A 93,640-nucleotide genomic window follows, 5' to 3' on the forward strand; every position below is an offset into this window, starting at 1 on the left:
ACACCCCCACCCCCGTGGAGATCCGCCGCAAGCGCTTCCCCGCCCACCAGATCACGGTGGACGAGGCCGTGGACCAGATGGAGCTGGTGGGCCACGACTTCTTCCTGTTCGTGGACAGGGATACCCAGGAGCCATCCGCCGTCTACCGCCGCAAGGGCTGGGAGTACGGTGTGATCAGCCTGAGCCAGGACGGGCGGTCCGAGCAGGAGAAGGTCCGGGCCTACCAGTCCGAGACCTCCGCCGCGGATTCCTGAGCCACCCCTGACGCGCGCCCACGCGCGCACCATGTCACGAGCGGGCCCCGCGACCACGTCGCGGGGCCCGCCCCACTGTGAGGGACCGCTCGGAGTCCCTCACGTACACTGTTCGGCGGTGCACCCTCTGTTCTGCCCGGTGCCCACCAAAGATCTCTGAGGAGCGAACACACGTGGCGTCATTCCTGGAAACGGTTCTCCGCACGGGCGACAAGCGCGTCCTGAAGCGACTGAGGACGTACGCGGACGCCGTGAACAGCCTCGAGGACGGGTTCAAGGAACTCACGGACGCGGAGCTGCGGGCAGAGACGGACGCGTTCCGGGAGCGCATCGCGGACGGCGAGTCGCTCGACCGGCTGCTGCCTGAGGCGTTCGCCGCTGTGCGCGAGGCGGCGTCCCGGACCCTGGGCCAGCGCCACTTCGACGTGCAGATCATGGGCGGTGCGGCACTGCACCTCGGCTACATCGCGGAGATGAAGACCGGTGAGGGCAAGACCCTGGTGGCCACGGCCCCGGCGTACCTCAACGCGCTCTCGGGCAAGGGCGTGCACGTGGTGACCGTCAACGACTACCTGGCCGAGTACCAGGCCAACCTCATGGGCCGCGTCTACCGTTTCCTGGGCCTGGAGACCGGGGTGATCCTGGGTGGTCAGGAACCCTCGGTGCGCCGCGAGCAGTACGCCGCGGACATCACCTACGGCACCAACAACGAGTTCGGCTTCGACTACCTGCGCGACAACATGGCGTGGACCAAGGACGAGCTCGTCCAGCGGGGCCACCACTTCGCGATCGTGGACGAGGTGGACTCCATCCTCATCGACGAGGCCCGCACCCCGCTCATCATCTCCGGCCCCGCCTCGGGGGAGGCCAACCGCTGGTACCGCGAGTTCGCGACCGTGGTGAAGACGCTCTCCCCGGAAACCGACTACGAGGTGGACGAGAAGAAGCGCACGGTGGGTGTGCTCGAACCGGGCATCGAGAAGGTCGAGGACTGGCTCGGCATCGACAACCTGTACGAGTCCCAGAACACCCCGCTGATCGGATTCCTCAACAACGCGATCAAGGCCAAGGAGCTGTTCCGCAACAACAAGGACTACATCGTCTCGGGCGGCGAGGTGAAGATCGTGGACGAGCACACGGGTCGCGTGCTCGCCGGGCGGCGCTACAACGAGGGCGTCCACCAGGCCATCGAGGCCAAGGAGGGCGTGGACATCAAGCCCGAGAACCAGACGATGGCAACCATCACCCTGCAGAACTACTTCCGCCTGTACGACAAGCTCTCCGGCATGACGGGCACCGCCCAGACCGAGGCCGCAGAGTTCATGAACACGTACGAGATCGGCGTGGTGGCCATCCCTCCGCACCGTGGCATCGCGCGCGAGGACAAGCGGGACGTGGTCTACAAGAACGAGGCCACCAAGTACGCGGCCGTGGTGCGCGACATCGAGGAGCGCCACGCGAAGGGTCAGCCCGTGCTCGTGGGCACGGCCTCGGTGGAGAAGTCCGAGTACCTCTCCCGGCTGCTCGCCAAGCGCGGTGTGCGCCACGAGGTGCTCAACGCCAAGAACCACGCCCGGGAGGCCGCGATCGTGGCCCAGGCCGGACGCAAGGGCGCGGTCACCGTGGCCACCAACATGGCGGGGCGCGGCACCGACATCATGCTCGGCGGCAACGCGGAGTTCAACGCCGTGGAGAAGATGGCGGAGCTGGGACTGGACCCGGAGCGGGACGCCGAGGAGTACGAGGCGCGGTGGCCCGAGGTGCTCGAGGCCTGCGAGGAAGCCACCCGGACCGAGCACGACGAGGTCCTGGAGGCCGGCGGGCTCTACGTCCTGGGCACGGAGCGTCACGAGTCCCGCCGCATCGACAACCAGCTGCGCGGGCGCTCGGGGCGTCAGGGCGATCCGGGGGAGTCCCGGTTCTACCTGTCGCTGTCCGACGACCTCATGCGCCTGTTCAACCCCGGTGCCGCCCAGCGGCTCATGGCGATCGCACCGGATGACGTCCCCGTCACGGGGCGGCTCATCACCTCCGGGATCGCGAACGCACAGAACCAGGTGGAGGGCCGCAACGCCGAGCAGCGCAAGAACGTGCTGAAGTACGACGACGTCCTCAACCGCCAGCGTGAGGTGGTCTACAAGGACCGCAGGCGGATCCTCATGGGAGACGACATCGAGGACCAGATCCGGCAGTTCACGGAGGAGGTCATCTCCTCCGTGATCGTGGAGCGCACCGGCAGGGGCCACCCCGAGGACTGGGACATGGACGGCCTCTGGGATGCACTGCGGGCCATCTACCCCGTGTCCCTGACCCCCGAGGAGGTCGCCGAGGAGGCGGGCGGGCTCCCGCGCCTGACCAGCGAGTTCCTGCAGGAGCAGATCCTCTCGGACGGCAGGGTGATGTACCAGGAGCGCGAGGAGGAACTCGGCTCCGAGGCCATGCGCAACCTGGAGCGCCGGGTGCTGCTGTCGGTCATCGGCCAGCGCTGGCCCGAGCACCTCTACGAGATGGACTACCTCAAGGAGGGCATCGGGCTGCGGGCCATGGCCCAGCGCGATCCCCTGGTGGAGTACCAGCGGGAGGGTCATGCGATGTTCCAGGACGTCATGGCCGCCATCCGCGAGCAGACGGTGGTGACTCTGTTCCACCTGGAGGTCCGCAAGCAGCGCACGGGAGCGGACGGTGGAGCCGTGGAGCTGAGCACCCCCCAGCGCCCGGCATTCCTGAAGTACACCGCCCCGGACGAGGACGGCACGCCCACGGCAGCCGTGGAGCGGGAAGGCTCCCCCGGCGTCGGTTCCTCGGACACCGTCGACTCGCAGGTCGACGCGGACGCCGCGGGCTCCACGGCGGCGCAGGGCGAGACTGCGTCCGCGGCCGTGTCGGAGGACTCCCAGGAGGTTGTCTCCAACCGGGCGCAGCGCCGCGGGAAGTCGGCGAGGAGCAGCTCCAAGGCCAGGCGCGGCAAGCGCCGCTGAGACCGGTACCGCAGTGGCGGGTCACCCCACCTCGAGGTGGGTGACCCGCCACTGCCGTGCCGAGCGCTCGATGCGCAGCGCCACGGCGCGAGCACGGGTGGACTCCTCCACCACGAGCGACGCCTCGTAGCAGCCGGGGGCCGGGCTGCAGACGCGGACCCGGCGGACGCGGGCGGCACGGTGCACCTCGAACAGGTCCCGCCGCTCGGGGCACTGCTCCTGCACGAGCTTCAGCATCGCGGCACGCTGGGTGAACCGCTCGACCACGTCGGGCTCGGTCCACCGGGACAACTGGGAAGCGGGCCGGGTTCCGGCCAGGATCTCCACTGCGGCCTGACCGATGCTGCGGGCGATCGCGCCCACGCGCTCGCTCTCGCTGCGTCCGGTGAGGGCGGCGGCCGAACGGTCCTGCCGCCACGCGTAGCCGCCCGGTGAGGTGCGGGGTGTCGGTGCGGGAACGGTGATGCTCATGGTGGGCTCCTTGGTGGGTGGGGCAGTGCATTCGGTCGGGAGGTCGGAGTGCGCCGGCGGCCGGTCAGGAGTCTCGCGGGCGTCGGGGACGGAGCGGCGCGGCGCGCGGCGGCGTTGCCCGGACCGCGGGGCCGCGGGGTGGGCGGTCATCCGGGGACTCCCGCGCTTCCCAGCAGCTGCGGTGGCACCCGCAGCTGCTGGCCGGGTCGGATCAGGTCCCCGTTCGCTTCCAGGACGTTGAGCTCCGCCCAGGAGCCCAGGTGCCGGCACACGTCCTCGTCCGTGGCCCGCGCACCCAGCAGCTGCTCCGTGAGGTCCCACAGGGTGTCGCCTCGGACCACGGTGAGGGAGCCGTCGACCACCCGCTCCGGTGCGGGTGCGTGCGTCGGCAGGGGAGCGTGCGTCGTCGTGCGCGGGGCGTGCGGCGAGTGCGGAAACCCGGGTGAGCCGGGAGCCTCCGGGCGGGCACCGGGGCTGCCCGGCGCCGCGGTGGCCGACTCGGGCTGCGGGGCCGGGGGAACGGACGGATGCACCGCGGCGTCGCCCGGTGCTGGAACGATGTCGTCGGTCGGCGCGAGCTGCTCCGTGCCCGTGGTCGGTGGTCCCCAGAACGGATCCACGGGGGCGTCGGCGGCGTGGGCGGGGACCACCGTGACCAGCTGGGCTCCCACGAGGGCGGCGGTGGTGCGGGCGATGAGCGCGGGAGTGAGGCGCCGCGCCCAGCGCTCCGCGCCCCGCCACCGGAGCACGTGCGCCACCAGGGCCACCCCGGCCATGGCCAGACCACCGAGCCACCAGGCCGCCACCGCGAGGCAGGCCGCTGCTGCGGTGACGGCCAGGGAGAGTTCTTGCGCGTCGAGGGCCCCGGCGGCGCTCAGCTGCGCGCTCCAGCGCAGCCCCAGCACACCCGTGACGGTGGCCAGAACGGGGACGCCGGACCACAGAACAGCTGACCGGCGGGAGGTCGGGGAGGGGCTGGGAGAGGGTGATCCCATTTTTGGCTCCGAAAAGTGTTGTTTGATGTCATTTGACATGTCTAGATCATCCGGTGCCCGTGGCTGCGAGTCAATGACCCATGAATACGGATGCAACCCGGCCGGAGTGCGGCTGTGGTGCGACGTCAGGCCCCCGTAGTGTGTGGCGCGGTGACGGCGGAGCCTCGGGACCGGGGCGGCCGTGCACGTCGGGGACGCGCTGTCGGTGTGGCGCCGGTTCGCGAGAGCTCAAGGGCACGGCCCACGGCGGCTACGGGAAGGAGATCGGCATGCGGTGGGACGAGCTGTTCCAGGATATGGAGTCGCAGCTGGAACGGGCCCGGATGAGTCAGGTGGAGCAGGAGGCCGTGGAGACGGCGCGCGCCGAGCTGGCCAGGCTCAGTCTGCTGGAGCGCCTGGCCGCGCACCGCGAGTCCACGGTGCGGCTGCGCCCGGCCCACGGGGAGACGCTCGAGGGCGAGCTCGTGGACGTCGGCGCGGGCTGGGCCGTGGTGCGCGAACGCCACCAGCAGCACCTGGTGCCGCTGCACTCGGTGGTGTGGTGGGAAGGGCTGCCGCGACGGTTCGAGGTGCTCCCGGAGCGGTCCACCGTCCGCCGGCTCGGCATGGGTCACGTGCTGCGGGCCCTGAGCACCGCTCGCGTGCACGTGCGGGTGGCCCTGCGGGAGCGGGGCGGGCAGGGCGACCTAGAGGGCACGGTGGACGCGGTGGGTCAGGACTTCTTCGACCTGGCGGTGCACCCCGAGGACCAGTTCCGCCGGCGGGCGGCGGTCACGGGTGTGCGGACCGTCCCGTTCCAGGCCGTGGCGCTGGTCTCGTCAGTGGACCCGGGCTGAGGTCTTCACTGCAGGGTGCCCTCACGGACGGCGTGCTGGGTGCGCTCGTACCCCTGCTGGATGTACTCCTCCAGCTTGGCCTTCTCCACGCGCCACTGGCCGCGACCGCCCACCTGGATGGCGGGCAGCTCTCCGGATCGCACCATGGCCCTGGCCTGCGGCACGGAGATGCACAGGATCTCGGCCACGTCCGCGAGAGTGAGGAATCGTTGTTGCGACATGGTCGTGCTTCACGTCCTTTGGAGTGAGATGGTGCGAAACGGGTCGGTTTCCGCTCTAAGTGTCCCACGAGATGAGAGCAGGAGCTGCTTGTCAACATGGGGAGCGGGGAATGGAGCCGTGGCCTCCTGTGTCCACATGACGCGCGTCACGCTACTGCCCAGCGCCCCCGCGCGGCACACTCGTGGGTAACCGGCAGGAGCCGGTCACGGGGGAAGGACACGGAGCATGGGACGTCAGCCAACACCGGAGCGGTCAGGGCACTCGAGTGCGTCGGCCGTCCGTTTCCGCAAGCCGTCGTGGCGGGACCCCCGGCTTCTGGTCGGACTGCTGCTGGTGCTGCTCTCCGTGCTGGGGGTGATCCTCCTGGTGGCCGCCGCCAACCGCAACGAGCCCTACTACGCCGCCGCGACCGACCTTGCCGTGGGGCAGCGGGTCACTGCCGAGGATCTCACCACCGTGGACGCGCACCTGCAGGAGACCTCCTCCCAGTACATCCCGGGGGTGCAGCCGTTGCACGAGGACGCGGTGGTCACCCAGCGGGTGCCGCGGGGGCAGCTGGTCCCCGCCGCGTCCATCGGCACGGCCGACCACCTGGACCGGACCTCCGTGGGCATTGCCCTGCAGACCCCCCTGCCATCCCAGGCCGACCCGGGGGCGCACGTGGACGTCTGGGTGGCCAAGCCCAAGCCCAGTGGACGCGGGTACGTGGAGCCGAAGAAGCTCGTCACGGCCGCGGAGATCGCACGCGTCGACACGACCGACACCGCGCTGGGCGGCTCCGGGGGCGTCACCGTTCACGTGCTCGTCACCCCGTCGCAGGTGGCACCGCTCGTGGACGCCCTCGGCAACGACGCGAAGGTGACCCTGGTGCCCAACACTGCGGGGAGCGGCTCGTGAGCATCTCCGTGGTGACCCTCGGGTCCGGCACGTGGGAGCTGGTGGAGCGGCTCGAGCGGCTGCACGGGGAGGTGACCGTGGTGCGGCGCTGCCTCGAGCTCTCAGAGCTGCTCGCGTGCGCGCACACGGGCATGGCGCAGCTGGCGCTCGTGGCGGAGGGCGGCGAGGACCTCACGGCGTCGCTGCTCGACCAGCTCGCGAGCAGTGGCCTGCGGGTGCTGGTGGTGGAGGGCCACGACGATCTGCGACTGTCCCAGCTCGGAGTGGGGTCCGTGGCGGCGGCGGTCACGGGGTCTGAGCTGTCGGAACGGATCCTCGGGGCCATGCAGGATCCACCCCGATCCCACGGTCGGGGCGAGCCCCGGGAGGACGCGGGCGCGCCCGGCTCGGAGCCGCCGAGGCACCCCGGTGCCGTGGACGGGTCCCGGGCCGCAGGGCCGGACGGGGAGGACGCGCGGAGCGGGGAAGGGCGGCAGGGCGACGTCGCCCGCGCCCGGGGGTCCCGGGGCCACACCGAGGAGGCCGATCACGGGACCGGTCCAGTGCCACCCACCGCCGGTGACGGCGTCGGGGAGAGCGCCGAGGACGGCGGGGAGCGCGAGCTGTGGCACCCGGAGGGGGACGTGGACGCCGGAGCAGGCGACGACGGGGTGGAACCCCGGCTCGTGGTGGTGTGGGGACCCGCCGGGGCACCGGGGCGCACCGTGGTCGCGATCAACCTCGCGGCCGAGGCGGCCCTGCACGGCGCGCGCGTGCTGCTGGTCGACGCGGACACCTACGCGGCGTCGGTGGCCGCGAGTCTGGGCATGCTCGACGAGGCCGCGGGGCTCGCACAGGCCTGCCGGCTCGCGGACCAGGGGAGGCTCGACGCCGACGCCCTGCGCCGCTGCGCCACCCCGGTCTCCGTGGCCGGCGGATCCGTGGCGGTGCTGAGCGGTCTCACGCGCCATGACCGGTGGCCCGAGCTGAGGGCGTCGGCGCTCGAGCTCGTGCTCGAACGCGCCCGCCAGGTCTGGGACCTCGTGGTCGTGGACGTCTCCTCCCCGCTGGAGGCGGACGAGGAGATCAGCACCGACTTCCTGGCTCCGCGCCGCAATGCCGGGGCGCTGAGTGCCGTGGCGGCGGCGGACACGGTTCTCGCCCTGGGCGCGGCCGACGCCCTCGGGGTCCCCCGCCTGGTGAAGGCCCTCCCGGACCTCGAGGATGCGGCACCCGAGGCGGCGGTGCTGGTGGTGATGAACAAGCTGCGTCCCGCGGCCACCGGGCGCGCCGCCCGCGCCGCCGTGACCGAGGCGTGGGAGCGCTTCTCCCCGGGGCACCCGATCGCCCACACGCTGCCGTGGGACCCCGCGGTGTGCGACGCCGCCCTGCTTGCGGGAGCCGTGCTCGCCGAGACGGCGCCCCGCAGTGCACTGCGCCAGGAGATCACCGCGCTCGCGCTCGCGGTGCGCCGGGGCGAGACCGTGTCCGCCGCGTCATCGGGCGCGGCGACCTCCGGTGGGACGGGCACTAGGCTGGGGCGTCGGATGGGCGCGTGGTTGCGCCGGGACTGAGAGAAGAGGCGGCCGCACATGGCATTCACCGATCCGCTGCGCTGCGTGGCGGACTTCGACGCCGGTGACGCCGAGTGGCTCCACCTGCTCGTGGGGGACTGGCAGCTCGTCGCGGACCTGGGCTTCGGGGATCTGCTGCTCTGCTTCCCCCAGGAGGTGGTGGCCGCCGCTCAGAGCCCCACGGGCCAGCCGATCCCCAAGGAGGGCACGGACTTCCTGGTGCTCGCCCACGCCCGACCGACCACGGGACCCACCGCCTACCAGAAGGACCTGGTCGGGGAGCTCGTGGACGGGCCGGCGGCGGGCACCCTGCGCCGGGCGTGGATCGACCGGCGGATCGAGCGCACCGGGCCCTCGGAGTGGTCGAACCTCGCTTCCCGCTCCGTCACGCTGGTCCCACTGGTGCGCAACAAGCGGACGATCGCCGTGGTCAGCCTGACCACGGATCCGCAGCGTGAACGGCTGCCCTCCCGCATGGAGCTGGTCTACCGGGAATCGGCCGCCGACCTGCTGCGCATGGCGAACCAGGGGACGTGGCCGGACTTCGCGGTGCGCAGCGACTCCCGCAGGGGAGCCCCGCGCGTGGGGGACGGCATGCTGCGGCTGAACGCCTCCGGAGTGGTGGAGTTCTGCTCACCCAACGGTCTCTCCACGTTCCGGCGCCTGGGCTTTCGCGGAGACCTCACCGGGCAGAACCTGCTGGGGGTCGCTCGTCAGCTCCCGCTCACGGCCCCCGGGGTGGACGAGACCCTGGCGCCCGTGCTGGCGGGCACCATGCCGTGGCGGGCAGAGCTCTCGGGGGTCAAGGCCTCGGCGACCCTGCGTGCCATCCCCCTGCGCCAGGGCTCGGAGCGCACGGGGGCGCTGCTGCTGTGCCGGGACGTCACCGAGCTGCGTCGGCGAGACCTGCAGCTCGTGTCCAAGGACGCCACCATCCGTGAGATCCACCACCGGGTGAAGAACAACCTGCAGACGGTCTCAGCACTGCTGCGGCTGCAGTCGCGCCGCATGCACTCGGAGGAGGGACGCAACGGGCTCCAGCAGGCGATGCGCCGGGTCAGTTCGATCGCCCGGGTGCACGAATCCCTCTCCCACGAGATCTCCGAGGACGTGGACTTCGACGAGCTCATGCGCCACCAGGTGAAGCTCGCGGTGGAGACGGCCTCCGCGGGCCAGCGCGTGCGCACGGAGGTCCACGGCTCGTTCGGCCGCCTGCCCTCGAAGAGCGCGACGTCCGTGGCCCTCGTGGTCAACGAACTCGTGGCCAACGCCGTGGAGCACGGGCTCAGGGACCGGGACGGCACCGTGGCGCTGTCCGTGCGCCACCTCGAGGACGAGACCACGGAGACGGGGGAGACCGATCGCGTGCTGGATATCGCCATCGAGGACGACGGCAGCGGAATGGGGGCCACCGTCATCGAGGAGTCCGGCGTGAGCGCCTATCGTCCCCCTGCCGAGGGCGAGGGGCTGGGCATGCAGATCGTGCGGACCCTCGTGGCCAGTGAGCTGCGCGGCAGCATCCGGTGGCAGTCCGCGGAGCAGGGCGGAACGAGTGTGGTCATCACGGCCCGGTTCCGCCAGCCAGCGTCCGGGCGGAGATGACGGGGCCCACCTGCGGCCGGATACGCGAACGGCCCGTGTTCCACCGGGTGGCGGATCACGGGCCGTTGGACGTGCGTGCGGACCTCAGGAAGCGCGACGGGCGCGGGCGGCGCGGCGCTTGAGCGCCCGGCGCTCGTCCTCGCTCATCCCGCCCCACACACCGGCGTCCTGACCGGACTCCAGGGCCCACTGCAGGCACGTGTCCATGACCTCGCAGGTGCGGCACACGGCCTTGGCCTCCTCGATCTGCAGGAGGGCAGGGCCCGTGTTTCCCACGGGGAAGAACAGTTCGGGGTCTTTCTCCAGGCAAGCTGCGCGACTACGCCAGTCCATGACGATGACACCGCTCCTTTCAGGAATTCGTGGTGTGCCGGTCCGCGGGAACCCGGGGGGAGCGCGGCGACCAGCCGCGTGGGGGAACCTGGCCATGACACAGAAAAGGCCCGTGAGATCGGGCCTTTGGGGATCTGTCACTACTTTCCCACGTAAACACAGCGTAAACAAGAGTCTGAGCGCTACATCACACCCGGGGCCCGTATCCGCCCGGTTCCGTGGCTGCCCGGGGCATGCCGGGGCACCGGTGGGGGTGCTCTCACTACAGTGGACGTGTCCAGCTCCCCTTCCGAAAGGCCCGCCATGAACCCCCCGGTGTCCCGCTCCACCACACAGGCACCCGGCCCCCGACCCTGGACCGCGACGGTCATCGCCGTGCTGGTGGCGCTGGAGTCGCTCGCGCTGCTCGTGATGGCGGTGGGTCTCGTCGTGTCGCTCTTCACGGGCCACGTCCTGCCGGTTGCCGGCATCGTCTTCGCGTCCGTGGTCCTGGTGGGTGGAGCATTGTGGCTCGCCGCGGCGGCACGCGGGGTGCTCGGCGGTCTGCGCTGGCCGCGCGCGGCCGTCCTGGTCTCCCAGGCATTCCTGCTCGTCGTGGGGCTGTCCTTGCTGCAGGTGGCACTGGGCGGGTGGGGCATCGCGCTCGCGGTGGTGGCCGTGGTCACGATCCTGTGCCTGTTCGCCCCGCCCACCGTCGCGTTCATGCACCGCACCCGGGACGACGCCGCCCGCTGAGATCCCGGTGCGCGGCCAGGGTCGCATCCCCCGTCCGCGATTGTCGGTGCCTGCCCACCGGGCTGTCCGGGGCTGGGTGCCGCCCCAGCTGCCGGATGGCGCTGGTGAGTCACCGCCCCAGGTCCGCCGGGCACGACGTGGTGGCACGCCACGACGTTCGTCCGGCCCGCGTCGTCACCGGGAAGAGTCGGAGGTGCGCCCCCTCACTCAAGAACCGGTTGGCGGCAGGGGGCACTGCAGGGGGGTCACGGTGCCCCGGTGCACCCAGAACCCCCGTCCCGGCGGCCCACCCAAGGACTGTCCGGTGAAGGAGGCCCCGAACGTGTCCCCGTCAAAGCTGCGGCGGGGTCTCAGGACCAGGGCGTCTGCGTTGTGCCGCCACGTCAGCAGCGGTGGGAACGTGGTCGCGGGGGAGTCCGTGAGCTGGATGCCCACGATCAGCCGCACACCCGGAAGCAGCCAGGCCTCCTCGGCGGGAGGGGGCGCGGAGTCCGCACCGTGGAGCGGGAGGCCGTCCCCGTCAGCCTCCGCCGCGCGGGAACTTCGTGCGGATCCGCCGGAACCGGATGCCTCCGCACGGGGAGCCGTTGCCGTGGGTCTCGACGGTGCCGGGTGAGCCTTTCGGGACGCGGAGCCAGTGTCGGGTCTCCCTGTCCATGCCGCCGCGAGCGCCCGCACGACGTCGGGTGCCAGGCGGTCGGCGTCGTCCAGGACCACGGTGGTCGGGCCCCGCACCCCCTCCAGGCGACGCAGCAGGGCATGGACGTCCTCCGCGCTGTGCAGCACCGGGCGCAGCACGTCGTGGCGCAACGTGCTCGGTCGGTGGTGCGCGGCCCCGGCGTCCGCGGTGTCCGGGTCCAGGTGCGCGTGGGCGGCGGCCAGGAAGCTGCTGCGTCCGCTGCGCGCCGGGCCCGCGACGACGAGCGTGGACCCCGGGCCCCACGGATGGCAGCGCGGGGACCCGTCGCGGGTGACGCCCAGCACGAGACCCGTGGAACGCGGGACGGGAGGGGTCCACGAGCTCGGCAGCGGGAACGCGGCCGGCCACGGGTGGGAAGCGCCAGGTGGCTCGACCGCCAGGGCGGGGTCCGACGCCGCGGTCGTCGTCGGGCGCGGATCCGGTCGTCGTGCGGGACCGGCCGATGCGGCGTCGTCGCCACCGGCAAGCTGCACCACGGCCATCCGCTCCGCGCGGGGAGCAGCGGACCCCGGCGCACACCGGTCCGCGACCGGCCCGCTCAGTGCGGCGCGTCCCGGACGCGCCGAGAACGGCGGCAGGCGCGGCCAGTGCAGCAGCGCATCCGGACTCTGCCCCTCCGGCAGGTGCAGCCGGTTGGGGCCGACGTGGGAGGCCCTGCCCGCCGCGAGGGCCCGGTCGCCGGTGACCAGTGCGGAGAGCCCTCGGGCCGTGCCGGTGGAGACGAGGGCGAGGACGTCGTCCTCCAGATGCGCCCAGGACCCCGCCCGGAAGTGCTGGCAGCAGCGGTCCCAGTCCTCCACGGCCAGCACGGCGCGGGGCCGGGTGCCCGGGACGCATCCGTGCTGCCCGCCCAGCCCGGCGCGGAGCATCTCGAGCAGGTGCGCCACGTCACCCGGCTCGTCCGCTCGTGCCCATCCCCGCAGCGCCGGGTGCGCGGCCACGCCCTCCGCGCTGGCCACCCCGTACAGCGCCTGATCCGACGCCGTGATGACGTACAGCGCCACGGGGTGCGCAGCGGAGGCGCCGGGCAGAGCGAGCGCGGCGCAGCGCCGGAGCAGAGCCGAGAACCAGCCGTGCACGGCGGCAGGACGGCCGATGAGCGCGAGGGCCCCGTCCTCCCACGGCCGCCACGCGGCGCGCCCGCTCCAGTGCTCCGCGGGGTCCTCCGCCGGACCCAGGTCCACGGCGTCACCGACGCCGCTGGGGAGCGCGTTCGCGGTCGCGGGCAGGGTCGGTGGCACCGCGCGGCTGCCGCCTGGAGCACCCTGCGGATCGTCGGGCAGGTGCGCCAGTGCCCCGTCCGCGCTCGCCGAGGCCCAGGAATCGGCCACGTCACGCACTGCTGCCGCCACATCCGGAGCCGGCCCGGAGGCTGCAGGACTCGCAGGCTGAGCCACCTGCGGCGGCCCGTGGTCGGGCGCCGAGGCCGTGAACGTGATCACAGGGGGTTGGGGAGCGGGTGGCCGCATTCGAGTCAGCACGGCTGCCTGCACCTCGACAGCGGGTCCGTCTCCGCGGTCGAGGTATCCCCGGCCGGGCAGCCCGGACGGGATGCGGGCCGCCTGGGTGCCCCCGATGACGTCGACGGACTCCTGCTCCGTGCGCACGCGCAGGCAGAGCGCCTGGGTGACGTTGGCGCGGACGTCCGCGGGCAGGGCACCCTGGGGTCGCTGCGTGGCCAGCACCAGGTGGACCCCCAGGGACCGTCCCACGGTCGCGACGACCGCGAGTTCCTGTGCCGCTTCCGGAAACGCATCCGTCAGCATCTTGGCCTCGTCCACCACCACGACCAGCTCCCGGATCGCCGGGGTGTCGGCGCCCCGCCCCAGCACCTCGGCCATGTCCCGCAGCCCGTGCGCTGCGAGGACCAGCTCGCGGCGTCGCAGCTCGGAGCGCAGGAACACGAGCGCCCGCCGGATCTCGTCCGCACCCAGGTCCGTGAGCAGTGTGGTGAGGTGGGGCAGCCCGGTGAGGGGTGCCAGGGCGGCGCCGCCCTTGAAGTCGATGAAGACGAACTCCAACCGGTGCGGTGGGCACTGCGCGGCGAGGCCGACCACGATCGTGCGCAGCACCTCGGACTTTCCGCATCCCGTGGTTCCGGCGATCAGCATGTGGGGGTGCTCATCGCTCAGCTGGATGCGCTCGACCCCCGCTCTGGACACACCGAAAGCGGTTCCCAGCACGTTCGCCGGGCGTGCCGCCGCCAGCGAGCGCCCCGCCCTCGTGCACGAGGTGTTCGCGGAGACAGCGTCGTGCGACTCGTCCGCGCCCAGGGGGTGTGCGTGCGCGCCACGGTGCGCGCCCGGGCTGTGCGACGCCGGGCTGTGCAACTCCGAGCCGTGCGGCGCAGGGAGGGCGGCGGCGTCGTCGTTCGTGAGAGCCAGGAGCTCGTGCGATCCGAGACGGCGGGGCAACCGGCCGCCAGCCGTTCCGGCCCCCGCGCTCGACACGCGACTCCAGGCGGCCACCGCGCGGGCGGCCTGCTCGCAGCCCACCGTGTCCGGGACGAGATCGATGCTGAACCGCTGGTCCTCCCCGGACAGCCCCGGCACGGCGTCGCACCTGCGGGTGGTGAGGCGCAGCTGCGCACCTGCTCCGGCGAGGACGGCTTCCCCGTCGTCGTGCGCGCTCGCGCGGGCCACGACCACGCGCAGCAGATCGGGGTGCTGCGGGCGCGTGCGGGCGTCGTCCGCCGTGAGCACCTCCAGGCCTGCGGTGCCCGGTGGGTCGTCCTGCGGCGGGGAATCCGACTCGGCAGGAGTCTCCGCTCGTAGAGGGGCCTGCCAGCCGAGGCCCGGGGACACGACGAGGCGGCCCAACGCACCGGGGCCGGTGAACAGCTGGACCGCCAGGGCGTTGAGCACCCCCACGGCCCGTGGGTGCTCCAGGGCGAGGGTGAGTGACGGGAGCGCCGCGAGGTCCACGATCACGGGTGCGCTGGGGTGCCACACCTCCCGCACGCGTACACCCTGCGCCCGGGACACGTTGCCGGCCCGCGCCCCGTGACCCAGGCGGACCCAGCGTGCCGCGGCCGCCCGGTCCGGCTCTCCTATCGGACGACTGCTCACCGGGTGTCCCGCCCCCGTGGCGGCGCCGGGCACCACGGGTCCTGGCGCCCTTCGAGGCGCGAACGCGCCTCCCGTGACGGAGCCGGTGGGGGCTGCTGGCGAGGAACGACGGTCTGGAGCGAGCGCGCGGCAGCGGTGGAGGACCTCGGCGGCCGAGGGCGCGGCGTGCGCGCACCGGCGGAGATCGCGGTCCAGTGCGGCCCGCAGCCGGTTCCCCGTGTCCCTGCGAACGCCCCGTTCGCCCACCCATCCCACGACGGTCGTGACGGCCCCGAGCGCGCTGAACACCAGGAAGAACCACCAGTGGGTGACCACCGCAATGCCGATCCCCGCGAGCAGGGGCAGCGCACCCGTGATCATGGTGAGCCTGGCACGGCGGCGGGACGGGGCGTCCACGGTCAGAGGACGGGCTGGATCCGCCTCCCGCGCGGTGATGCCCGGGGGCAGTTGCTGCTCCCCGGGCCAGGACGGCGAGCTCCCCGGCGCTCCGGGCAGTTCCACCCGGAGCCAGCTGAGACGACCACCGCGGCGCAGCCGCACCCGGTCCCCGGAATCGAGGCGGGTCCCGGTGGGAAGAACACTGAGACCGGTGCCGTCGAGCAGCAGGGAGAGATCGGCTCCGGAGGTGGCGCGGCTGCCCGGGGGCAGCAGGACCGGCCCGTCGTCCTGGAGGACGATGTCGCAGCGGCCCCTGGTCAGGAAGAAGCGGGTGCCCGCCCCGGTGCCCTCGACGACCTCGACCGTGGTCGTGTTTTCGCCGCCACCCGGCGTCGTGGTGGCCGTGTCCGAGGCACCGGGCGACACCGTGGACAGAGGTCCGTGCCACCGTGCGACTCCCTCCGGCCGCCCGGTGGCGGCGGTATCCCGGTCGTCCGTCACGGGAAGCAGCACGACCGTGGCGCCGTCCACCAGCGGGGTGGCCCCGACCGTCAGCCGGGCCAGGTCGCGGCCCTCAACCGTGGCGCGGTGCTCGGTGCCGACCAGCCGGGCAAGCTCGGCAGCCAGCTGCGCGCCGTCGCTGGCGGGGGCGGCGGTGACGGTCGCGGTGTGGGTGGTGCGCGTCCCGCTCCAGACGATGTGCAGAGTCAGGTGCATGGCGGCAGTACACCGTGCGGGTCAGGGCCCAGGAGGACGTCGGGCGGGTGGCGTGGGATGTCGGCTGTCCAAGGCCCATTGAGGGGAGGTGGTGCAGGGGGATTGCCGTGCGCGGCCCCGGTGCCCCCGCGGGAGCTCCCCCCGCGACGGAACGGCCCCACCTCCGCGGATCTCGCACGAGCGAGCCTCCGTGGCACGTTCGTGAGACAGTGTGGGACATGAAACCCCGCAAGGTCGTGATCGTCAGTCGCATTTTCCTGCCCGAACCAGCCGCCGCGTCATTTCGTCTGGCGGCGCTCGCACGCGGCTTCGCCGCAGAAGGGGCACAGGTCACCGTCCTCACCACGCGTCCACCCAAGGCCATGGACGCGGACTCGGTGAAGGAGCCGTACGACATCGTGCGTGTTCCCGTGCTTCGCAACAGCGAGGACTATGTGCGGGGCGTGGTGCAGTACCTGAGCTTCGACGTCCAGGCGTTCGCACGCCTTCTCGTCATGGACGCGGACATCGTGGTCAGCGAGCCGCCGCCCACCACGGGACTCGCCGTGTGGCTCTCGAGCGCCCTGAGGCGTCGTCCCTACATCTGGTACAACCCGGACGTGTGGACCTCGGCGACGGTCAACATGGATGTCCCCGGTGTCGTCACACAGCTGATGCGAGCGGCGGAGACCATCGCGTCCCGCCGTGCCGGGGGAGTGATCACCGTGTCGGAGTCCATGGGCGAAGAACTGCATCGTGTGACCGGAACTCCGTGGAGCAGGATGTTCGTGGCGGAGAACGGCATCGACACCGACACCTTCACGCCCGACGGCCCGGCGGCAGACGAGCCTGCGCCGTACTTCGTGTACACGGGCTCGATCTCGGAGTGGCAGGGCGTGGACGTGTTCGTCGAGGCCCTTGCCCAGATTCTGCCCCGTCACCCGGAAGTGACACTGCACGTGCTGGGACGCGGACCCGACCTGAACCGGGTCCAGGAGGTCGCCGCGCGCCTGACCCCGCAGAACGTGGTGTTCCACGGCGTGCAGAGCCCGGCACGCACAGCATCGTTCCTGCGCGGTTCCGTGGCATCTCTAGCCTCCGTGATTCCGTACAAGGGCTACGACTTCTCCAAGCCCACCAAGCTCTACGCCGCGGCAGCGTGCGGTGCGCCGTCCATCTACGCGGGCGTGGGTGCCGCCGCCGAGATGGTGCGCGACCACCAGCTCGGGACGCCTGTGGACTTCACACCGGAGGCCGTTGCCCGAGCCATGGAGGACGCGCTCGCCGCGGCCCGCAGCGAGGACCGTCGGACGACGAGCGACCGTGTCAGCGAGTGGGCCCGCCAGCACGCATCTCTCGCGGCCTCCGGGCGTGCCGCTGCGGCATGGGTGCTCAGCGGATTCGAACGCTCTGCTCACTGAGACCTCCCGCGCGGCAGACTCTCGCGGGGCAGTCGAGGTTGGGGCCGGTGGTCCAGGGTCAGGGCTGGGTGCTCCCCGGACCGGGGCCGTCCGACGGCCGTGATGCTTCCCACGCTGGCGCGCAGTGCGCGTCACACGGGGTGGAGCCAGCGGCGTCCGGTATTTTTAGGCAGGACGATGTCCGTGCATGGATCACGGAGAACCCTAGGAGGGACACATGAACACTGATCTGGTGGTCGTGGGCTCGGGACTGTTCGGTTTGACCGTGGCAGAACGAGCGGCACGCGAATTGGGTTTGAAGGTCACCATGATCGACCGGCGGCCCCACCTGGGCGGCAACGCCTACAGCGAGAACGAGGAGCGAACCGGGATCGAGGTGCACCGCTACGGCGCGCACCTGTTCCACACCTCCAACGAGCGCGTGTGGGAGTACGTGAACCGGTTCACCCAGTTCACCAACTACGTGCACCGCGTGTACACCCGCCACCAGGGCGAGGTGTACCCCATGCCCATCAACCTGGGCACGATCAACCAGTTCTTCCGTGCCGCGTACTCGCCCGGCGAGGCCCGCGAGCTGATCCGCGAGCAGGCCGGTGAGCTGGCGGGCACCGATCCGCAGAACCTCAACGACAAGGGCATCCAGCTGATCGGGCGCCCCCTCTACGAGGCGTTCATCAAGCACTACACCGGCAAGCAGTGGCAGACGGACCCCAAGGACCTGCCCGCGTCGATCATCTCCCGGCTGCCCGTGCGCTACACGTACGACAACCGCTACTTCAACGACACCCACGAGGGCCTGCCCGTGGACGGGTACACCGCGTGGCTCGAGCGCATGGCGGACCACCCGAACATCGACGTCCGCCTGGACACCGACTTCTTCGACGACTCGCAGGAGTTCTCCAAGTCCAACGTGGTGGGCCAGGTCCCCGTGATCTACACGGGCCCCGTGGACCGCTACTTCGACTACGCCGAGGGCGACCTCTCGTGGCGCACGATCGATCTGGAGGAGGAGGTCCTGGACATCGAGGACTTCCAGGGCACCTCCGTGATGAACTACCCGGACGCGGACGTCCCCTACACCCGCATCCACGAGTTCCGCCACTTCCACCCCGAGCGGGACTACACCAAGGACGCGACCGTGATCATGCGGGAGTTCTCCCGTTTCGCGGAGAAGGGCGACGAGCCCTACTACCCGGTGAACACCTCCGAGGACCGCGAGAAGCTGCTGGCCTACCGTGACCTCGCGCAGGGCGAGTCCTCCGTGCTTTTCGGCGGGCGCCTGGGAACCTACAAGTACCTGGACATGCACATGGCCATCGGCTCGGCGCTGTCCATGGTGGACAACAAGATCGCACCGCACTTCACCTCGGGTGCGCCCCTGACCAGCGGAGGAGTGGACGCATGAGCATGGAGCGCGCCAACCAGGCGGAGAAGGCTCAGACCTCGTCCGGCGAAGGCCAGGAATATCTCGCCAAGATCAACACGCAACCCCGCGGAGACAAGGATCTACGCGAGGTGGCACGCGTTGTGTTCCCTGCGGACAAGGACCTGGACGCCCTGCCGCTCTACATTGACGGCCCCATCAACGTGGAGGGCCCCTCCTCCGTGGGCGCAGACACTGCCAATCAGCACCCGGACGACATCATTTCCCGTCGCTCGGTCCGCATCCGGCCGGGACGTCGCGTGTCCTTCGGCTCGTACTTCAATGCGTTTCCCGCTTCCTACTGGAGGCGCTGGACCGTGGCGGATTCCGTCACACTGCGGGTCCGGACTTCAGGGGCCGGTTCCCTGATCGTCTACCGCTCGAATGCCCGTGGGGTGTCCCAACGCGTGGAGGATCGACGCGTGAACGGGTCCACCACGTGCGAGTTCGAACTCACCCTCGCACCGTTCGGCGACGGTGGCTGGTACTGGTTCGACTTGATTTCCGACGAGGAGGGCATGGTCCTGGACTCGGCGTCCTGGCTCGTGCCTTCCCACGGCCGTCCCGTGGGTCGTGTGACGCTGGGCGTGACCACGTTCAACCGTCCCGACTACTGCGTGAACACGATCAAGACCATTGCACAGGCGGACGGGCTGGACGAGGTCCTGGACGAGCTGATCATCGTGGACCAGGGCAACAAGCTGGTCCAGGACGAGCAGGACTTCCCGGAGGCGCAGAAGGCCATGCGCGGAAAGCTGCGCATGATCCGCCAGGGCAACATGGGTGGTTCGGGCGGGTTCGCGCGCAACATGTTCGAGGTCGTGGAAGGCCGACAGACTCCGCAAGGAGTCGAGAAGTCAGACTATGTTCTCATCCTGGACGACGACATCCTTTTGGAGTCCGAAGGTGTCCTGCGGGCGGCCGCATTCGCGGACATGTGCCACACCCCGTCGATCGTGGGCGGGCACATGTTCGACATGTACAACAAGCCGCTGCTCAACGCGTACGCCGAGGTCGTGAATCCTTACCGCTTCCTCTGGGGCCCGGTTGAGGGTCTGGGGGCCGTGGACTTCGCGGAACGGGGTCTGCGTTCCCGCCCCAAACTGCACCGCCGTTGGGACGCGGACTACAACGGCTGGTGGATGTGCCTCATCCCGCGCGTGATCCTCGAGGAGATCGGGCTGTCCCTGCCGGTGTTCATCAAGTGGGATGACTCCGAGTACTCGTTGCGAGCCAAGGCAGCCGGCCATCCCACGATTTCTCTGCCGGGCGCTGCGGTGTGGCACGTCTCCTGGGCGGACAAGGACGACGCCGTGGACTGGCAGGCCTACTTCCACGAGCGCAACCGGCTGATCGCCGCCCTGCTGCACTCGCCGTTCGCCAAGGGTGGTCGCATGCTGCGGGAGTCTCTCACGACGGACACCAAGCACGTCGTCTCCATGCAGTACTACCCGGCGAAATCCGTGCTGCTCGCCATCCAGGACGTACTGGACGGCCCCGACCGGCTCCACGAGATGCTGCCCACCCGCATGCCCCAGATTCGCGCCATGAAGGACGAGTACTCGGATGCTCGTGTGGTCCAGGACCCCTCTGAACTGCCGCCTGTACGGCGGGCCAAGCCGCCGAAGACCATGGAGGCGCCGAAGTCCCCGACCAAGGCACAGCTGATCCCGTGGGCCGTCCGCACCGTGCTCAAGCAGACCTTGCGTCCGGTGCGCAGCATGGCCAAGGAGTACCCCGAGGCCAGCGTGGCGCACATGGATGGGCACTGGTCGTACCTGGCGACGCTGGACTCTGCCGTGGTCTCCAACGCAGACGGCACAGGAGCATCCTGGTACCGCCGTGATCCCGCGCAGGTCCGGGAGCTCATGGCCGAAAGTGTGAAGCTTCACGCCGAGCTGCTCTCGCGCTGGGACTCCCTGAGCGAGCAGTACCGCGCTGCTCTCCCGGAGATCACGTCGGTGGAGGCGTGGGCCCGGACATTCGCGGAGAATGGCTCCGAGCAGTAATTCGCACCCGCTCGACGCCGCACGCTCAGTTGGGTGTGCGGCGTCGGCGCGTCCGAAGCGGCTACGCGGAGGACGAACTGTGCCAGGAAAGGACGGCAGATGGAAACTCAAACTCCCCCCACGCACTTGCGGCCGCCGGGGCAGGATCGTGGTCTGCGCGACGTGTTCGCGAACAGGTTCCTGCTCAAGCTCATCGTGGACAAGGAGATCCAGATCCGCTATCGCGGGACCGTGCTGGGTTTGCTGTGGTCCTACCTCAAACCGGGTGTGCAGTTCTTGGTGTTCTACATCGCCATGGGAGTGTTCCTGGACCTCAACCGGGGTATTGAGAATTTCGCGGTGTACCTGTTCTCCGGCATTGTGGTGATGAACCTCTTCGGGGAAGTCTTTGGCAACGCCTCGCGCTCCGTGGTGGCGAACGGTGGACTGCTCAAGAAGATCTATCTGCCTCGCCAACTGTTTCCAGTGTCCAATTTGCTGGTGGCGTTCGTGCACTTCGTGCCCCAGCTGGTCATCCTGTTGCTGGCGTGCCTGCTCACGGGCTGGAGCCCAGGGATAAAGCAGCTTCTGGCCGTGATCGTCGGCACGCTCATCATCTCGCTCTTCTCGCTGGCGCTTGGCATGCTTTTTGCCACGTTCAACGTTTTCTTCCGGGATGCAGAAAACATCGTGGACCTGGTCATCATGGTGTCCACCTGGGCATCGCCCGTGCTCTACATGTGGACCATGGTGCAGGACAAGCTGTGGAGCTGGGTGTACTACGTGTACATGCTGAACCCGTTGACCGTGGCGGTCGAGCTGTTCCACTACGGATTCTGGTTTTCCACGACAGAGACGCCTCAGTCCTGGCACGTGCCGCCCCACCTCCTCACGGGGTGGACCCCTGTGGCCATCGTGACCAGCCTCATCCTCTACTTCCTCGCGGACAAGCTGTTCCGCTCCCAAGAGGGCAACTTCGCGCAGGAGCTGTGAATCATGTCTAGTTCATCCACTCAGCACACACCCGCACACGCGGATGCAGAGCTCGCCATCAGTGTCAGCCACATGACCAAGGAATTCGTGCTGCGCCACACGCGCTCCATGAAGGAGGCCTTCGTGTGGCTGGTGAAAGGGCGCAAGGGGGACCTGACCGCGAAATTCACCGCGCTCAACGACGTCTCTTTCGACATTCACGACGGCGAGACCGTGGCCCTTCTGGGGTTCAACGGCTCCGGCAAGTCCACGACCCTCAAGATGATCTCCGGGGTGATGAACCCGGACTCGGGGGAGATTCTCACCCGGGAGAAAGTCGCCGGGCTCATCGAGGTGGGCGCAGGCTTCCACCCTGACCTCACGGGGCGCGACAACGTCTACCTCAACGGCGCCATCCTGGGCATGACCAAGGAGGAGATCGATGCCAAGTTCGACGACATCGTGGCGTTCTCGGAGATCGCTGAGTTCATCGACACCGAGGTGAAGTTCTACAGCTCGGGCATGTACCTGCGTCTGGCGTTCTCCGTGGCCATCCACACCGATCCAGAGGTGTTCCTCGTGGACGAGATCCTCTCGGTGGGCGACGAGCCGTTCCAGAAGAAGTGCATCGGCCGCATCAAGGACCTGGTGCGCCGGGGCAAGACACTCGTGGTGGTCAGCCATGACCTCAACCTGGTCATGGACATCTGTGAGCGCGGCATTGTCATGGACCACGGTTCCAAGGTCTTCGACGGCAGCGTGTACGGAGCCGTGGCGCACATGCGAAATCAACCAGAGGAAGACGTCCGTCGCGAACACGTCGAAGGACTGGAACGGGCGTTGGAGGAAAAGCGCCGGAAGCGGGAGTGGCAGGCGCGGGAGGCCGCCGAGCGGGGGGAAGACTTCGTGCCCCAGTACGATCCCGATCTGGACGGCCCCCTGGCGGGTTGAGCGGGCCCGGTCCGCGCCCGGGTGAGAGAACGACGGCGCCGCGAGAGTCCTGCTCTCGCGGCGCCGTCGTTCTGGCGCGGGGGTCACCCGCACCCGGTGATCTTGTAGAGCTTGGCCTCAGGGCCGGTTTGTGCCACGAGTTCGAAGCCGTTCTGCGGGGTGAGCTGGTCGTAACCGGTGGTGTCGAATTCTGCGAAGAGGTTCACCCGCCGAGTGCCGAAGTCCAAGACATACTGGACATTGTGCTCCCTCAGAGCAGGGCAGACCGCGGGGTCCGTGGTCAACTCGTCCAGGTGGTGGATGATCACCGACACGCCCGGGTCCGCCACCAGCCCGTTGTGGGGGATGAGCACCTCGGTGCCCGAGACCGCGTAGGCCTGGGACGTTCCGGTGAGCGGGTTGCCGTAGACCACCGCATCGGAGGGCACGTACTCGGGCAGTTCCTCGAGTAGGGCGAGTTCTTCCGGGGACACCAGGGCGTACGGGTAGTCGCCGGCTCCCGCATACAGGTTTTTGCCGTAATTCACCACATCCGTCATGGCCTGGGCCTGCAGCAGCTGCCATCCGAGAAGGACGGCCAGCGCGCCGCCGATCACCGCGGTGCCGCGAGAACGCATCAGGGACAAGAGTCGCGTAGCCGCAGCGCGCACTCCTTGGGTCGCCCGCGGGCTGCGGGCAGCCCGGGCCGCCGTGCGCCGGGCCCGAGACACCACCCAGTGCACCAGGGCTACGGCCCCGGCGCTAGCCATGGGAACGGCCACCACGGGGATCAGGGCCAGGATGCGGTGCACGTCGTTGTACCAGATGCCGCCCCAGTCGTAGCGCAGTTCCGCATTCCTGGAAGAGGCCACGAGCACGTAGAGCCACACCAGGAATGCCCAGGCCCCCACAACCCACCGGGAGCGGTGGCGCAACAGGGTGCCCGCGCCCAGGAGCACCACGATGACGAGGGCCCAGGGAAGGTGCGGGGCATTGGGGTGCACGGTCGCCAGGGCCTCGCCAAGGGCCTGGGCCTCCGTGACATGGGGCTTCCACGAGGAAGCCGTCTGGCTGGCCCGAGCCGCGAACCAAATTTGCTGCAGGATGGGCAGCCAGGCCACCAGGCCCACTCCGGTGAGGACCTTGAACCACCACGGTCTGGTGTGGCGCACCATGCGCCACCACGCCGTGAGGAGCATGATCCACAGCAGGGCCAGACCCACCACCACCGAGGATGGGTGAGCAAGTCCCATGGCCCCGGTGACGGCCAGGATCGTGACCCAGAGGGCGGCCTTGGACCGGAGATATGGCTCCCGAGAGAGGCCCAGCGCGTCCGTGAGCAGGCCCAGCCATACAGGGAGGAAGGCGATGGACATGGCGTTGGGGAACAAGTTGCCGTAGAAGCTCAGCAGGTAGGGGAATGCAGGAAAACTCGAGGCCATCAAGCCCGCGGCCACGGACACCGTGGGTCGGGAACCGAGCAATCGGGTGGTGAAGTAGAGGCAGCCCAGAACCCAAACTACGCCGCTAATCATCATGGTCATGGCGTTCCCCGTGAGGACCACCGGAAGGCCAGTCACCTGTGTCACGAACGCTGCGGTGTCGTGCCACGCCGCCGGGTAGAAGGTCGGTTCTACCACTCCCAGTCCGCCCAGCGTGAGTGAGGAGGCCTGTCCGGTCTCCTGGATGTAGCGCACAGCGTTGTAGTGGAAGTTCGCGTCGTACGTCTGCGAGTAGGCGTCTGGAGTTTGCATGATGAGGTGCAGGCGCTGCACCACGATGCCGATGCCGAGTGCCGCCGCGCACCACAGCCCCACGAGGGATGTGGTGATGCGCTCCCGCCAGGGGGTGGCGCCCACCCACGGTCCGGCCATGAGGCGGCGTCGAGCGGGGAGCAGTGCCAGCCACAGCACGAGCGCCACCACGACGAACGCGAGGGCGACCGTGAGAGGGTTCCACGGCACCCCCGCGAGCCCGAAGATCACGGCTGAGGCGCTGAACCCCGCGACGGACAGCGGGATCACCGCCGCGCTGCGGGCGAGCCCGCGCAGACCGAGGGCCACGCTGAGCAGCGCGCCCGGAAGGACCATCAGGATCCCCACCAGCGCGTACGAGGGAAGTGCTTCTAGCCAGCTCACGGGATCCATGACTCCAGACAGCGGGGGGCGGGTACGTGGGAAGTTTAGTGGACGGGGTGCGAGCACCCGGACGGGGTCCGCGGTGGAACTCGCAGAATTCTGCAAGGGCTCCGGCCATCCGAGGGGGAGTGGTTGCCGCCGCACGCTGTGGAACAATGGTCCCCGTGAGTCGAGCGTGGATAGTGATGCCCGTGTACAACGAGGCCGAGGTGGTGGGTGAGGTCCTGGAGAATCTCCGGAGGACCTTCCCGCACGTGGTGTGCGTTGACGACGGCTCCACGGACGACTCCGCACAGATCTGCCGGGACGCCGGAGCCGTGGTGGTCCAGCACCCCATCAACCTGGGGCAGGGTGCCGCGCTGCAGACGGGCTTCGAGTACGCGCTGCAGGACCCGGAGATGGACTGCGTGGTCACGTTCGACTCGGACGGCCAGCACCGCGTGGTGGATGCGTACGACATGGTTCAGCGCATCCGCACCGGCGAGGCCGAGGTGGTCCTGGGCTCGCGCTTCCTGGACGACCGCACCCAGGTGTCCAAACTCAAGCGCCTGGTGCTGCGCACGGCCGCTTTCGTGTCAAAGTTCACGAGCGGCATGGACCTCTCCGACGCCCACAACGGGCTGCGTGCGATCGACCGCTCCACCGTCGCCAAGCTGCACCTGCAGCAGAACCGCATGGCGCACGCCTCGGAGATCGTCAACCGGTTCGCGGAGCTCAAGCCCCGGTGGGTGGAGCACCCCGTGGAGATCATCTACACCGACTACTCACGCGGCAAGGGCCAGTCCCTGCTCAACGGCGTGAACATCCTGGCCGAACTGTTCGTGAAGTAGCGAGACGCACCGATGACCATTCTGATTCAGATCGCCCTGATCCTGGCCGTGGCCTACGGCGCACTCACGCTCGTGCGCGGAGGTGCCAACGCCAAGCACCAGGCCATCCGCCGTCTGGCGGCGGTCGCCTTCTTCTTCTTCGCCGCCATATCGATCCTGGTCCCGGACCTGGTGTCTCAGGCAGCCCGGTTCCTCGGCATCGGCCGCGGCACGGACCTGGTGCTCTATGGGCTCGTGGTGCTCTTCATGATCACCCAGTACACCTCCGCCCAGCGCCGCCGGGTGGACGAGGTCAACATCACGCGCCTGGCGCGGCACATCGCCATCTCGGAGGCGGAGCGCCCCTGGGCGCCCGACGCCGCCCACGTGGACCGCGCCTCGGTGCTCACCTTCGCCGCGGCGTCCCCCACGTCCCGCCCGGCGGAGGAGCCGCACACAGGCCCGGCAGGCCCGGGTGCGGGCTCCGCCCAGCCGGACGCCGGTCACGACGCCGCCCGGGGTGGTTCCACGGCGGTCTGACCTCGCGCTCGTCACCGTGACGCGTGTCACGATTCATGTGGATGCATTCTGCGACCGAGCATGACGTGCCGAGGGCGTTCCATTCGTGCAGGTCAGCGCGGTTATCCACAGAACGCGTCGGCGACCGTGTCCGCCGCGCCTGATTTGCCCTAGCGTTCCCTCCAGAGATGACCAGCCAGTAACGGGTTCGGGGGAACCCCAGGGGGAGCCATGGCCACGGGTGTCACCGAGGACGCGATCGGACTGATCGAGGCGGACGTGCGCGAGCAGATCCGCCGCAGCGGACTGGACCCGCTGCACGAGGTGGAGCCCACCCGCCGGATCGTGGCCTCGGTGGTCTCCGACTACGACGTCCGCTCCGCCCGTGCCGGGCTGCCCCGGATCCAGGACCTGGACGCCACCCGCAAGACCGTGCTGGACCTCGTGGCGGGCTACGGGCCGCTGCAGCCGTACCTGGACGACCCCGAGGTCGAGGAGATCTGGATCAACGGCCCCACCGAGATCTACGTGGCCCGCGGCGGCGAGTCCGAGCTCACGAGTCTGGCATTGAGCGAGTCCCACGTCCGCACGCTCGTGGAGCGGATGCTGAAGTCCTCCGGGCGCCGCCTGGACCTGAGTTCCCCCTTCGTGGACGCCTCCCTGCCGGACGGCTCCCGGCTGCACGTGGTCATCCCGGACGTGACCCGCGCCCACTGGGCCGTGAACATCCGCAAGTTCGTGGCGCGTGCGCGCAGGCTGCAGGACCTGGTCGCGCTGGGCTCGCTCACCACGCAGGCGGCCGACTTCCTGCACGCCGCGGTGGACTCGGGACTCAACATCCTCGTCTCCGGTGCCACGCAGGCCGGGAAGACCACCATGCTCAATTGCCTGTGCGCGGCCATCGGCCCGCGGGAGCGGGTGGTCACGGTCGAGGAGGTCTTCGAGCTCAAGGTGGCGTTGCGCGACGTCGTGGCCATGCAGTGCCGCCAGGCGAACCTCGAGGGTACGGGCGAGATCCCGCTGCGCCGGCTCGTGAAGGAGGCGCTGCGCATGCGCCCGGACCGGCTCGTGGTGGGGGAGGTGCGGGAGGCCGAGAGCCTGGACATGCTCATCGCCCTGAACGCGGGCCTGCCGGGGATGTGCTCGCTACACGCCAACTCCGCACGGGACGCCGTCACCAAGATCTGCACCCTGCCCTTGCTCGCCGGGGACAACATCAGCAGCGCCTTCGTGCTCCCCACCGTGGCGTCGTGCTTCGACCTGGTGGTCCACTGTCAGCGAGACGCCACGGGCCACCGGCGTGTGGCGGAGATCCTGGCGGTGGGCAACAGGGTGGAGAACGGCGTCATCGAGACCTATCCGGTCTTCCGGCTCGAGGACGGGGTCCTGCGCGCGGTCGCCTCCGAGGTCCCGTCCTCGGAGAAGTTCGTGCGCGCGGGGTACGCGCCCGCCGCACTCATCCGCGACGACGCACCGCCGCCCTCCCCGGGGATGGTCGAGGACGGGCCGGAAGCGTCTGCCACTGCGGTGGAACCTTCTGCGCCCCGTGGAACGGGTCGCGTGGCCGACCGCGGGGCGCAGAGCCGCACCGGGTCCGGCAGAACGCGTGCGGGACATCGCGGGAGCACCCGCGGCGGGCAGTCGCGGAGGAAATCCTCGTGAGCGCCCTGGTGGGTGCCCTGCTGGGCGCGGGGGTGTTCCTCGTGTGGTGGTCGTGCTGGACACGGCCCACGGGGACGAGAACGAGGCACGCCGGAGCCGGAAAATTTCGCACGGTCCTGCTGCAGGCAGGGCTGCCGGGGGTGGCGCCGGCCACCTTCGCGGCTCTCAGCCTGGCGCTGGCCGGTGTCGCGGGGCTGCTCACCTTCGCCGTGACCTCCGCGGTGGTGTTCGGGCTGTGCGTCTTCGTCGTCGCACTCGGCGTCCCGCTCTGGCTCGTACGACGCCGCGCGCGACGCCGCACGGCCGTCCTGCGGGAGGTGTGGCCGGACGTCGTGGACCACCTGAGGTCTGCCATCCGCGCGGGCATGGGCCTGCCCGAGGCCCTCATGCAGCTGCAGTACCGCGGGCCCGAACCGTTGCGGCCCGCCTTCGCGCAGTTTGCGGCGGACTACCGGGCCAGCGGCCAGCTGCACGGCTCCCTGACCCTGCTCAAGCAGCGCCTGGCGGATCCCGTAGCGGACAACATCGTGGAGGCGCTGCGCGTCACGCGCGAGGTGGGTGGCACGGACCTGGGCAAGCTGCTCGGCACGCTGTCGGAGTTCCTGCGGGAGAACGAACGAACGCGCAGCGAGCTCGAGGCACGCCAGTCCTGGACCGTCAACGCCGCGCGGCTCTCGGTGGCGGCCCCGTGGCTCATCCTGGCTCTCATGGCCACGCAGCCCGCCGCCGTGCAGGCCTACAACACGGCCGCCGGTGCCGTGGTGCTGCTGGGAGGACTGGTCGTGTCCGTGGTGGCCTACCAGCTCATGCTGCGCCTCGGCGCGCTCCCCGAGGAACAGCGGGTGCTGCGATGAACGTCCCCGTGACCTCAGGAATCCTGGGACTGGTCCTGGCGTGGGGCCTCTGGCTCGTGTGGGTGGCCGTGAAGGCCGGAGGAGCGCCGAGCTTCGCGGACAGGATCGCGCCGCAGCTCCGGGCCGTGGAGCTCGGCGGCGGGATCCACGCCACTGCGTGGGGCGCGCCCCGCGGGCCGGGGAGGTCGCTCACCGGCACCGCGGGCAGCCTTGCGATGGCCTGGATCCTGGAACGCACGGCCCCGCTGTTCTCCGACGCGGAGGTCCTGGCGCGGCGACTGGTGCGGGACGGCTCGCGCAAGGACGTCATGGACTACCGCGCCGAGCAGGTGCTGTGCGGCGTCGTCGGAGCTGTGGCGGGAGCCGCCTCCGGACTCGCGCTGGCCGTGCGGGCCGACGTCCACCCGGCCGTGGTGCCGATTGCCGCTGTCCTGGGAGCCGGGGCGGGGGTCTGGGGGCGCAACCAGTGGCTGCTGCGCAGCATTCACCGGCGGGAGAAGCTGATGCTCGCCGAGTTCCCTGCCGTGGCCGAGCTCATGGCGCTCGCCGTGGGTGCGGGAGAGAGCGCGGTGGGGGCACTCGAGCGCGTGTGCCGTGTGGCCGAGGGGGAACTGGCCGGGGAGTTCCGCGCCGTTCTCGCCCAGACCCGGGCGGGTGCCGGTCTGAGCACGGCGCTGCAGGACTTCTCCGCCCGCACCGACGTGGTGGCCCTCGGCCGGTTCGTGGACGGCATCGTCGTGGCCATCGAACGCGGGACGCCGCTCGCGGACGTGCTGCGTGCCCAGGCCCAGGACGTCCGTGACCACGACAAGCGCGTGCTCATGGAGGTCGCGGGCAAGAAGGAGATCGCCATGCTGGTTCCCGTGGTCTTCTTCATCCTGCCGCTGAGCGTCGTGTTCGCGGTGTTCCCCGGACTCGCCGTGCTCAACCTCGGCTTTTGACGTCCCATGCTTCCCACCCCACGAATCCACCCCGAGAAGGAGACGACCATGAAACACCTGATGCGCTGCCACACAGGACTGCTGTGGCTGCTGACCGTTGCCGTTCCCGCGCGACTGGCCCCCACCGAGGACGACCCCGACCGCGGGGACGTCCCCGGCTGGGTCATGCTCACCCTGATGTCCGCGGTCCTCGTGGCCGGGCTGCTGCTGATTGCCCGGCCGGCGCTGGAGGGACTGTTCCAAGATGCCATCAACCGCGTCTCGGGACTCTGAGGTCTCCTGCGATCCGGACGCGGGCAACGCGGTGGCCGAGTACGTCATGGTGCTGGCCCTGGCGGTCGTGCTCTTCGGCATGATCCTGCAGCTCGGCTTCACGCTGCACGTGCGCAACACGCTCATCGACGCTGCGGCCGCCGGCGCCCGGTACGCGAGCCTGGCCGACCGCACGGACGCGGACGGAGCCGAGCGCACCCGGGCGATCATCACGGACGCCGTGGGAGCGGGGTACGCACAGGACATCACGGTGTCCCGCACGGGGGTGGGAGAGCTGCCGGCCATCGAGGTGCACGTTGTTGCACCGCTGCCCGTGGTGGCCACGTTCGGCCCATCCGATGCTCTGGAGGTGAGCGGGCATGCGGTGGACATGGACGCCTGACGGGTCTCCCGACCACGGGCAGCCGGAGGACCCGGATCGGGGCAGCGCGGTGATCGAGTTCATCGGTCTGGGTCTGCTGCTGCTGATCCCGATCATCTACCTCGTCATCACGGTGTCCCGTGTCCAGGCGGGTTCCTTCGCGGTGGTGGCCGCCGCGGAACAGGCCGGACAGGCCATCAGCGTGGCGGAAGCCGAGGACCTCGACCGCGCCGGGGTCCACGACCTCGCGGCCGTGGCCGCCCAGGACCACGGTTTTGCGCCGCAGGACCTCGCGGTCACCGTCTCGTGCTCGGATGGCTCGTGTGCGTCCCCGGGCGCGGTGACCACCGTCCATGCCAGCCTGACCGTCCAGCTGCCCGGCATGCCGGGGTTCCTCACGGCCACGGTCGCCACCCTGACCTCCGACGTCACGGTGGTCTCCGGGAGGTACTCGTGACGCCACGGATTTCCGCGTGCGCCAGAGGTGCTCGCAGCGTGCGTCCCACTCGAGGAAAGACCTCGTTCCGTGCACCGGTCCACGCCGGCTGCGGCTCGGTGGGAAGGATCATGAGTCACGTGGCCGCACGACGGTCCGCGGCGGCAGACGGTGATGCTGATCCGGACGGCGGTCAGACCACCATCGTGCTGATCGGCTTCGCCCTGGTCACCCTGCTGCTCGTGGTCACTGTCCTGGCGATCACGAGCGTCTACGTGGGGCAGAGACAGCTGCAGTCGCTCGCGGACCGGGCCGCCGGCGCCGCCGCGGACACCTTCACCACGGTGGACCGCTCCGGTGATGGGCCTCCCACGGCGATCCTGACGGACGACGCGGTGGCGACCTCCGCCGCGAGCTACCTGGGCACGGTGGGAGCGTTCCAGGACGTCAGCGGATTGTCCGTCGGCACCCCCACTGGTTCACCCGACGGCACGACGGCGCAGGTCACCCTCACGGCGGTGGTTCACCCTCCCGTGGTCAACGTGATCGTCCCGGCCGGGGTGCCCATCAGCGCCACCGGGGACGCCCGCGCCGTGATGCGCCGGTGACCACCGGTGGACCGCCAGAGATCCGCGCGGCCGGGTTCATGGTGGCTCGGCACCGTCCCGGGCAGCGCAACGGGCGAACAATGCCTCCGACCAAACCCGCCGGCAGGGCGCGCCGTCCGAAACTTGACGGGACGGCTGACCACCGGTGCTCGACCGGGCCGGAACAGGCACGAAGAAAGCCGGGGGCGGATCAGTGCATCCACGACGCCGCCCCCGGCCTTCTCACGTGGCGCGGATCAGTGCCCGCGCACCAGCCGCAGGGTACGAAGTGCCCGGTTGGCCCACCGGAACGGGGGGAGGAGCAGCAGGAGGCGGAACGCCTTGCGGGCTCCGACGTGGCGCACGGCGCGCCACAGTTCGGCGCGCAGCACGGGGCCCAGGGTCTTGCGGGACGAGCGGGACATGGTGGATCGGTCCTTTCGGATGGGGGTGGGTTCCAGGTGGAGACTGGTCAGTACTGTTCCCAGTCTCGGGGTAGCACCGCGGAGGTGTCGAACGGTTCCCGTTCGCTCACCACGCCGTGGCGGTCGATCACGGTGACGTGCTGGGGCGATCCCCGCCGGGAGCCGCCCGTGATGTGGGCGTCCGAATCCGCGACCACGTTGAGCAGCTCCACCCCGGAGCCCACGTGCACGCCGTCGAGCAGCACGCAGTTGCGCACCACCGCGCCGGCCTCGACCGTCACGTTCTCGCCGATCACGGAGTGCTCCACGGTGCCGGCCACGCGCGAACCGGGGGCCACCAGGGAACGGGACACGGCGGCGTCGTCAGCGATGAACGCGGGCAGCAGGGGCGCCTGGCCGCTCCAGATGGGCCACGCGGGATCGTCCAGGGTGGCGCCGTCCCCGTCCAGCAGCTGCTGCTGCGCGGTCCAGTAGGACTGGATGGTGCCGAGGTCCATCCAGTACCCCAGGTGACGGTGCTCCACCACGGTGTGGTGCTCCAGGACGTGGGGGATGAGGTCCTCGCCGTAGTCCCCCAGTTCGCCCAGAGTGTCCTGCAGGTGGTTCAGCGCGTCCAGGAGCACCGCCGTGGAGAACAGGAACATCTCCCCGGCCACCAGGTTGCTGCGCGGGTGCTCGGGCTTGTACTCGAAGCCGGTGACCTCACCGGACTCGCTGGTTTCCACGACGCTGTACCGGGAGGCGTCCTCGGAGACCTCCGTGGTGACCATGGTGAGGTCCGCGCGCCTGGTGAGATGGGTGTCGATCACGCTGCGGAAGTCGATGGTGTAGAGATGGTCCGCGGAGAGCACGAGCACCAGGTCAGGGTTCGCCTCCCGGATCAGCTCCGCCTGGCGGAAGATGGAGTCCGAGTTCCCGGAGGCGAAGCCCTCGCCCTCCGCGCCCTGGTACGGGGGCAGGATGTGCAGCCCGCCGTGGGAGCGGTCCAGGTCCCAGGGCCGCCCGTTGGCCATGTAGAAGTTGAGGTCGTGGGGCAGGTACTGCTGCACCATCCACACGTCCGGGACGTGGGAGTGCGCCAGGTTGGACAGCGAGATGTCAATCAGCCGGTAGGTGCCGCCCACGGGCAGGGCCGGCTTGACCACGGTGTCGGTGAGGGCTCCCAGGCGCGAGCCCTTGCCCCCTGCCAGGACCAGTGCGAGGACGGTGGGGCGCTGCATCGTCAGTCTCCTTGGTGTTCGTGGGTTCCACCGAGTTTAGCGGCTCACGGGGCCGGGAGACCATGACGTAAAGTGGTCTGTCATGGCCACCATTGACTACGCTGCAGAAATCCGTGCCCTCCGCGCCACCTACGACTCGGTGGCCGCGGTCAGCGACGCCGAGACGCTGCTGAAGGAGATCACGGAGCTCGAGCAGCAGGCCGCCGCGCCGGACCTGTGGGACAACCCGGACGAGGCCCAGAAGGTCACGTCCCAGCTCTCCCACAAGCAGTCCAAGGTGGACCGGCTGCGCAAGATCGAGAGCCGGATCGACGACCTCGAGGTCATGGTGGAGCTCGCCGAGGACGAGGACGACCAGGAGACCCGGGACGCCTCCGCCACGGAGCTGACGTCCATCCAGAAAGCTCTGTCCGAGCTGGAGATCCAGACCCTGCTGGCCGGCGAGTACGACGAGCGCGAGGCCGTGGTCACCATCCGTTCCGGTGCCGGTGGCGTGGACGCCGCGGACTTCGCGGAGATCCTCATGCGCATGTACCTGCGCTGGGCCGAGCGCCACGGCTACCCCACCAAGGTGTTGGACACCTCCTACGCGGAGGAGGCCGGGCTGAAGTCCGCCACGTTCGAGGTCAAGGCTCCGTACGCGTTCGGCACGCTGTCCGTGGAGGCGGGCACCCACCGCCTGGTGCGGATCTCGCCGTTCGACAACCAGGGGCGGCGCCAGACCTCGTTCGCGGCAGTGGAGGTCATCCCGCTCATCGAGTCGGACGACACCGTGGAGATCCCGGAGTCCGAGCTCAAGGTGGACGTGTTCCGTTCCTCCGGTCCCGGTGGCCAGTCCGTGAACACCACGGACTCCGCGGTGCGCATGACCCACATCCCCACGGGCATCGTGGTGTCCATGCAGAACGAGAAGTCCCAGATCCAGAACCGCGCCGCCGCGCTGCGCGTCCTGCAGTCCCGGCTGCTCCTGCAGCGCCAGGAGGAGGCCGACGCCAAGAAGAAGGAGATGGCGGGGGACGTCAAGGCGTCCTGGGGCGACCAGATGCGCTCGTACGTGCTGAACCCGTACCAGATGGTCAAGGATCTGCGCACCAACTACGAGGAGGGCAATCCCAGCTCCGTGTTCGACGGCGGGATCGACTCCTTCATCGACGAAGGCATCCGCTGGCGCGCCGGGGCGCGCCGCGACGACGAGAACTGAGTCTGCACCGCACCGCCCGGCCCACCCACGGTGGCGCCGGGAGAGCGGGGCAGCAGTGAGGGAAGAACAGGCCGATGGCCAAGAAGAACGCTGACGACGGCCGCCAGATCGTGGCCAACAACAAGAAGGCGCGGCACGACTACGCCATCCTGGACACCTACGAGGCCGGACTGGCGCTCATGGGCACCGAGGTGAAGTCCCTGCGCATGGGGCGGGCGTCCCTGGTGGACGCGTTCTGCCAGTTCGACAGCCGCGGTGAGCTGTGGCTCGAGCACGCCCACATCCCGGAGTACCTGCAGGGCTCGTGGACCAACCACTCGGCCCGGCGCCGCCGCAAGCTGCTGCTGCACCGCGCGGAGCTGGACAAGATCGCGGGCAAGACGCGCGAGGCTGGCTACACCATCATCCCGCTGTCGCTGTACTTCGTGGACGGCAAGCGCGTGAAGGTGGAGATCGCGGTGGCCCGCGGCAAGCGCGAGTACGACAAGCGCCAGACCCTGCGCGAGAAGCAGGACAACCGCGAGGCCCAGCGCGCCATGCGCTACCGCAACATGCGCGGCTGAGCTCCGCGTGCCTCACACGGCCGGCGCCTCCACACGGAGGTGCCGGCCGTTCCAGTTCCGTCGCAGCCAGCGGTCGTGGGAGGCGACGACGACGCTCCCCGGGTACTCGGGCACGGCCGCCTCGAGCTGCGTGGCCAGCACCAGGGACACGTGGTTGGTGGGCTCGTCCAGCAGCAGCACGTGGGGCGGGTCCGCGAGCAGGGCGGCCAGGGCCAGCCGACGCCGCTGGCCCACGCTGAGCTCACCCACGCGCCGGTTCTCGTCCCGCCCCGCGAGCAGCCCGAACGTGCCCAGCGGCACCGTCTCCGCGAGTTCCTCACCCACGAGGTCCAGGTAGACCCTCACTGCGGTGCGCTCCGGGTCCGCGTGGGCCACGGAGTCCTCCTGGCCGAGCAGTCCCACGCGCACTCCCGGGGCCCGGTGCACGCTGCGGCCCGTGGGCTCCGCACGGCCCGCCAGGAGGTTCAGCAGGGTGGACTTGCCCGCACCGTTCGGCCCGGTGAGCAGCCACTTCTCACCCGCCCCCACGGTCAGGGAGACCGGGGCGAGGCGGTGCTCCACGGTGGCGCGGGAAGCGGTGAGCACCGGGCCGGAGGCACGGAGGCAGCGCGCGGCGTCGTGGTCCGCGGCCGTCAGACCGCGGAAGAACAGCTCCTGCGTGGGCTTGCGCACCTGCTCCCGCTCGAGGGTGGCCAGGCGCGTCCGGGCGTCGTTGACGCGGCGGGAGACCACGGTGGCGTTGCGGTCCGCGTAGAACTTCTTCGCCGCCCGCGCCTCCGTCCGTGGGGCCCTGCCCGAGTGCCCGACGCTCTGCTGCTCCTGGACCGTGGCCCGCAGCTTCTTCAGCTGCTCCTGCTCGTCCCGGTAGGTGCGCTCCCAGCGCTCGCGAGCGTCCAGCCCGGCCAGCACGTACTGCGAGTAGGTGCCGCTGAAGCGGGTCACGCCGATTCCGGTGCCCGTGCCGTCGGCCACGAGGTCCGCGGTGGCGGCATGGGGGCGTGGGGCCGGGTCGAGGTCCACGAGCGATCCGACCGTGGCGTCCAGGAACGCCCGGTCGTGGCTCGCGAGCAGCACCGGTCCGTGCCACGAACGCAGCGTGGCTGACACGAAGTCGAGGGCGGAGTCGTCCAGGTGGTTCGTGGGCTCGTCCAGCAGCAGCACGTCCGGAGCACGGAGCAGGGTCCACGCGAGGGACAAGCAGGCCCGCTGGCCACCGGAGAGCTCCGCGGTGCGCCGGTCGCGGGCGACGCCGCCCAGCCCGAGGCCGTCCAGCGTGGCACCGATCGCCGTGTCCACGTCCCACGCGCCGGTGCGTTCCGCGGTCTCCAGCGCGTCGGCGTAGCGGGTGCCCGCGCGCTCATCGTGCGGGGCGGCGGCCAGGGCGCGGGCGGCGTCGTCCACGGCGCGGGCCGCGTCCCGTACGGGGCGCACCGCTGCCGCCACGGCCTGGGCCACGGTGTCCTGCGGTGCGAAGGGCGGTTCCTGGTGGAGCAGGCCCACGCGGACGGGCCCACCGCCGGGACCGACGGCGCGCACGGTGCCGGCATCGGGTGCGCGCAGACCCGCCAGAATGCGCAGCAGGGTGCTCTTGCCGGAGCCGTTCTCGCCGATCAGCCCGGCGGGGCGGCCCGTGGTGACGGTGAAGGTGATGTCCGTGAGGACGCGGTGGGTGCCGAACGAGGCGGATACCCCGTCCACCGTCACGTGGGTGCCCGTGGCGCCGGACGTGCTGAACGCTGTGCTTGCGCGCGCGGACGCGGGGAAGGGGATGGGGGAGGGGTTCACGAAGGTCCTCTGATGGTCGCGGTCCCCGCCGGGCAGCGGCCTCGGACGCGGGGATTCAGGAAGGACTCATCGGGACATGGCCCCCACCGTAGGGCACTGGACGGGGGAGGACAAGGGCTGGTCCACCGAGGACCGCACCACCGGCGCCGTTCCGCTCGGCCCTGCTCCTCCGGGATCGTCGGCACGGCCCTGCGGCGAGGCCGTGTGCTGTTGACGCGCGAGGACGTGCGGACGTAGTCTTGTGTGTCTACGACACGGCGCGCTGCGCGGTGACGTGGTGCTCATTGAAAAATGAATACGGGGATGATCGGTTTCGACGATGTGAGTTGAGACAGGGGAAGCGGGCCGAGGATGCAGAGTCATCTCGTCAACGCTCTCTGCAAAAAATATAAGTGCCAAATCCAAGCGCACTGACTTCGCTCTCGCTGCGTAAGTAGCCCGAGCAGTCTGTCAGCCCAGGTTCACCTTCGACCTGGAATCTGACATCAGCTAGAAGGTCACTGCTCTGGACGTACGTCACGGACGTCCAGGGGACTTCTACGTGACTGAGTCCGGCGGCCACTCGTGTGCGAGATGGCCGGGACTGAGAAACCTGCAAGCACACTGCGCCCGGAGAAGCCCTGACAATGCTGCATCGGACGGGGGTTCAATTCCCCCCATCTCCACCCGTGATGTCCACGGACATCGAGAACACCTCGGACCCTGCGGTCCGGGGTGTTTTTTCATGCCTCGCCCGGTGCGGGCCGCGGAGGGACCGCCGAGAAGCGGGTGCAGCTCGTGTGGGAGACTGGCTCACGACACGATTCACCACGACCGAAAGGCAGGCGCCTCCATGAGCGAGCGTTTCCCCGAGAACTCGGGTTCCTCCTCGGCCTCGAACGGCGAGCAGCCGCAGTACGGCCAGTACTCGGCGGACCGGGCTCAGACCTCTGCGGCCGGGCAGGACCGGTACGGCCAGGACTCCTCGGCACAGGCCACGGGCGCGGGACAGGAGGGCTTCGGCGCGGCCGGCTACGGCGACTCCGCGTCCTCGGGCTCGCAGCACGGTGGCTCGGGGTACGGCGGCTACGGCGACTCCCAGTACGGTGACTCCCAGTACGGTGTCGGCGGCCAGTACGGCCAGCAGTCCGGTGGGGGCCACGGCTACTCCGGGCAGCAGTACGGTGTGCAGGACCCGGGGAACCAGGGCTACGGCGGGCAGCAGTACGGCACCCAGGGGTACGGCACCCAGGGCTACGGCACCCAGGGCTACGGGGTGCAGCAGGGCTACGACTCCCAGAACTCGGACGGCTATCCCACGCACTACCAGGACGGCTACTCCCAGCAGCCGTACGGCCAGCAGCCCTACAACGGGCAGGATCCGTACGGCCAGAACACGGCTCCGACGCCGGGCAAGGGCCTGGCCATCGCATCGCTGGTCCTGGGCATCCTGGGCATCCTGACCTTCTGGTTCGGCGGTCTGGGTGGCCTGATCGGGCTCGTGGGTCTGGTGCTCGGCATCGTGGGCCTGGTCAAGATGCGCAAGTCCCGCCGGGAGTCCCCGGCGCTCGCGGTCGTGGGCGTGGTGCTCTCGTCCCTTGCGGTGATCGGCGGCATCCTCATGGCCGTGGTCTTCGCCTGGGCGTTCAGCTCCGTCAGCGACTGCCTGCCCTACGCGTCCCAGGGGGACGAGGCGAAGTACGAGCAGTGCATCACGGACTCGTTGCAGAGCGACTCGCCCAACACGTGATCCAATTCGGCGGACCCCGCACGCTCCGGGTTCTGCCGTCTGGCAGCGGTACGACGACGCCCGGCGCCTCCACAGGAGAGGTGCCGGGCGTTTTTCGTGCCGGACGGGTGCCGGCCGAACGCCGGGCCGGGACGGGACGGCGGGGGCCGAGCGCCGCGCTGGGGCCCCGGGACCCGCGTGATGGCTCAGTCGGCGCTGTCCTGACGCGTGCCGAGAACGTCGAGGGCGGCGTCGTGCAGGGTGCCGTTGCTCGCCAGGGCGTTCGGTCCGAACGGTCCGTCCTGCCCCGCGAGCGAGGTGAAGTGCCCGCCGGCCTCGGTCACGATGGGCACCAGGGCCGCCATGTCGTGGAGGTTCAGCTCGGGTTCGCACGCGAGGTCCACCGCGCCCTCGGCCACGAGGCAGTAGGACCAGAAGTCGCCGTAGGCCCGTGTGCGCCACACCCGGTCCGTGAGGTCCAGGAAACGGTCCCGGATCCCCAGCTCCTGCCAGCCGGACAGCGACGAGTAGGACAGGGAGGCGTCCTCTAGCGTGGCCACGGAGGAGACGGAGAGTCGCTGCGCCTGCGAGAGCGAGCGGCCCGTGAAGGCCCCGGAACCGGCGGCCGCCCACCAGCGGCGGTTCAGAGCGGGCGCGGAGACCACGCCCACGACCACCTCGCCGTCCTCCACGAGGCCGATGAGCGTGGCCCACACGGGGACACCGCGCACGTAGTTCTTGGTACCGTCGATGGGGTCGATGATCCACTGCCGCCCGCCCGAGCCCGTGGCCCCGAACTCCTCGCCGATCACGGCGTCCCGGTTGCGCACGCGTCCCAGCTGACCGCGGATCACCTGCTCGGCCTCCCGGTCCGCGTCCGTGACGGGGGTCAGGTCCGGTTTGGTCTCCACGGTGAGGTCCTGGGACTTGAACCGTTTCATGGTCAGGCCGTCCACGGAGTCCGCGAGGATGTGGGCCAGGCGGAGGTCGTCCGTGTGGTTGCTCGGTGCGCGCATGCCCCTACGTTATCGCCTGTCCGAGCTGCTTCTCGCTGTCACCCTGCTGGGTCTCCCCGCGCGACGCCGCCAGCAGCCTGCGCAGCGACTCCAGCCGCTCCGGCGCGGCGGGGGAGGCCTCCGGCCGGTGCACCCAGGCGTCCAGGGCGCAGCCGGGGGAGTCCTCGGTGTGCCGGCAGCCCCGCGGGCAGTGGGCGGTGGCGGGCACGAGGTCCGTGAAGGCGTCGAGCAGGTTCTCCTCGGACACGTGCGCGAGTCCCAGGGAGCGGATGCCGGGGGTGTCCACGACCCACGTGCCCGGGCTGGTCCCCGGGACCGTGAGGGCCCGGGCGGAGGAGGACGTGTGCCGGCCGCGCCCCGTGACGTCGTTGACGCCGCCCGTGGCCCGCTCGGCTCCGGTGAGGGCGTTGACCAGCGTGGACTTACCCACGCCGGAGGGGCCCAGGAACACGCTGACGTGCCCGTCCAGCAATTCCCGCAGCCGGGCGAGGGAGTCCTCAGAGACGGCCAGGGACTCCTCGTGCAGCCCGGCCTCCGGTCGCTGGCCCCGGTCCGTGGCGCGCTGGGTGGTCACGGTGAGGACGTCGAGGTCGTGCAGGTAGTCGAGGAACTCCGTGGGGTCCGCGAGGTCGGACTTGGTCATGCACACCACGGGGGTGATGTCCGCGTCCCACGCGGCCGCGAGGCCCCGGTCCACGAATCCCGTGCGGGGAGTGGGGGAGGCGGCGGCGAGCACCAGGACCAGACGGTCGGCGTTCGCCACGATCACCCGCTCCACGGGGTCGGTGTCGTCCGCGCTGCGGCGCAGCACCGTGGCGCGTGGTTCGATCCGCACGATCCGGGCGAGCGTGTCGGGCGCGCCGGAGACGTCCCCGACGACTCCCACCAGGTCACCGGGCACGATGGGGCGGCGGCGCAGCTCCTTGGCGCGCACGCACAGCACCGTGACGGGATCGGGGCCGTCCTCGTCCACCACGCACGTGTACCGGCCACGGTCCACGGCCACCACGCGGGCCACCACGGCGTCTTCGTGGGACGGGCGCTGCTTGGTGCGGGGTCGGGAGCCACGCTTATTTGCGCGCACCCGCACGTCCGACTCGTCCCACGTCCTGCGTGCCACCGCTCAGGCCCCCGTGCCCAGCAGAGCGGCCCACAGCTGTGGGAACTCCGGCAGCGTCTTGGCGGTCGTGGCGATGTTCTCGACCAGGATCCCCGGGACGCGGAGTCCCAGGATGGCGCCGGCGGTGGCCATCCGGTGGTCGTGGTACGTGTGGAACTCGCCGCCGTGCAGGGGCGCGGGGGTGATCTGCAGGCCGTCCTCGGTCTCGCGGACGCGGCCTCCCAGGGCGTTGAGCTCGGTGCTCAGCGCGGCGAGCCGGTCGGTCTCGTGCCCGCGCAGGTGGGCGATGCCCCGAAGCCGGGACGGCCCCGAGGCCAGAGCGCACAGTGCGGCCACGGTGGGGGCCAGTTCACCGGCCTCGGAGAGGTCCAGGTCCACGCCCTGCAGCTCGTCCGGGCCCGTCACGGTGAAGACTCCGTCCCGCACGGCCACGTGCGCCCCGAAGCTGGGGAGGATGTGGCGCCAGTGGTCGCCACCCTGCGTGGTGCGCGCGGGCCAGTCCGGAATGCTCACGGTGCCGCCGGTGACCACGGCCGCGGCGAGGAAGGGCCCGGCATTGGAGAGGTCCGGCTCCACGGTCACGTCCAGGCCGGCCACGGGCCCGGGCTCGACGCGCCACTCCCGCTCGCCCACGCGCTCGGCGCTTACACCGGCGTCGCGCAGCACCTGCAGCGTCATCTCGACGTGCGGCAGGGACGGCACCCCGCCGGGGGCGTCGTGGCGCAGCACGAGGGGGGAGTCGAAGCGCACCGCGGCCAGCAGCAGTGCGGAGACGAACTGCGAGGACCCGCTCGCGTCGATCCTCACGGTCCCACCGGGCACCGTTCCGGTGCCGACGACGCTCAGCGGCAGGGTGCCCCGGCCGTCGTCCTCCACCCGGACCCCGAGCTGCCGCAGCCCCTCGACCACGGGAGCCATGGGACGCACCCGGGCGGCGTCGTCGCCGTCCAGGACGACCGTGCCCGAGCACAGCGCGGCCACGGGGGGCACGAAGCGCATGACCGTGCCGGCGAGTCCGCAGTCCACGGCCACGGGCTCGTGCAGCGCAGCGCCCGGGGACACGGGGTCGATCCGCAGGTCCGGGCCGAACGGGCCCGGATCCGGAAGTGCAGTGACCGTGGCGCCCAGCTGCTCGAGCGCGGCGGCCATGAGAGCGCTGTCCCGTGAGTGCAACGGCTTGCGCACCACCGAGGGCCCGCTCGCCAGCGCGGCGAGCACGAGGTACCTGTTGGTCAGGGACTTGGACCCCGGCACCGCCACCGTGCCGCTCACGGGCGAGCCGTGGGCGGAGGGGGCGGGCCAGTGGGCAGAGTCCCGGGGGTGCGTCAAGCCGTTGCGCGTCACGTGGTGCGGCGGACTAGAAGGAGACGGCGTTCTGCACGGCCTTCTCGGCCTCGTTCAGCTTCTTCTTGGTGTCCTTGCTGACCTTGACCGCGTTCTTGCGGACGTCGTCCGCGAGGTGGCTCGCGCGCCACGCCAGGGACGGGTTGCCGGAGGTGTCCACGGCGGCGATCATCACGCCGCCCAGCAGCGACACGTTCTTCAGCAGGCCCGAGCGGCGGGCCGCCTTGCCCTCGGTGGTGCTCGCGTCAGCGGAGCGGTACTGGGCGTAGCCGTTGAGGGCGGTGGTGCCCAGCAGCACGGTGGAGGACAGCCGGGGCAGCTTGCTCACGGCCAGCAGGGATCCGGCAGCCACCTGGGCGGCCGCGAGGCCCTGCGCCACCACGGCGCGGTTGGCGGTCACGGGGCGCAGCTGCGGTGCGGCGCTCTCCACGGCCTTCAGCACGGGATCCAGCTGCCGGGCCGTGGTGGACGAGTTGCGGAACGCGTCCACCCCTCCGGCGATGAAGCCGGTGGCGAGCAGCGGGCGGGCGAGACGACGAACAATGCTCATGGTTCTCCTCCTTAGGGTCCCGGCATCTCCGGGAAGGCACGACAGCCATCCTATCGGCCCGCGGCCGGGGCTCCCCCGGGAATACCCGCGCGAGCAGCGTGTGTTGTCCCGGATGAACGGAAGCACCACACGTGTGGTGAGGCAGAAGGCGTGCGGGAGGGCAGGTGACGGTCCGGAGATGACGGCCCCCGCCTTAGACTTGGGCGTGATGAACGATCAGCGAACTCACGAATCCCACGCCGTGGAGCACCCCGAAGAGGTGCCGGCCGGCGAGGAGTCCACCCAGCAGCGGCGCGAGCGCTTCGAGCGTGACGCCATGCAGTACGTGGACCAGCTCTACGCGGCTGCGCTGCGCATGGCCCGCAACCCCTCCGACGCCGAGGACCTCGTGCAGGAGGCCTACACCAAGGCGTTCTCCGCGTTCCACCAGTACAAGCCCGGAACCAACCTCAAGGCCTGGCTGTACCGGATCCTCACCAACACGTACATCAACCTCTACCGCAAGCGGCAGCGTGAACCGCGCCAGGCGAACACGGACACCGTGGAGGACTGGCAGCTGCACCGGGCCGAGTCCCACACCTCCACGGGGCTGCGCTCCGCGGAGGTCGAGGCACTGGACCACCTCCCGGACTCGGACGTCAAGCGGGCGCTGCAGGAGCTGCCCGAGGAGTTCCGCCTGGCGGTCTACTTCTCGGACGTGGAGGGATTCGCGTACAAGGAGATCTCCGAGATCATGGACACGCCCATCGGCACCGTGATGTCACGGCTGCACCGCGGCCGCAAGCTCCTGCGCGAGAAGCTGGGCGACTACGCCCAGGAACGAGGATTCGACACGTCCAAGGCCGGCAGGCCGGCCAAGGGCGGGGCACCGGCGAAGGATCGAGGCTGACACATGACGCAGAACCCCTGCAGCGGAGGCTGCACCGACGAACGCATCCAGCGCATCTATGAGTACCTTGACGGCGCGCTGACCACCGAGGACCTCGAGGAGATCCACGCCCACCTCACCGGGTGCTCCGAGTGCGAGCGCGAGTACAACCTGGAGTGCGTCATCCGCTCCGTGATGAAGCGCTCGTGCTGCGAGAGCGCCCCCGAGCAGCTCAAGCGCTCGATCCTGGAGCGCATCGACGCGCAGTGCGGCGAGCACCCCGCGGCCTGAGAACCCCGGACATGCAGAACGCCCGCAACCGTGATGGTTGCGGGCGTTCCGTGGTTCGTGCGCAGAACTTCAGGAGTTGGGCCGCTTGCCGCGGTTTGCCGAGTTCTTGCGACGATCCTTGCGCTTACGTCCACGCTTGCTCATGATGTACCTCCTGTGGTGATTGGCTGGAACATCGTCCGTCAGTATCTCACATCTGCGGTGGTCCCAGAGCCACCAAGTCGTCGCGACCGTCCCCGCGGGGAATGGGGTGCCTCCCGGAACGGGAGGGGGGCGAGTTCCGGGACGAGTGCCGTTCTCGGAACCGGCGTCAGCGGGGCTCGGGCAGCTGCAGCCAGTTGTACCAGCCGCGGTGCAGCACGAGCCACGCGATGAGGCCGTAGCCCGCCTGGCCGGGGTTGCCGTGGTTGGCGGCCAGGTCCTTGCGCCACTGCTCGTGGTGCTGCAGCGGGTTGAAGGTGTCCACGTACACGTGGTTGCGGCGCGTGGTGACGTCCCCGTACGCCGCGGAGAGGTCCGCGATCTTGCGGTTGCGCTGCGGGTCCAGCGTGGGCGGCGGGCCCACCACCAGCACCTTGACGTTGTTCTGGGTGGCCTGGTCCACGATGTTCGCCATGTTCAGCCGGGAACGCGCTGAGGTGATGCCCAGGTCGATGTCGAGGGCGGACGGCGCGATGACCAGGCGGTTGTCGCACGCGGGATCGAAGCGGCGGACCGCCTCGTCGAACCAGCGCTCGTTGAGGGTCTCGCTGCCCTCTCCCGGCGCGGCGAGGTTGTAGGCGTCCACGGGGACCACGTCACGGGGGGTGCGGGCCAGGACGCGACCGAACCAGCCCAGGGCGCGGGGGTCGTCCACTCCGGCCAGCAGTTCGTCGCCCACGGCCACAATGCGGATCCTGCGTTGGTCCACTCTTCTCGACATCCTTCGGGTTGTTGCGTGGCCCGGGGGCCGTCAGGTGATGGCCCCCGGGCAGGTCGGGTCCGGCGTGCGGGGCCGGCGGGTGCGCTCACCGTGGGGGGACGGTGGGACGCACCCGGTGCGGGATCACTCCCCGCGGTCGAACGCCTGCTGCATCAGGGTCTCCAGCTCCGCGGCGTGGCGCTTGGCTGAGCCGTTGGCGGGGGAGGCGGAGGCCGGGCGCGACGCCAGGGTCACCGCTCGGTCCAGCTGCGGCACCAGGTTGACGGCCATGAACGGCCACGCACCCTGGTTGGCGGGCTCGTCCTGGGCCCAGATCACACGGGCCTGCGGGTAGCGCGCCAGCTGCTCCTTGATCTCGTCCGCGGGCAGCGGGTACAGCTGCTCCACGCGCACGATCGCGGTGGAGTGGTCGTCGGACTTCTTCCGCTGCGCCTCGAGGTCGTAGTACAGCCGACCGGACACCAGGATCACGTCCGTGACCTTGGAGTCGTCCAGGTTCGCGACGTCCGGGATCACCGGCTGGAACGTGCCCTGCGTGAAGTCCTCCACGGGGGAGGCCGCGGCCTTCAGGCGCAGCAGCTGCTTGGGCGTGGCCACGATCAGGGGCCGGCGCGGACGCGAGTACGCCTGGCGGCGCAGCATGTGGAAGTGGTTGGCCGGGGTGGAGGGCTGGGCCACGATCATGTTCTTCTCGGCGCACAGCGTCAGGAAACGCTCGATGCGTGCGGAGGAGTGGTCCGGGCCCTGGCCCTCGAAGCCGTGGGGGAGCAGCAGCACCAGGTTGGAGCGCTGACCCCACTTCTGCTCCGCGGAGGAGATGAACTCGTCCACGATGGTCTGTGCGCCGTTGGTGAAGTCACCGAACTGCGCCTCCCACACGGTCAGCGCCTCGGGACGCTCCACGGAGTAGCCGTACTCGAAGCCCAGCACGCCGTACTCGGAGAGCAGGGAGTTGTAGATCGAGAAGTGGGCCTGGTCCGCGGACAGGCTGTTCAGCGGCGTCCACTCCGCACCGTTCTCGGCGTCGAAGAACACCGCCTGGCGCTGGGTGAACGTGCCGCGGCGCACGTCCTGCCCGGACATCCGCACGGGCACACCGTCCATGAGGAGGGAGCCGAAGGCCATGAGCTCGCCCATGCCCCAGTCGATCCCGCCCTCGCGGGTCATGTCCCGGCGCTTCTCCGCGAGCTTCTTGAGCTTGCGGTGCATGGTGAAGCCCTCGGGCATCTCCACGTAGGAGTCGCCGATGCGCTGCGCTGTCTCCGGGGAGATCGCGGTGGTCTTGGGCACGGAGACTCCCGAGTCCGCCTGCTGCGCGGAAGGACGCTCGATGTTGGCGATGGCCGCGGCGTCCCCGGTGACCAGCGGGACCGTGGAGTTCTGGGCCTCGTGGGTCTCCGCGAACACCCGCTCCAGGCGCTCCTGGTAGTCCTTCAGTGCCCGGTCCGCCTCTTCCTGGGTGATGTCCCCGCGGCCCACGAGGTTCTCGGTGTAGACCTTGCGCGTGGAGCGCTTGCCGTCGATCAGGGAGTACATCAGCGGCTGGGTCATCGAGGGGTCGTCTCCCTCGTTGTGGCCCCGGCGGCGGTAGCACACGAGGTCGATCACGACGTCGTGGTGGAAGCGCTGGCGGTACTCGAACGCGAGCTGCGCCACGCGGGCCACGGCCTCGGGGTCGTCCGCGTTGACGTGGAAGATGGGTGCCTGCACGGTGCGGGCCACGTCCGTGGAGTACGTGGAGGTGCGTCCGGCGGAGGGAGCGGTGGTGAAGCCCACCTGGTTGTTGACCACCACGTGGATGGTCCCGCCCACGTTGTAGCCCTCCAGCCCGGACATCTGCATGACCTCGTACACGATGCCCTGACCGGCCATGGCGGCGTCGCCGTGGACCTGGATGGGCAGCACGGGGAACTCGCCGTTGCCCTCGGGGCCTGCACCGAGCACGTCCGTCTTGGCGCGGGCGATGCCCTCGATGACGGGGTCCGCGGCCTCCAGGTGGGAGGGGTTCGCGGCCAGGTACACCTGGGTCTCGTTGCCGTTGTCGGAGGTGAACACGCCCTCGGTGCCCAGGTGGTACTTCACGTCGCCGGAGCCCTCGGAGGCGCGCGGGTCCTGGCTGCCCTCGAACTCGCGGAACACCTGGGCGTAGGACTTGCCCGCGATGTTGGTGAGCACGTTGAGCCGGCCACGGTGGGCCATGGCGATGCCCACGCCGGCCAGCGAGGCGTCCGCGGCCTCGGACATGATCGCGTCCAGCAGCGGGATCAGGGACTCGCCGCCCTCCAGGGAGAAGCGCTTCTGTCCCACGTACTTGGTCTGCAGGAAGGTCTCGAAGGCCTCCGCCGCGTTCAGCCGCTCCAGGATGTGGAACTGCTCCTCGCGGGACGGCTTCTGGTAGTCGCGCTCCAGCTTGGACTGGAACCACTCGCGCTGCTCCGGATCCTGGATGTGCATGTACTCCACGCCCACGGTGCGGCAGTACGCGTCCCGCAGCCGTCCGAGGATCACGCGCAGGGTGAGCAGGCTCTGGCCGCCGAAGCCGCCGGTGGGCCACTCCCGCTCGAGGTCCCACAGGGTCAGCCCGTAGGTGCGGATGTCCAGGTCCGGGTGCTTGCGCATCACGTACTCGAGCGGGTTGGTGTCCGCCATGAGGTGTCCGCGCACGCGGTAGGAGTGGATCAGCTGCTGGATCCGGGCGACCTTGTTGATCTGGATCTCGGGGTTGACCTGGTTGTCCACGGCCCAGCGCACGGGCTCGTAGGGGATCCGCAGTGCCTCGAAGATGTGGTCGTAGAAGTCGTCCCCGCCCAGCAGGTAGTGCTCCACGAGCTTCAGGAACTCGCCGGAGCCCGCACCCTGGATCACGCGGTGGTCGTAGGTGGACGTCAGTGTGATGACCTTGGAGACCGCGTTGTGGGCGATCGTGCGGGGGGACGCGCCCTTGTACTCGGCGGGGTAGTCCAGGGCACCGACGCCGATGATGCAGGCCTGTCCCTTGGACAGCCGCGGCACGGAGTGCACGGTGCCGATCCCGCCCGGGTTGGTCAGGGAGACCGTGGTGCCGGAGTAGTCCTCCACGGTCAGGGCGCCGTTGCGGCCGCGCTTGACGATGTCCTCGTAGGAGGTCCAGAACTCCTGGAAGGACATGGTCTCGGCGGCCTTGATGCTGGGCACCACCAGGTTGCGCGAGCCGTCCTTGTTGGGGATGTCGATCGCGATGCCGAAGTTCACGTGGGCGGGGTGGATGGCCGCGGGCTTGCCGTCCGACTCGTCGTAGATGACGTTCATGGACGGGAAGTTGGCCAGCGCCCGGATGACGGCGTAGCCCACCAGGTGGGTGAAGGAGACCTTGCCACCCCGGTTGCGGGAGAGGTGGGAGTTGATGACCAGGCGGTTGTCGATCAGCAGCTTGGCCGGCACGGCGCGCACCGTGGTGGCCGTGGGGACGCTCAACGAGGCCTCCATGTTGGCGGCCACGGCCTTGGCGGGACCGCGCAGCTTGACCACGGTGTCCTCCGCGGGCTTCTCCTTGGCCGGGCCGTCCTCCTTGCGGTCCTCAGGCTGCGCCCGGATGGGTCGCTTGGAGGCTGCGCCCTCGCTGCTGTCCGCTTCGGTGTCCACGCCCTCGGGCCGTCCTTTCGCCTTGGCGCCGGTCGCGGCGGGTGCCGGGGACTGCGCACGTTCTGTGGTCTGGGGAGTCTGCTTCCGGGCGGCCGGCTCCGACGTGCGGGCCGGGGAGGCCTCGGGCTTCTTCGCGGCGGGAGCCGACGCGGCGGTGGTCGCGGAGGCCTTACCGGCGGGAGCGGAGTTCGTGCCACCGGGGGCGGAGGCCTTGTCCTCGTCCGCCATCTGCTCGAAGATGGGCCACCACTTCTTGTCCACGGAGTTCTTGTCCGCCTGGTACTTCTCGAAGAGCTCGTCCACAAGCCATTCGTTGCCGGCAAATTCTTCGGGGATAAGGTGGTGCGGCTGGTCTGGCACGAGTGATACGCCTCTTCCATCTGTGCTGGGTGTCCCGGGTGGCGAGCTGGTCCTCGCGGCCCCTGTGCGGCTCCCACGGAGTTTACCGGCCGTGGGCGCCCTCGACGGGCTTCGCGCATGCAAAGCCGGATCCGGTTTTTCAGTCTAGTGAGGCGGCAGGACGCGTGCCACCCGTCGCACGGGCCCCTCGCCGTGCTCCGCGCACGGTGTTCCGGAGCCGACGACGCCCGCGTGCGGGGCCACGACGACGCCGGCTGCGGGGAACGGCACCCAGGCCGACGCCGCCCGCCCGGGGCGACCGAGCGGCGTCGGGCCCGGAGCGTGACGGTGGACAGTAGACTGTGCGTCTGTGCGCTTCCTCACGAATCCCACCACGGACCTGACCTACAACGACGTCTTCCTGGTGCCCTCCATGTCCAGGGTCACGTCCCGCTTCGACGCGGACCTGTCCCCGCAGGACGGCACGGGCTCCACGATCCCGATCGTGGCCGCGAACATGACGGCGGTGACCGGACGCCGGATGACCGAGACCATGGCCCGTCGGGGCGGGCTCGGCATCCTGCCGCAGGACATCCCGCTGGACGTGATCGCGGAGGTCACGTCCTGGGTCAAGGACCGTTCCCCGCGCTGGGACACCCCTGTGGTGCTGCGGCGCACGGACACGGTCCACGACGCGCTCGGGATCATCCACAAGCGCCCGCACGGACTGGTGGTCGTGGTGGACGAGCAGCGCCGGTACCTGGGCCTCGTGCTGGAGTCCGACTGCCGGGACGTGGACCGCTTCACCCAGCTGGGCGATCTGGCCCGCAGCGACGGCCCGCAGTTCCAGGAGGCCGATTTTCCGGCGGAGGCAGACCCCGCGGCGCTGCGTGCGCTCTACGAGCGCCTCGCCGACGCGCGGGTGAGCGCCGCTTCGGTGCTGCGGGGCACGGAGGTCGCCGGGATCATCACACGCCAGGGTCTCGTGCGCTCCACCATCTACACCCCCTCGGTGGACGCGCGGGGCCGGCTGCGCGTGGGTGCCGCCGTGGGCATCAACGGTGACGTGGGGGCCAAGGCCGCCCGGCTGCTCGAGGCCGGGGTGGACGTCCTCGTGGTGGACACCGCTCACGGTCACCAGCTCAAGGCCATGGAGGCCGTGGCCGCCGTGCGCGCCCTGGATCCGCAGGTGCCGGTGGTGGCCGGCAACGTGGTCACCGCCGACGGCGTGCGCGACCTCGTCTCGGCCGGCGCGGACATCGTCAAGGTCGGCGTGGGCCCCGGGGCCATGTGCACCACCCGCATGATGACGGCGGTGGGGCGTCCCCAGTTCTCAGCGGTTGTGGAGTGCGCGGAGGCCGCGCAGGACCTCGGGGTGCACATCTGGGCGGACGGCGGGGTCAAGCACCCGCGCGACGTCGCCCTCGCCCTGGCCGCGGGGGCGAGCCAGGTCATGGTGGGCTCGTGGTTCGCGGGTACCCACGAGGGGCCGGGGGAGATCACCGTGGACGCGGACGGCCGTGCCTACAAGGAGTCCTTCGGGATGGCCTCGGCCCGTGCCGTGAAGCACCGCACCCTGGGAGAGGACCGGTTCTCCCGGGCCCGCAAGGCGCTGTTCGAGGAGGGGATCTCCAACTCCACCATGTACCTGGACCCCCAGCGCCCCGGGGTGGAGGACCTGCTGGACCACATCACCTCCGGGGTGCGCAGCTCCATGACCTACGCCGGGGCCACCACGCTGCGGCAGTTCACGTCCCGCGCCGTGGTGGGCATCCAGTCCCAGTCGGGCTACGACGAGGGCAGGCCCCGCTCCGAGTCCTGGTCCTGATCTGCCCGTTCTCATCACGCCGCTACATGAGAATGGTTCATGATATGCTCGCGCTCTGATTTGATGACATCCGTTCTCATCGGCACCCGGGGAGGTGCGGGGGACGCCGAGCAGGGAGATGATGCGCGTGAGCGACCGCACCAACCGCCACGGGGCCAGGGCCGCCGCAGTCCTGGGGCTGCTGGGAGCCCTGGCACTCACGGGCTGCTCGGGCGGTTCGGCGCAGGAGGGTGCATCCGGGGCGGAGGACTCCGGGAAGATCCGGGTCACCACCTCCACCAACGTCTACTCGGACCTCGCCGCCCAGGTGGGTGGCGACAAGGTGGAGGCCACGCCGGTGATCGACTCCGCCGCCCAGGATCCGCACTCCTACGAGGCCACGCCGCAGGACCGGCTGGCCGTGGAGAAAGCCGACCTCCTGGTGCGCAACGGTGGCGGGTACGACCAGTTCATGACCGACCTGGCACCGGAGGGCGCGCGCGTGGTGGACGCCGTGGACGTCTCGGGTCTGCAGTCCGAGCAGGACCGTGAAGCCGCCCAGGAGCACGATCACGACCACGGCTCGGGGGAGCACCACCACCACGGCGGCTTCAACGAGCACGTGTGGTACGACCTGGAGACCATGACCAAGGTGGTCACGCAGATCGCCGGCCAGCTCGGGAAGGTGGATCCCGCCAACGCGAGCTACTACACGGACAACGCCGCACGGGTCGGGCAGGAGCTGACCGCCCTGGACGAGCGTCTCGGGGGCCTCGGAGCGAGCGGTGGCTACGTGGCCACGGAACCGGTGCCCGGCTACCTCCTGGAGGACGCGGGCCTGCACGACGACACCCCCGCGGAGTTCGCCGAGGCCATCGACGCCGAGACGGACGCACCGCCGGCCGCCCTCAACGACACGCTGAAACTGGTGGCGGACGAGCACATCGCGCTGCTCGCGTTCAACCAGCAGACCTCCACGGGGCAGACCGAACGGCTGCGCACCACCGCCCAGGAGGCGGGCACACCCGTGGTGGAGTTCACCGAGACCGTGCCGGATGACAGGACCTACCAGCAGTGGATGGGCGAGAACGTGGACCACGTGGCCGAAGCCGTGAAGAAGTAGCCCGTGGCATCCGAGAGAACACGTGACGAGGCGGCAGGGCACATCACGGCTGACGCGGGGCACAGCGTCCCCGTTTCCGCGAGCGCGACGCCGGGCGCCCCTGACGACCGGCCGGAGACGCAACACGACCCGGTGATCCGGCTGCGCGGGGCTGAGCTCTCCTTCGGGGAGCGCACCCTGTGGTCCGGCCTGGACCTGGACGTGCACCCCGGGGAGTACCTGGCCGTGCTGGGCTCCAACGGCACGGGCAAGACGAGCCTGCTCAAGGTGCTCCTGGGGCTGCTGCCGCTCACGGCCGGGACGGTGAGCGTCAACGGCGTGCGCCCGCGGGCGGCGGCCTCCCGCGTGGGATACGTCCCCCAGCAGCGCGGCTTCCCGGAGCGCACCCCGCTGCGGGCCCGCGACCTCGTGGCCCAGGGCGTGGACGGACACCGGTGGGGGATGCGTCTGCGCTCGCGGCGGGTGCACCGCAGGGTGGACGAGCTGCTCGAGCGGGTGGGCGCCACGGACTATGCGCAAGCCCCCGTGGGGCTGCTCTCCGGGGGCGAGCAGCAGCGGTTGCGGATTGCCCAGGCGCTCGCGGCGGAGCCCACGGTCATGCTGTGCGACGAGGCGCTGCTCTCCCTGGACCTGCGCCACCAGCACGTGGTCAGCGAGCTGGTGCACGAGCAGCGTGAGCGCACCGGCTGCGCCGTGGTGTTCGTGACCCACGACGTGAACCCGATCATCGAGCACGTGGACCGGATCCTGTACCTGGCCAACGGCTCCTTCCGGATCGGCACCCCGGACGAGGTGCTGCGCTCGGACGTGCTCACCGAGCTCTACGGCAGTCCCATCGAGGTGCTGCGCTTCAACGGCCGGATCCTGGTGGCCGGCAGCCCGGACAGTGCCCACCACACCGACTCCCCGGAGGAGATCGTCCCGTGATCACGGAAGCCATCGACTGGAACTCCTTCCTGAGCTCCGTGTTCGTCTTCGAGGACTACGCCGAGCTGCTGTCCCTGCTGCGCAACTCGGTGTGGGCCGGGGCGGTGCTGGGGCTCGTGGGCGGTCTCGTGGGCACGTTCGTGATGATGCGGGACCTCGCGTTCGCCGTGCACGGCATCGCGGAGCTGTCCTTCGCCGGGGCCGCCGCCGCGCTGCTGATCGGGGCGGACGTGATCACGGGTTCGCTCGTGGGCTCGATCCTCGCCGCCCTGATCATGGGGTTCGCGGGGCTGCGCGCACGAGAGGGCAACTCGTTCGTGGGGGTCCTGATGCCCTTCGGGCTGGGGCTGGGCATCCTGTTCCTGTCCCTCTACGAGGGCCGCTCCTCCAACAAGTTCTCGCTGCTGACCGGTCAGATCGTGTCGGTCTCCTCGGTGCAGCTGACCTCCATGGTGCTGCTCTCGGCGCTGGTGGTGGTCACGCTCGTGGGTGTCTGGCGGCCCCTCACGTTCGCGAGCACGGACCCCCTGGTGGCCCAGGCCAAGGGCCTGCCGGTGCGGGGGCTGTCCATCGCGTTCATGGTGCTGCTGGGGATCACCGTGGCCCTGTCCGTGCAGATCGTGGGTTCGCTGCTCGTGCTCGCCCTGCTCATCACCCCGGCGGCCGCGGCCATGAACCTCACCGTGAGTCCCGTGCGCACGGTGGTGCTCTCGGTGGTCTTCGCGGAACTGGCCATGGTGGGCGGGATCCTGCTCGCGCTGGGCGGGAACATCCCCATCAGCCCGTACGTGACCACCATCTCGTTCGTGCTGTGGCTCGTCTCGCGCCTGGTGCGCGCCGTGCGCGAGCGCTCGTCCTCCCACCGCCGGACGACGACGCCGCGCGGCCCGGTGGGCGCGGGGGCGCCGGTTTCCACGGCCACACCGGTCGCGGCGGGCACGGCAGGCGCACTCGGGCAGGGCTCACCCGGGGCGGGCACCGGTGCAGGGACGGGCCCGGCTCAGAACAGGATCTGAACGGCCGCGGGGAGTACCCGCAGGCTCACGGGCAGGGGGCCGAGCCGCTCGCCGTCGCCGAAAGCCATGTCCCCGTCCGGGGAGAGCCCGGTGGCGTGCGCGCTCACGGCCACCCTCGCCGAGACCGCCGGTTCCACCGCCACCTCGGGCAGGGTCACGTGGCTGCCAAGCCACAGCCGGGGCAGGGACACCACGAACTTGACGGGCCCCACGTCCGAGACCATGAACAGCTCCGCGGTGCTGTCCCCAGCGTCTGCGGCGGGCACGATCGTGAGGCCCCCGCCGATCGAGGACGTGTTCGCGAGCGTGAGCAGCGTGAGGTCCCGGGCGGCGGTGTGCTCGCTGCCGTCCGGGGAGCTCCAGCTCAGCTGGTAGGGGCGGGCCCGCATGCTCATGAGGTCCACGGCAAGGGCGACGACGTACTTGGCGGACGCGCGCACGCGCGACCAGCGGTTGGCGCGCGCGTTGATGCGGGCATCCAGGCCCAGGCACACGGCTGTGGCGCACACGTGACGGGTTCCGTCCGCACACTCCACCCGGAGCAGGTCCGTGCGGCGCGGCGCGGACTCCAGGCCACGGAGCACACGACCCGCGGCACGCTCCACGTCCTGGGAGGGCACACCGTGATGGCGTGCGAGGTCGTTGCCGGAGCCCGCCGGCACCAGTCCGAAGGGCAGGTCCACGCCCTGCCGGTTCAGCGTGTCCAGGCACTGCAGCACCAGGTGGACCATCCCGTCCCCGCCCACGGCCACGACGGCGGCAACGGCCTGGCTCTCCAGGCGCAGGGTGTCCGTGAGCAGCTCGGAGAGCCCTCTGGCCGTGGCCGATGCCAGGGGACGCGGTCGGTAGCCGCCCGCCCGGAGGATCCCGGCGGCGCGCTCGCAGGCATCGCGGGACGCGGGGGAGGAGCCGTTGTGGACCAGCAGGATGTCGCGTGGGCCGGTGGTCACCGCGTGGGCTCCGACGATCCTCGACCGGGGCGGGAGGTGCCCGGAGCACTGGACGGGCGCTGCGCGTCGTCCGGGGAACCGGCACCGGGCAGCGTACCGCCGTGGTCCTCGCTGCCGGAGGTGTCCTCGGCGGCGAGACGGGCGGCGCACTGCTCGCAGATCCCGGAGATCTCCACGGTGTGGTCCACGTCCGTGTAGCCGTGGCGCCGCGCCGTGCTCTCGGCCCAGGCCTCGATGTCCGGTGCCTCGAGCTCCACCGTGGCCCCGCACGAGCGGCACACCAGGTGGTGGTGGTGGTGCTGGGCCTCGCAGCGGCGGTAGATGGCCTCACCCTCCGCGGTGCGCAGCACGTCCACCTGGCCGAGCTCCGCCATGGACTGCAGGATCCGGTAGGTGGTGGCCAGGGACACGGACTCGCCCTGGTCCTGGAGCCGCCGGTGCAGGTCCTGCGTGGAGATGAAGTCCTCCAGCCGGTGCAGTTCGGCGGTCACCGCACGGCGCTGCTTGGTGTTGCGAACCTCCGCGGGTTCGGTGGTCTTGGTGCTCAACCCTGGCGTCCTTTCCGCGAGCGGTCGTCCGGGTCATCTTAACGCGCGGCGCGGACATGCGCGGCGAGGCGGTCCTCGTGCGGGTGGTCCTCGGTCCTCGACCACGGGGCCAGCCGGGGGATCGGCCACCTGTACGGGTCAGGTGCGACGGGCCACCCGTGGGCCGCGGAGACCTCCACGCAGCGGCGGCGGGCCGCTAGGGTGGCACCATGCTGCTGACCAAGTTCTCCCACTCGTGCGTGCGGCTCGAGAAGGACGGCGCGGTGCTGGTGATCGACCCCGGAACGTTCTCGGAGGTCGAGGAGGCGCTCGACGGCGCGGACACCGTGCTCGTCACGCACGTGCACCCGGACCACTGCGACGTCCCCCGCGTGGCGGCCGTGCTGGAGTCGGCACCCGGTATGTCGCTACACGCCCCGGCCGCCGTCATCGAGGAACTCGCCCAGCACGTCACGGACGCCTCGCGCCTGCACGCCGTCACCGCGGACACCGCGTTCGAGGCCGGCCCGTTCTCGGTGACCACCCACGGCGGCCAGCACGCGCTGATCCACCCCCTGATCCCCACCGTGGACAACGTGGGGTACGTGGTGGACGACGCCGTGCTCCACCCCGGCGACTCGTTCACGGTTCCGCGCGGGGTCGCGGTTCCCACCGTCCTGGTGCCCCTGCACGCGCCGTGGTCGAAGATGTCCGAGGTCATCGACTTCGTGATCGCCACCCGGGCCAGCACCGCGTTCCAGATCCACGACGCCCTGCTGTCGGAGAACGGCTTCGGCGTGGTCGAGACGCAGGTCGCCCACTTCGCCGGACTCTACGGAACCAGCTACCGCCACCTGTCCCCGCGCGAGAGCGTGGAGATCACCACCAGCTGACCCGGCCGGCGGACCGCCGGCCACCCACCGAGGAGAGGACTCCACCGTGAGCTCAGTGTTCACCAAGATCATCGAGGGCGAGCTGCCCGGCCGCTTCGTCTGGGCCGACGAGCAGTGCGTCGCGTTCCTGTCCATCCAGCCGCTCGCCCAGGGCCACGTGCTCGTGGTCCCGCGCCAGGAGGTCGACGCCTGGATCGACCTCCCCGAGGAGTTGGCCACCCATCTCATGACGGTGTCCCGGGCCATCGGCCGGGCCGTGGAGGCCGCCTTCTCCCCGAAGCGCGTAGGCCTCATGATCCAGGGCTTCGAGGTGCCCCACACGCACCTGCACGTGTGGCCCACCAACTCGATCGAGGAGTTCGACTTCGCGAACGTGGACCAGGACCCGGACGCCGCCGTCATGGACGAGTCCGCCCGGCGGATCCGTGAGGCACTCGTCGCCCAGGGCCACCGGGACACGGTGCCGCCGCAGGACTGACCGCACTCACGCTCCCGGTCACGGAAGCGTGGTCCTCGCTCGAGGAGGGGCCCTCCTCGCTTGGTGCGGGGCGTGCCGCACTCGCGCACTGGGGGGCGCGCCTCCTGGGGCCCCGCCACGACTGTCACCCGTGTTTTTGGGCCATGCCCCCGTGAACTGGGTGATGGTCCGTCGCGCGCCGGGTCTCAGCCCAGCTCGCGCAGCTTCTTCCGCAGGCGCTTCTCGGAGACCGTGTGCGCGGTGCCCAGTTCCTGGGCGAAGAACGAGATCCGCAGCTCCTCCAGGTCCCACCGGATCGACCTGAGAGCCGCGGGCGTGGGCACCGTGGGCGGTACCGCGTCCAGGGCCGCACGGTACTCGGCCTCGAGGTCGTGGACGGTCTGCATGGCCACGGCGTCCCGCTGCAGGTGCCCGGAGAGCTTGTCCAGCCGGGCGTTCACTCCCGCGAGGTACCGGGGCAGGTGCTGCAGCGCCTGCCACCCGGTCTGTGCCACGAATCCGGGGTGGATGAGCCGGTCCACCTGTTCGGCCATGTCCGTGAACGCGGGCACCGCGCCCAGCGAGCCGGGCTTCTTCAGCCGCTTGCGCACGGTGGTGGCCTCGCCCAGGGCGGTGGTCACGAGCGCGGTCACGGCGAAGACCGTGTCGATCAGCTCCGCCCGCACGTGCTCGGCCAGCCGGTCGAACTCGGCCCGCGTGAACGGGGGGTCGTGGGGCACGAGGCGGTCGATCGCCGCGCCGGTGCAGTCGTGGATCAGGGCCTCCACGGAACCGTGGGGGTTCTGGGTGAACACGAGCCGCTCGCGCTGGCTGAGGTGGTCCACCACGTAGCGGTGCACGGACGGCAGCACGCGCTGCAGCAGGGCGATCACGCCGTCGCGCTGCGCGGCGCGCTGCTCCTCGGGGTCGCTCAGGATCCTCAGGTCCACGCGCGGGGGCTCGGTGCCGCCCGGCTTCTCGGGCGCCACGGCCACGAGCGTGGGGTAGCCGGTGACCGTCTGGCCCGCCACCGAGGTCTCCACGCTGCGGGGCGGGTCCGGCTCGGGCCACGCGCGCAGGTCCGTGCGTTCCAGGGACGCGCCCGACGCCGTCCGCTCGCCCGGGCGCGCACCGCCCGGGCCCTTGCGGTCGCCGCCACCGGAGCGACGCCCGCGCCGCGCACCGGACGCGGCGGCGTCGTCGTTCCCGCCGGGAGCCGTGCCTGCGGAGGCACCCGCGGCGTCGTAGAGCTGGGCGGCGGCCTGGCCGAGGGACTGTGCGAGTGCCTCCCGGACCCGCGGGCGCAGCCGCTGCTTGAGCTCGGTGAGATCGTCCCCGCGGCCGAGCACGGCGTTGCGGGGGTCCCGGACCTCGAAGCGCATCCGCAGGTGCGGGGGCAGCGTCTCGGGGTGGAAGTCGGAGGCCTGGACGGGGTGTCCGCGCAGCCGGCGCAGGACCGTGGCGAGGGCCTCCAGCAGCGAGCCGGAGGGCGGGTCGAACTCCTCGTCCAGCCGTCGCACGGCGGCCGCGGCGGTGTCCGGGGCGGGCACGAAGTTGCGCCGCACGGCCTTGGGCAGGGACTTGATCAGCGCGGTGACCAGCTCCACGCGCAGGCCGGGAATGTGCCACTCGAACTGCTCGGGCGCCAGCCGGTCCAGGAACAGCACGGGGATCCGCACCGTCACGCCGTCCGCCGTGTCCTTGCCCGGTGCGAACTCGTAGTCCAGGTCCAGGCTCAGCTCGCCCTCGGGGGAGCGGACCTCCCAGGACCGCGGGAAGGACTCGGTGTCCAGGGCGGGGGCCTCCGGGGCGATGAGGTCCTGGGGGGTGAGGTCCAGCAGGTGCTCGTCCTCGTGGCGGGCCTTCTTCCACCACGCGTCGAAGTGGCGCTGCGAGACCACGTGAGCAGGGATCCGGGCGTCGTAGAAGTCGAACAGCACCTGGTCGTCCACGCGCAGGTCCTTGCGGCGCATCCGGTTCTCGAGCTCCTCGACCTCCGCGAGCGCCTTGCGGTTGCGCTTGACGAACGTGTGGCGCGTCTGCCAGTCGCCCTCCACGAGCGCGTGGCGGATGAACAGCTCCCGGGACAGCTCGGGGTCGATCGAGGAGAACAGCACGGGGCGCTCGCCGACCAGCGGCAGCCCGTACAGCGTGACCTTCTCGGAGGCCATAACGGCGCCGCGCGAGCGGGACCAGTGGGGCTCGGAGTAGGAGCGCTTCACCAGGGACGGGGCGATCTCCTCGGCCCACTCGGGCTGGATCGCGGCGTTCGTGCGCGCCCACAGCCGGGAGGTCTCCACCAGCTCCGCGGACACGATCCAGTCCGGGGACTTCTTGAACAGCGCCGAGCCGGGGAAGATCGCGAACCGGGTGCCGCGCGCGCCCCGGTACTCACGGGTGCGCTCGTCCCGCACCCCGATGTTGCTGAGCAGCCCGGAGAGCAGGGACTTGTGGACGTCGTCCTGGTGGGCGGCCACGTCGATCTCCCGCGATCCACCCACGTCGATCCCCGACTGCCGGGCGATCTGGCGCAGCTGCGCGTAGAGGTCCTGCCACTCGCGGATGCGCAGGAAGTTCAGGTACTCGCGCCTGCACAGCTTGCGGAACTGGGAGGAGGAGAGCTCCTCCTGCTGCTCCTGCAGGTACTGCCACAGCAGCCCGTAGGAGAGGAAGTCGCTGGTCTTGTCCTTGAACCTGGCGTGGAACTCGTCCGCGGCCTGGCGCTTCTCCAGGGGGCGCTCCCGCGGGTCCTGGACGGTCAGGGCGGCGGTGAGCACGAGCACCTCGCGCGCGCAGCCGCGGCGGTCCGCCTCCACGATCATCCGGCCCAGACGCGGGTCCACGGGCAGGGCCGCGAGGATCTCACCCGTGCGGGTCAGCGGCCCGCGGGTTCCGCCCCGCCGGCCACGGTTCCGGCGGCCACCACGGGACCGGCGTGCGGGGCGCGCCGCCGCCGCGTCGTCGCCGTCCGCCGCGCCGCCCGGGCCGCGCAGGGCGCCCAGCTCTCGCAGCAGCACCACGCCGTCCTTGACCGCGCGGGGGTCCGGCTTCTGCACGAACGGGAAGTCCAGGATGTCGCCGGGCTCGCGGACCACGCCCACGGAGATCATCTGCAGGATCACCGCGGCCAGGTTGGTGCGCAGGATCTCGGGATCCGTGAACTCGGGGCGGGACTCGAAGTCCTCCTCCGAGTAGAGCCGGATGCACACGCCGTCCGAGGTGCGTCCGGAGCGGCCCGAGCGCTGCTTGGCCGAGGCCTGCGAGATCCGTTCGATGGGCAGGCGCTGGACCTTGGTGCGCGCCGAGTACCGCGAGATGCGCGCGGTGCCGGGGTCCACGACGTACTTGATGCCGGGGACCGTGAGGGAGGTCTCCGCCACGTTGGTGGCCAGCACGATGCGGCGGTGGGAAGACGGCGAGAACACGCGGTTCTGCTCCGCCATGGACAGCCGCCCGAACAGCGGGAGGATCTGGGTCCCGGCCAGCGAGCGGTGGGAGTCGATGACCTTCTGCAGCGCGTCCTGGGCGTCGCGGATCTCGCGCTCGCCCGCGAAGAACACCAGGATGTCGCCGCGTGGCTCCCGCGAGAGCTCCACCACGGCGTCGCACACCGCGTCGATCGGGTCCCGGTCCTCGTCCGCGAGACCGTCCCCGGCGTCCTCCTCGTCCGCCCCGCCGTCCCCGCTGCGCTCCTGCGTGAGCGGGCGGTAGCGGATCTCCACGGGGTAGGTGCGCCCGGAGACCTCGATGACCGGCGCGGGGGAGGGGCCCGCGTCCGGGTGCTCGGGATCCGGCTGCGCGAAGTGCTCCGCGAAGCGCTGCGGGTCGATGGTCGCGGAGGTGATGATCACCTTCAGGTCCGGGCGCTGGGGCAGCAACCGGCGCAGGTAGCCCAGCAGGAAGTCGATGTTGAGCGAGCGCTCGTGGGCCTCGTCGATGATGATCGCGTTGTAGCGCGAGAGCGTGGGATCGTGGCTGATCTCGGCCAGCATGATGCCGTCCGTCATGAGCTTGACCTTGGAGTCCCTGCCCACTTCGGACGTGAACCGCACCTGGTAGCCCACGGTGGCGCCCACGCGCTCGCCGAGCTCGTGGGCGATCCGCTCCGCAACCGAGCGGGCGGCGATCCTGCGCGGCTGGGTGTGCCCGATCAGTCCGCGCTCGCCCAGGCCCAGCTCGAGGCACATCTTGGGCAGCTGGGTGGTCTTGCCGGAACCGGTCTCACCGGCGACCACCACCACCTGGTTCTCCTGGATGGCGGACATGATGTCCTCCCGGCGTGCAGAGACGGGGAGGTTGTCCGGGTAGACGATGCGGGGCGGGGCGAGGGGCTCAGTCATGACAACCCTGAAGTCTACGGGCCCACCCCGACACGTGCAGGGGCACCGGATCCCGTCCAGGTGACACGCCGCAATGTCCCTACATGTGAGCTGCGTCTCTTTTTCGACCGATCGGCAGGTAATATCCACTCATCATTGATCCGTGATGGAAGGAACCACCCCCATGAAGCGTCTACTCCCGGTCGCCGCCGCGGCCACCACGGCGGCACTGCTGATCACCGGCTGCAGCTCCGGCGGCGGAGAGTCCAGCGAGGACAAGAAGGTCACCGTGGGCATCTCCCAGTTCGTGGAGCACCCCTCGCTCGACGCCGCTCGGGAGGGCTTCGTGGAGGCCCTCAAGGACGGCGGGTACACGGAGGGCGACAACCTCACCCTTGACGTGCAGAACGCCTCGGGGGACCAGGCCACCGCCACGAACATCGCCTCCAACTTCGCGTCCTCCGGGGACGACCTCATCCTGGGCATCGCCACCCCGTCCGCGCAGTCGCTGGCCCAGGCCGTCACGGACAAGCCTGTGCTGTTCACCGCCGTCACGGACCCGGTGGACGCCGGCCTCGTGGACTCCGCGGAGGCACCGGGCGGCAACGTCACGGGCACCACCGACATGAACCCCGTGGCGGACCAGATCAAGCTGGTCAAGCAGCTCAAGCCCAGCGCCACGTCCGTGGGCATCATCTACAGCTCGGGTGAGACCAACTCGCAGATCCAGGTGGACGAGGCCAAGAAGGCCGCCGAGGCCGAGGGCCTCAAGGTGGTCGAGAAGACCGTCACGACCACCGCCGAGGTGGCGCAGGCCGCAGAGTCCTTCGACACCGACGCCATCTACGTGCCCACTGACAACAAGGTCGTGGCCGGGCTGGAGGCCGTGATCTCCGCGGCCGAGGCCAAGAAGATCCCGCTCATCGCGGGCGAGGGCGACTCCGTGGAGCGCGGTGCGCTGGCCACCCAGGGTCTGAGCTACAAGGACCTCGGCAAGCAGACCGGTGAGATGGCGGTGAAGATCCTCAAGGACGGCGCCAAGCCCGGCGAGATGGCCGTGGAGTCCCAGAAGGAGACCAAGCTCATCATCAACGCCAAGGCCGCCAAGGCCATGGGCGTGGAGATCCCGCAGAGCCTGCGGGACAAGGCCGACCAGGTCATCGAGTAGAACCGGTGATCGCTGGAATCGAACTCGGGCTGATCTACGCGGTCATGGCCCTGGGGGTGTACCTCACGTTCCGCGTGCTGGACTTCCCGGACCTCACCGTGGACCAGTCGTTCACCACCGGTGCCGCCACCGCGGCCATGGTGATCCTCAACGGCGGTAGCCCGTGGATCGCCACCGTGGTGGGTTTCGTGGCGGGTGGCCTCGCGGGTCTCATCACCGCCCTGCTGCACACCAAGGCCAAGATCAACGGGCTGCTCGCGGGCATCCTGACCATGACCGCGCTGTACTCCATCAACCTGCGGCTCATGGGTGGGAAGGCGAACCTCGCGCTGCTGCGTGAGGACACCGTCTTCACCCCGTTGCGCGAGGCCGGGCTGCAGGGCACGGTCACCGGCGTCCTGCTGCTGCTGGTGGGAGTCCTGCTGGTCAAGGTGGTGCTGGACTGGTTCCTCTACACGGATGCCGGTCTGGCCATGCAGGCCACGGGCGACAACCCGGACATGATCCGCTCGTTCGGGGTCAACACGGACGCGCAGAAGATCCTCGGGCTGTGCCTCTCCAACGCCCTGGTGGGCCTCGCGGGAGCTCTGATCGCGCAGTACCAGGGCTTCGCGGACATCGGCATGGGCATCGGCATGATCGTGGTGGGCCTGGCCTCCGTGATCCTGGGCCAGGGCATCTTCGGCCACCGCACCGTGGTGATCGCCACGTTCGCGGTGATCCTGGGCTCCGTGCTGTACCGCCTGGTCATCACGGTGGCGCTGCAGGCCGGCCTGAACCCCTCGGACATGAAGCTGATCTCCGCGGTGCTCGTGGTGGTGGCGCTCGTGCTGCCCCAGATGGCCGTGTTCAAGCGCTGGAAGCGACGCCGCACGCTCAAGGCCGCCCAGGAGGTGCAGGCGGACGTGGGAAGCAGCACCGAGCACCCCGTGACCGCGAGCATCGCCACCACCTCCGCCGGAAAGGGAGCGTGATCGCATGCTGACAGTCGACGACGTCCGCAAGACGTTCTTCGCGGGGACGGTCAACGAGCGCGTGGCCCTGAACGGGGTGAGCCTCACGGTGAACGAGGGCGACTTCGTCACGGTCATCGGATCGAACGGCGCGGGCAAGTCCACGCTGCTCAACACGGTGTCCGGGACGATCATCCCGGACAGCGGGGAGATCCGGGTGGGGGAGCGCACCGTCACCCGGCTCCCGGAGCACCGCAAGGCCAAGTGGATCTCGCGCGTGTTCCAGGACCCCATGAAGGGCTCCTCACCCACCCTGACCATCGAGCAGAACATGGCGATCGCCCAGCGGCGTGGCCGCTCCCGCGGGCTGTCCCGCGGGGTCACCCGCGCCCGGCGGGAGGAGTTCAAGAAGGAGCTGGCCACCCTCGAGCTGGGTCTCGAGAACCGGCTGGGCGCCAAGGTGGGTCTGCTGTCCGGTGGTCAGCGTCAGGCGCTGTCGCTGCTGATGGCCACGTTCTCCGCCCCGGAGATCCTCCTGCTGGACGAGCACACGGCCGCGCTGGATCCCCAGCGGGCGCAGCACGTCACGGAGATCACCGAGCGGATCGTGAACGAGCGCCACCTCACCACGCTCATGGTCACGCACAACATGGAGCAGGCCCTGCGGCTGGGAAACCGGCTCATCATGATGCACGAGGGCCGGATCCTCTTCGAGCTGGACGCGCAGCAGAAGGCGGAGGCCACCGTGGCGGACCTGCTGGCCGAGTTCCGCAAGCTGCAGGCGGCCACGGGCGAGCCGGCACTGGATGACGCTACGCTTCTGGAAACAGCTCGCAGCGCCGCACCGTCGGCCGCCCCCTCCCGGGGCGTCCCCGCCGGTGGCGCTCCCACGGGTGGCTCCTCCGCCGCGGAGGTGGCACCGGAAGGTCAGTGATCACCATGAGTCAGCCCCGCCGCAGACAGCGCATGACGTCCGTCATCACTGCGGTGGGGCTGATTCTGCTCTTCGTGTGCTGCTTCTCCCTGCCGGAGGGTCTCGCGGCGCTCAGCCAGGCGGCCGCGGACCACGGGGGCCAGCCGCTCACCGAGCGCGGCTGGGTGATGACCATCGTGGGATTCGGCACCCTGTTCGTGGGAGGGATCCTCACGATCGTGGGGGTCGTCCTGCGGCGCACCGCGCCGCCCGAGCCGGTGGCGGAGGACGCGCTGCTCGAGGAGCAGTACGGCTCCGAGTCCGTCATGAACGAGTACGACCCGCTCGAGCTGAACCCGAACTACAGGATCCGCGAGCAGCGGCGCGGTCGGCGCTGAGAGGTGCTGCGGGCCCGGACAGGACGACAGGCCCGGACATGACAACGGCCCCGGGGTCACCGGGGCCGTCGTCAACGGGTGGAGCTTTCAGGGTGCCCGCGACAGGATTCGAACCTACGACCTTCTGCTCCGGAGGCAGACGCTCTATCCACTGAGCTACGCGGGCATGCCGTGCCGTTCACCAACTGCTCGGCTCGCGACGACAACTCGACGATACTACCAGGTTGCGCGGGTGCACCAATCAGCGGGAGTCGGTGCGGCAGAACCCGCCCGGCTACACTGGCACGGTGACTCCTGAAGAACTTTCCTCCGCTGTGTCCGCATGTCTGCAGGACGCCGTGACCGCCGGTGAGCTCACCGTGGCGGACGGCGTCGACCTCCCGCAGGCGCGGGTGGAGCGACCCAAGAACCGCGAGCACGGGGACTGGGCCACCACGGTGGCCATGCAGGTGGCCAAGAAGGTCGGGCGCCCCCCGCGGGACGTCGCCCAGATCCTCTCGCAGCACCTGTGCGGGGTACCCGGTGTGAAGGCCGTGGACATCGCCGGGCCGGGCTTCCTCAACATCACGCTCGACGCCGCCGCCGCGGGTGAGCTGGCGCAGTCGGTCGTGGAGCAGGGCCGCGCGTTCGGCACCGGGCAGACGCTGGCCGGAACCACCATCAACCTGGAGTTCGTCTCCGCCAACCCCACGGGCCCCATCCACCTGGGCGGCACCCGCTGGGCCGCCGTGGGGGACTCGCTGGCGCGCGTGCTGCAGGCCCAGGGCGCGGACGTGGTGCGCGAGTACTACTTCAACGACCACGGCAACCAGATCGACCGCTTCGCCCGGTCCCTGCTGGCCCGTGCCCGGGGCGAGGCCGCCCCGGAGGACGGCTACGGCGGGCAGTACATCTCGGACATCGCCCAGGAGGTCCTGGCGCTGCACCCGGACGCGCTGGAGGCGGAGGATCCGCAGGAGGTCTTCCGCGCGGCGGGCGTGGAGCTGATGTTCTCCCAGATCAAGTCCTCGCTGCACGAGTTCGGCGTGGACTTCGACGTCTTCTTCCACGAGGACTCCCTGTTCCAGGGCGGTCAGGTGGAGACCCTGCTGGAGCAGCTGCGCTCCTCGGACTCGCTGTACTTCGAGGACGGCGCGTGGTGGCTGCGCTCCACGGAGCACGGGGACGACAAGGACCGCGTGGTCATCAAGTCGGACGGCAACGCCGCCTACATCGCCGGCGACATCGCGTACTTCAAGAACAAGCGGGACCGCGGCGCGGACCTGTGCATCTACATGCTGGGTGCGGACCACCACGGCTACGTGGCCCGGCTCAAGGCCGCGGCCGCCGCCCTCGGGGACTCCCCGGAGGCCGTGGAGGTGCTGATCGGCCAGATGGTCAACCTTGTCAAGGACGGCACTGCCGTGCGGATGTCCAAGCGTGCGGGCACCGTGGTGACCATGGAGGACCTCGTGGAGGTCGTGGGCGTGGACGCCGCCCGCTACTCCCTCACGCGGTACTCGGTGGACTCCAACATCGACATCGACCTGGACGTGCTCACCAAGCGGTCCAACGAGAACCCCGTGTTCTACGTGCAGTACGCGCACGCCCGCACGTGCGCGGTCGCGCGCAACGCGGAGGCCGCCGGCGTCCGTCGTCTGGACGAGGCGGGGGCCCCGCAGTTCGACGCCGCCCTGCTGGAGCACCCCCGCGAGGCGGACCTGCTCGCGGCCCTGGGGCAGTATCCGTCCGTGGTCGCGCAGGCCGCCGAGTTCCGTGAACCGCACCGCGTGGCCCGGCACCTCGAGGCGCTGGCCGGTGCGTACCATCGCTGGTACGACGCGTGCCGCGTGACCCCGCAGGGCGACGGCGAGGTGGAACTCGTGCACCACACCCGGCTGTGGCTCAACGACGCCGTGCGCCAGGTCCTGGCCAACGGGCTGGACCTGCTGGGCGTCTCCGCTCCCGAGCGGATGTGATCCGGTGCCCGAGCAGAGCGTGAGCGGCCACCCGCTCGCCCCCGCATGGCTGCCCGTCCCGCCGGACGCCGCCACTCTGGATCCCGTGGTCTTCACGTCCCAGTACGCCCGGGACGCTTCCGGGTGCGTCACGGTGGACGGGGTCCCGGTCACGGAGCTCGCGCGGCGGCACGGGTCCCCGGCGTACGTGGTCTCGGAGCGCACGTTCCGGTCCCGTGCCCGTGGCTTCCGGGAGGCGTTCGAACGCGCCCTGTCACCGCTCGGGGTGGACGTGGCCGTGTACTACGCGTCCAAGGCCCTGCTCACCTCGGCGGTGGCCCGCTGGGCACTGGCCGAGGGACTCAGCATCGACACCGCCTCCGGTGGGGAGCTGGCCGTTGCACTCGCAGCCGGGGTTCCCGGTGAGCGCATCGCCCTGCACGGCAACAACAAGTCCGCCGCGGAGATCACCACCGCGCTGCGCGCCGGTGTGGGGCGCATCGTGGTGGACTCCCTCGCGGAGATCGAGCTGGTGGCCGCGCTCGCGCGGGAGCTCGGCACCCGGGCCCCCGTGATGGTCCGCGTGACCCCGGGGGTGCACGCCTCCACGCACGAGTTCATCGCCACGGCGCACGAGGACCAGAAGTTCGGTCTCTCGCTCGCCGCCGGCGCAGAGGGCGAGGACTCCCCGGCCCTGCAGGCGGTGGTCTCGTGCCTCGACGCCGCCGACGCCCTGGACCTGCGCGGTCTGCACTGCCACATCGGCTCCCAGATCTTCGCGGCCGAGGGATTCGCCCAGGCGGCCCAGCGCGTCCTGGCGCTGCGGGAGGCCGTGGCCTCCCGCTGGGACGTGGTGCTGCCCGAGGTGGACCTCGGCGGAGGACACGGGGTCGCCTACACCGCCGCGGACTCCCCGCGCGGTGTCGAGGAGATCGCGGCGGACCTCGCCGCCCTGCTCCCGGCCGTCCTGGAGTCCTCCTCGCTGCCGGCACCGCACCTGTCCTTCGAGCCCGGTCGATACATCGCGGGGCCCGCGGGCTGCACGGTGTACACCGTGGGCACCGTCAAGACCGTGACGGTCGAGCAGGGTGTGCAGCGCCGCTACGTCTCCGTGGACGGCGGGATGAGCGACAATGCCCGTCCCGTGCTCTACGGGGCGGACTACACCGCGGTGCTCGCCAACAGGGTCTCCCACGAGGCCCCCGTGCTGTCCCGCGTGGTGGGCAAGCACTGCGAGTCCGGTGACGTGGTGGTCAAGGACGTCTACCTCCCCGGGGACGTCCAGCGGGGCGACCTCCTGGTGGTGCCCGTGACCGGCGCCTACTGCTGGTCCCTGTCGAGCAACTACAACTGGCTCCCGCGCCCGGGCATCGTGGCCGTGGGCGAGGGCGGCGCCTCCCGGGAGATCGTGCGCCGCGAGTCCGTGGCGGATCTGCTGGCCCGGGACTGCGAAATCTGACCGCTCGGCGAGATCGACGACGACGGCGTGCGCACCAACCGCGGGCAGCCGTCACGAACCTGCGCGGCGTCGTCGTCCTTGCCATGATGGGGCGGGCATCCCGCGACCACCCGCCCTGCCCAGCTGGACCACCGCCCGGCCGGAGCACGGCGCGGGCAGCCCGCCCGGGGCCGCAGCGCACCACGGCGGCGGCCCACCCCATGTCACCGACACCCGTGAGACCACGGAGGAGCACAGGAGCCATGACCACCACTGCGACGACCACCCACGAGACTCCCGTCCTGAAGGTCGGCCTGCTCGGCGCGGGCACCGTGGGCTCCCAGGTGGCCCACGTCCTGCTCACGCGTGGGGACGAGCTGGCCCTGCGCAGCGGGGTGCGCCTGGAACTGAGCGGGATCGCGGTGCGGGACACGGCCGCCCCGCGGGACGTCGAGCTGCCCGCCGAGCTGCTGACCACGGACGCGGATGCCGTGATCGACGCCGCGGACGTCGTCGTGGAGCTCACGGGCGGGATCGAGCCCACCCGCACGCGCGTGCTGCGCGCTCTGGACGCGGGCAAGTCCGTGATCACGGGCAACAAGGCGCTGCTCGCGGAGTCCGGACGGCAGCTGCAGGACGCCGCGGGTGCCTCGGGCGCCCAGCTGTCCTACGAGGCCGCGGTGGCCGGGGCCATCCCGATCGTGCGCCCCATGCGGGACTCGCTCGCGGGCGACCGCGTGGACCGGTTCCTGGGCATCATGAACGGCACCACCAACTTCGTCCTGGACCAGATGGACACCACGGGTGCCGCGTTCGACGACGCCCTGGCCGAGGCCCAGCGCCTGGGCTACGCGGAGGCGGACCCCACCGCGGACGTGGAGGGCCACGACGCCGCCGCCAAGACCGCCGTGCTGGCGTCCCTGGCGTTCCACTCCAGCTACACGATCGACGACGTCCACTGCGAGGGCATCCGGGGTGTCACGGCGGAGGACGTCGCGGCCGCACGGGAAGCCGGGTACGTGATCAAGCTGCTGTCGGTGGGGGAGCGCTGCGGGGAGGGCGTGAACCTGCGCGTGAGCCCCGTGATGGTCCCGCGCGAGCACGTGCTCGGCGGGGTGCGCGGGGCCTACAACGCGGTGTTCGTGGAGGCGGCCTCGGCCGGGTCCCTGATGTTCTACGGACAGGGTGCCGGCGGCGAGCCCACGGCGTCCGCGGTGCTGGGGGACCTGGTCTCCGCGGCACGCGCGATCGCCCTGGGGGCCCAGGGGATCCCGCTCGCGGACCACGCGGGACTGCCCGCGGTGAGCATGGCCGACGTCCGCACCCGGCTGGCCGTGACCCTGGCCGTGTCCGACCGGCTGGGTGTGCTCGCGCGGCTCGCCCAGGTCTTCGCGGACCACGGGGTCTCCATCTCCACCATGCAGCAGAGCGAGGACCCCCGGGTGACCGGAACCTCGATGCTGCGCCTGGTCACGCACGAGGGCCGCCACGAGGACCTCATGGCCACGGTCGAGACGCTGCGCGGCCTCGACGCGGTCCGGGACGTGGTGTCCGTGACCCCGGTGGAGACGGGAGAATAGAGCGCGAACCGGGCGGCGGCGTCGTCGCCCGGCAACCGGTGACCGCCCGGAGGCGGTCGGAGCACGAGCTGAACTGCAAGCACTTGACCCGAGGAGCAACACGGCATGGCACACGTCTGGCGGGGCGTCATCAACGAGTACAGGGACCGGCTGCCGGTGACGGAGCAGACCGAGGTCGTGACCATGGGGGAGGGCGGCACCCCGCTGATCCGTGCGCGGGCGCTGTCCGAGCTCACGGGCTCCACCGTGTGGCTCAAGTTCGAGGGCATGAACCCCACGGGCTCCTTCAAGGACCGCGGCATGACCATGGCCATCACCAAGGCCAAAGAGGCCGGGGCGCAGGCCGTGGTGTGCGCGTCCACCGGCAACACGTCCGCGTCCGCGGCCGCCTACGCCAAGCAGGCCGGGATGCGCAGCGCGGTGCTGGTGCCCGAGGGCAAGATCTCCATGGGCAAGATGTCCCAGGCCGTGGCCCACGGAGCGGACATCATCCAGGTGGACGGCAACTTCGACAACTGCCTGGAGGTCGCCCGCAAGCTCTCCGAGTCCTACCCGGTGTTCCTGGTGAACTCCGTGAACCCGTACCGCATCGAGGGCCAGAAGACCGCGGCGTTCGAGGTGGTGGACACCCTGGGCGACGCCCCGGACATCCACGTGCTGCCCGTGGGCAACGCCGGGAACATCACCGCGTACTGGAAGGGCTACCGCGAGTACGCGCAGGACACCCCGGCCACGTCCGGTGAGGTGCTGCCCGCCGTGGCCACGCGCACCCCGGCCATGTGGGGCTTCCAGGCGGAGGGCGCAGCGCCCCTCGTGCTGGGCCACCCCGTGACGGAGCCGGAGACCATCGCCACGGCCATCCGGATCGGCAACCCGGCCTCGTGGGACACGGCGGTCGCGGCCCGGGACGAGTCCGGCGGACTCATCGACGCCGTCACGGACGAGCAGATCCTGGAGGCGCACCGCTGGCTGTCCTCGCGCGAGGGCGTGTTCGTGGAGCCGGGCTCCGCCGCGAGCGTCGCGGGACTGCTCAAGAAGGCGCGCGCGGGGGAGGTGCCCTCCGGTGCGACGATCGTCGCGACCGTCACGGGCCACGGGCTCAAGGACCCGCAGTGGGCCGTCAAGGGTGCCGAGGCGGAGGATCCGCAGGCGGCGGAGCCCACGCGGGTTCCCTTCGACGTGGTGTCCGTCGCGGCGGCCCTCGGTCTCGCGTGAGCGCCCGGGAATCGGCGCGCCCGGCGGCCCACGGGGCAGGGCGCGTGGACGGCGGCGTGGCACCGGTGGGCGCCACCGTGCGCGTCACGGTGCCGGCGTCCACGGGCAACGTGGGTCCCGGCTTCGACTCCCTGGGCCTCGCACTGGAGCACCGTGACACCGTGAGCCTCACCCGCATCCGCGAGGGCCTGGAGTTCGAGTTGCACGGCGAGGGTTCCCAGGACGTCCCGCGCACGGGCGAGCACCTGGTGCTGCGTGCCGCGCAGGCCGCGTTCGACGCCGCCGGGGCCGGCGTCCTGCCCCCGGTGCGGCTCACGGCCCACAACGTGATCCCGCACGGGCGCGGGATGGGATCGTCCGCCTCCGCGGTGGTGGCGGGTGTGCTCGCGGGCAACGCCCTGCTGCCGGCATCCGCGCGGCTCTCCGACGACGCCCTGCTGCAGGTGTGCTCGCGGCTCGAGGGACACCCGGACAACGTGGCCCCCACCCTCCTGGGCGGTCTGACGATCTCCTGGGAGACGGAAGGGCATTTCCACAGTGTTCCGATGGCCGTGCACCCGGACGTGGTGCCGGTGGTGGCTGTTCCGGACTTCGAGGTGGCCACTGCGGTGGCACGCGGGCTGCTTCCCGAGACCGTGGCCCACCGCAGCGCGGCGGTCACCGCGGGCCGGGCCGCGCTGCTCGTGGCGGCCCTCGGGCAGCACCCCGAGCTGCTGCTGGACGCCACGCACGACCTGCTCCACCAGCCCTACCGCGCGCAGGCCATGGCGCCCAGCTGGGAGCTCGTGACCGGGCTGCGCGAGCGCGGTCACGCCGCTCTGATCTCCGGTGCGGGCCCCACGGTGCTGACGCTCGCGAACGGTGGGCAGCGGGCGCGAGCGGCGCAGGAGGCGATCGGGGAGATCACCGCGGACCCGGCGTCGTCGACCCGCCGCCACGGGGGCGAGCCCGTGTCGTGGCGGGTGCTTGCCCTGCGGGTGCCCGGCGAGGGTGCTAAAGTGGAGGCATCCACGCAATAGGCCCCGGGTGAGCGTCCGCCTGTCGGATGACGCAGCCCCGCAGTTGAGCCCCGTGCGCAGTGACCCACCGCAGGTGTTCGAAGGCGTCGCCTCTCTGCGATCCTCTCCCGTGAAGCCCCGCCACCTCTGTGATGTGGCAGTTCGCTCGAGCGGGGGATTCGGGGGACTTCATTGCTGATCACGCGTGCTCACCGCGCGTGCCTCTCGTGGCCCGCCGCGCGCGGCCCACACCCACAACGCCGGGCTGCCGGCGATCTGAATGCCGCAGCCCCCACCGAGTCAGAAGGAACCTTCGTGACAGAATCCACCGCCCCCGAACAGGGAACGGAATCCTCCACCGCGCAGAGCACCGGACTGTCCGGTCTCAAGCTCGCCCAGCTGCAGGCGCTCGCCGCGCAGCTCGGCATCACGGGCGCGCGCCGCATGCGCAAGTCCCTCCTCGTGGAGGCCATCGAGGCCCACCAGCGCGGCGGCGCCGTCGCCGAGCGCGACAAGGCCGTCGAGGAGAAGATCCAGCAGACCGCCCGCAAGGCCTCCCAGCGCCACACCGGCTCCGACGACGCCGCTGAGCCCGCCGAGGGCTCGCAGCAGAAGTCCACCGAGTCCGCCGAGGACGAGTCCGGGGACCAGGGCGGCAAGCGCCAGTCCGGTTCGCGGCGCTCCCGCCGCGCCACGGCCTCCGGGGACCGCCACGGCGCCCCCTCCGGCCAGGACAAGAACGATGCGGAGCAGTCGGCCGAGCAGAGCTCCGCCCAGGACGGCTCCGAGCAGCAGTCCGACGAGTCCAAGGACGGCCGCGGCAACCGCAACCAGCGCGGCCGCGGCAACCGCAACGAGAAGTCCTCGCCGCAGGACCGCGACGCCTCCTCGCAGGACGAGAAGTCCCGCGAGGGCAAGCAGGACCAGAAGTCCGGCCAGGACAACCGCTCCGAGGGCGGCCGTCAGCGCCAGCAGGGCGATGCCAAGGACAACGGCCAGGACCAGGGGAACCGCCGCGGCGGCAAGGACAACGGGTCCAAGGACAACGGGTCCGGGGACGGCGGCAACGGCCAGGACGGCCAGAACCGCAACGACCGCAACCGCAACCGCAACGACCGCGGCAACAACGGCGGGGACGGCGAGGGCGGCTCGCGCCGCAACCGGCGCAACCGCAACCGCAACGACCGCAATGACCGCGGCGAGCGCGGGGACCGCAACGACCGCAACGAGCGTCGCAACCGCCGCAACCGGAACAACGGCCCGGACGTGGACGACGTGGAGATCACCGAGGACGACGTCCTGCTGCCCGTGGCGGGCATCCTGGACGTGCTGGACAACTACGCCTTCGTGCGCACCTCCGGCTACCTCCCGGGTCCCTCGGACGTCTACGTGAGCCTCTCGCAGGTCAAGAAGAACAACCTGCGCAAGGGCGACGCCGTGGTGGGCGCCATCCGTGCCCCGCGCGAGGGGGAGCAGCACAACAGCTCCCGCCAGAAGTTCTCCGCGCTCGTGCAGCTGACCTCGGTCAACGGTCGCACGCCCGAGGAGAACAAGGAGCGGGTGGAGTTCAACAAGCTCGTCCCGCTCTACCCGCAGGAGCGGCTGCGCCTGGAGACCGACCCCAAGAAGATCGGTCCCCGCGTGGTGGACCTCGTGGCACCGATCGGCAAGGGCCAGCGCGGCCTGATCGTCTCCCCGCCCAAGGCGGGCAAGACCCTCATGCTGCAGTCGATCGCCAACGCGATCACCACCAACAACCCCGAGGTGCACCTCATGATGGTGCTCGTGGACGAGCGCCCCGAGGAGGTCACCGACATGCAGCGCACGGTGAAGGGCGAGGTCATCGCCTCGACCTTCGACCGTCCCGCGGACGACCACACCACGGTCGCGGAGCTCGCGATCGAGCGCGCCAAGCGCCTCGTGGAGATGGGCATGGACGTGGTGGTCCTGCTGGACTCCATGACGCGTCTGGGCCGTGCGTACAACCTGTCGGCCCCCGCCTCCGGGCGCATCCTGTCCGGTGGTGTCGACTCCGCGGCGCTGTACCCGCCCAAGAAGTTCTTCGGCGCCGCCCGCAACATCGAGAATGGCGGCTCGCTCACCATCCTGGCCACCGCGCTCGTGGAGACCGGGTCCAAGATGGACGAGGTCATCTTCGAGGAGTTCAAGGGCACGGGCAACATGGAGCTGCGGCTCTCCCGCCAGCTCGCGGACCGTCGCATCTTCCCGGCCGTGGACGTCAACTCCTCCGGCACCCGCCGCGAGGAGAACCTGCTGTCCTCCGAGGAGATCAAGATCATGTGGCGCCTGCGCCGCGTGCTCTCCGGTCTGGAGCAGCAGCAGGCGCTCGAGCTGCTCACCAGCAAGCTGCGGGACACCCAGTCCAACGCCGAGTTCCTGATGCAGGTCCAGAAGACCACGCTGGCCGGCCACTAGGAACCGCACCCGCGGTCCGCTCGTTCCACCCGTCGATCAAGGAGTGCCCCACATGTCCGACCCCGTTCAGCCGCTGCTGGATGAGCACGCTCAGCTGCAGCGCGAACTGGCGGATCCCGCCGTGCACGCGGACGCGGGCCGGGCCCGGAAGCTCGGGCGGCGCTACTCCGAGCTCAACGGGATCGTGGAGGCACACCGTCGGGTGGAACGGCTGTCCGAGGACCTCGAGGCCGCGCGCGAGCTCGGGAGCATGGATCCCGAGCTCGCGGCGGAGGTCAAGCCCCTCGAGGACGAGCTCGTGGAGGCCCGTGAGGCGCTGCGCCGCAAGCTCGTCCCGCGCGACCCGGACGACGGCCGCAACGTGATCCTCGAGGTCAAGGCGGGGGAGGGCGGGGACGAGTCCGCGCTCTTCGCCGGGGACCTGCTGCGCATGTACGTGCGCTTCGCGGAGCAGTCCGGTCTCAAGACCGAGATCCTCTCCTCGACCCCCACCGAGCTGGGCGGCTACAAGGACGTCCAGCTCGCCGTCAAGGGCAGCTCCTCGGACCCGTCCGAGGGGGCATGGGCCCGCTTCAAGTACGAGGGCGGGGTCCACCGTGTGCAGCGAGTTCCCGTGACCGAGTCCCAGGGTCGGGTGCACACGTCCGCCGCGGGTGTCCTCGTGTTCCCCGAGGTGGACGAGCCGGACGAGATCGACATCAGCCAGAACGACCTCAAGATCGACGTCTACCGCTCCTCCGGTCCCGGCGGTCAGTCCGTGAACACCACGGACTCGGCCGTGCGCATCACCCACGTCCCCACGGGGATCGTGGTCTCCATGCAGAACGAGAAGTCCCAGCTGCAGAACCGCGAGGCGGCCATGCGCGTGCTGCGCGCCCGGCTGCTCGCGCACCAGCAGGAGCAGATCGACGCGGAGAACGCCGCGGCCCGCAAGTCCCAGGTCCGCACCGTGGACCGCTCGGAGCGGATCCGCACCTACAACTTCCCGGAGAACCGGATCGCGGACCACCGCACCGGCTACAAGGCCTACAACCTGGACCACGTCCTGGACGGCGCGCTGGAACCGGTGATCGCCTCGGCGGTCGAGCTCGACGAGAGGGCCCGCCTGGAGCAGCTGGGCCAGGACTCGGCGGAGCAGGGGTCCGCGGGCCGGAAGAGCTGAGCCCGGTGAGCAGCACTCTGGCGCAGGCCATCGCGTGGGGTCGAGCGGAGCTCGCCGCCGCGGGTGTCGCGTCCCCGGACGCCGACGCCGCTCTGCTCGCCGCCCACGCGCTGGGGCTATCGCGCGGTGAGACCGAGGCCCGCGCCATCTTGGGGGCCCCCGAGCCCACGGGCTACCGCGACTTCGTCCGGCGCAGGGCCGCCCGGGAACCGCTGCAGCACATCACGGGCACCGCGCCCTTCCGCGATCTGGAGCTCGCCGTGGGCCCCGGGGTCTTCGTGCCCCGTCCCGAGACGGAGCTGCTCGTGCAGCTCGCGCTCGACGACGCGCGGCTCTGGCGCGAGGCGGGCGAGACCCGCCCTGCCGTGATCGACCTGGGCACCGGCACCGGGGCGATCGCCCTGGCCGTGGCGAGCGAGGACCCCGCGTGCCGGGTCACCGCCGTGGAGCGGGAACCCGGTGCCCTGGAGTGGGCCCGCCGCAACCTGTCCGGTTCGCGCGTGCGACTGCTGGAGTGCGACTACCGGGACGTCACCCCGGACACTGCCGGGCGCTTCTGCGTGGTCGTGAGCAACCCGCCCTACGTTCCGGACGGCGAGATTCCCCGGGACCCGGAGGTGCGCGACTACGACCCGCCCACCGCGCTCTACGGTGGTGACCGGGCGGGGATGCGCCACCCGATCGCCGTGATGGAGACGGCTCTGCGGGTGCTGCGACCCGGGGGATCCCTCATCATGGAGCACGCGGAGTCCCAGGTGGAGCCCGTGGCGCTGGCTCTGACCGAGCGCGGGTTCCAGGACGTCCGCGTCCACCACGACCTGACCGACCGGCCCCGGGCCACCACGGCCCGCGTGCCGGACGCACACCCGGACGATGAGCTGAGGAGCTGCTCGTGAGCGAGATCTTGCCCTGCGGGACCGAGGAGGAGCGGGAGACCGCTGTGGCGCGGGCCGCGGAGGTGGTGGCCGACGGCGAGTGCGTCGTGCTTCCCACGGACACGGTGTACGGCATCGGCTGCGACGCATTTTCCGCACCGGGCGTGCAGGGCCTGCTGGGCGCCAAGGGCCGCACCCGCGAGATGCCGCCGCCGGTGCTGATCGCCCGCCCCGAGGTCATGGAGGCGCTCGCGGACCAGGTCAGCGAGGACGCCCGCGCCCTCGCCGAGGCCTTCTGGCCCGGGGCCTTGACCCTGGTGTGCTGGGCCCAGCCGTCCCTCGGCTGGGACCTCGGCGAGACGCACGGCACGGTGGCGCTGCGCGTGCCGGACGACGCCGCCGCGCGGGCCGTGCTCGAGCGGGTGGGTCCCATGGCGGTCTCCTCGGCGAACCGCACCGGGATGCCCGCCGCCCGCACCGCGCAGGCGGCACAGGACATGCTCCAGGACCGGGTGCCGCTCTACCTCGACGACGGTCCCCGGCCGGTCGAGGAGCCGGCGGAGGACGCCAGGGACACCGCCTCCACCATCGTCGACTGCACGGGGGAGACACCGGTGGTGCTGCGCCACGGCGCCATCCCCCTGCAGTGGCTGCGCGAGGTCGTCCCCGCGGTCCACGGCGGCGGGCTCGACGACGCCGCGGCCCAGGCCACGTCGCAGCGCCCCTCCGCGTCGGCCGGGGACGGCCGTGCCCACGAGGACGGCGCAACGGGCGGTGCTGGCACGGCAGCGGCGGCGTCGTCCGCGCGGGACTGTGAAGAACGTGCCAAGCAGAACGGCGTGGAGCCCACTGGCGCGGTGGCCGCCGGCCTGGCGGGCAGCGCCGTGCGGACCGGCCGGCCCGCTCCCGTGAACGGAGACGCCGAGGAGGGTGACGAGACGTCCGACGAGGAGCTCATCACCGCCATGGTGTGGGACGGCCCGTCACAGGATGCACGCCCGGTGGACCAGGTGCGGGACCGCAACCACCGGCACGAGCCCCGCTGGGGTGGCACGAGTGCGCTGAGCACGGCGGACGCCGAACGGCTCGTGGCCGACGGCACCCAGGACCCGCAGGCCTGACCCTGCCCCGGCACCCCCGCAAGCGCGCGGCGCAGGCGCAGTTCGCCCGGAGGCCGTCCCTGGCGCCGACGGTTTCGGCGCGGCGGTGCGGGCCGGGCGGTGTCGTCGCGGGGGAGTGCGCGGGAGCGCGTCTCAGCGGCCGAGGGCCAGGTGGGCCTGGCGCAGCACTTCCTGCACGTGCGGCTCCGGCAGCACACCGTTCTCGTGCGCCCAGCCCGGAACCTGCTGCTGGCCGAACCACGTGACCTCGAGCCGCCGGATGGCGCCGGCGTAGCGGTGCCCCGATGCCTGCGAGAGGAAACGCGCGGAAGCGATCGCGGCGCGGCACAGCCAGGGCGGGATGGACAGCGGCTCCCGGCGTCCGGCGTCGCGCAGGACGGAGCCGGTGGTGGCGCCCTCCCAGGGCTGCAGGATCACGGGCGGCAGGGTTCGGGGGAATTCGCCCACGGCCACGGTGAACTGCGCGAGCGCGGTCACCGAGGTGACGGGCGTGGGTGCGGAGCCGTCCCCGGCCACCGAGCTCAGCGGCGAGGAGGCGAAGCGCGCGAGCCTGCGCGTGGTCCGCCGCTCGCTGCCCATCACGGACGTGGCGCGGATCACGGTGAGCTGGGGTGCGCCCTTCTCGGAGCGCCACTCGGAGTGCAGCCGGTACAGCGCGGATTCTCCGAGCGCCTTGGAGAACGAGTACGGGGAGAACGGCGCGGTGCGGATGGACTCGTCCAGCACGGGGGCGTCCGCCTGCACGGACGCGGAACTCATGTGGATGACCCGCCGGACACCGGTGCGGTGCGCCGCGAGCGCCACCAGCACCGGCAGCAGGGCGTTGGCACCCGTCAGGGACTGCTGGTGGGTCTGGTCCGGTGCGGCCAGGCCGGCCGCGTTGACCACGGTGTCCGCGCCGGCGAAGGAGTCGGCCAGGTAGTCGATCACGGACTCGAGCCGCTGGGCGTGCTCCACGAGGTGGTGGACGGTGGTGGCCGGGGAGGCCAGGCGGGGTGAGGCCACGGGCGTGACCGGGATGCTCCGGGCCTGCAGGGCCGTGGTGATCGCGGAGCCGATGAAACCCGTCGCCCCGAGAACGCGCCAGCTGTGAACCGTCACTGTGTGTCTCCTCCCATGGTGGTTCGACCATCGTACGGTAGCGCCCGGCCGGGCAGGGTGGATGCCGTGACCGAGCCGCGGGCGTCCAGCGGACACCGAGGCATCGTCCGGGTGGGCGTTGATAGACTCCGGGAGTTCATCCGCGCCCGGGTGCCGCTGCCGCGACGCTCTCCGGCACGGGGTGAGCGAACACCGCCAGAATCACGAGTCGTCTCGGGGGCGTCAATGACGGAGAACAGTGCCAGGGCCACCGACCACGAGGGCGCGCGCGTGGGTGTGGCGTGCGTCACGCAGGACCGGCCCGGCGACGTCGACACCCTGATCGACGCGCTGCGCGTCCAGACCGAGCCCGTGGCGAGCCTGTGCCTCGTGGACGCGGGGCGCGCCGCTCTGGACGAGGACCGGCTGCGCCAGCGGATCGGGGGAGCGTTCGCGTTGCACTACCGCCGCTCGGAGGCGAACCTGGGTGGCGCGGGCGGCTTCGCGCTCGCGATCCTCACGGCGCTCGCGGCCGGCTCGGAGCAGGTCTGGCTCATGGACGACGACGCCCACCCCGAGGACCCCGAGTGCCTCGCCGTGCTGCGCACCGCCGCGCGGGAGCGCGACCTCGCGGTGGTCTCACCCCTGATCGTGGCACCGCAGGATCACTCGCTGCTCTCCTTCCCGTACCGGCTGGAGGGCGGCATCACGCACCGGCGGGCGGACCTCGAACCCCTGGGCTTCCTCGACTCCTACGCCAACTTCTTCAACGGCGCCCTGGTGGACGAGTCCGTGTTCTTCCGCGTGGGGCTGCCGGACCTCAAGCTGTTCCTGCGCGGGGACGAGGTGGACTTCCTGGTGCGGCTTCGCCGCAGCGGTCTGCCGTTCGGCACCGTGACCACCACGGCGGTCTCCCACCCCCCGGGGTGGGACGAGGAGCACGTGGTGGTTCCCGGCAAGCTGCAGGTGCTGATCCCGCCGGGGGAGTTCAAGCAGCGCCACTTCTTCCGCAACCGCGGGTACGTCTCGTGGCACTACAAGCGCGTGGTGCAGCTGGGGGCGGACGCGATCGGCTACCCGGCCCACTACATCAAGACCAGGGATCTCAAGGGCCTGCGCACGTGGGCGCGGCTCTACACCGACGGCATGCGCGGGCGGGGTTTCGGTGGCCCTCGCTGAGCCGCTGGACGCTGCGGGGATCCCCGTCCCGTTCTCGGTCCTGCTCCCCGTCTACCACGGGGACACGCCCGAGCGGCTGCGGCGCGCGGTGGAGTCCAACACCGTGGACCAGACCCGGCCGCCGGCCGAGGTGGTCCTCGTCCAGGACGGCCCCGTGTCGCCCCCGCTGGAGACCGAGCTGCGCCGTCTCGAGGCGGACTCGCAGATTCCGGTCCGTGTGCTGCGGCTCGCCCAGCACGGCGGTCTGGCTCGCGCCCTGCACACCGCCCTGCCGCAGTGCGCGCACGACGTCGTGGCGCGGGCGGACGCGGACGACGTCGCCTACCCCCGGCGCTTCGAGCAGCAGCTTCCCCTGATCGAGGACGGCGCGGACGTCGTGGGCGCGTCCATGCACGAGATCGGGGACGACGAGCAGAACCCCGTGGCACTGCGCGCGGCACCCGTGGGCGCGGAACGCATCGCGGCCGTGAGCCGTCGCCGCAACCCGCTGTCCCACCCCACGGTGGTGCTGCGCCGCAGCGCCGTGGAGGCCGTGGGAGGCTACGAGGACGTGCCCATGGCGGAGGACTACTGGCTGTGGGCGCGCATGCTCCACGCGGGGGCGGACGTGCGCAACGTGGGTGAGCCGCTGGTCGGGTACCGCGTCTCCTCCGGGTCCTACGAACGCCGCGGCGGGTACCGGGTCCTGAAGGCGGAGCTCGCGCTGCAGGCCAGGTTGCGGGCCCTGGGGCACGTGGGGTTCCTACAATGGGCCGTGAACGTCATGGTGCGCGGCGGCTACCGGTTCGTGCCCCTGCGGGTGCGCGAGACGGCCTACCGGCTCATGGTGGGCCACCGCAACGGCTGACCCGCGCGCACCCGAAAGGACAACGGCCCCATGGTCAACCCCCTCAGTCCCACCCCCCGAGCCGAGAAACCGGTCGCATGGCTGTGGATCCAGATGATCCTGGACTCGGCCGCGTGGATCCTGGCGCTGTGGGTGGCCGTGCTGCTGCGCTTCGAGCTCAACGTGGAGCTCGTGTCGGTGGGCGGGCTGGTGATCACGTGCGCCGTGGCCGTGGTGCTGCAGCTGCTCGTGGGGTTCTCCTTTGCGCTCTACAAGGGCCGCTACTCCTTCGGCAGCTTCGACGAGGCCAAGCTGCTGGTGGTCGTGACCGTGATCGTGACCGCGCTGCTGGAGGGCCTGCTGCTGGTCTTCGGCGTCTCGCTGAGCATCCCGCGCTCCGTGGGGTTCATCGCCTTCCCGTTCGCGTGCCTGCTCATGGCCGCGTTCCGCTACCTCAAGCGCATGTACCAGGAGTCCACGGCCAAGCCCGGTGACCAGGCCCAGAACGTGGTCGTCTTCGGCGCCGGCGCGCTGGGCACGTTCCTGGTGCACCGCATGATGCAGGACCCGGCCTCCGGCTTCCTGCCCGTTGCCCTGCTGGACGACGACCCCGCCAAGAAGCACCTGCGGATCTCCTCCGTGCCCGTCATGGGCACGCTGCACGACGCCGCCTCCGTCCTCGAGCACACGCGCTCGGGTGTGCTGATCGTGGCGGTGGCGGACGTGGACCCCCGCACCATGCGCCGCGTCTCCGACGCCGTGGAGGGAACGGGCACCCGCGTGATGACCGTCCCGCCGCTGAGCGAGATGCTCACGGGCGCGAACCAGGGCGTGGACCTGAGGGACATCTCCATGGAGGACCTCATCGGACGCCGCCCCGTGGACATCCACGTGGACTCGATCGCGGGCTACATCACCGGCAAGCGGGTGCTGGTGACCGGTGCGGGCGGATCCATCGGCTCCGAGCTGTGCCGTCAGCTCGTGGGCTTCGAGCCCGCGGAGCTGATCATGGTGGACCGGGACGAGTCCGGGCTGCAGGCCACGCAGATCTCCATCACCGGGCGCGGGCTGCTGGACGGCAACGACACCGTGCTGTGCGACATCCGTGACGAGGAGTCGGTGAACAGGGTGTTCGAGCAGCGCCGGCCCCAGGTGGTGTTCCACGCGGCGGCGCTGAAGCACGTCTCGCTGCTGGAGCAGTACCCGGACGAGGCGTGGAAGACCAACGTGATGGGTTCGCTGCACGTGCTCAGCGCCGCCGCCGCGGTGGACGTGGACGTGTTCGTGAACATCTCCACGGACAAGGCCGCGAACCCCACCACCGCGCTCGGGCACTCCAAGCGCGTGGCGGAGAAGCTCACCGCGTGGACGGGAGACCGCACGGGCAAGCGCTACGCCTCCGTGCGCTTCGGCAACGTCTTCGGCTCGCGCGGGTCCATGCTCCCGCTGTTCGCCGAGCAGATCCGCCAGGGCGGGCCCATCACGGTCACGCACCCGGACGCGACCCGCTACTTCATGACCATTCCCGAGGCGTGCCAGCTGGTCATCCAGGCCGGCGCGATCGCCCGCGGGGGAGAGGTGCTCATCCTGGACATGGGCCAGCCCGTGCGGATCATGGACATCGCGCAGCGCCTGCGGTCCATGTCCGGGCGCGAGGACATCCGGATCGAGATCACCGGGCTGCGCCACGGGGAGAAGCTGCACGAGGACCTGATCGGCACGGGGGAGACGGACGAACGTCCCTTCCACCCCAAGATCTCGCACGCGAGGGCCGAGCGTCTGGACCCCGCCAACCTGGACCGCCACGTGTGGAAGGTCCGCGGCGGCATGCTGTTCACCGGGTCCATCCCGCAGGTTCCTGCCAGCACCCAGCCCCGCATCACGGACTTCTCCGTGCCGCGCGCAGCCGAGTGCGCGGCGTCGTCGGGACGCGGCGGCCGGAGCGCCGCCCCCGACCGCGACGGCGCGGCACCCCGCGACGGCAGTCCCCACCGGGGGAATGCGGTCCCGCGGGACGGCAGCTCTGCGCGAGGCGGCCACGTCGCACCCGTCGAGGGGTCGCGGGCCGCCCGCGACGGGGACGACCGGGGGAGCGGATCGTGAGCGCCGCGATGAGCCCCGCCGCGGTCCTGGCCACACCGCTGCCCGGACTGGTGACCGGTCCCGCAACCCTCAGCGAGGGCGAGGCCCTTGAGCTGCTGCTGACGCTGGCGCCCTGGACCCTGGGGGTGGCGTTCGTGCTGTCCGTCCTGCTCCCGTTCGCCGTGCGGCCCCTGCTCACGCGGTGGGGAGTGATCGACGTCCCCACCGAACGCTCGTCCCACACCCGACCGGTCCTGCGCGGCATGGGCCTCGCCGTGGCGCTCGCCCTGGTGGTCACGTACGCGGGGGCGTTGGTCTTCGGCCTGATCCCCGTGGACCGCTCCATCGCCCTCGTGGTGCTGGCCATGATGGTTGCCAGTGCCGCGCTCGGCTGGGCGGAGGACTACCGGGGAGTGCCGATCACCGTGCGCCTGGGCGTTCAGGCCGTGATCGGAGCGCTGGGCACGGCGGCGCTGATCGTGGCCCTCGGGGTTCCCGCGTGGTGGTGGCCCGTGGGGGTCGTGGCCACCGTGGCGTACATCAACATCGCGAACTTCATGGACGGGATCAACGGCATCTCCGGCATGCACGGCGCAGCGGTGGGCCTGCTCTACGCGTGGGCCGGCGGCGTGAACGGCATGCCGTGGATGGTCTGCGCCGGTCTGGCCGTGGCCGGGGCCTTCCTCGGCTTCCTGCCCTGGAACCTGGGGCGCGGCACGGTGTTCCTGGGGGACGTCGGATCGTACGTCCTGGGGGGAGCGGTCGTGGCCACCGCGATCGGCGCGTTCCTCTCCGGCGTGTACGTGGAGTACCTGCTGCCCCCGCTGCTGATCTACCTCGCGGACACCGCGGTGACCCTCGTGCTGAGGATCCGCCGCGGCGAGGTCTGGTACAAGCCGCACCGCCAGCACGCGTACCAGCGGCTCACGGACGCGGGGCTCTCCCACGTCCAGGCGTCCCTGCTGGTCACGGGTGCCACGGTGCTCGTGAGCGTCATCTCCCTCTACGGCCTGCGCGCCAACGGCACGGGCTCCGCCGTCGCCGGTGTGGCGGTGGTCGCCGTGGTCGTCGCGTACCTGCTGGCGCCCACGCTGCTCGGACGCCTCCGCACCGCTCGGCGGGGCGTGGACACGTGACCGGGCCCGACCACACCCCCGCTCCCGCAGGTGACAGCTCCTACGGCCACGGTGCGAGAACCTGGTCCGCGGTCGCCCTCGTGGCGGCGGCGCTCGCGGTGGCGGCGGCCTTCGTGCTGGAGCTTCCGGACGGCGTCCGCTCGGCCGCGTTCGGGGCCGGTCTGGTCACGGCGAGCTCCGCGACCACCGTGCTGGTGGCCGCGCACATGTTCCGCGTCGCGCCCGCGGCCACCGCGCCTGCCCTCGCGGGCCTGTACCTGCTCAAGGTGCTCGTGGCCGGTGGACTGCTCCTGACGCTCGCGCCCCCCGCCTGGCTGGTCCCCGGCGTGTTCCTGGGCGCCGCGCTGGTCGGCCTCGTGCTCGCGCTCGTGCGCTTCGCCCGGCTCACGGGGCGCGTGTCCGGGCAGCAGACGCGCGCGCTCCTGGCCTCACGATCCGCCCGGGGAGCGGACTCCGCAGCCGCGCACGACGACGCCGCTGCCGCACCGTCCCCGCGCGACGCACCCGGTCCCCGGTCCGGTGCGGCCACCACGCTCCTCGGCCGGGAAGCACCCGGCCGCCACCACGACGCGCTCCACGGGTCCGGTCAACCGCCCGTGGGCACCCCTGAAAGGCACACCCCATGAACTCCTCGCCGGGCCCCCAGGACCCCCGGAAACCCCGCTCCGCGCGGGGCGCCTCGCAGCGACACGTCGACTCCGCGCGACAGGACTCCCTCTACACTGCGGGAGAGCTCGTGGAGCGCGGCGGCCTGAGCGGAGGACTCGCCGTGCTGCTGTATGTCGTGGTCGGTGCGGCGTTTTGGAGTTTGATAGGCTGGCTCCTGGATCACCTGCTGGGAACACGGTGGATTGTGATCGCGGGAGCCGTCTTCGGCGCGTCCGCCGGGGTGTACCTCGGCTACCTCCACATGAGGGACGCGCTGAATCGGAGCCACGCCCCGCAGAAGACCACGTCGGAGACAACGAAGTCATCTGATCCGGGCCACCGGCCCGGAGTGTGACCGGTCTGGATACCGCAGAAAGGACCCGTATTGAACCCCGCCCTGAGGATTCCGGCCGAATTCGTGGCCCCTTCCACGGAAGACATGCATCTTCCCCCGTTGTTCGAAGTGGGGTCCCTCGCCTTCGGTAAGCAGTCGCTGCTGATCCTCTTCTCCGTGGTGCTGATCGGTGCGGGCTTCATGTACATGATCCGCCGTCGCGCCATGGTTCCCTCCAAGGGCCAGTACCTGGGCGAGATGGGCTACGGCTTCGTCCGCAACCACCTGGGCCGGGACATCATCGGCGAGAAGGACTTCCGCCCTTTCATCCCGCTGCTGTTCTCCTTCTTCTTCTTCATCCTGGTGAACAACCTGTTCGGGTCCATCCCCCTCGTGCAGCTGCCCACCTTCTCCCACCCGGGCTCGGCATACGTCATGGCCGCCATCGCCTACGTCGTGTGGGTCTTCGTGGGCATCCGCCGGCACGGCTTCGGGCAGTTCATGGTCAAGATGACCATGCCCCCGAACGTCCCGAAGATCCTCTACGTGATCCTCATCCCCCTCGAGTTCCTCTCGAACCTCATCATCCGTCCCGTGACTCACGCGCTGCGTGTGTTCGCCACCATGTTCGCGGGCCACATGGCCATGATGGTGGCCGCGGGCCTCACCGCGTACCTGGCCACCGAGGTGGGCGGCATCGTGGGGATCGGCGGATCGGTCTTCGGCATCGTCCTCGGACTGTTCATCTACTTCCTGGAGCTGCTCATCCAGGTCCTCCAGGCCTACATCTTCACCCTGCTGTTCGCCGTGTACGTACAGGGCGCACTGCAGGAGGGGCACTAGCCCCACGAAGGAGCGCGACCCCCGGGCCGCTCACCCCTGACCATCGCCTGCTTACGATTCCCGTAACGGCACCACGGCCCGCACCCGCGGGCACCCAGAAAGGAAATATCCACAATGGAAGGTTCGCTTAGCGTCATTGGCTACGGTCTCGCTGCCATCGGCGGTGGCATCGGCGTGGGTCTCATCTTCGCTGCCTACATGCAGTCCGTGGCCCGCCAGCCCGAGTCCCAGCGCGTCCTGCAGCCCATGCTCTTCATGGGCTTCGCCGTGGTCGAGGCCCTGGCCATCCTGGGCCTGGTCCTCGCCTTCATCATGTAGGGCAATGCCCATCGGACAAGCCCTAACTAGAGAACAGGAATCGCGCTCATGAACGCAATGGTGATGGCAGCGGAAGAGGCTCAGAACCCTCTCATCCCGGACACCTGGGAAATGCTGATTACCTTCATCGGGTTCGTGATTCTGCTCTTCATCGCGATCAAGTACATCGTCCCGGCGTTCGAGAAGGTCTACAAGGACCGCTCGGAGGCCATCGAGGGTGGACTTGCCAAGGCCAAGGCCGCTCAGGCCGAGGCGAAGGCTGCTCGCGACGAGTACAACCAGCAGCTCGAGAGCGCTCGCCTCGAGGCCCAGAAGATCCGTGAGGAAGCTCGCTCCGAGGGCGAGAAGATCCTCGCGGACTTCAAGGACCGCGCCAACATGGAGTCCGCCCGGATCACCGAGAACGCTCACAAGGCCATCGAGGCCGAGCGTGCGGCGGCCGTGGTCTCCCTGCGCGACGAGGTCGGCACTTTGGCAACACAGCTCGCGTCCAAGATCGTCGGGGAGTCCTTGAACGACGACGACCGCGCCAACCGCGTGGTCGACCGCTTCCTGGCGGACCTGGACGCCGAGCAGAGCCGCACGGGAGCTGCACGGTAATGGCAGAAGCATCGAACGAACCGAATCGTCCGCTCACCGTGGACGTGGACCGCTGGGCACCGTCCGCGAGTCCGGAGATCGCACACCAGCTGTTCGAGATCCTGGACATCGTGGACCAGAACGGCGCTCTGCGCCGGGCCCTGACGGATCCCTCCCGCCCCGCTGAGGACCGTGCTCGTCTCGTGCACTCCCTCCTCGACGGCCGGGCCCACGAGGTGGCGGTGGACATCGCCGCGGAGCTCGCCTCCCAGCGCAGCACCACCGAGCGTCAGCTGGGTGATGCCCTCGAGCGCACCGCAGTGCTCGTGGCGGCAGCCGCCACCGAGAACCGCGGCGGCGGGGACGCCCTCGAGTCGCTCGTGGACGAACTCATCCGGTTCAAGTCCATGCTGGACCGGTCCGCCGAGGTGCAGAGCGCCTTCTCGGACTCCCGGGCGTCCGCGGAGGCCAAGGTCACCCTCGCCCGTCGGCTGAGCACGCCGGGTTCCGAGGAGGCCGCGTTGCTGATCGAACGCGCAGCCAGCGAGCCCCGGGGGGCCCTCCCCGGTCGTCTGCTGGAACAGTTCGCCCAGTGGGTGGCAGACCGTCAGCAGCGGTGGATCGCCCGTGTGGAGTCGGCCCGGCCGTTGCGCCAGGACCAGCTGGACGCCCTGCGCGACCGGCTGAACCGGCTGTACGGACGGGACCTCAAGCTGACCACCGAGACCAACCCGGCTCTGGTGGGTGGCCTGCGCGTGCAGGTCGGTGAGGAGATCATCGACGGTTCGCTCACGCACCGGTTGAACCAGCTGGAGCAGCGGATCGGAGCCTGATCCTCTCGTGGAGCGAGGATCGCGGGGAGCCGGTGCGAGCCGGAGTCCCGTCGCGTTGCCTCCACGGGCCGCACACGCGGTCGCACGGCGATGGGGCAACGCATCGCGACAAGAACAAGCTTGGTCATCGTCGAGTCGATGATCACACGACGTAGAGAGCAGGGACAGCAGATGGCCGATGTGACCATCAATGCCGATGAAGTCCGTAGCGCGCTGAACGATTTCGCGGCGTCCTACGATCCCGGCAACGTGGAACGAGTAGAAGTAGGACGCGTGTCGTCCGCAGCGGACGGCATTGCCCGTGTGGAGGGTCTGCCCTCCGTCATGGCCAACGAGTTGCTCAAGTTCGAGAACGGGGTACTGGGCCTGGCCCTGAACCTCGACACCCGCGACATCGGCGTCGTGGTGCTGGGCGACTTCCAGGGCATCGAGGAGGGCCAGGAGGTCCACCGCACCGGTGAGGTGCTCTCGGTGCCCGTGGGCGAGGGCTACCTCGGCCGCGTGGTGGACCCGCTGGGCGAGCCCCTCGACGACCTCGGCCCCATTGCCACGGACGGCCGCCGCGAGCTGGAGCTGCAGGCTCCGGGCGTGACCATGCGAAAGTCCGTGCACGAGCCGCTGCAGACCGGCATCAAGGCGATCGACGCCATGATTCCGATCGGGCGTGGCCAGCGTCAGCTGATCATCGGCGACCGTCAGACCGGCAAGACCGCCATCGCGGTGGACGCCATCCTGAACCAGCGCTCCAACTGGGAGTCCGGTGACGTCGACAAGCAGGTGCGCTGCATCTACGTGGCGGTCGGTCAGAAGGCCTCCACCATTGCGGCCGTGCGTCAGACGCTCGAGGACAACGGCGCCCTGGACTACACCACGATCGTGGCCGCCCCGGCCTCCGAGTCGGCCGGTCTGAAGTACCTCGCCCCCTACGCCGGCTCGGCCATCGGCCAGCACTGGATGTACGGCGGCAAGCACGTCCTGATCGTGTTCGACGACCTCTCCAAGCAGGCCGAGGCCTACCGGGCCGTGTCCCTTCTGCTGCGCCGCCCGCCGGGACGCGAGGCGTACCCCGGCGACGTCTTCTACCTGCACTCCCGTCTGCTCGAGCGTTGCGCCAAGCTCTCCGACGAGCTGGGCGCGGGCTCCATGACCGGGCTGCCGATCATCGAGACCAAGGCCAACGACGTCTCGGCGTTCATCCCGACCAACGTCATCTCCATCACCGACGGTCAGATCTTCCTGCAGTCGGACCTCTTCAACGCCAACCAGCGCCCCGCCGTGGACGTGGGCATCTCGGTGTCCCGCGTGGGTGGTGCCGCGCAGGTCAAGGCCATGAAGAAGGTCTCCGGCACGCTGAAGCTGAGCCTGGCCTCGTACCGCTCCATGCAGGCGTTCGCCATGTTCGCCTCCGACCTGGATGCGGCCTCGCGCCAGCAGCTGACCCGCGGTGAGCGTCTGATGGAGCTGCTCAAGCAGCCCCAGTACACGCCGTACCCCGTGGCGGACCAGGTCGTCTCCATCTGGGCGGGCACCACCGGCCAGCTCGACGACGTGGACGTGGCCAACGTGGGCGACTTCGAGCGCGCCCTGCTGGACCAGGTGCGCCGGACCACCAACGTCATGGACTCGATCAACTCCACGGGCAAGCTCGAGGACGACGCGATCGAGGCGCTGAAGACGGCCGTGGCCGAGGTCAAGCGGGACTTCCACGGTTCCAAGCACGGGATCGAGGCCGGTGTCGAGGAGCACGAGTCCCTGGGCTCGAGCTCCGTGAACCAGGAAACGATCGTCAAGAAGTAACCGTTGAGGTGGTGCGCCGTCCGTCGGCGCACCACCGCGGTGCCGAAAGGAAAAGCCCATGGGAGCGCAGATTCGGGTCTACCGACAGAAGATCGCGTCCACCTCGTCCATGAAGAAGATCTTCAAGGCGATGGAGATGATCGCGACCTCGCGCATCAGCAAGTCCCGTCAGAGTCTCGAAGGTGCGTACCCGTACGCCAACGCGCTGACCCGCGCGGCCTCCCAGATCGCCACGCAGCACAACATCTCCCACCCGTTGACCACGGTCCCGGACCAGGTGCGGCGCTCCGCCGTCATGGTCTTCACCTCGGACCGCGGCCTCGCAGGGTCCTACTCCTCCAACGTGCTCAAGCGCACGGAGGAGCTGCTGGAGCTGCTGCGCTCGCAGGGCAAGGAAGCCCACATCTACCTGGTGGGGCGCAAGGCCAAGGCGTACTTCGACTTCCGGCACCGTGACTACGACGATTTCTGGACCGGCAACACGGACAGCGCGAGCACGGAGCGCGCCGAGGAGCTCACGGAGCGCCTCATGCACGACATCAGTGCCGCGTACGAGGAGAACGGCGTGGACGAGGTCCTCCTCGTCTACACGCAGTTCAACTCGATGGTGAGCCAGGAACCCCGTGTCCTGCGGCTGCTGCCCCTGGAGATCTCGGACGCCAACGACCTCGGGGACGACGTCTCGGAGCGGTTCGACGATCTGCGCGAGCACGCCAACCAGTTCGAGTTCGAGCCGAACCCGGAGGAAGTCTTCAACGAGATCCTGCCGAGGTACGTCCGGGCCCGGGTCTACTCCGCGCTGTGCCACGCGGCGTCGAGCGAGCTGGCGTCCCGTCAGCGCGCCATGAAGGCCGCCGGTGACAACGCCACCGAGCTCATCAAGAAGTACACACGCCTGATGAACAACGCCCGTCAGGCGGAGATCACCACCGAGTTGACAGAGATCGTCAGTGGCGCCGAGGCCCTCTAGGCCCGCGCTCTCCCCATTGCCAGCCGAAACGAAGTGAGAGAAATGACTGCCACTATCAACGACCAGGCGGCCCAGCCGGTTTCGCGCGGCGGCGTCGGCCGCATCGCCCGAGTCATCGGACCCGTGGTCGACGTCGAGTTCCCCGAGAACCAGGTTCCGGACCTCTACAACGCCCTGACCGCGGACTACGACTTCAACGGCAAGCCCCGCCGGATCACGTTCGAGACCGCTCAGCACCTGGGCACCAATGTGGTGCGTGCCATCTCCCTGCAGCAGACCGACGGTCTGGTGCGCGGCACGCCCGTGCAGGACACCGGCTCGCCCATCTCCGTGCCCGTGGGCGACGTGGTCAAGGGCCACATCTTCAACGTCCTGGGTGACGCCCTGGACATGCCCACCGACGAGCTGGACATCCAGGAGCGCTGGCCCATCCACCGCAAGGCACCGTCCTTCGCGGAGCTCGAGGGCAGCACCGAGATGATGGAGACGGGCATCAAGTCCATCGACCTCCTGACCCCCTACATCAAGGGCGGCAAGATCGGTCTGTTCGGCGGCGCCGGCGTGGGCAAGACCGTGCTCATCCAGGAGATGATCACCCGTGTGGCCCGCAACTTCGGTGGCACCTCGGTGTTCGCCGGTGTGGGCGAGCGCACCCGTGAGGGCAACGACCTGTGGGTCGAGATGGAGGAGGCGGGCGTTCTCAAGGACACCGCTCTCGTGTTCGGCCAGATGGACGAGCCGCCCGGAACGCGTCTGCGCGTGGCCCTGACCGGTCTGACCATGGCGGAGTACTTCCGCGACGTGCAGAACCAGGACGTGCTGCTGTTCATCGACAACATCTTCCGGTTCACGCAGGCCGGCTCCGAGGTGTCCACGCTGCTGGGCCGCATCCCCTCCGCCGTGGGCTACCAGCCCACACTCGCGGACGAGATGGGTGTGCTGCAGGAGCGCATCACCTCCACGCGCGGGCACTCCATCACGTCCATGCAGGCCATCTACGTGCCCGCGGACGACTACACGGACCCGGCCCCCGCGACCACGTTCGCGCACCTGGACGCGACCACCGAGCTCTCGCGTGAGATCGCCTCGCGTGGTCTGTACCCGGCGATCGACCCGCTGTCCTCGACCTCCCGCATCCTGGATCCGCAGTACGTGGGCCAGACCCACTACGACGTGGCCACCCGCGTGAAGTCGATCCTGCAGGAGAACAAGGAGCTGCAGGACATCATCGCGATTCTCGGTGTGGAGGAGCTCTCCGAGGAGCAGAAGGTCGTGGTGTCCCGCGCACGCCGCATCGAGCAGTTCCTGTCCCAGAACACCTACACCGCGAAGCAGTTCACCGGTGTGGAGGGCTCCACGGTTCCCCTCGCGGAGACCATCGAGGCCTTCGGCAAGATCTGCGACGGCGAGCTGGACAACGTTCCGGAGCAGGCCTTCTACAACGTGGGCGGCCTGGACGACGTCATGCGTCAGTGGGACGAGATCAAGGCCGAGACGGGCGAGAAGTAAGCCATGGCTGAACTCATCGTGGAAATCGTCGCCCTGGATCGCAAGATCTGGGCGGGTGCCGCGCGGCTGGTCCGTGTGCGCACCACCGAGGGCGACATCGGCATCATGCCCGGTCACGAGTCCATGGCCGGTCTGCTCAAGCCGGGCGAGTTCGCGATCGACCGCGTGGACGGGGACCGGCTCGGCGGCCGGATCGACTCCGGACTCGTGTCGGTGGACGACAACCGCGTGACGGTGGTGGCCGACAAGGTCACCCTGGACGCGGAGCAGCGGTCCGCCTGATCCGCAACCGCCAGGTCGACGTCGACCCCCGTGCCCCGCTGGGGTGCGGGGGTCGTCGCCGTTCGGCCACCCTGTGACGGGGTGCGTGGACGCCACGCCCGCCGGAGCACGGCAGGAGGGGCGCCACCGCGCCCGAGGAGGAAACGTGGAAGAGACGATCGAGGTTCACGGACCCACGGTGGTCCAGGGGCGGCTGCCCGTGTACGGGGCCAAGAACAGTGTGCTCAAGCTCATGGCCGCGGCCCTGCTCGCCCCGGGCTGCTCCACCATCACCAACGTCCCGGAGATCCAGGACGTCACCGTGATGGCGGAGCTGCTGCGCCGGCTGGGCTGCGACGTGCACTACGACGCCGCCGGGCGAACCGTGGCGATCGACGTCCCCGAGGAGCTGGGTCACCAGGCCGACTACGACCTCGTGCGCGCCATGCGTGCCTCGATCTCCGTGCTGGGTCCGCTGATGGCCCGCTGCCGGCGTGCGGAGGTCGCGCTGCCGGGCGGCGACGCGATCGGCACCCGCGGTCTGGACATGCACCGTGCGGGGCTCGAGGCCATGGGCGCGACACTGAGCATCGAGCGGGGGTTCCTGCGCGCGAGCGCCCCCGGCGGACTCGTGGGCGCCACCTACCGCCTCGGCTATCCGTCCGTCGGTGCCACCGAGAACCTCATGACGGCGGCCACCACGGCGCGGGGGGTCACCGTTCTGGAGAACGTGGCGCGTGAGCCCGAGATCGTGGACATCGGGCGCATGCTCCAGGCCATGGGTGCCAGGATCGACGGGCTGGGCACCACCACGCTGACCATCACGGGCGTGTCAGCCCTGCACCCGGTGACGCACCGGACCGTGGCGGATCGCATCGTGGCCGGCACGTGGGCGTTCGCGGCCGCCGTCACGGGCGGGACGGTGGAGATCGCCGGAGCGGAGCCGGAGCACATGGCCGTGGTGCTGGACAAGCTGCGCGCGGCCGGCTGCGAGATCACCACGGGGCAGGGGGTACTCACGGTCAGGGGACCCGAGCGGCCGCGGGCGATCAACGTGTCCACGCTGCCGTACCCGGGCTTCCCCACGGATCTGCAGCCGTTCGTGGTGGCCCTCAACGCGGTGGCGGAGGGGTCCGGGATCATCACCGAGAACGTGTTCGAGGCCCGCTGGGGCTTCACCGCGGAGCTGGAACGGCTCGGGGCCAGGGTGCACCTGGACGGCCATCACGCCCGGGTGGACGGCGTGCCCGCTCGCACTCTCTCGGGCGCTCCCGTCGAGGCCATGGACATCCGCGCTGGAGCGGCCCTGGTGATCGCGGGCATGGCCGCGGAGGGCACCACGGAGGTCTCCGGGGTGGAGCACATCGACCGGGGCTACGAGCACTTCGTGAAGAACCTCTCCGCCGCCGGGGTGGCCGCCCAGCGCAGGGTCAGCGCGGGCCGCGGCTGAGCTGCGGAGGGACCACCCGCTGCCGACCGCGCGCGTTGCGGAACGCCCCTGCGCCCGTGAGCAGGGGAGCGGGGAGGTGCTGGCCGTGACATGCGGAAGGCCCCGCCACCCATGCGGTGGCGGGGCCTTCCGGGTCCGAGGGGACTGTCAGATGACGGTCACACCGGTGGCCTGGGGGCCCTTCTGGCCCTGGCCGATCTCGAACTCGACGCGCTGGTTCTCCTCGAGCGTGCGGAAGCCACCCGACTGGATTTCGCTGTAGTGGACGAAGACGTCGCCGTCAGCGTCGTCCGGCGTGATGAAGCCGAAGCCCTTCTCTGCGTTGAACCACTTAACGGTGCCCTGAGCCATAATGGGGCATCTCCTTCTGGAGTATGTAGTGCGTGCACACGGTTGTGCACCTGAACTGGTACCGCGAGAAGGCTGTGGATGCGGCTCACGATGTGTTGTGCCACAGCGCCAGTCAGAACTTCACGCTCGCTACCATTCCTGCGAGCATGTCAAACATGAAGCGAGAACATCACAAGCATCACACACCGGCGGTCGAGGGTCAACAGTCCTCAGGGCGCTGAGCACAACTGTGACGTGGCTCCCGAGGGGCTCCCGTGCCTGCACGGACGCGCAGGAGACAGCATGCCCTCGGCGGGGCTCGGCTGGTGACGGCGACGACGCTCCCGTGCCGCGGTCGCGCCACGGCGGGGGACCCGGGCGGTGTCAGAAGAGCCGGGACTGGGTGTCCACGTTGCCGCGCATCTCGTCGTAGTCCAGGCTGAGGCACTCGATCCCGCGGTCCCGGGCGAGGGTGCGGGCCTGGGGCTTGATCTGTTGGGCGGCAAAGACTCCGCGCACCGGACGCAGCAGCGGGTCCCGGTTGAGCAGCTCCAGGTAGCGGGTCAGCTGCTCCACCCCGTCGATGTCACCGCGGCGCTTGAGCTCCACGGCCACGGTGGCGCCGTTGGCGTCACGCGCGAGGATGTCCACCGGTCCGATGGTGGTGGGGTACTCGCGGCGCACCAGGGAGAAGCCCTCCCCGAGCAGCGTGATCTGCTCCGCGAGCAGCCGTTGCAGATCGGCTTCCACGCCGTCCTTGATGAGCCCGGGGTCCGCGCCGAGCTCGTGCTCGAGCCGACTGTGCACGGTCATGATGTGGATCACCAGCCGGTCGTCGGACTTGCCGGCCTGGACCTCCCACACCTCCTTGACGCCGTCAGCGAGCAGCTCCTCGGAGGGCTCACGCACGCGCAGGGTGGCGGGCGGGCTCATCCAGTTCAGCGGCTTGTAGGAGCCGCCGTCCGAGTGGATCAGCACCGAGCCGTCCGCCTTGAGCATGATGAGGCGCCGTGCCAGGGGCAGGTGGGCATTGAGCCGCCCCTCGTAGCGGACGGAGCAGTCGGCAATCACTAAACGCACCCGGACAGCCTATCCGCACGGCACGCCGGCGCACCCACCGCGGCGTGCTGCCGGATGGGAGGCACCCCATCACCCGCCACCGCGGTGTGCCCCTGCGTGTCAGGGTGAGTTGAGTCCAGTGGTTCACAGCAAGTCCGCCTGACGCAGGGCGAGATTCAGGATCGATC

General features: G+C 70.5%; 81 protein-coding genes, 1 tRNA gene, 1 other RNA gene and 1 pseudogene. 62 read left to right on the top strand and 22 right to left on the bottom strand.

Going from position 1 to position 93,640, the window contains the following annotated elements; all coding sequences use genetic code 11:
* Positions 1 to 254, top strand: a 254-nt coding sequence (locus QL985_RS00505; protein WP_290147154.1) for a sigma 54 modulation/S30EA ribosomal C-terminal domain-containing protein, incomplete at its 5' end; no start/stop codon positions are given.
* A gap of 173 nt (positions 255 to 427) precedes the next feature.
* Entirely contained in the window at positions 428 to 3,232 is a 2,805-nt protein-coding gene (gene secA, locus QL985_RS00510; RefSeq protein ID WP_259906093.1) for a preprotein translocase subunit SecA, read from the top strand.
* 21 nt (positions 3,233 to 3,253) lie between these two features.
* On the opposite strand, the gene QL985_RS00515 is transcribed toward secA, so the two are convergent.
* Positions 3,254 to 3,703, bottom strand: a complete 450-nt coding sequence (locus QL985_RS00515; protein ID WP_047979002.1) for an Rv3235 family protein — start codon at positions 3,701 to 3,703, stop codon at positions 3,254 to 3,256.
* A 146-nt stretch (positions 3,704 to 3,849) separates the two neighbouring features.
* On the bottom strand, positions 3,850 to 4,698 hold the full coding sequence (locus tag QL985_RS00520; RefSeq protein WP_135009884.1) for a LysM domain-containing protein: 849 nt from the start codon (positions 4,696 to 4,698) through the stop codon (positions 3,850 to 3,852).
* A gap of 269 nt (positions 4,699 to 4,967) precedes the next feature.
* Between QL985_RS00520 and QL985_RS00525 the strand changes: the two genes are divergently transcribed.
* Entirely contained in the window at positions 4,968 to 5,534 is a 567-nt protein-coding gene (locus tag QL985_RS00525) for a hypothetical protein (RefSeq protein ID WP_039101775.1), read from the top strand.
* 5 nt (positions 5,535 to 5,539) lie between these two features.
* On the opposite strand, the gene QL985_RS00530 is transcribed toward QL985_RS00525, so the two are convergent.
* Positions 5,540 to 5,755 carry a helix-turn-helix domain-containing protein gene (locus tag QL985_RS00530; RefSeq protein ID WP_019309417.1) on the bottom strand — a complete coding sequence of 72 codons (216 nt, stop codon included), beginning with the start codon at positions 5,753 to 5,755 and terminating at the stop codon, positions 5,540 to 5,542.
* A gap of 226 nt (positions 5,756 to 5,981) precedes the next feature.
* Here QL985_RS00530 and QL985_RS00535 point away from each other — a divergent pair, with 226 nt between their 5' ends.
* The 3 genes from QL985_RS00535 to QL985_RS00545 are packed head-to-tail and all read left to right on the top strand — an operon-like array spanning position 5,982 to position 9,808.
* Complete coding sequence (locus tag QL985_RS00535) at positions 5,982 to 6,653, top strand: hypothetical protein (RefSeq protein ID WP_047979000.1); 672 nt, start codon at positions 5,982 to 5,984, stop codon at positions 6,651 to 6,653.
* On the top strand, positions 6,650 to 8,206 hold the full coding sequence (locus QL985_RS00540) for a hypothetical protein (protein ID WP_259906106.1): 1,557 nt from the start codon (positions 6,650 to 6,652) through the stop codon (positions 8,204 to 8,206). The genes QL985_RS00535 and QL985_RS00540 overlap by 4 nt, the downstream gene beginning before the upstream one ends.
* Positions 8,207 to 8,224: 18 nt before the next feature.
* A complete protein-coding gene (locus QL985_RS00545; protein ID WP_019309414.1) occupies positions 8,225 to 9,808 on the top strand; it encodes a sensor histidine kinase in 1,584 nt (527 codons plus the stop codon).
* An 84-nt stretch (positions 9,809 to 9,892) separates the two neighbouring features.
* Here the strand turns inward: QL985_RS00545 and QL985_RS00550 are convergent, their stop codons facing one another.
* Positions 9,893 to 10,141 carry a WhiB family transcriptional regulator gene (locus QL985_RS00550; RefSeq protein WP_019309413.1) on the bottom strand — a complete coding sequence of 83 codons (249 nt, stop codon included), beginning with the start codon at positions 10,139 to 10,141 and terminating at the stop codon, positions 9,893 to 9,895.
* A 303-nt stretch (positions 10,142 to 10,444) separates the two neighbouring features.
* Between QL985_RS00550 and QL985_RS00555 the strand changes: the two genes are divergently transcribed.
* Complete coding sequence (locus QL985_RS00555) at positions 10,445 to 10,876, top strand: hypothetical protein (protein WP_019309412.1); 432 nt, start codon at positions 10,445 to 10,447, stop codon at positions 10,874 to 10,876.
* A 207-nt stretch (positions 10,877 to 11,083) separates the two neighbouring features.
* Here QL985_RS00555 and QL985_RS00560 read toward each other — a convergent pair whose 3' ends face one another.
* A complete protein-coding gene (locus QL985_RS00560) occupies positions 11,084 to 15,739 on the bottom strand; it encodes an FtsK/SpoIIIE domain-containing protein (RefSeq protein ID WP_259906102.1) in 4,656 nt (1,551 codons plus the stop codon).
* Between the two features lie 218 nt (positions 15,740 to 15,957).
* Between QL985_RS00560 and QL985_RS00565 the strand changes: the two genes are divergently transcribed.
* The 5 genes from QL985_RS00565 (at position 15,958) to QL985_RS00585 (ending at position 22,473) form a co-directional block, all read left to right on the top strand.
* Positions 15,958 to 17,139: a glycosyltransferase family 4 protein gene (locus tag QL985_RS00565; RefSeq protein WP_029603138.1), complete on the top strand. Its 1,182-nt coding sequence runs from the start codon at positions 15,958 to 15,960 to the stop codon at positions 17,137 to 17,139.
* Positions 17,140 to 17,356: 217 nt separating this feature from the next.
* A complete protein-coding gene (gene glf, locus QL985_RS00570) occupies positions 17,357 to 18,544 on the top strand; it encodes a UDP-galactopyranose mutase (RefSeq protein ID WP_019309409.1) in 1,188 nt (395 codons plus the stop codon).
* Positions 18,541 to 20,571 (top strand): glycosyltransferase, encoded by a 2,031-nt coding sequence (locus tag QL985_RS00575; protein WP_019309408.1) that lies wholly within the window; start codon positions 18,541 to 18,543, stop codon positions 20,569 to 20,571. The genes glf and QL985_RS00575 overlap by 4 nt, the downstream gene beginning before the upstream one ends.
* A gap of 99 nt (positions 20,572 to 20,670) precedes the next feature.
* Positions 20,671 to 21,543 carry an ABC transporter permease gene (locus QL985_RS00580; RefSeq protein ID WP_019309407.1) on the top strand — a complete coding sequence of 291 codons (873 nt, stop codon included), beginning with the start codon at positions 20,671 to 20,673 and terminating at the stop codon, positions 21,541 to 21,543.
* Positions 21,544 to 21,615: 72 nt separating this feature from the next.
* Positions 21,616 to 22,473 (top strand): ABC transporter ATP-binding protein, encoded by an 858-nt coding sequence (locus tag QL985_RS00585; RefSeq protein WP_224764824.1) that lies wholly within the window; start codon positions 21,616 to 21,618, stop codon positions 22,471 to 22,473.
* Positions 22,474 to 22,556: 83 nt separating this feature from the next.
* Here QL985_RS00585 and QL985_RS00590 read toward each other — a convergent pair whose 3' ends face one another.
* On the bottom strand, positions 22,557 to 24,599 hold the full coding sequence (locus tag QL985_RS00590) for a DUF6541 family protein (RefSeq protein ID WP_019309405.1): 2,043 nt from the start codon (positions 24,597 to 24,599) through the stop codon (positions 22,557 to 22,559).
* Positions 24,600 to 24,745: 146 nt separating this feature from the next.
* Between QL985_RS00590 and QL985_RS00595 the strand changes: the two genes are divergently transcribed.
* The 9 genes from QL985_RS00595 (at position 24,746) to QL985_RS00635 (ending at position 31,053) form a co-directional block, all read left to right on the top strand.
* On the top strand, positions 24,746 to 25,420 hold the full coding sequence (locus tag QL985_RS00595) for a glycosyltransferase family 2 protein (RefSeq protein ID WP_019309404.1): 675 nt from the start codon (positions 24,746 to 24,748) through the stop codon (positions 25,418 to 25,420).
* A gap of 12 nt (positions 25,421 to 25,432) precedes the next feature.
* The gene (locus QL985_RS00600) at positions 25,433 to 25,939 is read left to right on the top strand and encodes a DUF2304 domain-containing protein (protein WP_019309403.1); all 507 of its coding nucleotides are present in this window, start codon (positions 25,433 to 25,435) and stop codon (positions 25,937 to 25,939) included.
* Positions 25,940 to 26,149: 210 nt separating this feature from the next.
* On the top strand, positions 26,150 to 27,580 hold the full coding sequence (locus QL985_RS00605) for an ATPase, T2SS/T4P/T4SS family (protein WP_019309402.1): 1,431 nt from the start codon (positions 26,150 to 26,152) through the stop codon (positions 27,578 to 27,580).
* Positions 27,577 to 28,434 (top strand): type II secretion system F family protein, encoded by an 858-nt coding sequence (locus QL985_RS00610; protein WP_019309401.1) that lies wholly within the window; start codon positions 27,577 to 27,579, stop codon positions 28,432 to 28,434. The genes QL985_RS00605 and QL985_RS00610 overlap by 4 nt, the downstream gene beginning before the upstream one ends.
* Positions 28,431 to 29,375, top strand: coding sequence for a type II secretion system F family protein (locus tag QL985_RS00615; protein ID WP_259905279.1), 945 nt, complete (start codon positions 28,431 to 28,433; stop codon positions 29,373 to 29,375). Before QL985_RS00610 ends, QL985_RS00615 begins: the two co-directional genes overlap by 4 nt.
* A 48-nt stretch (positions 29,376 to 29,423) precedes the next feature.
* Entirely contained in the window at positions 29,424 to 29,648 is a 225-nt protein-coding gene (locus tag QL985_RS00620) for a hypothetical protein (protein WP_019309399.1), read from the top strand.
* Positions 29,620 to 30,030, top strand: coding sequence for a TadE/TadG family type IV pilus assembly protein (locus QL985_RS00625; RefSeq protein WP_192807214.1), 411 nt, complete (start codon positions 29,620 to 29,622; stop codon positions 30,028 to 30,030). The genes QL985_RS00620 and QL985_RS00625 overlap by 29 nt, the downstream gene beginning before the upstream one ends.
* Positions 30,008 to 30,466 carry a hypothetical protein gene (locus QL985_RS00630; protein WP_237573756.1) on the top strand — a complete coding sequence of 153 codons (459 nt, stop codon included), beginning with the start codon at positions 30,008 to 30,010 and terminating at the stop codon, positions 30,464 to 30,466. The genes QL985_RS00625 and QL985_RS00630 overlap by 23 nt, the downstream gene beginning before the upstream one ends.
* 110 nt (positions 30,467 to 30,576) lie before the next feature.
* The gene (locus QL985_RS00635) at positions 30,577 to 31,053 is read left to right on the top strand and encodes a pilus assembly protein TadG-related protein (protein WP_029603136.1); all 477 of its coding nucleotides are present in this window, start codon (positions 30,577 to 30,579) and stop codon (positions 31,051 to 31,053) included.
* A gap of 236 nt (positions 31,054 to 31,289) precedes the next feature.
* Here the strand turns inward: QL985_RS00635 and QL985_RS00640 are convergent, their stop codons facing one another.
* Together QL985_RS00640 and QL985_RS00645 are read right to left on the bottom strand one after the other, a co-directional pair.
* Entirely contained in the window at positions 31,290 to 31,457 is a 168-nt protein-coding gene (locus QL985_RS00640) for a hypothetical protein (protein WP_019309395.1), read from the bottom strand.
* Between the two features lie 47 nt (positions 31,458 to 31,504).
* Complete coding sequence (locus QL985_RS00645; protein WP_019309394.1) at positions 31,505 to 32,677, bottom strand: sugar phosphate nucleotidyltransferase; 1,173 nt, start codon at positions 32,675 to 32,677, stop codon at positions 31,505 to 31,507.
* 82 nt (positions 32,678 to 32,759) lie between these two features.
* Between QL985_RS00645 and prfB the strand changes: the two genes are divergently transcribed.
* Together prfB and smpB are read left to right on the top strand one after the other, a co-directional pair.
* Positions 32,760 to 33,878 carry a peptide chain release factor 2 gene (gene prfB, locus QL985_RS00650; protein ID WP_019309393.1) on the top strand — a complete coding sequence of 373 codons (1,119 nt, stop codon included), beginning with the start codon at positions 32,760 to 32,762 and terminating at the stop codon, positions 33,876 to 33,878.
* Positions 33,879 to 33,952: 74 nt separating this feature from the next.
* The gene (gene smpB, locus QL985_RS00655; protein ID WP_019309392.1) at positions 33,953 to 34,441 is read left to right on the top strand and encodes an SsrA-binding protein SmpB; all 489 of its coding nucleotides are present in this window, start codon (positions 33,953 to 33,955) and stop codon (positions 34,439 to 34,441) included.
* A gap of 12 nt (positions 34,442 to 34,453) precedes the next feature.
* Here smpB and QL985_RS00660 read toward each other — a convergent pair whose 3' ends face one another.
* Positions 34,454 to 36,226 carry an ATP-binding cassette domain-containing protein gene (locus QL985_RS00660; protein ID WP_019309391.1) on the bottom strand — a complete coding sequence of 591 codons (1,773 nt, stop codon included), beginning with the start codon at positions 36,224 to 36,226 and terminating at the stop codon, positions 34,454 to 34,456.
* A 76-nt stretch (positions 36,227 to 36,302) separates the two neighbouring features.
* Here QL985_RS00660 and QL985_RS00665 point away from each other — a divergent pair, with 76 nt between their 5' ends.
* From QL985_RS00665 to QL985_RS00675, 3 genes are all read left to right on the top strand, one after another.
* Positions 36,303 to 36,440 (top strand): hypothetical protein, encoded by a 138-nt coding sequence (locus tag QL985_RS00665; protein WP_158217859.1) that lies wholly within the window; start codon positions 36,303 to 36,305, stop codon positions 36,438 to 36,440.
* A gap of 85 nt (positions 36,441 to 36,525) precedes the next feature.
* Positions 36,526 to 36,894, top strand: a transfer-messenger RNA (tmRNA) gene (ssrA, locus tag QL985_RS00670).
* 164 nt (positions 36,895 to 37,058) lie between these two features.
* Entirely contained in the window at positions 37,059 to 37,955 is an 897-nt protein-coding gene (locus tag QL985_RS00675) for a DUF4190 domain-containing protein (RefSeq protein ID WP_050899429.1), read from the top strand.
* A gap of 185 nt (positions 37,956 to 38,140) precedes the next feature.
* Here QL985_RS00675 and hisN read toward each other — a convergent pair whose 3' ends face one another.
* Genes hisN through QL985_RS00695 form a run of 4 tightly spaced genes read right to left on the bottom strand, consistent with a single transcriptional unit; the run spans position 38,141 to position 41,964 of the window.
* Positions 38,141 to 38,950 carry a histidinol-phosphatase gene (gene hisN, locus QL985_RS00680; RefSeq protein WP_019309390.1) on the bottom strand — a complete coding sequence of 270 codons (810 nt, stop codon included), beginning with the start codon at positions 38,948 to 38,950 and terminating at the stop codon, positions 38,141 to 38,143.
* A 4-nt stretch (positions 38,951 to 38,954) separates the two neighbouring features.
* A complete protein-coding gene (rsgA, locus tag QL985_RS00685; protein ID WP_019309389.1) occupies positions 38,955 to 40,070 on the bottom strand; it encodes a ribosome small subunit-dependent GTPase A in 1,116 nt (371 codons plus the stop codon).
* Positions 40,071 to 40,073: 3 nt separating this feature from the next.
* Positions 40,074 to 41,414 (bottom strand): 3-phosphoshikimate 1-carboxyvinyltransferase, encoded by a 1,341-nt coding sequence (aroA, locus tag QL985_RS00690; RefSeq protein WP_121240994.1) that lies wholly within the window; start codon positions 41,412 to 41,414, stop codon positions 40,074 to 40,076.
* A gap of 13 nt (positions 41,415 to 41,427) precedes the next feature.
* A complete protein-coding gene (locus tag QL985_RS00695) occupies positions 41,428 to 41,964 on the bottom strand; it encodes a DoxX family membrane protein (protein ID WP_121240992.1) in 537 nt (178 codons plus the stop codon).
* Between the two features lie 208 nt (positions 41,965 to 42,172).
* On the opposite strand from QL985_RS00695, the gene QL985_RS00700 reads away from it, so the two are divergent.
* Entirely contained in the window at positions 42,173 to 42,853 is a 681-nt protein-coding gene (locus QL985_RS00700) for a sigma-70 family RNA polymerase sigma factor (RefSeq protein WP_019309386.1), read from the top strand.
* A gap of 3 nt (positions 42,854 to 42,856) precedes the next feature.
* Complete coding sequence (rsrA, locus tag QL985_RS00705; RefSeq protein WP_019309385.1) at positions 42,857 to 43,123, top strand: mycothiol system anti-sigma-R factor; 267 nt, start codon at positions 42,857 to 42,859, stop codon at positions 43,121 to 43,123.
* 310 nt (positions 43,124 to 43,433) lie between these two features.
* Here rsrA and QL985_RS00710 read toward each other — a convergent pair whose 3' ends face one another.
* The gene (locus QL985_RS00710) at positions 43,434 to 44,033 is read right to left on the bottom strand and encodes a GDSL-type esterase/lipase family protein (protein ID WP_019309384.1); all 600 of its coding nucleotides are present in this window, start codon (positions 44,031 to 44,033) and stop codon (positions 43,434 to 43,436) included.
* Positions 44,034 to 44,168: 135 nt separating this feature from the next.
* Positions 44,169 to 48,026: a multifunctional oxoglutarate decarboxylase/oxoglutarate dehydrogenase thiamine pyrophosphate-binding subunit/dihydrolipoyllysine-residue succinyltransferase subunit gene (locus QL985_RS00715; protein ID WP_259905287.1), complete on the bottom strand. Its 3,858-nt coding sequence runs from the start codon at positions 48,024 to 48,026 to the stop codon at positions 44,169 to 44,171.
* 349 nt (positions 48,027 to 48,375) lie between these two features.
* On the opposite strand from QL985_RS00715, the gene QL985_RS00720 reads away from it, so the two are divergent.
* The 4 genes from QL985_RS00720 (at position 48,376) to QL985_RS00735 (ending at position 52,878) form a co-directional block, all read left to right on the top strand.
* Complete coding sequence (locus tag QL985_RS00720) at positions 48,376 to 49,833, top strand: GuaB1 family IMP dehydrogenase-related protein (protein ID WP_259905289.1); 1,458 nt, start codon at positions 48,376 to 48,378, stop codon at positions 49,831 to 49,833.
* 121 nt (positions 49,834 to 49,954) lie between these two features.
* Positions 49,955 to 50,935 (top strand): zinc ABC transporter substrate-binding protein, encoded by a 981-nt coding sequence (locus QL985_RS00725; RefSeq protein WP_259905298.1) that lies wholly within the window; start codon positions 49,955 to 49,957, stop codon positions 50,933 to 50,935.
* Positions 50,936 to 51,070: 135 nt separating this feature from the next.
* The gene (locus tag QL985_RS00730) at positions 51,071 to 51,862 is read left to right on the top strand and encodes an ATP-binding cassette domain-containing protein (RefSeq protein ID WP_222707521.1); all 792 of its coding nucleotides are present in this window, start codon (positions 51,071 to 51,073) and stop codon (positions 51,860 to 51,862) included.
* An 11-nt stretch (positions 51,863 to 51,873) separates the two neighbouring features.
* Positions 51,874 to 52,878 (top strand): metal ABC transporter permease, encoded by a 1,005-nt coding sequence (locus tag QL985_RS00735; protein WP_223246101.1) that lies wholly within the window; start codon positions 51,874 to 51,876, stop codon positions 52,876 to 52,878.
* On the opposite strand, the gene QL985_RS00740 is transcribed toward QL985_RS00735, so the two are convergent.
* Together QL985_RS00740 and QL985_RS00745 are read right to left on the bottom strand one after the other, a co-directional pair.
* A complete protein-coding gene (locus tag QL985_RS00740) occupies positions 52,863 to 53,828 on the bottom strand; it encodes a diacylglycerol kinase family protein (protein WP_259905291.1) in 966 nt (321 codons plus the stop codon). The two genes, QL985_RS00735 and QL985_RS00740, sit on opposite strands and share 16 nt — an antisense overlap.
* Positions 53,829 to 53,959: 131 nt before the next feature.
* Positions 53,960 to 54,376, bottom strand: a pseudogene (locus QL985_RS00745) (Fur family transcriptional regulator); the annotation flags it as partial.
* A 209-nt stretch (positions 54,377 to 54,585) separates the two neighbouring features.
* Here QL985_RS00745 and QL985_RS00750 point away from each other — a divergent pair.
* Positions 54,586 to 55,248: an MBL fold metallo-hydrolase gene (locus QL985_RS00750; RefSeq protein WP_259905292.1), complete on the top strand. Its 663-nt coding sequence runs from the start codon at positions 54,586 to 54,588 to the stop codon at positions 55,246 to 55,248.
* Between the two features lie 46 nt (positions 55,249 to 55,294).
* Positions 55,295 to 55,726, top strand: coding sequence for an HIT family protein (locus tag QL985_RS00755; RefSeq protein WP_259905293.1), 432 nt, complete (start codon positions 55,295 to 55,297; stop codon positions 55,724 to 55,726).
* Positions 55,727 to 55,911: 185 nt separating this feature from the next.
* Here the strand turns inward: QL985_RS00755 and hrpA are convergent, their stop codons facing one another.
* Positions 55,912 to 60,045 (bottom strand): ATP-dependent RNA helicase HrpA, encoded by a 4,134-nt coding sequence (hrpA, locus tag QL985_RS00760; protein ID WP_259905294.1) that lies wholly within the window; start codon positions 60,043 to 60,045, stop codon positions 55,912 to 55,914.
* A 163-nt stretch (positions 60,046 to 60,208) separates the two neighbouring features.
* Between hrpA and QL985_RS00765 the strand changes: the two genes are divergently transcribed.
* The 4 genes from QL985_RS00765 to QL985_RS00780 are packed head-to-tail and all read left to right on the top strand — an operon-like array spanning position 60,209 to position 63,456.
* Positions 60,209 to 61,192 (top strand): ABC transporter substrate-binding protein, encoded by a 984-nt coding sequence (locus tag QL985_RS00765; RefSeq protein WP_259905295.1) that lies wholly within the window; start codon positions 60,209 to 60,211, stop codon positions 61,190 to 61,192.
* 5 nt (positions 61,193 to 61,197) lie between these two features.
* The gene (locus tag QL985_RS00770) at positions 61,198 to 62,166 is read left to right on the top strand and encodes an ABC transporter permease (protein WP_259905296.1); all 969 of its coding nucleotides are present in this window, start codon (positions 61,198 to 61,200) and stop codon (positions 62,164 to 62,166) included.
* Between the two features lie 4 nt (positions 62,167 to 62,170).
* Entirely contained in the window at positions 62,171 to 63,079 is a 909-nt protein-coding gene (locus QL985_RS00775) for an ATP-binding cassette domain-containing protein (RefSeq protein ID WP_259905297.1), read from the top strand.
* A gap of 5 nt (positions 63,080 to 63,084) precedes the next feature.
* Entirely contained in the window at positions 63,085 to 63,456 is a 372-nt protein-coding gene (locus QL985_RS00780) for a hypothetical protein (RefSeq protein ID WP_223110293.1), read from the top strand.
* A 93-nt stretch (positions 63,457 to 63,549) separates the two neighbouring features.
* Here the strand turns inward: QL985_RS00780 and QL985_RS00785 are convergent.
* Positions 63,550 to 63,622: transfer RNA gene (locus tag QL985_RS00785), tRNA-Arg, on the bottom strand.
* 121 nt (positions 63,623 to 63,743) lie between these two features.
* On the opposite strand from QL985_RS00785, the gene argS reads away from it, so the two are divergent.
* From argS to QL985_RS00830, 9 genes are all read left to right on the top strand, one after another.
* Positions 63,744 to 65,414, top strand: a complete 1,671-nt coding sequence (gene argS, locus QL985_RS00790; protein ID WP_047978494.1) for an arginine--tRNA ligase — start codon at positions 63,744 to 63,746, stop codon at positions 65,412 to 65,414.
* A gap of 4 nt (positions 65,415 to 65,418) precedes the next feature.
* The gene (lysA, locus tag QL985_RS00795; protein ID WP_102613429.1) at positions 65,419 to 66,852 is read left to right on the top strand and encodes a diaminopimelate decarboxylase; all 1,434 of its coding nucleotides are present in this window, start codon (positions 65,419 to 65,421) and stop codon (positions 66,850 to 66,852) included.
* Between the two features lie 242 nt (positions 66,853 to 67,094).
* A complete protein-coding gene (locus QL985_RS00800) occupies positions 67,095 to 68,411 on the top strand; it encodes a homoserine dehydrogenase (RefSeq protein ID WP_102613430.1) in 1,317 nt (438 codons plus the stop codon).
* 105 nt (positions 68,412 to 68,516) lie between these two features.
* Positions 68,517 to 69,626, top strand: coding sequence for a threonine synthase (gene thrC, locus QL985_RS00805; protein ID WP_039101955.1), 1,110 nt, complete (start codon positions 68,517 to 68,519; stop codon positions 69,624 to 69,626).
* A gap of 56 nt (positions 69,627 to 69,682) precedes the next feature.
* A complete protein-coding gene (gene thrB / locus QL985_RS00810; protein ID WP_082142012.1) occupies positions 69,683 to 70,645 on the top strand; it encodes a homoserine kinase in 963 nt (320 codons plus the stop codon).
* Positions 70,646 to 70,939: 294 nt separating this feature from the next.
* The gene (gene rho / locus QL985_RS00815; RefSeq protein WP_135009934.1) at positions 70,940 to 73,060 is read left to right on the top strand and encodes a transcription termination factor Rho; all 2,121 of its coding nucleotides are present in this window, start codon (positions 70,940 to 70,942) and stop codon (positions 73,058 to 73,060) included.
* A gap of 52 nt (positions 73,061 to 73,112) precedes the next feature.
* Positions 73,113 to 74,222 carry a peptide chain release factor 1 gene (gene prfA / locus QL985_RS00820; RefSeq protein WP_019309363.1) on the top strand — a complete coding sequence of 370 codons (1,110 nt, stop codon included), beginning with the start codon at positions 73,113 to 73,115 and terminating at the stop codon, positions 74,220 to 74,222.
* Between the two features lie 5 nt (positions 74,223 to 74,227).
* A complete protein-coding gene (gene prmC / locus QL985_RS00825; protein ID WP_135009935.1) occupies positions 74,228 to 75,118 on the top strand; it encodes a peptide chain release factor N(5)-glutamine methyltransferase in 891 nt (296 codons plus the stop codon).
* The gene (locus QL985_RS00830; RefSeq protein ID WP_259906222.1) at positions 75,115 to 76,218 is read left to right on the top strand and encodes an L-threonylcarbamoyladenylate synthase; all 1,104 of its coding nucleotides are present in this window, start codon (positions 75,115 to 75,117) and stop codon (positions 76,216 to 76,218) included. Before prmC ends, QL985_RS00830 begins: the two co-directional genes overlap by 4 nt.
* 132 nt (positions 76,219 to 76,350) lie before the next feature.
* Here the strand turns inward: QL985_RS00830 and QL985_RS00835 are convergent, their stop codons facing one another.
* Positions 76,351 to 77,319, bottom strand: a complete 969-nt coding sequence (locus QL985_RS00835) for an NAD-dependent epimerase/dehydratase family protein (RefSeq protein WP_102613434.1) — start codon at positions 77,317 to 77,319, stop codon at positions 76,351 to 76,353.
* 225 nt (positions 77,320 to 77,544) lie between these two features.
* On the opposite strand from QL985_RS00835, the gene QL985_RS00840 reads away from it, so the two are divergent.
* The 15 genes from QL985_RS00840 (at position 77,545) to murA (ending at position 92,063) form a co-directional block, all read left to right on the top strand.
* Positions 77,545 to 78,477 carry a glycosyl transferase gene (locus QL985_RS00840; RefSeq protein ID WP_019309359.1) on the top strand — a complete coding sequence of 311 codons (933 nt, stop codon included), beginning with the start codon at positions 77,545 to 77,547 and terminating at the stop codon, positions 78,475 to 78,477.
* Entirely contained in the window at positions 78,464 to 79,324 is an 861-nt protein-coding gene (locus tag QL985_RS00845; RefSeq protein ID WP_102613435.1) for a glycosyltransferase, read from the top strand. Before QL985_RS00840 ends, QL985_RS00845 begins: the two co-directional genes overlap by 14 nt.
* A gap of 30 nt (positions 79,325 to 79,354) precedes the next feature.
* Positions 79,355 to 81,406: a nucleoside-diphosphate sugar epimerase/dehydratase gene (locus QL985_RS00850; protein ID WP_121566080.1), complete on the top strand. Its 2,052-nt coding sequence runs from the start codon at positions 79,355 to 79,357 to the stop codon at positions 81,404 to 81,406.
* The gene (locus tag QL985_RS00855; protein WP_135009939.1) at positions 81,403 to 82,521 is read left to right on the top strand and encodes a glycosyltransferase family 4 protein; all 1,119 of its coding nucleotides are present in this window, start codon (positions 81,403 to 81,405) and stop codon (positions 82,519 to 82,521) included. The genes QL985_RS00850 and QL985_RS00855 overlap by 4 nt, the downstream gene beginning before the upstream one ends.
* A complete protein-coding gene (locus QL985_RS00860) occupies positions 82,518 to 83,147 on the top strand; it encodes a hypothetical protein (RefSeq protein WP_121566082.1) in 630 nt (209 codons plus the stop codon). The genes QL985_RS00855 and QL985_RS00860 overlap by 4 nt, the downstream gene beginning before the upstream one ends.
* Positions 83,144 to 83,524: an AtpZ/AtpI family protein gene (locus tag QL985_RS00865; protein ID WP_019309354.1), complete on the top strand. Its 381-nt coding sequence runs from the start codon at positions 83,144 to 83,146 to the stop codon at positions 83,522 to 83,524. The genes QL985_RS00860 and QL985_RS00865 overlap by 4 nt, the downstream gene beginning before the upstream one ends.
* A 30-nt stretch (positions 83,525 to 83,554) precedes the next feature.
* On the top strand, positions 83,555 to 84,346 hold the full coding sequence (gene atpB / locus QL985_RS00870) for a F0F1 ATP synthase subunit A (protein ID WP_019309353.1): 792 nt from the start codon (positions 83,555 to 83,557) through the stop codon (positions 84,344 to 84,346).
* A gap of 114 nt (positions 84,347 to 84,460) precedes the next feature.
* Complete coding sequence (gene atpE / locus QL985_RS00875) at positions 84,461 to 84,664, top strand: ATP synthase F0 subunit C (protein ID WP_019309352.1); 204 nt, start codon at positions 84,461 to 84,463, stop codon at positions 84,662 to 84,664.
* Positions 84,665 to 84,712: 48 nt separating this feature from the next.
* The gene (locus QL985_RS00880) at positions 84,713 to 85,264 is read left to right on the top strand and encodes a F0F1 ATP synthase subunit B (protein ID WP_019309351.1); all 552 of its coding nucleotides are present in this window, start codon (positions 84,713 to 84,715) and stop codon (positions 85,262 to 85,264) included.
* The gene (locus QL985_RS00885; protein ID WP_047978492.1) at positions 85,264 to 86,076 is read left to right on the top strand and encodes a F0F1 ATP synthase subunit delta; all 813 of its coding nucleotides are present in this window, start codon (positions 85,264 to 85,266) and stop codon (positions 86,074 to 86,076) included. The genes QL985_RS00880 and QL985_RS00885 overlap by 1 nt, the downstream gene beginning before the upstream one ends.
* 171 nt (positions 86,077 to 86,247) lie before the next feature.
* The gene (gene atpA / locus QL985_RS00890; protein WP_019309349.1) at positions 86,248 to 87,873 is read left to right on the top strand and encodes a F0F1 ATP synthase subunit alpha; all 1,626 of its coding nucleotides are present in this window, start codon (positions 86,248 to 86,250) and stop codon (positions 87,871 to 87,873) included.
* 58 nt (positions 87,874 to 87,931) lie between these two features.
* Positions 87,932 to 88,843, top strand: coding sequence for a F0F1 ATP synthase subunit gamma (locus tag QL985_RS00895; protein ID WP_059281178.1), 912 nt, complete (start codon positions 87,932 to 87,934; stop codon positions 88,841 to 88,843).
* Between the two features lie 42 nt (positions 88,844 to 88,885).
* Entirely contained in the window at positions 88,886 to 90,352 is a 1,467-nt protein-coding gene (gene atpD / locus QL985_RS00900; protein WP_135009941.1) for a F0F1 ATP synthase subunit beta, read from the top strand.
* Between the two features lie 3 nt (positions 90,353 to 90,355).
* The gene (locus tag QL985_RS00905; protein ID WP_012398053.1) at positions 90,356 to 90,634 is read left to right on the top strand and encodes a F0F1 ATP synthase subunit epsilon; all 279 of its coding nucleotides are present in this window, start codon (positions 90,356 to 90,358) and stop codon (positions 90,632 to 90,634) included.
* Between the two features lie 145 nt (positions 90,635 to 90,779).
* Positions 90,780 to 92,063 (top strand): UDP-N-acetylglucosamine 1-carboxyvinyltransferase, encoded by a 1,284-nt coding sequence (gene murA, locus QL985_RS00910; RefSeq protein ID WP_135009943.1) that lies wholly within the window; start codon positions 90,780 to 90,782, stop codon positions 92,061 to 92,063.
* Between the two features lie 147 nt (positions 92,064 to 92,210).
* Here murA and QL985_RS00915 read toward each other — a convergent pair whose 3' ends face one another.
* Entirely contained in the window at positions 92,211 to 92,414 is a 204-nt protein-coding gene (locus QL985_RS00915) for a cold-shock protein (RefSeq protein ID WP_012398055.1), read from the bottom strand.
* Between the two features lie 363 nt (positions 92,415 to 92,777).
* Complete coding sequence (gene nucS / locus QL985_RS00920) at positions 92,778 to 93,473, bottom strand: endonuclease NucS (protein WP_012398056.1); 696 nt, start codon at positions 93,471 to 93,473, stop codon at positions 92,778 to 92,780.
* Between the last annotated feature and the right edge of the window lie 167 nt (positions 93,474 to 93,640).

The sequence above is a fragment of the Kocuria sp. APC 4018 genome, assembly GCF_030407675.1.
Lineage (GTDB): Bacteria > Actinomycetota > Actinomycetes > Actinomycetales > Micrococcaceae > Kocuria > Kocuria rhizophila.

Coding starts and splice junctions, on each gene's coding strand:
- QL985_RS00515 (WP_047979002.1), bottom strand. CDS start 3,703: ATGAGCATCACCGTTCCCGCACCGACACCCCGCACCTCACCGGGCGGC.
- QL985_RS00520 (WP_135009884.1), bottom strand. CDS start 4,698: ATGGGATCACCCTCTCCCAGCCCCTCCCCGACCTCCCGCCGGTCAGCT.
- QL985_RS00525 (WP_039101775.1), top strand. CDS start 4,968: ATGCGGTGGGACGAGCTGTTCCAGGATATGGAGTCGCAGCTGGAACGG.
- QL985_RS00530 (WP_019309417.1), bottom strand. CDS start 5,755: ATGTCGCAACAACGATTCCTCACTCTCGCGGACGTGGCCGAGATCCTG.
- QL985_RS00535 (WP_047979000.1), top strand. CDS start 5,982: ATGGGACGTCAGCCAACACCGGAGCGGTCAGGGCACTCGAGTGCGTCG.
- QL985_RS00545 (WP_019309414.1), top strand. CDS start 8,225: ATGGCATTCACCGATCCGCTGCGCTGCGTGGCGGACTTCGACGCCGGT.
- QL985_RS00550 (WP_019309413.1), bottom strand. CDS start 10,141: ATGGACTGGCGTAGTCGCGCAGCTTGCCTGGAGAAAGACCCCGAACTG.
- QL985_RS00555 (WP_019309412.1), top strand. CDS start 10,445: ATGAACCCCCCGGTGTCCCGCTCCACCACACAGGCACCCGGCCCCCGA.
- QL985_RS00560 (WP_259906102.1), bottom strand. CDS start 15,739: ATGCACCTGACTCTGCACATCGTCTGGAGCGGGACGCGCACCACCCAC.
- QL985_RS00565 (WP_029603138.1), top strand. CDS start 15,958: ATGAAACCCCGCAAGGTCGTGATCGTCAGTCGCATTTTCCTGCCCGAA.
- glf (WP_019309409.1), top strand. CDS start 17,357: ATGAACACTGATCTGGTGGTCGTGGGCTCGGGACTGTTCGGTTTGACC.
- QL985_RS00575 (WP_019309408.1), top strand. CDS start 18,541: ATGAGCATGGAGCGCGCCAACCAGGCGGAGAAGGCTCAGACCTCGTCC.
- QL985_RS00580 (WP_019309407.1), top strand. CDS start 20,671: ATGGAAACTCAAACTCCCCCCACGCACTTGCGGCCGCCGGGGCAGGAT.
- QL985_RS00585 (WP_224764824.1), top strand. CDS start 21,616: ATGACCAAGGAATTCGTGCTGCGCCACACGCGCTCCATGAAGGAGGCC.
- QL985_RS00590 (WP_019309405.1), bottom strand. CDS start 24,599: ATGGATCCCGTGAGCTGGCTAGAAGCACTTCCCTCGTACGCGCTGGTG.
- QL985_RS00595 (WP_019309404.1), top strand. CDS start 24,746: ATGGTCCCCGTGAGTCGAGCGTGGATAGTGATGCCCGTGTACAACGAG.
- QL985_RS00600 (WP_019309403.1), top strand. CDS start 25,433: ATGACCATTCTGATTCAGATCGCCCTGATCCTGGCCGTGGCCTACGGC.
- QL985_RS00605 (WP_019309402.1), top strand. CDS start 26,150: ATGGCCACGGGTGTCACCGAGGACGCGATCGGACTGATCGAGGCGGAC.
- QL985_RS00615 (WP_259905279.1), top strand. CDS start 28,431: ATGAACGTCCCCGTGACCTCAGGAATCCTGGGACTGGTCCTGGCGTGG.
- QL985_RS00620 (WP_019309399.1), top strand. CDS start 29,424: ATGAAACACCTGATGCGCTGCCACACAGGACTGCTGTGGCTGCTGACC.
- QL985_RS00625 (WP_192807214.1), top strand. CDS start 29,620: ATGCCATCAACCGCGTCTCGGGACTCTGAGGTCTCCTGCGATCCGGAC.
- QL985_RS00630 (WP_237573756.1), top strand. CDS start 30,008: ATGCGGTGGACATGGACGCCTGACGGGTCTCCCGACCACGGGCAGCCG.
- QL985_RS00635 (WP_029603136.1), top strand. CDS start 30,577: ATGAGTCACGTGGCCGCACGACGGTCCGCGGCGGCAGACGGTGATGCT.
- QL985_RS00640 (WP_019309395.1), bottom strand. CDS start 31,457: ATGTCCCGCTCGTCCCGCAAGACCCTGGGCCCCGTGCTGCGCGCCGAA.
- QL985_RS00645 (WP_019309394.1), bottom strand. CDS start 32,677: ATGCAGCGCCCCACCGTCCTCGCACTGGTCCTGGCAGGGGGCAAGGGC.
- prfB (WP_019309393.1), top strand. CDS start 32,760: ATGGCCACCATTGACTACGCTGCAGAAATCCGTGCCCTCCGCGCCACC.
- smpB (WP_019309392.1), top strand. CDS start 33,953: ATGGCCAAGAAGAACGCTGACGACGGCCGCCAGATCGTGGCCAACAAC.
- QL985_RS00665 (WP_158217859.1), top strand. CDS start 36,303: ATGGCCCCCACCGTAGGGCACTGGACGGGGGAGGACAAGGGCTGGTCC.
- QL985_RS00675 (WP_050899429.1), top strand. CDS start 37,059: ATGAGCGAGCGTTTCCCCGAGAACTCGGGTTCCTCCTCGGCCTCGAAC.
- hisN (WP_019309390.1), bottom strand. CDS start 38,950: ATGCGCGCACCGAGCAACCACACGGACGACCTCCGCCTGGCCCACATC.
- QL985_RS00695 (WP_121240992.1), bottom strand. CDS start 41,964: ATGAGCATTGTTCGTCGTCTCGCCCGCCCGCTGCTCGCCACCGGCTTC.
- QL985_RS00700 (WP_019309386.1), top strand. CDS start 42,173: ATGAACGATCAGCGAACTCACGAATCCCACGCCGTGGAGCACCCCGAA.
- rsrA (WP_019309385.1), top strand. CDS start 42,857: ATGACGCAGAACCCCTGCAGCGGAGGCTGCACCGACGAACGCATCCAG.
- QL985_RS00725 (WP_259905298.1), top strand. CDS start 49,955: ATGCGCGTGAGCGACCGCACCAACCGCCACGGGGCCAGGGCCGCCGCA.
- QL985_RS00750 (WP_259905292.1), top strand. CDS start 54,586: ATGCTGCTGACCAAGTTCTCCCACTCGTGCGTGCGGCTCGAGAAGGAC.
- hrpA (WP_259905294.1), bottom strand. CDS start 60,045: ATGACTGAGCCCCTCGCCCCGCCCCGCATCGTCTACCCGGACAACCTC.
- QL985_RS00765 (WP_259905295.1), top strand. CDS start 60,209: ATGAAGCGTCTACTCCCGGTCGCCGCCGCGGCCACCACGGCGGCACTG.
- QL985_RS00775 (WP_259905297.1), top strand. CDS start 62,171: ATGCTGACAGTCGACGACGTCCGCAAGACGTTCTTCGCGGGGACGGTC.
- QL985_RS00780 (WP_223110293.1), top strand. CDS start 63,085: ATGAGTCAGCCCCGCCGCAGACAGCGCATGACGTCCGTCATCACTGCG.
- QL985_RS00800 (WP_102613430.1), top strand. CDS start 67,095: ATGACCACCACTGCGACGACCACCCACGAGACTCCCGTCCTGAAGGTC.
- thrC (WP_039101955.1), top strand. CDS start 68,517: ATGGCACACGTCTGGCGGGGCGTCATCAACGAGTACAGGGACCGGCTG.
- prfA (WP_019309363.1), top strand. CDS start 73,113: ATGTCCGACCCCGTTCAGCCGCTGCTGGATGAGCACGCTCAGCTGCAG.
- QL985_RS00840 (WP_019309359.1), top strand. CDS start 77,545: ATGACGGAGAACAGTGCCAGGGCCACCGACCACGAGGGCGCGCGCGTG.
- QL985_RS00850 (WP_121566080.1), top strand. CDS start 79,355: ATGGTCAACCCCCTCAGTCCCACCCCCCGAGCCGAGAAACCGGTCGCA.
- QL985_RS00865 (WP_019309354.1), top strand. CDS start 83,144: ATGAACTCCTCGCCGGGCCCCCAGGACCCCCGGAAACCCCGCTCCGCG.
- atpE (WP_019309352.1), top strand. CDS start 84,461: ATGGAAGGTTCGCTTAGCGTCATTGGCTACGGTCTCGCTGCCATCGGC.
- QL985_RS00880 (WP_019309351.1), top strand. CDS start 84,713: ATGAACGCAATGGTGATGGCAGCGGAAGAGGCTCAGAACCCTCTCATC.
- QL985_RS00885 (WP_047978492.1), top strand. CDS start 85,264: ATGGCAGAAGCATCGAACGAACCGAATCGTCCGCTCACCGTGGACGTG.
- atpA (WP_019309349.1), top strand. CDS start 86,248: ATGGCCGATGTGACCATCAATGCCGATGAAGTCCGTAGCGCGCTGAAC.
- QL985_RS00895 (WP_059281178.1), top strand. CDS start 87,932: ATGGGAGCGCAGATTCGGGTCTACCGACAGAAGATCGCGTCCACCTCG.
- atpD (WP_135009941.1), top strand. CDS start 88,886: ATGACTGCCACTATCAACGACCAGGCGGCCCAGCCGGTTTCGCGCGGC.
- QL985_RS00905 (WP_012398053.1), top strand. CDS start 90,356: ATGGCTGAACTCATCGTGGAAATCGTCGCCCTGGATCGCAAGATCTGG.
- QL985_RS00915 (WP_012398055.1), bottom strand. CDS start 92,414: ATGGCTCAGGGCACCGTTAAGTGGTTCAACGCAGAGAAGGGCTTCGGC.